A 115343-nucleotide genomic window follows, 5' to 3' on the forward strand; every position below is an offset into this window, starting at 1 on the left:
TGAAATAGTTGATGAAACTCCTGTTTTAGCTCCATTGGATGAAAAGCTTGTCGATGAAGCAATTGCTAGTCTGACTGGACCTATCACTCAAATTCCACCAATGTACTCAGCTGTCAAGGTCAATGGGCGCAAGCTCTATGAGTATGCGCGTGCTGGTCAGGAAGTCGAGCGCCCAGAACGTCAGGTGACCATTTATAGTTTTGAAAGAACCAGTCCTATTTCCTACGAGGATAAACTTGCACGTTTTACATTCCGAGTAAAATGTAGCAAGGGAACCTATATCCGTACCTTATCGGTTGACTTGGGAGAAAAACTAGGTTATGCAGCTCATATGTCACATTTGACACGGACAAGTGCTGCAGGTTTACAGTTAGAAGATTCCTTGACCTTGGAAGAAATTGCAGAAAAAGTAGAGGCTGGACAACTGGACTTTCTCCATCCGCTCGAGATTGGGACAGGGGATTTAGTTAAGGTTTATCTTACTCCGGAACAGGCAGAGGAAGTCCGTTTTGGCCGCTTTATTGAGTTAGAGCAAACTGTGAAAGAAGTAGCTGCTTTTGAAGGGGAGCGACTTCTTGCCATTCTCGAAAAACGAGACAATCTCTACAAACCTAGAAAGGTTTTGATTTAAGGATTAAATGTCATAGTAAATTGATGAGCTCGACTCATCTTTTCTTGTTTAAAAATAACTATTTATGATGTATTCTATATTTTGTAAATTAATGTCTGAAAGGCTTGAAAACAGGGTGATATTTGACAGTTTTGCTTGCTTATGATAATATTTAATTTAAAGAAATGCTAGAAAAATCAGAGGATATTATGAGTATTGAGATGACTGTCAGTGAGATTGCTGAGGTCTTGGGTTTATCTCGCCAAGCAATCAATAATCGTGTCAAAGAATTACCAGAAGAAGACACAACAAAAAATGACAAAGGGGTTACTGTTGTTACTCGCAGTGGCTTGATTAAGCTAGAAGAAATCTACAAGAAAACAATTTTTGAAGATGAGCCAGTTAGCGATGAAGTCAAACAACGAGAGTTGATGGAAATCCTGGTTGATGAGAAAAATTCTGAGATTATTCGCTTATATGAGCAGTTAAAAGCTAAAGATAAGCAACTCTCAGAAAAGGATGAGCAGATACGAGTGAAAGATCGTCAAATTGCTGAAAAAGATAAGCAGTTAGATCAACAACAACAGCTAACACTTCAAGCCATGAAAGATCAGGAGAATCTTCAGTTAGAGTTAGAACAAGCTAAGCAAGAAGTTCAAGCAACGAAGAAAGGCTTCTTTGCTCGCTTATTTGGAAAATAAGAAAAAACTGCTTGGTTTTATAGAGAAACCAGGTAGTTTCTTTTCTTTTAGTAGTATAGAGTAGGAATATGTTGTATGGAAAAATTAAGAGAGTATATCTCCTTTGATTTAGAGTTTAATCAGCATGAAGGTGTAACACATCTGATACAGGTATCGGCAGTACATTTTAAAGATGGTCAAGAAATAGCTGCATTTGATTCATACGTTTATACAGAGGCTCCTTTAAAAAGCTTCATAAATGGATTGACTGGGATTACTTCAGAGACATTGAAAGGCGCACCAAAGGTAGAAGAAGTACTCCAAAAATTTCAAATTTTTGTTGGTGATTTACCCCTTGTTGGTTATAATGCAGCAAAGAGTGACTTACCGATTTTACTAGAACATGGTTTGGACTATCGAGAACAATATTTAGTCGATCTCTATAATGAAGCACTGGAGCGACGTAGTTCTGATCTTCATGGAATTGCTAATCTAAAATTACAAACTGTGGCTAATTTTCTAGGTTTTAAAGGGCAATCTCATAATAGTCTAGAGGATGCTCGTATGACTGGTCGAGTGTATGAAGCTTTTCTGGAGTCAGATGAGAGTAGACTATTACTCAATTCTCAGACTAGTCTCAATTCGAATCCATTTGGTGCCTTAGATTTATCACAACTTTTTGATTAGGAGTTTTTATGAAACCTGAAAAACCGAAAAAATTGGGTTTTAAAAAGATTTACCTTAATCTAGATAAAATCCTCTTTCTATTCTTTCTAATTTTTATGTTGGTCGACTATATCTGGTTGCCACTAAACTCAGTGATAGCTGGATTTTTACTAAGTCAGACTGGATATTTGTTTATTTCCTACAACAATATTTTTGAGATAATAAAAAATGCTCCCATTGTCAGTCTTGGCTTTGTTATTTTAATAGCCATCAATCTACTGGTAGCCTATTTTCAACTTAGTATTCTCTTTATTGGAGCTCGCCACCTCCTATATCACGAAAAAAGGACTCTTATAGAATATAGTCGAAAAGTATTTCGTGAAAGCCTCGCTTTTATGAAGAAGATGACTATTTCAAAAGCTCTGTTTATCTTTTTATTTGTGGCAATGCTATTTCCTTTTATCAGGAAGATATTTAAGATTTATTATTTAAATAAAATCGTGATTCCAGATTTTATCCAAACCTATATGGAAGAGAACTACTGGTTATGGTGGGTAGCGATTATTAGCTTATCACTCCTATTCTTTTATGTTTCTGTTCGCTTGATGTTCACTCTACCTAAGGTCTTTTATGAAAAGATGACGGTCAAGGAAGCGATTATTTATAGTTTGGATAAAACTAAGAATTTCTTTTGGTTTTATGCCTGGCATTTATTCTTAATTATTGTAAAAACCAATCTATTCTTCTATCTTCCTCTCGTCCCTTTACTATCAACCCAGTATATAGTAGATAGCCTTACTCAGAGAGAGTCTCTGGTCCTTGCTATTTTGAATTTTGTTCTGATTAAGAATTTCCACTATATGGCACTGACCTATTTCCTTGTCAAATTCACATCTTTTTTAACGGGAGAAGAACTTGATATTATGCCAAGACGCGAGAAGGACCATATCATGAGATGGGGTGTCATGGTGTGTGCATGTATCCTCTTTGCGATTGAAGGATATAATTATCTTGAAGCTCCAGTAGTCAATCCACCGCTTGTGATTTCACACCGTGGTGTATCGAATGGAAATGGTGTCCAAAATACAGTAGAATCCTTAGAAAAGACAGCGCAGTTAAAACCAGATTTAATCGAGATGGATATCCAGGAAACTAAAGATGGTCAATTTGTTATGATGCATGATGCTAATCTTAAAGGCTTAGCTGGTATTAATAAAACACCACAGGATTTGACCTTAGAAGAGTTAAAGCAGATTGACATTCATGAGAATGGTTATGAGACAAAGATTTCAAGTTTCGATGATTATCTGACTCGTGCAAATGAATTACATCAGAAACTTCTCATTGAAATTAAGACCAGTCATAAAGATAGTCCGCAGATGATGGAACATTTTCTAGAAAAATACGGTGCAAAAATTAAGGTTTATGGTCATCAAATGCAATCCTTAGATTATAAGGTTGTTGAAAAAGTGAGAGAGTATGACATAGATATTCCTGTCTACTTTATTCTTCCCTATAATTCTGTTTTTCCTAGAACGGTTGCTACAGGCTACACAATGGAGTATTCTACTTTAGATGAATACTTTGTGACGAAACTATGGAATACTGAGCAAAAACTCTATGTATGGACAATCAATAGTTCGGAATCATTTAATAAGTCTTTTCACCTAGGTGTTGACGGAATGATTACGGATGACTTGGAAAGAATAAAAGAAGAACTAGTAACTGCTCAGGAAGACCCTGAATATAGTGACTTATTGCTAAATAAAGCAACTGAGTTCTTTGTTTATTAACATAAATTAAAAGAGGCTGTAAACTAGCCTCTTTTTGAGAATATAATTAAAATGGTAACTTACCAGCAAATGCTCCAAGTTTCTTTTTAGTAGTTTCATCAATTTGTTCAAGAACAGAATTGAGTGCTTGAACAGTCATATCTGAAAGTGTTTCAATATCTTCAGGATCCACAACTGCAGGATTAAAATCGATTTTTACGACTTTTTTATCACCTGTTAAGGTAGCAGTTACAAGGTTTTGAGCAGAAGTCCCAACAAATTCTGTGGCAGCCAATTCAGCTTGGCTTTGCTCCATTTGTTTTTGAAGTTTTTGAGCTTGACGCATCATGTTTTGCATATTCATCATGGCGGTATTTAGCTTCCTTTTCTTTTATTTTCCATTTTATTTTAACAATTTTAATTGGAAAAGTCTAATTAAAATTTCAGGATCTCTATACATATCAACCAATGATTTAAGATTTCTTTAAGTTTTATTTATTATTCTAAAGAACTCTATATTTCTTGAATGAAAAATCCTTAAATTATGATTTATAGCTTTTGATAGATTAAAATGCTGAAAAGGATATAGAGATGAAATATTAATGTGATTAAATAAAGCTAGCCTTTTCTTGCTAGGAACAATTGGTATTTCTTTTTAGATAGTGCTAGATTATGGTATAATAGTAAGGAATGAGTTTTTAAAACAAACCAAAGGAGTATCAAAATGATTTACGCTGGAATTTTAGCAGGTGGAACCGGCACGCGCATGGGTATTAGTAATCTACCCAAACAATTTCTTGAGCTGGGAGATCGCCCAATCTTAATTCATACAATTGAAAAATTTGTCTTAGAGCCAAGTATCGAAAAGATTGTAGTTGGAGTTCACGGAGACTGGGTGACACACGCAGAAGATTTAGTTGAAAAATTCCTTCCACTTCACAAGGATCGTATCATCATCACAAAAGGTGGGGCGGACCGTAATTCGAGTATTGAAAAGATAATCGAAGCTATCGATTCTTACCGTCCAATTACGGAAGATGATATCGTAGTCACTCATGACTCAGTTCGTCCTTTTATCACACTTCGAATGATTCAAGATAACATTGCTCTTGCACAAAATCATGATGCTGTTGATACAGTAGTTGAAGCAGTAGATACCATTGTTGAAAGCACAAACGGTCAGTTTATCACAGATATTCCAAATCGTGCTCATCTCTATCAAGGGCAAACTCCTCAAACCTTCCGTTGTAAAGACTTCATTGATTTGTATGGTTCTTTATCAGCAGAAGAAAAAGATATTTTAACAGATGCATGTAAAATCTTTGTTATTAAGGGTAAAGATGTAGCCTTGGCAAAAGGTGAATACTCAAACCTTAAAATTACAACAGTTACAGACTTGAAGATTGCTAAAAGCATGATTGAGAAAGAATAGACATGATTAATCAAATTTATCAACTGACAAAACCAAAGTTTATCAATATTAAATATCAGGAAGAAGAAATTGATCAAGAGAATCATATCCTTATCCGACCAAATTACATGGCGGTTTGTCACGCGGATCAACGTTATTACCAAGGTAAACGCGATCCAAAAATTTTAGCAAAAAAACTACCAATGGCTATGATTCATGAGTCTTGTGGTACTGTCATTTCTGATCCAACCGGTACCTACAAAGTTGGTCAGAAGGTTGTTATGATTCCAAATCAACCACCTATGCAAAGTGATGAGGAATTCTACGAAAATTACATGACTGGAACATATTTCTTATCAAGTGGTTACGATGGATTCATGCGAGAATTTGTTTCTCTGCCTAAGGATCGTGTGGTATCTTACGAAGAAATCGAAGATACAGTTGCTGCCATTACAGAGTTTGTCAGTGTTGCCATGCATGCCATGAATCGTTTCATGACGGTATCTCACAGCAGACGTCAACGTATCGCTGTGATTGGTGATGGAAGTTTAGCTTTTGTCATGGCCAATATTATCAACTACACTTTGCCTGAAGCAGAAATTATTGTCATTGGTCGCCACTGGGAGAAATTGGAACTCTTTTCGTTTGCGCACGAACGTTATATTACTGACAGTATTCCAGAAGATCTCAGCTTTGATCATGGATTTGAGTGTTGTGGTGGTGACGGTAGTGGACCTGCTATCAATGATTTGATTCGGTATATTAAACCCCAAGGTACTATTTTGATGATGGGTGTTAGTGAGTATAAAGTTAATATCAATACTCGTGATTCATTGGAAAAAGGCTTGTTATTAGTTGGATCTTCTCGTTCTGGAAGAGTTGACTTTGAAAATGCCATCCAAATGATGGAAATTAAAAAATTTGCCAATCGTTTGAAGAATATCATTTATCTAGAAGAACCAGTAAGAGGGATTAAAGATATTCATCGAGTTTTTGCAACAGACCTTAATACTGCCTTCAAGACAGTATTTAAGTGGGAAGTCTAATAGGGGAAGATTATGAAGGAAATCGTTAAAGAGAAGATTGCCTCTTTATTATCAGGTGATGAAGAAATTCAGAGCGTTGAACAGTTGGGTGGAATGACCAATCAAAACTACTTGGTTCAAACATCCTCAAATCGATATATCGTTAAGTTTTTCGGTAAAGGTACAGAAAAATTAATCGATCGTCAGAATGAAAAGTTCAATCTTGAATTGTTGAAAGATCTGAAATTAGATGTTGAGAATTATCTCTTTGATATTGAAGCTGGTATCAAAGTCAATCAATACATTGAAAACGCAGATACCTTAAATTCTACAACCATAAAAACAAAATTTGAAAAAATTGCTCCAATTCTACAAACGATCCATGCTTCTGGTAAAGAATTAAAAGGAGAGTTTGCTCCTTTTGAGGAAATCAAAAAGTATGAATCCTTGATTCAAGGGGAGATTTCCTATCCAAACTATGACGAAGTTAGAAAAAATGTCTTCGCTCTAGAAAATGAATTGGCTACAATTGGAGTAGACAGAAAATCTTGTCACATTGACTTGGTTCCTGAAAATTTTATTGAAGCACCAGATGGGCATCTTTATCTAATTGATTGGGAATATTCTTCCATGAACGACCCTATGTGGGATCTTGCGGCTCTCTTTTTAGAGTCTGAATTTACTCCAGACGAAGAAGATTCCTTCTTGTCTTATTATGAAAGCGAACAGACACCAGTTTCTCGTGAGAAGATCCGTATTTATAAAATATTGCAAGATATTATTTGGAGCCTATGGACCATTTACAAAGAAGAAAATGGTGCAGATTTTGGAGATTATGGAATCACTCGTTATAAAAGAGCTGTAAAAGAATTGCAGTCTCAGGGAGGTATTGATGAAAACTAAAAATGGAGTTTCCTTTGGACTTATATCAGGTATTTTTTGGGGATTAGGGCTAACCATTAGTGCCTATATCTTCTCTATATTTACTGACTTATCGCCTTTTGTAGTAGCAGCAGCGCACGACTTTCTTAGTATTTTTATCCTGCTAGGATATCTTCTCGTTAAAGAAGGCAAGGTACGTTTATCAATCTTCCTGAACATTCGAAATGTCAGTGTTATTATCGGAGCACTATTGGCTGGGCCGATTGGCATGCAAGCCAATCTCTATGCGGTCAAGTATATCGGTAGCTCTTTAGCATCATCTGTTTCAGCGATTTATCCTGCGGTATCTGTCATTCTGGCTTTCTTTTTCTTAAAGCATAAGGTTTCGAAAAATACAGTATTTGGAATTTTATTAATCATTGCAGGAATTATTGCTCAGACCTACAAGGTTGAACAGGTCAATTCATTCTATATCGGAATCCTTTGCGCATTAATTTGTGCGCTTGCTTGGGGAAGTGAAAGTGTTCTGAGCTCATTTGCTATGGAAAGTGAACTTAGTGAACTCGAAGCACTCTTGATCCGACAAGTCACATCTTTCTTGTCCTATCTTGTTATTGTTCTCTTCTCGCATCATTCATTTGCAGAAGTGGCAAATGGACAATTGTTTGGTCTATTAATTGTCTTTGCGGCATTTAATATGATCTCTTATCTTGCCTACTATATGGCTATCAATCGATTGCAGCCAGCAAAAGCTACTGGATTAAATGTGAGTTATGTAGTATGGACTGTTTTATTTGCAGCAATTTTCTTGGGTTCGCCCCTTAATTTGCTGACCATCGTTACTTCACTTATCGTAATGGCTGGTGTTTATATTATTATTAAAGAATAAAGGAGAGAACGCGTGAAAGCGATTATCTTAGCAGCGGGATTGGGAACTCGTTTGAGACCCATGACAGAAAATACTCCAAAAGCCTTGGTCAAGGTTAATGAAAAACCTTTAGTCGAATATCAAATTGAATTTTTAAAAGAACGTGGAATTGATGACATTATCATCGTTGTAGGTTATTTAAAAGAACAATTCGACTATCTTAAGGAAAAGTACGGTGTGCGTTTAGTCTTCAACGAAAAGTATGCTGATTACAATAACTTTTACTCTCTTTACTTGGTAAAAGAAGAATTGGCTAACAGCTATGTTATCGATGCGGATAACTATCTTTTCAAGAATATGTTCCGAAATGATATTGAACGTTCAACCTACTTCAGTGTTTATCGTGAAGATTGTGATAATGAGTGGTTCCTAGTTTACGGAGATGATTACAAAGTTCAAGATATTATTGTCGATAGCAAAAATGGACGAATCTTGAGTGGTGTGTCATTCTGGGATGATCCAACAGCTGAGAAAATTGTTGGGTTTATCGATGATGCTTATGCAAGTGGCGAGTTTGTGGACCTCTACTGGGATAACATGGTCAAAGATAACATCAAAGAATTGGATGTTTACGTAGAGGAATTGGAAGAAAATTCTATCTATGAAATTGACAGTGTTAAAGATTATCAAAAATTAGAAAAGATTCTTTCTTCACAAAAATAAGCAACTTTTATGAACTGATACCTTACCTATTTTTACTTGACTTTTTATGTTTGATACAGTATACTAGTGAAAATTTAACCTTTAAGGGAAGTCCAGAGAGACTCACAAGGTGTCAGAGAAAAGAAACTACGATTGGAGCAGTAAAGCAAGTGCTTATTTGCTACTTTTGTGTAAATATCTTACCTGAAACCTTGCAATTGCAAGGTTTTTCTTTATCTGATCCCCTTAAAATTTAAGGAGGAAAGGTTATGAATCCGAATTGTAAAAAACGAATGGGTGCAATTTGCTTGGAAGTGATGAGAGTAGTTTCCCAGGAGGAAATCGCGCCAGCAATCTTTGAGCTTGTACTTGAAGGAGAAATGGTCGAAGCTATGAAAGCGGGCCAATTTCTTCATTTGCGTGTACCTGATGATGCCCATCTCTTGCGTCGTCCGATTTCAATCTCATCTATAGATAAGGCTAATAATCAATGCCATCTCATTTATCGAGTTGAGGGTTCTGGTACAGCAATCTTTTCAAGATTAAAAGCTGACGATTTTTTAGATGTCATGGGCCCTCAAGGAAATGGTTTCGATTTATCTGAGCTAGATGACTATTGCAAGGTTCTTCTAGTTGGTGGTGGAATAGGAGTTCCTCCATTACTTGAAGTAGCTAAACAATTACATGAGAGAGGTGTTGAAATTACGACTGTTCTAGGATTTTCTACTAAAGATGCTGTCATTTTAGATGATGAATTAGCCAAATATGGTCAAGTATATGTGACAACAGATGATGGATCCCATGGTATTAAAGGGAATGTTTCTGTAGTGATTAACGAAATTTACACTGAATTTGATGCTATCTACTCTTGCGGTGCACCTGGTATGATGAAATATATCAATCAAACCTTCCATGACCATCCAAGAGCTTATCTATCTTTAGAATCTCGTATGGCTTGTGGCATGGGAGCTTGCTACGCTTGCGTATTGAAAGTACCAGATAGTGAAACAGTTAGTCAACGCGTCTGTGAAGATGGGCCTGTATTTAAAACAGGAACTGTTGTTTTATAAGGAGAGTATCATGACTATAAATCGATTACAAGTCTCTCTACCAGGCTTAGAACTAAAGAATCCTATCATTCCTGCTTCAGGCTGTTTTGGTTTCGGACAAGAGTATGCCAAATACTATGATTTGGATCTTTTAGGATCTATCATGATTAAGGCTACAACCCTTGAACCACGCTTTGGTAATCCTACTCCACGTGTGGCAGAAACACCTGCTGGTATGCTGAATGCTATTGGTCTACAAAATCCAGGACTAGATGCCGTTCTCTCTGAAAAATTACCTTGGTTGCAAAGAGAGTATCCCAATCTTCCAATAATCGCAAATGTTGCTGGATTTTCCAAATACGAGTATGCAACAGTTTCTCATGGTATTTCTAAAGCGAGCAATGTAAAGGCAATTGAACTCAATATTTCTTGTCCGAACGTCGACCACGGTAATCACGGACTTTTGATTGGGCAAGACCCAGATTTAGCTTATGATGTCGTAAAAGCAGCCGTAGAGGCTTCATCAGTTCCTGTTTACGTTAAACTAACACCAAGTGTGACCGATATTACTTCCGTTGCAAAAGCTGCAGAGGACGCAGGTGCTAGTGGTCTCACTATGATCAATACCCTTGTTGGTATGCGCTTTGATCTCAAAACTAGAAAACCAATCATTGCAAATGGGACAGGAGGAATGTCTGGACCTGCAGTGTTTCCTGTAGCTCTAAAACTCATTCGACAAGTAGCTCAAACAACTAATCTTCCGATTATTGGAATGGGAGGAGTTGACTCGGCTGAGGCGGCACTAGAAATGTATTTGGCAGGTGCTTCAGCTATTGGTGTTGGGACAGCTAACTTTACCAATCCATATGCCTGCCCTGATATTATTGATAATCTGCCTAGTGTTATGGATAAGTACGGTATAGTAACTCTAGAACAATTAAGAAGTGAAGTTAAAAGCCAATTTTAAATCTTTCTAACTGAAGTTTTACATCCTTATTATTTTGAAAGCGTGTGTCTTTTTGGTATAATATGACTATGATTGTAACAATACCGATTAAAACAGAAAAAGATATCGCAACACCAGGCCCAACAGTCCTAGTATTAGGATACTTTGATGGTGTTCACGTGGGTCACCAAAAGCTCTTTGATATTGCGGGTGAGATAGCCTCAAGAAAGCATTTGAGTGTTGCCGTAATCACCTTTAATGAGTCACCTAAACTAACATTACACCAATATAATCCAGAACAATTATTGCATATCCTTAATGCTGAAGAACGTGAACGTAAATTAAAACGTTCAGGTGTTGAAGCATTGTATTTAATGGATTTTACAAGTCGGGTAGCAAATATGACTGCTCAAGAGTTTGTCAATACTTTTGTGAAAGAAGTGAAAGCAGATACGATTGTAGTAGGATTTGACTATAGTTTAGGATCTGATCGCAAATCAGCTGAAGATCTTAAAGAAATTTTTGATGGCGAAGTAGTTATTGTTCCACCAGTAGAAGATGAAAAGGGAAAAATCAGTTCTACACGTGTTAGACAATGTATTGTTGATGGGAATGTGAAAGAGGCTGCTCAGCTTCTTGGAGCTCCATTACCATCTAGAGGTGTTGTAGTTCACGGAAATGCGCGTGGTCGAACTATTGGCTATCCTACAGCTAATTTAGTGCTTTTAGATCGAACATATATGCCAGCGGATGGAGTTTATACCGTAGATATTGAAATTCAAAGAAAAATCTACAGAGGTATGGCTAGTGTTGGTAGGAATGTAACTTTTGATGGTGTTGAAGAGCGTTTTGAAGTTCATATTTTTGATTTTTCTGATGACATCTATGGTGAAAGAGTTACTGTTTATTGGCTTGATCGTATTCGAGATATGGTGAAGTTTAACAGTGTTGACCAACTAGTTGACCAGCTTGAAAGTGATGAGAAAATAGCTAGAAAATAACGATTATAGAAGTTTGGGATTTATCTCAAACTTTTTTATTTAGAAAGCTAGAATTAAAATGTAGTCAGAGGGTTATAGTTATAATAATTTTAAGGTAAAACTTGAAAAAATATTTTGGTTTTGATATAATTTCAATATCAAACTAAAGGAGACAATTATGTTTAAGGAAAAACGAAATAAAGGTTTTGTTTCTGGACTAGTCCTTTCGGTCATTCTTCTTGCAGTTGGAGGTCTGATGGGATTTCTTTGGAATTTACACCAAAACCCAACAACTGCCTTTGCTAGTAACAGTGAATCTGGTAAACAAGTTAAAATGACTGTTTATGATATTTATCCAGAGATTATTGGTGATGTAGATGGTGGAAGCGTTGTCTATCTTGTACAATATAGTCAAGAGGGTGATGGTAAATACGCGGTTATTGAAGCAAAAGAAAATGATGCTGAAGTTAAGAAGTTAATCGAGCAGGCTACTGCTGAAACTTTAGCTGATAATCCAGGGACTTTGTTGGGAACACAATTACAACCACTAAGTACAAATGTGAATACCTCACGTAATAACAGAATAGTAGACTTATCAGGTTTCTTGAAATCAGTTTTAGAACCTACGTCTACAGTTTATCAAAACATGAATACGAATGTTTACCTGAGCTTGACTGAACATTCACGTGATGGTTGGTATTATATCATTGGAGCAGCAATTTTCGGTGGTATGGGAGTATTTACAGCTATTACAGCCTTTATTCTTCGTAAAAAATCAATTGCATCTTATAATGAATTATATCAAACTTATCCAGAGCTGCAAGGTAATCTAGAAGGTATTGCCGACCAAGCTGACTATTATGATCAAGATCTAAAAGTAATCTTATATAAAAACCACTTGATTACATACTTTAAAGGGACTCAAACTGTTGACTTAAGAGAAGTTGATCAGATTTACCTTATTGAAAATAGTTACCATCGCTATGGTTTTACAAATAAAGTCTATCAACTGTGCTACATTCGTAAGGACAGTCCTAAGAAGCATAACATGACTATTCGAACTACTAGAACAGTTCAAGAACAATTGGAAGAATTTTGGGAGTTACTAATGGAAAAATTCCCAGATATTCATCTAGGAGTTTAGTATTAAAGCACCGATAATCGGTGCTTTTTTATTTATAAAAAATCTTATAAAATCGAGCCTAACACTTGACATCCTAATTTTTTAAGAGTAGAATGTTTACTAGTTAATTAAATGGTTAAATACTAGTTAAGGAGTTCTAGTGAAGAAGAAAATACTAATATGTATGCTATCTTCGGTACTTGCTTTATTTTTAGGAGCTTGTAGTCAAGATAAGCAAAATGATGTCAAAGAATCTCATGGAATGAAAATTGTTACCAGTTTTTATCCTGTATATTCTATGGTAAAAGCAGTTTCTGGTGATCTTAATGATGTAAGAATGATTCAGTCTAGTTCAGGCATTCATTCTTATGAACCGTCAGCAAATGATATTGCAGCTATCTACGATGCGGATGTGTTTGTTTATCATTCTCATACCTTAGAGTCTTGGGCGGGTAGTCTAGACCCAAGTCTACAAAAGTCCAAGGTTAAGGTTCTAGAAGCATCTGAGGGTATGACCTTGGATAGAGTATCTGGCTTAGAAGATATAGAAGTAGGAAAAGGTGTGGATGAGAAAAGTCTTTATGATCCCCATACTTGGTTAGACCCTGAAAAGGTAGCTGAGGAAGCACAAATTATTGCTGATAAATTATCAGAATTAGATAGTGAGAATAAAGAAATATATCAGTCGAATGCGAAGAAGTTTATTGATAAAGCTCATGAGTTAACAAATAAATATAAACCTATCTTCGATAAAGTGGAGCAAAGAACCTTTGTGACACAACACACTGCTTTTTCTTATTTAGCAAAGAGATTTGACTTGAATCAACTTGGTATTGCTGGTATTTCTCCTGATCAAGAACCAAGCCCAAGACAACTGAGTGAAATCCAAGAATTTGTTAAAACCTATAAAGTTAAAACTATTTTTACAGAGAGCAACGCTTCGTCTAAAGTAGCTGAAACGCTTATCAAGTCAACAGGTGTGAATCTTAAAACTCTCAATCCTTTAGAGGCAGACCCACAAAATGATAAGTCTTATTTAGATAATTTAGAAGAGGATATTGCAATACTAGCAGAAGAATTGAAATGAGGAAATTATGAATAAAACAAAGAAATATTTAGCTGGATCAGCAGTAGTTATTGCGCTTAGTGTTTGTGCTTATGTTTTAAATCAGCACCAAGAATCAGAGAAGAAGGAAGATAATCGTATATCTTATGTTGATGGGAAAAACAATGAGTCTAAAAAGAACGAAAATTTGACTCCTGATCAAGTTAGCAAAAAGGAAGGCATTGAGGCCGAACAAATTGTTGTGAAAATTACTGATCAGGGATATGTGACTTCTCACGGAGACCATTTCCATTACTATAATGGTAAAGTTCCTTTCGATGCGATTTTTAGTGAAGAACTAGTCATGAAAGATCCAAGTTATCAATTGCGTGATGAACACATCGTTAACGAAATTAAAGGTGGTTACATCATCAAAGTTGATGGAAAATATTATGTCTACCTAAAAAATGCTAGTCAAGCTGAAAATATTCGAACCAAAGAACAAATTGAAAAACAAAAACAAGGGCATACATCTGACCAAAAAAATGATTCTAAGGAAGTTGTGGCAGCTAGAGCTCAAGGACGTTATACAACTGATGACGGTTATGTTTTTAACGCTTCTGATATCATTAAAGATACAGGAGATGCTTATATCGTTCCCCACGGAGGACACTTCCATTATATTCCTAAGAGTGATCTGTCAGCGGGTGAATTAGCTGCCGCAAAGGCTTATTTATCTGGCAATAGTTCAGCTCTCAGTCAACCCTTGTCACTGACACCGAATAATGGTGTTTCTGCAGCAGATGATGGTTATGTCTTTAACCCTAATGATATTGTCAGAGATACTGGCGATGCTTATATCGTACGACATGGGGACCACTATCACTATATCCCTAAATCATCTCTTAACAATCATCAAGCACAATCTAACACTCCAAGCTTAGAAAGTCCTTCTAATTCTACACCAAATAATCCGTTACCACATGTTCACCATGAAGAAGAGGAACACGATCATGGTTTTGATGCAAATAGAATTATAAGTGAAGATTCAGAAGGTTTTGTTATGAGCCATGGCGATCACAATCATTACTTCTTTAAAAAAGATTTATCACCTGATCAAATTAAGGCCGCACAAGATCACTTGTACCGCAATAAACATTCAGAAACTATCCCAGATAATCATAGCAGTCATAAACCAGAAGAACACCATCATGATAACCATGGAAACCATCATGAGGAAGAGCACGATCATGGCTTTGCAGCAGATCGAGTGATAAGTGAAGATGATAAAGGATTTGTCGTTTCTCATGGAGATCACAATCATTACTTCTTTAAAAAAGATTTATCCCCTGATCAAATTAAGGCCGCCCAAGATCACTTGTACGGCAATAAACATTCAGAAACTAGCCCAGATAACCACAGTAGTAAACCAGAAGAACACCATCATGATAACCATGGAAACCATCATGAGGAAGAGCACGATCATGGCTTTGCAGTTGATCGTGTAATAAGTGAAGATGATAAAGGATTTGTCGTTTCTCATGGAGATCACAACCACTATTTCTTTAAAAAAGATTTAACAAAAGATCAGATTAAAGCTGCTCAAGAACATTTAAACAGTCATAAAACTGAGTCTGTTAAACCTCTTGCAAAAGATGTAGAAGCATTTTCTAGAGAGGCCAGTGACAAAGAAAAAATGGAGTATATTGCTAAGACCTACGGTGTACCGCTAGAAGCCATTCGTATCTCAAATGGATTCTTTGTATTTGGAAATCCTGATCAAGACTATGACCCAACACACATTCATCCTTATGCAATCCGTAAGGAACACGTCCGTATTCCTTTAGTTACCGGGGACCCTGAACTTGATTTCCTAAACGAGCTTTATACAACTGCTATACGTGATGGTGTTTCACCATATAGTTTGCAAGTTGAAAATGGAAGTTTCGTCATTCCTCACGGAGATCATAACCATTATATTAAAGTTCAAACAAAAGGTTACGAGGTCGCTCTTAAGAATAAGATTCCAGCGCTACAATCGTCTTATCAACCAGGCACATTTGATGAAAATACTGTAGAGCATAAGGTTGAACAGCTTTTGGCAGAGAGTCGAGAACTCTATAAAGACAAGCCAAGCGTACAGAGACAGATTGAACTTGCTTTGGGGCAATTTTCTGAGAATATGAAGAAGCTATCGACCAACTCTACTGCAGGATATTTGGCAGCTCTTGATCAATTTGACAAACAGTATATTCATATTGATTCAACTGTGAAGCCTACTGAAGCTAGTCCATTAGATAAGAAATACCAAGCTCTGGTGGATAAGATTAATACCTTAAATACGGATGCTTATGGACTTCCTAAGAAGGATCTCTTGGTACAATTACAGGAAAGTAAACTAGCTCAAGATGAAGCAGGATTAGATGCTATAGATGCTAAATTACAAGCTTTACAAGACTTTAATGATCGTACAGGTGTCACAACAGTCGAGTACATTAAATATTTCTATCAACATCTATCTGATGGTAGATTAAACGATAAGCTTCGTAATAAAGTTGCTAACTTAACGTGGACTCTTTATCAGTCACAATCATTCCTAAAGGCAACAGATTTAAATAAACTCTTCCCAGAAATCTATCAAACAAAATTTGAAGTAGAAGAAGCTCTTAAAAATGAGCCCGCTGTAAGCAAGTCTTCAGAAACTATCCTAGATACCGAAAAAGTGGATGGTCAGAGTGCAAAAACTGCAGTTTATGAGTTCTTGAGAGGCTTGTTTGATGATATTCAACCTGAGAAACAAAGTAATCATGTCTTAAAGGGACAAGTAGAAGAGTTATTAACCAAAGCTGAAGAATTGATTAGTAAAGTTAAGGAAGATGGTGTAAAAGCTTCTCTTGCTGATGAACTTAAGAATCTTAAGGTTGCTAGTGATAAAGATAATGCTGACCTTGATGAATTAAACACGCAAGTTCAAGATCTTCTAAAACGTATTACACAGACTATTCAGAAAGAAAGTCAGGAAGAGGCTCAAGATCCACAACTTTTGGCTCTCTATCAACAGCTTTATAACGGCGTCATTGCCCTCCATAGCTATTTGGAGATGAATAATGGTTCAGATGCTGACTTTGAAAAAGTAGATGCTCTGTTTGATAAACTGGCAGCAGCAAGTAAGGATAAGCAGGCTCTTCTAGCAGTTGCTCAAGAAATTCTCTTATTGAACCAAGAGCTTAGATCTAAAGCAACGCCAAGTCAAGAAACACCTGTTGAAACAAAACAAGAAACACCAGGTCAAGTAAGCCCTGATGAGCAAGTAGAATCTAGCTCAGTGCAGACAACAACAGAGAATACTTCTGAAACAACAACTGAACTGAATCCTGAATCAACAGAAAAAGTCTCAGACTAAAAAAAAGACGAAGTAGCTTAGCTACCTCGTCTTTTTTTAGTCTTTATAAGCTACAATTCCAATAATAGTGTCAACTGCACGTTCCATTGTTTGAAGGCTAACGTATTCAAAACGGCCATGCATGTTTTCACCACCAGCGAAGATATTTGGCGTTGGAATTCCCATAAAGGAAATCTTAGAACCATCTGTACCACCACGAATCGGTTCGATAATAGGTGTAATATCAAGACTTTCCATTACTGATTTAGCAATGGTTACTGGTGTCATATCCTTTTCGATGACTTCCTTCATGTTGTAATACTGGTCTGTCAAAGTCAAGGTTACACGATTGCTAGCAAGTTCTTGGTTCATCTTATCAGCAATAGCTTGCATAGCAGCTTTACGCGCTTCAAAGTTTTCTTTTTCGAAGTCTCGAATGATATAGCTAGCACGTGCTTCCTCAACACTACCAGTTACATCCATGAGATGGTAGAAACCTTGATAGCCCTCAGTCAATTCTGGGCAGTCACCAGCTGGGAGTTGGTTGTGGAAGTCAATTGCCAACTGAAGAGCGTTAACCATTTGTCCCTTAGCAGTTCCAGGGTGTACATTACGACCTTGGAAGTGAAGTTCTGCACCTGCTGCGGAGAAGGTTTCGTATTGAAGTTCACCAAGAGGTCCACCGTCAACTGTATAAGCAAAGTCTACATCGAAATCTTCTGCATCAAATTTATTAGCACCAACACCGATTTCTTCATCAGGTCCAAATCCGACACGAATTTCGCAGTGCTTAATTTCAGGATGAGCAGTCAAGTATTCGATGGCTGTCATGATTTCGGCAATACCTGATTTATCATCGGCACCGAGAAGGGTAGTTCCATCAGTAGTAATCAATGTTTGTCCAGGATATTTCTCTAAGCTCTTGAAATCTGCAGGATCAAGTTTGAAACCAGAATTCCCAAGCTCGATAATTCCCCCGTCGTAGTTTTCAACTACTTGTGGATTGACACCCTCAGCATTAAAATCAGCCGTATCCATGTGGGAGATAAAACCAATCTTGCGAGTTAAACTTGGATCGTTAGCTGGAAGTGTACCGATAGCAAAACCGTTTGGCAAATAATAGACATTTTGCAAACCGACACGTTTCATTTCTGGAATGAGGACATTAGTCGCAAAGTCTACCTGACTCTGAGTGCTTGGTGTAGTAGTAGAATTTTCGTCTGAACGTGTGTTAATCTTAACATAAGTTAAAAAACGCTCTAGTAATGTTAGATATTTCATCATAACTCCTTTTTATAATTTTTTATTTACCCAGACAAAATTGGCTAAATAACTGGGTGATGAGTTCATCTGGCGCAGCATCACCAGTAATTTCTCCAAGGATTTCCCAGGTACGGGTCAAATCAACCTGAAGCAGGTCAACTGGCATACCCAGTTCAAGACCTTCGTTAACCGCTTGTAAGCTTTCGACTGCCTTTTCAATTAGAGAAATATGACGGGCGTTGGACAAGTAAGTAGCATCTTGTTCGACCAAGCCAGCATTTTCAAAGAATAGATTATTGATTCGATCTTCAATCTTATCAATGTTTTGATTTTTAAGGACTGAAATACGGATGACATCATCTGGAAGTTCAGAAGTTTCAATAGCCTCAGGTAAGTCAGTTTTGTTGAGAAGAATGATTCGATTAGTATCTTGACTAATTTCAAGAAGTTGTCGGTCTTGGGCAGTTAGAGGTTCGCTGGCGTTTAGGACTAGTAGAACTAAGTCAGCTTCCTTGAGGGCTTTTTTGGAACGTTCAACACCGATCTGTTCCACGATATCATCTGTTTCACGAATCCCAGCTGTATCAATCAATTTGAGAGGAACACCGTTGATATTGACGTATTCTTCAATGACATCTCGAGTAGTACCCGCAATATCCGTTACAATGGCTTTATCTTCACGTAGGAGGTTGTTGAGGAGACTTGACTTCCCAACGTTGGGACGACCAATGATGGCCGTTGAGATTCCTTCGCGGAGGATTTTCCCACGACGTGCAGTTTTTAGGAGATTGGCCAAGAGTTGTTCAAACTCCATAGTTTTTTCACGGACAACAGCAGTAGTGGCTTCTTCCACATCGTCATACTCAGGGTAATCGATATTAACCTCAACCTGAGCCAAGGTATTGAGAATTTCCTGACGAGTATTGTTAATGAGGTCAGACAGGGATCCATCAAGTTGTTTGACTGCTATATTCATAGCCTTGTCAGTCTTAGCACGAATGATATCCATAACAGCTTCAGCCTGAGTCAAGTCTACACGACCATTGAGGAAGGCACGCTTGGTAAATTCACCAGGTTCTGCCATGCGAGCCCCTTCACGGATAGCCAATTGCAGGATTTCATTGGTCACGGCAATCCCTCCGTGGGTGTTAATCTCGATAATATCCTCACGAGTAAAGGTCTTCGGAGACTTCATAGCCCCAACCATGACCTCGTCCATAACCTTACCAGTTATAGGGTCAACAATGTGCCCGTAGTTCAGTGTGTGGCTGGCGACCTGACTTAAGTCTTTGCCTTTAAAAATCTTTTGCGCAATGGCAAAACTGTCTGTTCCGCTCAAGCGGACAATACCAATGGCTCCTTCTCCGAGAGGTGTGGAGATTGCAGCAATGGTATCAAATTCACGTGTAATCATTTCATTTCCTTTTAACAATTTATATACAAATATCTCTTAAAATTGTAACAAAATAAAGTTATTTATTCAACGAATGCTACTTATAAAGAAAAGCCTAAGCATATGGCTTAAGCTTTACTTAGTGCGCATTTCCCCTTGCGGGAAGTAAGTTCCTTCAGGCATATCGTTGATGATGACATGAACAGCAGATTGTGGTGCACCAGTGTTACGAACTACGGCTTCCGTTACTTCCTTAGCTAAGGCTTTCTTTTGCTCTAGCGTGCGTCCTTCAAATAAATCGATGCGTACAAATGGCATAATAGTTTCCTCCACTCACTAAATGATTTCTTTTATTTTACCATATTTTGCCATTTAAAGCTTTGAGAAAATATGATATACTAGAATGTAACAAAAAATTAGAAATGGACGTGAAATAGAAGCATGGCACAGTTGTATTATCGTTATGGGACTATGAATTCAGGAAAGACCATTGAGATTCTTAAAGTAGCCTATAACTATGAGGAGCAAGGCAAAAGTGTTGTCATCATGACTTCAGCTCTTGATACGAGAGATGGTGTTGGCTATGTTTCAAGTCGGATTGGGATGAAAAGACCAGCAGTTGCTATCGATGATACTACGGATATTTTTGGATTTATTCGAGATTTACCTGAAAAGCCCTACTGTGTTCTTGTCGATGAAGCCCAGTTTTTAAAGCGTCACCATGTTTACGACCTAGCGCGTGTTGTAGATGAGTTAGATATACCTGTTATGGCATTTGGTTTAAAGAACGACTTTCGTAATGAACTTTTTGAAGGATCTAGACATCTATTGTTACTAGCAGACAAAATTGATGAGATCAAAACCATCTGCCAGTATTGTAAGAAAAAGGCGACCATGGTACTACGAACGTTAGATGGGAAACCCACTTATGAAGGTGAACAAATCCAGATAGGTGGTAATGAAACCTATATCTCGGTTTGCCGTAAACATTATTTTGCCCCTGAAATCAATAAGGAGAATCAATAAGAATGAACATCTATGATCAACTACAAGCTGTAGAAGACCGTTATGAAGAATTAGGAGAATTGCTCAGTGACCCAGATGTGGTTTCTGACACTAAGCGTTTCATGGAGCTTTCAAAAGAAGAAGCTTCAACTCGTGACACGGTAACAGCCTACCGTGAATACAAACAAGTCCTTCAAAATATTGTCGACGCTGAGGAAATGATTAAAGAATCAGGCGGAGATGCTGACTTGGAAGAAATGGCCAAGCAAGAACTCAAGGACGCTAAGGCTGAAAAAGAAGAGTACGAAGAAAAACTAAAAATATTGCTTCTTCCAAAGGATCCAAACGATGACAAGAACATCATCCTTGAAATCCGTGGGGCAGCTGGTGGAGACGAAGCAGCACTTTTTGCTGGAGACCTTCTAACCATGTATCAAAAGTATGCTGAAGCTCAAGGCTGGCGCTTTGAAGTTATGGAAGCTTCTATGAACGGTGTCGGTGGTTTCAAAGAAGTGGTTGCCATGGTTTCTGGTCAGTCAGTTTATTCTAAACTCAAGTATGAGTCTGGTGCTCACCGTGTGCAACGTGTCCCTGTGACAGAAAGTCAAGGGCGTGTTCATACCTCAACAGCAACAGTTCTTGTCATGCCTGAGGTAGAAGAAGTAGAATACGATATTGATCCAAAAGACCTACGTGTCGATATCTACCATGCATCAGGTGCTGGTGGACAGAACGTCAACAAGGTTGCGACTGCCGTTCGTATCGTTCATTTGCCAACCAATATCAAGGTTGAGATGCAGGAAGAACGTACCCAGCAGAAAAACCGTGAGAAGGCTATGAAGATTATTCGTGCGCGTGTTGCTGACCACTTTGCTCAGATTGCCCAAGATGAGCAAGACGCAGAGCGTAAGTCTACTATCGGTACTGGTGACCGTTCAGAACGTATCCGTACTTACAATTTCCCACAAAATCGTGTAACAGACCACCGTATTGGCTTAACCCTTCAAAAACTTGATACTATCTTGTCTGGTAAACTAGATGAAGTTGTTGATGCCTTGGTCCTTTACGACCAAACGCAAAAATTGGAAGATTTAAACAAATAATGAAACTAGCTCAAATTTTTAAAGATTTTGAGGAAAAGTTGATAGCTAAAGGAGAGGAAGCAGAAAGCCTCTCCTTTGTCTATCGTAGCCTAAAAAATCTATCTTTTACAGACTTCGTCTTTGCCCTCCAGCAAGAAGTAACAGAGGAAGAAAAGCAATTTGTGGAGGAAATCTACAAAAAATTAGCAGCACATATACCTGCTCAGTACGTCATCGGTCATGCTGAATTCTTTGGGACGGAGTTAAAGGTAGATGAGCGGGTCTTGATTCCCCGTCCAGAGACAGAAGAGCTAGTAGACCTCATCTTGACTGAAAATCCTGAGAAAAATCTCAAAGTACTAGATATTGGAACAGGAAGCGGAGCAATTGCCCTTGCTCTAGTTAAAAATAGACCTACCTGGACTATCACAGCTACTGATATATCTCAGGATGCATTAGATTTGGCAGAGGAAAATGCTAAAGAGAATTCTGCAGATTTAATTTTTATAAAATCCGATTGTTTCTCCGAAATTTCTGCAAAATATGATATAATTGTATCCAATCCACCATACATTTCACGTAGTGATGAGTCAGAGGTTGGTTTGAATGTACTACATTCTGAACCCCATCTAGCACTATTTGCTGATGAGGATGGTCTTGCTATCTACCGCAAAATTGCGGAGGAAGCCAAAGATTATTTAACTGGTGGTGGTAAGATTTATCTTGAAATTGGCTACAAACAAGGACAAAGTGTCCCTGAACTTTTTAGGAAACATCTTCCTGAAAAAAGAATTCGAACACTCAAAGACCAATTTGGCCAAGATAGGATGGTTGTCATTGATGATTGATAGAATAAAGCATGAGTTGAAAAATGGTGGTGCAGTAGTCTTACCGACAGAAACAGTTTATGGTCTTTTTGCAAAAGCATTAGATGAGAAGGCTGTTGATCATGTCTATCAGCTCAAAGGTCGTCCTAGAGATAAGGCACTCAATCTAAATGTTGCTAGTTTAGACGATATCTTGAAATTTTCTAAGAATCAGCCAACTTATATACAACAACTGGTTGAAAACTTTTTACCTGGTCCATTGACTATTATCTTAGAAGCTAATGACAAGGTCCCTTGCTGGGTCAATTCAGACTTAACGACTGTTGGGTTTCGAATACCCAGTCATCCTATTACCTTAGAATTGATTCGTGAGTGTGGCCCCTTAATCGGCCCATCTGCCAATATTTCCGGTTGTGAGAGCGGAGTTAACTTTAAGCAAATTCTAGAAGTTTTTGATCGAGAGGTCTTGGGAATAGAAGACGATAGTTTTTTAACAGGACAAGATTCTACTATTTTAGATTTAACTGGTAAGAAGGTAAGAATTTTACGGCAAGGTTCCATCACCCAAAAAGACATTCTTACCAAGATTCCCGAAATTCCTTTTGAGGAGGTTTGATATGCTACGTGCTTTGAAAGCAACAGATGTTGCATCGATTCATGAGATTAACAAAGATGCTTTAGGTTATACTTTTAGTCCAGAGGAAACAGCTAGTCAACTAGCCAAATTATCCCAAGACTCACATCATTTCCTACTTGGTTATGAGGATGATACTAGTCACGAACTAGTTGGTTATATTCACGCTGAGGTTTATGAGTCTCTCTATTCTAAAGCAGGATTCAATATCCTAGCCTTGGCAGTGTTGCCGCAAAGCCAGGGGAGAGGTTTTGGTAGAGATTTACTTGAAGGGTTGGAGAAAGAAACAAAAAGACGGGGTTATGAGTTTATTCGATTAAACTCTGCAGACCATCGTCTTGATGCTCATGCATTTTATGAAAGAGTGGGTTATACTTGTGATAAAGTGCAGAAACGATTTATTAAATTACTAAAAGGAGAAGACCTATGATTTTTGACAAAGATGATTTTAAAGCTTATGACGCGGATCTTTGGGATGCTATTGCTAAAGAAGAGGAACGTCAACAAAACAATATTGAGTTAATCGCTTCCGAAAACGTTGTAACTAAGGCTGTAATGGCTGCGCAAGGGTCTATTTTAACCAATAAATATGCTGAAGGATACCCAGGACGTCGTTATTATGGCGGTACTGATGTAGTAGATGTTATCGAAACTTTAGCTATTGAACGTGCAAAAGAAATTTTTGGTGCTAAGTTTGCTAATGTACAACCCCACTCAGGAAGCCAAGCAAACTGTGCTGCCTATATGGCTTTGATTGAGCCAGGTGACACTGTCTTGGGGATGGATTTGGCAGCAGGTGGGCACTTGACTCACGGAGCTCCTGTTAGCTTCTCAGGTCAAACCTACAACTTTGTCTCTTACAGTGTCGATCCTGAGACAGAAGTCTTGGACTTTGATGCTATCCTGAAACAAGCCCAGGAAGTTAAACCAAAACTAATTGTTGCTGGAGCTTCGGCTTATTCGCAAATTATCGATTTTTCAAAATTCCGTGAAATCTCAGATGCTGTTGGTGCAAAACTCATGGTTGATATGGCTCATATTGCTGGTTTGGTGGCAGCTGGTCTTCATCCAAGTCCAGTTCCATATGCACATATCACAACGACAACGACCCACAAAACACTTCGTGGGCCACGTGGTGGCTTGATATTGACTAACGATGAAGAACTTGCTAAGAAAATTAACTCTGCTATTTTCCCTGGTATTCAAGGTGGACCATTAGAGCATGTTATCGCAGCAAAAGCTGTTTCATTCAAAGAAGTATTGGATCCTGCTTTTAAAGATTATGCTGCTAATGTCATCAAGAACAGCAAGGCTATGGCAGATGTCTTCTTGCAAGATCCTGATTTCCGTATTATTTCTGGCGGAACTGAAAACCATCTTTTCCTTGTTGATGTAACCAAGGTTGTAGAGAACGGAAAGGTTGCTCAAAACCTACTTGATGAGGTTAACATTACCCTAAATAAAAACTCTATCCCTTACGAAACCTTGTCTCCATTCAAGACAAGTGGAATTCGTATCGGAGCAGCCGCAATAACTGCACGTGGTTTTGGTGAAGAGGAAAGCCGAAAAGTGGCAGAGCTCATCATTAAAGCTCTTAAGAATGCAGATAATGAAGCTGTATTAGAAGAAGTAAGAAGTGCAGTCAAAACTTTGACAGATGCCTTCCCATTATACGAGGACTAATACTTTTATGGACATTTATATTAAGAAAGCCATTATCCATCAGTTCAGCTCTGTTGACACGGAGTTGTTTCTAGCGGATAAGTTTCTCAATATTACTCCAAAAATCGAAGAATACCTACGCAAAAAGGTTGAGCGTGTGTATTCAGATGAAGCTAAGACTGGGATTTTCGAAGAAGAAAATCCCTTCTTCAATCACATCACAGACGATTTGTTGGAGACTTCAGTAACACTAGCCAATCTTTGGAAAGAAGAGTTCAGCATTTCTGAGAATCTCAAGACTAATGATTTAATTTTCGTTCAGTTCTCCAAAGATGGCGTAGAGCATTTTGCTTTTTTACGTATTGCTTTACGCGAGACTTTAACTCACCTTGGTGGAGAGGTCGATAATCCAATCAGGCTGACTCAGAATAACTTACCTGGTTTTGGAACAGGTGCTGATGAAGCTTTAGTCGTTAATCTACAGACTCGTAAATACCACCTCATTGAAAAGCGTATCAAGTACAACGGAGCCTTTCTCAATTATTTTTCAGAAAATCTCCTAGCTGTAAATCCTAAAATTTCTCCAAAGAAATCTATCAAGGAACTTGAAAAAACAGCTCAAAAGATTGCCGAAACCTTTAACACAGATGATTTTCAATTTCAATCCAAGGTAAAATCAGCAATTTTCAATCATCTAGAAGAAAATAATGAACTTTCTCCTGAAAAATTAGCTAACGATTTATTTGATAACAATCTGACGGCTCGTTTAAGCTTTGTTGATCAAGTGAAAGAAGCAGTACCGGAACCTGTGCAATTTGATGAAATAGATGCTAGTCGTCAACTGAAACGCTTTGAAAACCAAAAACTTTCTCTATCAAATGGGATTGAATTAATTGTGCCAAATAGTATTTATCAAGATACTGCGTCGGTTGAATTTATTCAAAACGACAATGGAACATACTCTATCTTAATCAAAAATATCGAGGATATACAAAGTAAATAATGTTTAAATTTATACGAAGAATGCTGGTACTAGCAGTCTTCCTTTTCGCTGGATATAAAGCTTATCTGATTCGTCAGGATGTCAAACAAGTCATGACCTATCAACCCTTGGTTCGCGAAATCTTGAATGAAAGAGATACCCCAGCAAACGAAGAGCTTGTGCTCGCCATGATTTATACAGAAACTAAGGGTAAAGAAGGAGACGTGATGCAGTCAAGTGAATCTGCTAGTGGCTCTACTGATACCATAAACGATAATGAAAGTAGTATTCGGCAAGGGGTTCAAACCTTGACAGAAAATCTCTATCTAGCTCAAGAAAAAGGAGTGGATGTCTGGACAGCCATTCAAGCTTATAACTTTGGACCTGCTTATATCGATTTTATCGCCCAGAATGGGAAAAAGAATACTCTTGTACTAGCTAAACAATACTCCAGAGATACAGTCGCACCTATATTAGGAAATACAACAGGGAAAACCTATCGCTACATCAATCCCATTTCTATTTTTCAGGGTGGAGAACTTTATGTGGATGGGGGAAACTATTATTACTCTAGACAGGTTCAGCTAAATCTCTATATTATGAAAATTTTTAATCTATTTTAAGCACCTAGAATTTCTAGGTGCTTTTATAAGTTTTCTTTAAGAATAGTTTAATATGCTAGAGAAGAAAAGGAGGAACGTCTCATGCGAAAGAAATTCTTTCTGACGAGCGCTGCTGTTCTTTTGGCGGTTGCAAAACTGCAAAGCGTTCAAGCAGCAACTAATGTTCAAAAAGTCATTGATGAAACCTATGTTCAACCTGAGTATGTCTTAGGTTCTTCATTAACGGAAGATCAAAAAAATCAAACACTTAAAAAACTTGGCTACGATGCCTCTAAAGATACAAAACAGTTGAAAACTATGACACCGGATGTCTACTCAAAGATTATGAATGTAGCAAATGATTCAAGTCTTCAACTTTATTCATCAGCAAAAATTCAAAAATTAGGAGAAAAATCACCACTTGAGGTCAAGATTGAGACACCTGAAAATATCACTAAAGTGACGCAAGATATGTACCGTAATGCGGCTGTTACCTTGGGTGTGGAGCACGCGCGTATCATCGTTGCGGCACCAATTCCAGTTACTGGTGAAAGTGCCTTAGCAGGTATTTACTATTCCCTTGAGTCTAATGGTGTTCAGTTACCTCAGGAGAATAAAAACTTGGCTCAGGAGGAGTTAAAAGCCTTGTCAGACATCAATGATGAAAACAAGGACAAATCTGGCTATGATGCCAATAAACTCAACGTAGCCCTTGCTGATATCAAGGCTGCTATTGCTAAAGCTAAAGAGTCTAAAGGTGAGCTCACAGAGGATGATGTTCGTAAGATTGTCGAAGACACATTAAAAAATTATAAACTAGATCAGGTTATAACAGGAAATCAGATCAATGTCATCATTAACTTTGCCTTCAATCTTTCAAAGAGTGATATTTTAAATAACGAAGACTTTACTAAGACGCTAAAAGATCTGAAACAAAGTATCGTTGCACAAGCAGGTGATAGTTTCAGCAATATCGATCTAAACTTTGATGCCAATAAAGCTATTCAAGACGGTGGAAACATCCTTAGCTCAATTTGGCAAGCTATCCTTGATTTCTTCAAGAGTTTTGGTGCTTAGGTCATTTCATGGTATAATAGATGGTAACAGGATTGTTGCCGTCTTTTTTTGTCGGTTTATAGAAAGTGAAAATTATGTTAAAGAAAAATGATATTGTAGAAGTTGAGATTGTCGATTTAACTCATGAAGGAGCAGGTGTTGCCAAGGTAGATGGCTTGGTCTTTTTTGTAGAGAATGCTCTTCCGACTGAAAAAATCCTTATGCGAGTCCTTAAAGTCAACAAAAAGATTGGCTTTGGTAAGGTCGAGGAATACCTTACGCAATCTCCACATCGTAATCAAGACTTAGATTTGGCTTACCTGCGTTCAGGCATTGCCGACTTGGGACATCTAGCTTATCCAGAGCAGCTCAAGTTTAAAACCAAGCAAGTAAAAGATAGCCTCTATAAGATTGCTGGAATCACGGATATAGAGGTTCCAGATACTCTTGGCATGAAAAATCCTGTCAAGTATCGTAACAAGGCTCAGGTTCCTGTTCGTCGTGTCAATGGTGTTCTTGAGACTGGTTTCTTCCGTAAGAATTCTCATGACCTTATGCCACTTGAAGATTTTTATATCCAAGATCCAGTGATTGACCAAGTTATTGTGGCTTTACGAGATTTACTTCGTCGTTATGACTTAAAACCCTATGATGAGGAGGAACAGTCTGGCTTGATTCGTAACCTTGTTGTTCGTCGTGGACATCATTCCGGACAAATCATGGTTATTTTGGTGACCACTCGTCCTAAAATTTTCCGAGTTGAACAGTTGATTGAACAAGTCATCAAGCAATTCCCAGAGATTGTGGCTGTTATGCAAAATATCAATGACCAGAATACCAATGCCATTTTTGGAAAAGAATGGCGAGTTCTCTATGGTCAAGATTACATTACGGACCAAATGTTGGAGAATAACTTCCAAATCTCTGGACCAGCCTTTTATCAGGTCAATACAGAAATGGCAGAGAAACTTTATCAGACAGCTATTGATTTTGCGGAGTTAAAAGAAGATGATGTGGTGATCGATGCCTATTCAGGAATCGGGACCATTGGCTTATCACTCGCTAAACATGTAAAGGAAGTCTACGGTGTGGAAGTTATCCCAGAAGCGGTAGAAAATAGCCAGAAAAACGCAGAATTGAACGGTATCGCCAATGCCCACTATGTCTGTGACACAGCTGAAAATGCCATGAAGAATTGGCTCAAGGAAGGTATCCAACCAACTGCCATCCTGGTCGACCCACCACGCAAGGGATTGACCGAAAGCTTTATCAAAGCAAGCGCTCAAACAGGAGCTGACCGCATTGCTTATATCTCCTGTAATGTCGCAACCATGGCGCGTGATATCAAACTCTATCAAGAGTTGGGCTACGAGTTGAAGAAAGTCCAGCCGGTTGACTTGTTTCCTCAAACGCACCATGTCGAGTGTGTAGCTTTGCTGGTAAAAGCCTAGAAACCTTGTAACGAAAGAGATAATCGAAAGCCTTGATTGTAAGGCTTTTTATAGTTAAGTCTTTATTACTAAATACTGAATACAAAATATTAAAAAGGTATAAAAGTATCCTAATTTAAATATTTATATTTTAAAAAGAAAATAATTGATACAAGTGTAACACCTGTGATAGAATTGACTTGAGGTGAAGAAAATGGCAACTGATAAAAATAGAATAATGATTAGCTTGGATGATAAAAATCTAGAGAAACTTGAAAATTTAGTAGAAGATGCTAGAGATAGAAGAGGAATGCGACTAACAAAGTCCCAAGTTATAGAATTGCTCCTAAATACTGTTGATTATTTCGATGATATTATGGGAGCTATTTACTCAAAAAAATAACAGCAAAAATGCTATTATTTTTTTACCAACAGGTGCAACACTAGTGATATAGGAGTGATAAAATGGTTGTTTATATTAGACAAAGCAAACTACCAAGTGAAGTTTCAATTAATAAGTACAATGCTCAAGTAGGTGCATACTTACAAGGAGAAGAAGTTATTTTATATCAATCTTTTTCTGAAATAGAACAGTTAACAAGTGAAGATATAGTTGTAGATTATATAATGGAGACTAGAGCATTACTAAAAATGATGGGGTTAAACGTTCCGGTTTATGACTATCCTATTGAGCTCAAAGAGTTTTATGGTCGAAAGATTTATGAAGGCGTTTTGGGAGAGATTGTAAATATACCTGATAATTGGGGAAAATTTATTAAGCCCAAAGCTGGTTCAAAAGTCTTTACTGGAAGAGTTGTTAACGGAACCCGTGATTTGATAGGTATTGGTTTACCTTTTGACTATCCTATATGGATTAGTGAGGTTGTAGAATTCATAGCAGAATGGCGTTGTTTTGTGTTAGATGGTCGCGTATTAGATGTTCGACCCTATACAGGTGACTATAATGCACAATTTGATCCTAGTGTAATTGATGAAGCCATATCATGTTGGAAAGATGCGCCAATAGCTTATGGACTAGATATCGGTGTTACTAGTGATGGCAGGACACTTGTTGTTGAAGTAAATGATGGTTATGCATTGGGAAATTATGGCCTTTCTCCTTTAAATTCGATCAATTTTCATAAAGCTAGATGGAAAGAAATGGTAAAACCTTATTTTGAAAAAAACGATGTTTTTAATATGCCTGAAAATGAAAATATAAGTCTCTAAAGGAACGGAAGAAAATCTGTGTTTAACTGCAACTAGTAAGTTGCAGTTTTTTATTTTGAATAATGATATAATAGGATAAGAAAATAATGAAAACGCTATATATTTGAAAGTTGAATAGGAAAGTAGAAAGTATGAAAACAATTGATATGATTATTAAATCATCAACTGATTTAGTTATGTATCTTACATAAAGAGAAAGGAATTAATTATCATGAAATTATCTTTGTATAGTGAAGTTGAACATTACCATTCTTTAAGTTCTTATTCTTTAAATGATATTACACATACTGATACCCCAAAAAATATTATTGAAAAGTCTAAAAAAGATAAGGATAGATACCCAATAGTAATACTTAATAAAGACCATAAAGTAATTGGTTTTTTTTGCCTACACCTAAACACTGGTCCTAAAGAGTACGGCTATTATCAAAATGATTATGCGCTTATTAGAGGATTTTCTATTGATGATAATTTCAGAAATCAAGGATATGGTTCTAATGCTCTGAATGGAATATTTGAATTCATAGATTCAACTTTGAAATTAGAAATTAACCATATTATATTGGCTGTAAATGAAAAAAATATATTGGCTCAAAAAGCATATAGAAATTCAGGTTTTTTTGTTGTGAAAAAAGATTTAGAAGGAAAAAGGGGGAAATTAATTATTATGGAGAAAAGCAAAAACTAGTATCATTACTAGTTTCTGCTTTTCACTAAGTCTTTAAAGTTAGTATTCTATCTTGTTTCCACATTTTGAGAGAAATAATCTATATACTGAGATTTCATATTTTGCTCTTCTAAAATATCAAAGACTTGGATAGCCTGTTTCATTTTTTCAACACCAGTATCTAAATTCTTTTTAAATTCAAAGTAGCCCTTAGCATAAAGGAAAACAGTTTGTTCATAGTAATTTAATTCGTTATCTAATAGTTTTGTAATCTCTGCAATAAGAAATGTGCAATTATGAAATTTTTCTTTATCAATACTTAATATCAAACAATTAATGGCAAGTTGAGTAACTAATCTTTTATTTGTTTTGTTTAGGTGTGAAAGATATGGAAAGGTCAATAAAGTTTTATAGAGATGGTTTAGGATATAAGACTGATTGCAGAGAAAATAATCCGTCAGTATGCTTTTTTGATACTCCGGGAACAAAGTTTGAACTATTTCCTTTGGAACAATTAGCAAAAGATATTGATGAAAATAATCCACCAAAAGGGAATGGATTTTCAGGAATTACATTAGCCTACAATGTTGAACATAAAGAAGATGTAGAGACTGTAATTGCATTAGTAAGAAAAGCAGGTGGAAAAATTGTAAAAGAGCCACAGGAAGTTTTTTGGGGTGGATATCACGCATATTTTTCGGATTTAGATGGATACTATTGGGAAGTTTCATGGGGACCGAATTTTCAATTTGATGAAAATGGATTGCTGAAATTTTGAGGATAAATAGGGAAAGAGTTTGCCATAAAGTAAGGAATATTTGATTTTGAAGGAGGTAATCATAGTGAATGAATTTAATGAATTTGTTCGTGAGATTTTTTCTGCAGCAGGTGATATTGTCATAAGATCGATGATGGGCGGCTACCTTATATATTTTAACGGTAAGCTGATAGGTGACATTTGCGATAATGAACTATTTTTAAAGAGAACGCCGACATCGGACAAACTTCTTGCAGACTCAGAATTGCGTTATCCGTATGAGGGTTCAAAGACATTGATGTATGCATTCGACAGATTTGAGGATATGGATTTGATTACTGAGCTACTGAAAGGTATGTATGCGGAACTGCCAGAAAAGAAACCCAAGAAAGCTAAATGAGACAAACAAGCTTCAGTTTGTTGAATTTAGCAAGGTACAAGTTTTTATGAGATGAAGCCTATAAAATTTGTACGGAAACTGTAGGGTAAGAAAAGAAAAAATATTTTCATTCTAAAGTTTAAGTTTAAACATTAACTCTATCCCTTTCGTTCTATAATATAGAAGTTTACTAGCACCACATGTTGAGGCAGTATCACTGCTTGTACGAGCTGATACTTTAGCGAAGTAGAAGTAGATCTTCGGCACATGCGATAGGACTCGTAGAAAGAGGAGGGGCACCGACGAAATGATACGGTAAGTCCGAACCGCCGAGTGTGTATCTTTGCCGTAAAAGCCTAGAAAGCTTGGTATGAATCAATAATGAAAAGCCTTGATTGTAAGGCTTTTTTGTGTTTTTGTGATAGAATATAGGTAGTTATAATCGACAGCAACTAAGAAGCAGTAAAAAATATTATTCATAAAATAATCAAGATAAGGGAAATAAAATGACAGAAATTGATAAAAGGAATTTAAAAAATTATCTTTATTGTACATTTGGTATTGCTTATATAGCTTGGGGGATTCTTGCCATCTTTACTCAATCTCATATTTTGGGATTAGAAACATTTATAGGGAGAATGTTACATATAGTAGGTGCTCTTGGTCCAGCTATTGCAAGTGGCTTTTATTTGAAAAGAAATAATATAAAATTTAAACATTTTGTATTTACTAAAAGAAAAAGTAGTAGTATTTATTTCATTATTCATTTTTTAGCAATTTTGATATTATTTTCTGTATCTTCCTTAGAACTAAACGGAGTATTAATTTATCTGATGTCACTATTCTTTATTCAATTAATATTTTTTGGTGGTGGACATGAAGAATTAGGATGGAGAGGAATATTACAACCATTACTTGATAAAAAATATACATATTGGCAATCTAATTTAATTGTAGGATCAATTTGGGGGATTTGGCATCTGCCTTTATGGTTTATAGTTGGAGAAAGTCATCAAGGATTTCCTTTTATCTTATTTTTTATATATACATTATTTTTAAGTTTTGTTTTAGGGCTTCTTTACCGTCAAACGAAATCTGTGGGATACTGCATATTATTTCATGCTTTCGCAAATTTGTTAAATCTCTATTTTGTGTTAAAAATTAATGTTATTTTTATTATCATTTTTATTGCTTATTTAATTTATACAATATTGGCGAGTAATAGAATTAGTAAGGAAACAACATTTTAAAATTTAGATCAGGATATCCATTATTGTAAGTAACGATCTGCTAATTAGATGATCAATGTTAAAGAGTTTTCTATTTGATGTGGTATCACTGCTTGTACGAGCTGATTGAACAAGTATTTATCTAGTGAAAGTTCTACAGTAAGGAGTTTAAATATGAAATTCCATGAATTTGGTGATAAGAATTTGCCTTCTATCTTGCTGATACATGGCGGTGGTAGTTCTTGGTGGAATTATCTTCGTCAAGCACGGATCTTGTCGGAGAAGTATCGTGTCATTCTACCCACCTTGAATGGCCACGGCGAAGAATATCAACTTGATTATGTTTCTACTGAAGATTCTGCTTTCGAGATTCTAGACTATATCAGAGCAAACTGTGATGGGAAATTGTTTGCAATCGGTGGTGTTTCACTTGGTGGTCAAATTGCTATGGAGCTTTTGTCAATAGAAAGAGATATAGCTGAGAAAGCCATCATTGATGGAAGCCTCTGTATTCCACAACCAAGATTAGCCAAAATTAGCATTTTTCTGATACGTCTATTTGGCAAACTGATGTTTAGTAAATTCTCTTGTAAACTTCAGTTAAGCATGATGAACAAACTCTATCCTAAACTCGCTTATCCAGAGGAAATAAAAGATTATTATTTGGAGGATCTGCCAAGGACGTCTATCAAAACATTGGTGACCATTTACAAAACCTATATGGGGCATTACAAGCTAAAGGATACGATTTCTGCTAATAAGGCGCAGGTTCTTTATATTTATGGTGAAAAAGAATTGAACTGTGTGAAAGCATCAGCGAAATTATTTCAACAACTGCATCCAAATACGATTTTGTATGAAGCTAAGGGCTATATCCACGGCTATTTATCAGCTTACCTGCCTCAAGAGTGGATTAATTTGGTAGTGCCATTTTTAAAGAGCGATTCATTGGAAATGTGTAATGAATCTGACATATCATAAGGAGGAATCTGATGCTAGGAGCAATAGTTGGAGATATTGTTGGTTCTGTTTATGAATGGGACAACATTAAAACGAAAGACTTTCCATTATTTCGTGATGATTGTTTTTTCACAGATGATACGGTTATGACCTGTGCCGTTGCAGAAGCAATTATGAATGGTGGTCAAAAGGATGACTTTATTGATGCCATGAAAAAATATGGTAGGATGTATCCCGATGCAGGTTACGGTGCAAGATTTGGGAATTGGGTTGATGGCGACGATCGAGAACCTTATAATAGCTTTGGCAATGGCTCAGCAATGCGTGTTTCTCCATGTGCCTGGGCCATGGATTGTAGTTTCTGTGCACGAACTGGAACCTGGCCGTCCAGAAGAGCTCTTGCACGACTTTCTGCAGAGGTGACTCATAACCATGCAGAAGGGGTCAAAGGAGCTATGGCGACGTCTGATGCTATCTTTATGTGTCGTTATTACTTTGGAGGTTACAGTGGCGACTATGGAAAACCGATCAACGACAATCCTACGGAGTGTAAGAGACTTATCAAGGAACACATAGAACAAGAGTATGGATATGACCTTTCTAAAACGTTAGATGAGATTCGTCCTACGTATCGATTCAATGAAACGTGTCAGGATACCGTTCCTCAGGCCATCGTTGCCTTTCTAGAAAGTACAGATTTTGAAGATGCGATTCGAAATGCGATTTCTCTTGGTGGGGACAGCGACACTCTTGCTGCAATCACGGGAAGTATCGCCGAGGCGGCTTATGGGATTCCTGAGTGGATCAAAGACAAGGCCTATAGCTATCTCGATGAGCCTTTGAAAGAGGTGCTCAGACGATGGGAAAAGGAAGTTGGCTGAATTTATAGAAAAAAGGCTATTGCTCGATAATAGTTAAATTTCTCAGATCAGATGGAGGTGAACCGAGTGATTCAACTTAACCGTTTTAAAAAAGTGAATGAAAATTGTTTAATTAACAATCATAAACAATCCTATAAGAGTTTTGAAAATATAGATACTAATGTAGGCACTTTAATCGGCAGCTATCAATCTCAGAAAAATAACTTAACTTGGTTTGCTTGTCGAAAAAGTAGCCATGAAATTCGGATTGAAGTGAGAGACGAACAGAATTTTCAAAGTTACTATTTAGATTTGGAAGATAACTTTCTTGATTCTGAAGTAACTTTTAAGGGCTTCTCTGATAATAGAATCATCGTTTCATTGACAGCGGGACAGGATGGTTCACAGGACTTTTGCCTTGAATTTTTGAATCATGAGCTAAATGTGAGACATAAATTTCCACGAAATTTGGCATATGTTTTTTCGACTGACGAGGAGAGTTCGTTGTTGGTAAATTTTTACTCGACTGAATTTTATATAATATCAAATCATGATTTCCAAATAAAATTTAGTCAAAGATTTCCTGTATTTGAACAGGACGAGGTATCAAACGTATGGAAGATTAACAATTCTTATGGTGTATTCTCTACAACGGAAGAAAGATGGTTTGTGTTTCATTTAAAGACATTGGAACTCGTTGATGAAATGAAACTAGAAAAATGCCATGGAGAATACTCTGGGGTAGACACACTGTTTCAGACAAGCAATCAATTGATATTTAGATGCTATCAATACAATGAAGGAACAAAAGAAGTTGAATACATGAGTGTGGAAAAGAAAGATTTAGAGAGTATGATTGAACAATCACGCTAAGGAAAGTTTAGGAGGGTTATCGATGTATTTATTGGAATTGTATCAAAATCCTTCTTATGAAGATCTAGTTGCATTTGGGTCCTTAAAAGAAGGAAAAGAGTTTGTATCCAAAATAACTGGATATACTCTAGAAAATGAAGATGATTTTGTTCAAGGGAATAAAGTAGAAATAACGAACATTTAGATGAAAGGTTTAGAGTAAACATGAGTCTCTTATTTGAAGAATTTAAAACTATTTGTTTCCATTTAAATCGAGTCGGAATTACACCGACACTGATGGGTTCTTTGGGATTGGAGTTTAGAACGAAAGAAAATTGGGGGCCGTCTGACATTGACATTCATGTACCTGGTGACCCTAGAGGTTGGGAAGCACCTGACCATCTCAGAATTTATGACTGGGAAAAGATAATGAAAGTGATGAAAGACTTAGGCTACGTCTTAATAGATATTCATGAGCATGAATTCCAAAAGGATAGAGAGAGTGTTGAATTTGGAAGTATCGATTCCTTATTCGATTTTGCAGGAGTTTCGGAATCGGATATAGAGCTTATTCACATTGAAGGCATCACTTTTCGTCTTCCAAGTCTGGAGCAGTATCTAAGTATTTACAAAGCTTCTTCTCAAGACTCCTATCGAAATGAACAAAATAACAATAAGGATTTTAAAAAGATCGAGTGGCTGGAAAAACATTTGTAAATTATCATATGAAAAGTAGTAAGTTGTAAGACTGGCTGCTATGTTATTTTTATTGGTTATTTGATTTATACGATATTGGCTAGTAATAGAATTAGTAAGGAAAAGGATTTTAAATTTTAGAAAAGGAAGTATTTTCATGGGAATATTCGATGATTTTGAATACAAAGAGAACTACCAAAAGGAAGAAAAAGTAATTGAAGTACTTAAAAAGATTTTAAGAGCAATTCGTCTAAATAATTATAGTGAGATTATAGATTGTGTTGATGGTTCAGAAGTTGATGATGTAAGAGAGTTGCTTGAATATATTGACGATTCATTACAATTAAATGATTTTGATAAAATTGATGAATATGGTGTAGAATGTAATTTCCATCCGAACTATGAGTATTCTCAACTACAAGTTTATGAATTTAATGATCAAACTGGCTTTGCTGTTGAATATCAGATGACGTCAGATTCTGAATTAGTAGATTTAACCCTACAATTAGAATTTTTATACCAAGAGGATGGTTACAAAATAACTTCTATAGATGTAGATCCTGGATAAACTTTAGTTAAATATCTTCGTTATGTAATATATGTGTATACTAAGGATAGATAATTAGGTTGTAAGTTGCTTAAATCTCGGTTAGTTTTTCAAATATTGGAAGGATTAATGATGTATCTATTAGAATTGTACCAAAACAATTATTCAAAGGATTTAGTCTTATTTGAGTCTTTAGAAGAAGGACGAGAATTTGTAGCTCAAATCCCTGGATATACTTTAGAAAAAGAAGATGGGTTTGTAGTTGAGTATTTTAATCCAAAAAATCTACCGGATTATATTGAGATTGTCTTCAATGGAAATATTGTCCCTTTATCTAGATTCTCGTTTGAACCTGAAAAAAATGTGGACATTATTTGGAAAGAAATTTCGAATTTATCCCTTAAAAACGATAAAGTAATCGAAGGTGCTACAAAAGTAGATGCTTATGTCGTGAATAACGATGAAGTGAAAGCCTATGTCGAAGCCAGAGAAGCAAACTTCCGTAAGGCAAAAGCATTCATAGAAAGCCGTGGCTATGAAGTCGACAGAAGCTTTTTTGGAAGTGAAGATGGCGAAGCAATTCTATACAGAAAACGCGAAACCGAAGAATGGCACTTCTTATGTCACCTAGATCCTTCTTTTATAGAGATTGAAGATGTAGAGGAATATGTGAAAGAGGCGCTTTAAGAGGCCTTTTAAGGAGAACGAGATGGTTGAATGTAAAGTAAGTATCATAGAAGTGTTTGATCTTGATCAGTTTCCAGGTTGGTGCAAGGTGATTCTGACAGATGCGAACGGAGTAGATCATGCTTTCGATGACAAACTTTCAGTGTTTGGATTGGAAGAGGTGGAAGTTAGAAAACTTCCTTTAGAAAAATGTATCACTGTTGAAGTAGTCCGTGATTTAGGGAATTCCGTTGAAATTGATACGTCAGTACCGCATGGGCTTGAAGCAGAGGACGGAAACAGTCGCTTTGTGGTCAGGAAAGACTTGATAAAATTCTTTTAGGACCTACCAATTTTATAGAAAATTATGGGGAATATATGAATTATTTAGAATTACGAAAAAAATATGTCCTTTATAGATATGTTGCGATTGTTTTGGCTGTCATTTGTATTCTTATTACAGCTTGGGCGGTAAGAGATATCACTATTCAAATTATTTGTATTTTACTTGTAAATGTTGTCTTGTTTCTTACCATGCTTTTTATTAAAAAAAGCTATATAAGAGCTGGCAATAAACTCTTGCATTCGGATCTAGATTTAATATCTTGGAGACAATATATTGAACATCATAAAAAGTCTAATAGACCAATCATGCAGATGGATGCTTCCTTAACGTCTGTATCATACTCATACATGACTGGGGATTTTGATGCTGCGATTAAAGAAGCGACGGAAGCATTGGCTATTATGAATCTGAAACCAAAATATAGAGATTTCTTAGTAAGCTACCTCATTCGATCTACCATTCTTGCTCGACCTGATTTGAATAGAGAAGAGCTTGATGATATGCTAAATGTTTTAACTATCTCTGATCCTATTCTAGCTGACAAAATTACAAATACTTGTTATGCTCTCCATGATTTGACAATTGCTCATAAAAGTAATGATTATTTTGAAGATTTGAAGAATGACTTTACGTATCAAAAGCTTGAAATTTGTTACTATCAAGCTTTAAATGCTAAAATAAAAGGACAAGTAAATAAATTCAAAGAATTATTTAGCAAGCTAGCCCAAGAGGAACAAGAGTTGTATATTGTCAAAAAGGCTAAAGAGTTTTTGTATAGTTAAACTTATGAATTCTTCACAAAAAACCAACCGAAAGGAAATGTCGGTTGGTTTTTTAATGCTCATCTTGTAAACTTGCTAAATAAACTAGAATCAAGTACAATGAGTTTAGATAGTTCTATATGTATAGTTTTTAACTCAATATAAAACTATCTATCTAATACGACATCAAATAAGTGAATGAGAAACAAAAAGGTTTTTTAATTGATCTATATTGTTCTTAAAATCCTTAAGGAGAACTATAAATGAAAAAAATTTTGTTAATTATTAATCCAACCTCTGGTGGCGAAAAAGCTTTGGATTATAAGGTAAAACTGGAGAATAAAGCTAGAGACTATTTTGAAGAAGTGGAAATTAAAATTACGGAGAAAGCGCAAGACGCCACAAACTTTGCAGAAGAAGCTTCTCAGGAGCGATATGATGCTGTTCTTGTTTTTGGTGGAGATGGGACTGTCAATGAAGTAATCTCTGGTATCGCGGAAAAAGACTACATTCCTAAACTTGCGATTATCCCAGGAGGAACTGGGAATCTCATTACGAAACTATTAGAAATCAATCAAGATATTGATGGTGCCATTGACGAGCTTGATTTTAATTCTACGAATAAGATTGATATCGGAAAATCAAATGGGCACTATTTCGGATACATTTTTAGTATTGGTTCACTGCCAGAAGCTATCCACAACGTTGGGATAGAAGATAAAACGAAGTTTGGCATGCTTGCCTATGCGATTAATACCATGAAGTCTGTCGTAACAGATCAAGCATTTAATATTACTGTTGAGACAGAAAATGTAAATTATATTGGCCCAGCTAGCCACGTCTTGGTTCTCCTTACCAATTATTTCGCTGACAAAAAAATCTTTGAAGAAGACAAGGATGGTTATGCCAATATTTTGATTTTAAAAGATGCATCTATTCTTACTAAATTGTCAGTTATCCCTGATTTATTAAAGGGGGATGTCGTCGTAAATGATAATATCGAGTATATAAAGGCTCGTCATATAAAAATATCTTCTGATTCTGAATTAGAAACGGATGTTGATGGTGACAAATCTGATGACCTACCAGTAGAAATCAAGGTGCTAGGTCAGCATATCGAAGTCTATTCTCAACCGAAAAAATAAGATTTTTAAACTTTGACAAGTCTTTTAGCAATATTTTTTAATAAAGGAATGCCTATGAAATTTAAAAGATTAGCGACTATTGGTCTTTGCTCAACACTTCTTTTGACCTTAGTAGCTTGTAGTCAAACTCAAAAGACTTCTGATAGTACTGCTGAAAATTCAGTGACTCAATCACAGTCGAATCAAGTTTCCTGGAAAGCAACTTATAGCAATTTGAACAATCAACCGAGTGCAGAAGAAGTTCGGAAAGCCTTGGCTGCACATTTAAATAAAGATAGTGTCGATGCATTTTTCAACCTTGTAAATGATTATAACGCAACTGTCGGTTCAGTTGGCTTAACTGGAGATTTTTCTACATTTACCAAAACAGACTATGATATTGAAAAGATAAGCAATCTTTGGACACCTAAAAAGGGTGATTTTGTTGGTACCAACTGTCGTATTAACAGTTATTGTTTATTGAAAAATTCTATTGAAATTCCTAAGTTAGAGAAAGATGATTCCCTCTTGTTTGTCGATAATGATGCCATTGATAAAGGAAAAGTCTTTGGTGCGGAAGACAAGGATGCTTTTGATATTTTATTTTCAAGAGTCAAGACCGAAGCAACGACAGATGTCAAAGTTCATGCTGCAAAGATGGAAAAATTCCTTTCTCAATTCAAGTTCAATGAAAATGCAAGAATGCTCTCTGTAGTAGTCCATGATGACTTGGATGGTCAATCGCTCTTTATTGGTCATGTCGGAATACTTGTGCCAAGCGAGGATGGTTATCTCTTTGTCGAAAAGTTAACCTTTGAAGAGCCTTATCAAGCCATCAAATTTGCGACCAAGGAAGATTGTTACAAATATCTAGATAAAAAATACGAAAACTATACAGGTGAAGGTCTAGCTAAACCATTTATTATGGATAATGATAAGTGGGTTCAATTCTAAAGGATGGCATTAAAATGGAAGTAGTACTAGCATTCATAATAATTGTTTTAATCGGAGTATGGGCTGTTTGGGTTGTCAAAGGAAACCAGCAGAGACCAATAAATAATGAAAGATTTATTGGTTATATCAATCGATACGATGAAGATGGAGAACCTTACCAAGCGGAGATTTGGGAGGTCAGTGAAGACGAGGAGTAGACATATGGAGTTACATGATTTTACAGAACAAGAACAAGAAATGATTAAAAAGGGACTGACTTTTTCTAAACTAAGTGATAAAGAAACTGCTGACAAGATTATCGCTCTAATCCCTCAAGAATACATTAAGCGTATCCCGTTTTTTGTTAGAAAACACGCCATTACACGTACTGTTAAGAGAATTTCTCTTGAGTATCCAGAATTGTACGCTGTTGCTGAACAAGAAGGTCAACTTCCTGAGAAGGAAGCTCAAGAATTACGCCAAATTCTTACAAATATTTTCAAAGAGAAAATGAATAAGCATAAGATTAAATAAGCTTTGAGATTTAATAAGATATAGGAGTTGAGTATGGCTATTGATGGCGTTAAAATCATTGACAGTGATCAAGGTTATGATATTTACAATGAAGTAGTCGGTCGCTATAGAGACGGTGAACAGGTGGCGAACATTATAAAGGATATCCTCGATGAGGAGAAAGATTACTGTCAAACAGACTTTTTTACAGAAATTTATTGGACTGCTCTTGCCTATTCATTGTGGAAGATTGGTTATCTGACAGGCGACATCAGAGATAAAACCTTAGAGCTTATCAAAAAAGGTCCCGATCCATTTTGGTTGAAAATAGACTCAAAGGCTTTGAAGCAAAGGCAAAAGGTTTTTGAAAAACTTGCAGTTCAGTTGCAAACTGAAAATCCTAGACCTCTAAAGGTCCCTAAAGCAAAAGCTAAACGCAAACCTTACTTTGAAGAAGGAGATATCCTTGCTGTTAAGTTTGAAGATGAGTATGGTCTTGTCTTTGTATCTATGGTTGAGCAGAGTCCTAGAAAGCTTGAGTACCATCTAGCTTGCACGCGCCTCTTACAAACAAAAAAGCCCACCATCGATGATTTTTTGACCAGTCAAATCTCCTGTAAGATGGACAATACGAAGTTTGCTTTGGATACAGATTGCTGGTTCAATCACAAAGATTTAGGGCAATTATTAGAAAATATTGAAAAAATTGGACAGGTGAAACTCAGCCCATTTAGTCTTTGGATGCTGGCACCTGCCCATAATTTAGAAGATATTTATGAAGAAATCACTAGAGATAAAGGCTCTTCTGGCCTACGGTTCATCGAAACCTATAAACTTGTCGATGATATTTTTTCAGTCTAATGTATATCTGATAAGAGGAAAATAAGGGTGAATCATTCCCACATGCTATGCTGGGCTCTGACTCCATAGCTATCAATCGAACCATTTGAATTAAACTTGGATTCAATACGGTACCTTTTCCAGAGGTCGTAATCTGCTGTTTGAATGATAAGGATAAAGTTGTTATCTTTATCAGAGACGTTATAATCAGCTGGATTGACTTCAAAGATATTGATTAGTTTTCGTGTTTGAAAATCTTGGAGCTTAAGATTTGCTAGCTTGACATGATTGATGGAAATTTTTTCTAGTTGTTTGCTATCCTTAGGTGTTCTGTAATAGGTGATGATGCAGTTTTTAAGTTGATCAGTATCTTTACCTGTGGGAGTAAGGCTCATAAAGCCAAAGGACTGATTATCCCGCTTGACTTCGAGAAGCTGGTCGTAGTAGAAGTGGTCGTTTTTGGGATTGGTGATGGAGCTCTCTGCGCCTTTATCTCCAAAGGTAAAGCCGTGGTCTAAAAGCTTGGAAGCCTTGGTCTCCCCGATAATGATAGTGGTATCTTGAATGGTTACTGGAACAGGTTGAGCCGGAATGCCACTCATCATCATGCAAAACATAAACACATAGCTCGTTAAAAAAGCTGTCCCGACAAAAGCGTTGGTTGATGCATAGGCATGACTGTTTTGAAAGTTTTTGCTTATAGCCAGTACAACAAATTTACCAATACTTTTTAAAACCATACTAACAAGTACGATAAAAAATTGTTTTTTCAAACATTCATAAATGGCTCGAGGAAAGCTATTACCATGATAGTAGAAGCCAGCCAATAGGAGTAGATTTACGATTAAATAGATTAGCAAGAACCAATGAATCTCTTTAAGGGCATTAGCATCAGTGATTTCTTCATAGTCAACGTGAATTCTTCCTTGAACAGCATGGCCAAGTTTATAAATCCATTTTGGGATATCTTTCCCTTGTCTGACCGCAATTACAAGTCTAATATAGAGATAGATAGTAAAGGACAAGGATAGATAGAAAAGAGCATAAAAACCCAAAACAATACTAGTGAACATTACTATTTCCCCCTATTTAACATTCAATAAAACAATTTCTTAGCTCCATTATAGCACTTTCTATAGAAATAGAGCTAGAAATATCCGTATAATACTAACTGATTCAAAGGAGAAAAATCATGGGAATGATTGCCAATTATCAATATTTAGCAGATAATGAATTAGAACAAATAAAAGGTCTTTCCAATCAAGAAGATGACTTGTTAGACTTTTCTGAGGATTCCGCTGATAGTCATGATATCTTAATTGATATCGATAAGATGTGGGATGCTCTTCTCTTTGTCATGACAGGATTTAGTAGTTCAGAATTTTTGGATGACAATCCCTTGAGAGAAGCGGTTTTAGGAGTGACTCCTTTAGAAGAAGTGTCTGAGTACATAGCCTATACTGAAAAAAACAAGATAGCCGAGATCGTAGAAGCTCTAGAAAGTTTTGACATGCACAGAGCCTTGGCGGACTTTAGCATGGAAGCATGCAAGAAAGCCGACTTGTATCCTGATATTTGGGATTATCTTGAGGATGAGGAAGAAATCAAGTCTTTCATTTTAACCTGCTTTGTCAAAATGAAAGACTTTTACAAGGAAATCTTAAACCACAAGGGGAATGTCTTAGTGACTATTTGTTAAGGTTTTTATAATCCATTAGAAAGGTAATCCTATGAATCCATATTTACAAAAATACATTACTTTAAAGAAGCAATATATAGCCCAAGAGGGCAATCCACCAAGTGTCTCAGCTCTTTATGACTTAGCTGATGAATTAGCCAAGTCTGATGATTTAGAAGCGAAGAAGGTCTTAGTAGACCTCTATGAGCAATTGGGTCTCTACACTAGTGCCTATAGCTTATTTACCGAAATCTTAGACAAACCAGATCGAAAACAGATAAAGAAACTGAGCCGTTTACAAGAAATGAGTCAGAGTCATGGTGATCGTTTTGCCCTTCCTCGTCCTCTAAGAAAAGAAGAGGAGAAGGAGAGACAGAGGCTATTACAGTCTTTGCCACATTTTATCTATCATCCAGATCCCTTGGCTACAGGTTCATTTGTTGAAGGAGAAGCCAAGCTTTGTCCATCTTGTGGGAAAGAAAGCAATATTTATTATGACTTGATCCCTTATTGTATCGAGGATATAGAATACCTTTGCCCAATGTGCATTGCAAATGGTCAAGCAGCTAAAAAATTCGATGCAGAATTTGTCCAAGATACCGAGTGGCAGGGAGAATTGGATCCAGAAAAAGATAAGCTTCTTTTTTGCCAGACTCCAGGCTACATAAGTTGGCAGGGAGAACATTGGTTATCTTGTTGCCAAGACTACTGTGCCTATTTAGGAACAGTAGGCACTAAAGAAGTAAAGGCAAAGGGAATCGCTGAGCAAGTCTTGGCAGATTATGAAGAGCGTGGAAAATATCAAGATATTGAAGAATACTTGGTTAAGGATGGCTCTCTTTGCGGCTACCTTTTCAGATGCCTCCACTGTCAAAAATACCAGATTTGGGTTGATGCGGATTAATTTTTAACGATACAAGAACATTAACATAAATTTCTTTGGAATTTTAACGACTAATCATTAATTTAATTTCAGAGTATTAAAATAAGAACATTTTATCTTAGTATCCTTTAACATCTATTAAATTATCATATGAAAAATAGGAGCTACCAAACTCAGTTCCTATTTTATTATTTAAAGGCAAATTTGAAATAGTTTTCAATTTTTAGGTATAGTAAAAATACGAACAAAAATGTAAATAATTTATAAAGTTTCCCCAAAATACTTTACAAATTTGTGTAAACATGATATAGTTATAAAGCTTAGAAAATGAGAAGATGTTTTCTAGTAAATATAAACCCGAGTAAAAAATGCCTACGGACAGGCAGGGTTGAATGCCGAAGCGTGGTTGAAAAACCATATTATTGATAGGGTTAAAAGCCTACTTTTATAAGTTGATGTTAGGACAAAGGTCCTAATTCGTATAATTTGTTAGTGTGGTGAAAGCACACGTCATCTTGTGAAACGATCAATAAAGTACGTAATATTTGCTACTAGAGAGTTAGGAAACATCAGGAACAGACATACTCAAAAGAAACAAACATAAACACGTCAGTAGATTGTAGAGCAGGTGCCAACCTGCTCTTTTTTCATAAGTATCCTTTAGAGCCTTACATAAGGTGAAAATAACTATGATAAAGGAGTATGTCTCTAAAATGTTAAATCAAAACCAAGCTCCTATTTATGAGGGACTGGTCAAGTTACGAAAAAAAAGAATTGTACCTTTCGATGTACCTGGTCATAAGCGTGGCCGTGGGAATCCAGAGTTAGTCGAACTTTTAGGGGAAAAATGCGTTGGTATTGATGTCAACTCTATGAAGCCCTTGGATAATCTAGGACATCCCATTTCGATTATCAGAGATGCAGAAGAACTAGCAGCAGAAGCATTTGGTGCTGCTCATGCCTTTTTGATGATTGGTGGGACAACTTCATCCGTGCAAACCATGATTCTTTCCACCTGTAAATCCGGTGATAAAATCATCCTTCCTCGAAATGTCCATAAATCAGCTATTAATGCTCTCGTTTTATGCGGAGCAATTCCTATCTATATCGAGATGAGTGTGGATCCCAAAATCGGTATTGCTTTGGGGCTTGAAAATGATCGTGTGGCACAAGCTATTAAGGAACATCCGGATGCTAAGGCTATCCTAATTAACAATCCAACCTATTATGGGATTTGTTCAGATCTTAAGGGTTTAACAGAGATGGCACACGCCGCAGGAATGAAAGTCTTAGTAGACGAGGCGCACGGTGCTCATCTGCACTTTACAGATAAACTTCCTCTGTCTGCTATGGACGCAGGAGCTGATATGTCAGCTGTATCCATGCATAAGTCCGGTGGTAGCTTGACTCAAAGCTCCCTTCTTTTAGTTGGCGATCGGATGAATCCTGAGTACGTACGTCAGATTATTAACCTGACACAGTCAACATCAGCATCCTACTTGCTAATGGCTAGTCTAGATGTTTCTCGTAGAAACTTAGCCCTTCGTGGCAAAGAGTCCTTTGAGAAAGTTATTGAGTTATCTGAGTATGCTCGTCGTGAAATCAATGCCATCGGTGGCTACTACGCCTACTCAAAAGAGTTAATAGACGGTGTCTCGGTTTGTGATTTTGATGTGACTAAGTTGTCAGTCTACACTCAGGGGATTGGTCTAACAGGGATTGAAGTTTATGATCTATTACGGGATGAATATGACATTCAGATCGAATTTGGTGATATCGGCAATATCTTAGCTTATATTTCGATTGGTGACCGTATCCAAGACATTGAACGCTTGGTAGGTGCTTTAGCTGATATCAAGAGACTATACTCACGAGATGGGAAGGACTTGATTGCTGGAGAATATATCCAACCAGAGTTGGTGCTATCTCCTCAGGAAGCCTTCTATGCAGAGAGAAGAAGCTTAACCTTGGACGAGTCTGTTGGACAAGTTTGTGGAGAATTTGTCATGTGCTACCCTCCTGGGATTCCTATCTTGGCTCCAGGTGAACGCATTACACAAGAAATTGTCGATTATATCCAATTTGCCAAAGAACGTGGTTGTTCTCTCCAAGGGACGGAAGATCCTGAGGTCAATCACATCAATGTTATTGAAAGAAAGGAGAACTAGATGGATTTATGGTTTTCTGAAGTTCATACTCCAGATGTTAAGTTAACGATGAGAACAGCCAAACAGCTGTATTCTGGTCAAAGTGAATGGCAGGATATCGAGGTTCTTGACACGCCAGCTTTTGGAAAAGTGTTAGTTTTAAACGGTCATGTTTTATTCTCAGATGCGGATGATTTCGTCTACAACGAAATGACCGTTCACGTTCCTATGGCTGTCCATCCCAATCCAAAGAAAGTCTTGGTTATTGGGGGTGGTGACGGTGGTGTTGCCCAAATATTAACTCTCTATCCAGAATTGGAACAAATCGATATTGTAGAACCAGATGAGATGCTGGTTGAGGTTTGCCGAGAATATTTTCCAGATTTTGCTGCAGGACTTGATGACCCTCGCGTCACCATTTACTACCAAAATGGACTGAGATTTTTGAGAAACTGTGAAGATGATTACGACATTATCATCAACGATGCGACAGATCCATTTGGCCATACGGAAGGGCTCTTTACCAAGGAATTTTACGGCAATAGCTATAGAGCCTTGAAAGAAGACGGTATTATGATTTACCAGCATGGTAGTCCTTTCTTTGACGAAGATGAGTCGGCTTGCCGTAGTATGCACCGCAAGGTCAATCAAGCCTTTCCAATCAGCCGGGTTTACCAGGCCCATATCCCAACAAGTCCTGCTGGCTATTGGTTGTTTGGATTTGCATCGAAAAAATATCACCCTGTCAAATATTTTGACAAGGAAGGCTGGAAAAAACGCCAGTTATTTACGGAATACTACACTGCAAACTTGCATATTGGTGCCTTTATGTTGCCCAAGTATGTAGAAGACATTTTAGAAGAAGAGGAAGGAAGAAAATGAGTCGTTTATTAGTTATCGGATGTGGGGGAGTTGCCCAAGTTGCTATTTCAAAGATTTGCCAAGATAGCGAAACGTTTAAAGAGATTATGATTGCTAGCCGTACCAAGTCAAAATGTGATGACTTGAAGGCTAAATTAGAAGGTAAAACAAGTACAAAGATTGAAACAGCTGCTCTTGATGCTGACAAGGTAGAAGAAGTGATTGCCTTGATAGAAAGCTACAAACCAGAAGCTGTTTTGAACGTAGCATTGCCTTATCAAGACTTGACTATTATGGATGCTTGTTTGGCAACAGGGGTCCACTATATCGATACTGCTAACTACGAGGCTGAGAATACAGAAGACCCTGAATGGCGTGCTATTTATGAGAAACGTTGCAAAGAACTTGGTTTTACAGCCTACTTTGACTACTCATGGCAGTGGGCTTATCAAGAAAAATTCAAGGAAGCAGGTCTGACTGCCTTGCTTGGTTCTGGTTTTGACCCAGGTGTAACCAGCGTCTTTTCAGCATACGCGCTTAAACACTATTTTGATGAAATCCACTATATCGATATTTTAGACTGTAATGGTGGTGACCACGGTTATCCATTTGCCACAAACTTTAACCCAGAAATCAATCTACGTGAGGTTTCTGCACCAGGTTCTTACTGGGAAGATGGAAAATGGGTAGAAGTCGAAGCTATGTCTATCAAACGTGAGTATGATTTCCCTCAAGTTGGTCAAAAAGACATGTATCTCCTCCACCATGAAGAAATCGAATCATTAGCAAAGAATATTCCAGGTGTTAAACGCATTCGTTTCTTTATGACTTTTGGTCAATCTTATCTAACACATATGAAATGCTTGGAAAACGTTGGGCTCCTTCGTACAGATGCTATTAATTTTAACGGCCAAGAAATCGTACCAATCCAATTCTTGAAGGCCTTGCTTCCAGATCCTGCAAGCCTTGGTCCACGTACAGTTGGTAAAACAAATATCGGTTGTATCTTTACAGGTGTCAAAGATGGCGTTGAAAAGACAATCTACATCTACAATGTTTGTGATCATCAGGAATGCTATGCAGAAGTTGGTTCACAGGCAATTTCTTACACAACAGGTGTTCCAGCCATGATTGGGACAAAATTAGTGATGGATGGTACATGGAAACAGCCTGGAGTGTATAACCTTGAAGAGTTGGATCCAGACCCATTCATGGAAGCTTTAAATAAATACGGTTTGCCATGGGTTGTGGTTGAAAATCCACAAATGGTGGACTGATGAAGTTAGAACAAGTACCAACACCAGCTTACGTCATTGATTTAGCAAAACTAGAAGAAAATTGTAGCATTCTGCAAGAGGTTCAGGAAAAGGCAGGTTGTAAGGTTTTGCTAGCTCAAAAGGCTTATTCTCTCTATAAAACCTATCCCCTAATTAGCCAGTATCTCTCTGGTACAACGGCTAGTGGCCTCTATGAAGCGAAGTTGGCTAGGGAAGAATTTCCAGGAGAAGTCCATGTATTTGCACCTGCTTTCAAGGAATCAGATATGGAAGAGCTACTGCAAATATCGGATCATATTGTTTTCAACTCAGAGAGACAACTACGAAAATATGGGCAACGTTGTCGTGAGACTGGTATCAGTGTAGGTTTGCGTATCAATCCTCAATGTTCAACGCAGGGTGACCACGCGCTTTATGACCCTTGTGCTCCTGGATCTCGTTTTGGAGTGACTTCAGACAAGATACCGAGTGATTTGTTGGATTTAGTGGACGGTCTTCATTTTCATACCCTCTGTGAGCAAGGGGCAGATGATTTACAAACGACTTTGAAAGCAGTAGAAGACCAGTTTGGAGCCTATTTGCACCAAGTCAAATGGCTCAATATGGGCGGCGGACACCACATCACAAGAGAAGATTACGATGTGGACTTACTGATTTCTGAGATTATACGTAGTCGAGAAACTTATAACGTAGACGTCTACATTGAACCTGGAGAAGCCATTGCACTTAATGCGGGCTATCTAGCGACAGAAGTTTTGGATATTGTTGAAAACGGGATTGAGACCTTGGTGTTAGATGCTTCAGCAAGTTGTCATATGCCAGATGTCCTTGAGATGCCTTATCGCCCACCATTAAGAGATGGATTTGAAGCCCAAGAGAAACCTTATACTTATAGACTCTCTTCAAATACTTGCCTGACAGGTGATATTATTGGTGACTATAGCTTTGAGAATCCAGTTGAGACTGGAGATAGACTATATTTTAAAGACATGGCAATCTACTCATTTGTCAAAAATAATACCTTTAACGGAATTGGACTTCCAAGTTTGTATCTCATGGATAAAGAGGGTGAGTGCAATCTAGTCAAAGCATTTGGCTACCAAGACTTTAAGGAGAGATTATCATGATGGACAGCCCAAAGAAATTAGTTTATCGTATGCCTGCAGAGTATGAACCCCATCATGGGACTCTAATGATATGGCCTACTCGACCAGGGTCTTGGCCATTTGAAGGCAAGGCCGCTAAAGCTGCTTTTAGCCAGATTATCAAAACCATTGCCCAAGGGGAAACAGTCTACCTTTTGGTTGAGGAGGCCTATCTGTCTGAAGCGCAATCTTATCTTGGAGACAAGGTCGTTTATCTAGATATTCCAACAAATGATGCCTGGGCTCGTGATACAGGCCCGACTATTCTTCTTAATGATAAAAAGGAAAAGTTAGCGGTAGACTGGTCTTTCAATGCCTGGGGTGGCTCATATGACGGTCTTTATCAAGACTATGAAGCAGATAATCAAGTAGCCAGTCGCTTTGCAGAAGTCTTAGATATACCTGTTTACGATGCTAAACCATTTGTACTGGAAGGTGGAGCTATTCACAGTGACGGTCAAGGAACGATTCTTGTGACTGAAAGTTGCCTTCTCAGTCCTGGTCGTAATCCTCACCTGACTAAAGAGGAGATTGAAAAGACCTTACTAGAGAGCCTTGGTGCCGAAAAAGTCATTTGGTTGCCTTACGGTATTTATCAAGACGAGACAAATGAACACGTCGATAATGTTGCTGCTTTTATTAGTCCTGCAGAGCTTGTTTTAGCTTGGACGGACGACCAAGATGATCCCCAGTATGCCATGTCTGCAGCTGATTTAGCTCTCTTAGAGAAGGAAACTGATGCAAAAGGCCGGAGTTTCACTATTCATAAACTTCCGATTCCAGCTATTCATCAAGTAGTGACGGAAGAAGATTTGCCAGGCTATTCATATGAAGAAGGCGAAGAGGAGCGCTATGCAGGTGAAAGACTAGCAGCTTCCTATGTAAATTTTTACATTGCTAATAAGTCTGTATTAGTGCCGCAATTTCAGGACGCTAACGACCAAGTGGCCTTGGATATTCTTAGCCAGTGTTTCCCAGACCGTGAAGTGGTAGGAATCCCTGCTAGAGATATTCTTTTAGGTGGTGGAAATATCCACTGTATTACCCAACAAATTCCAGAATAGGAGAAAAAGATGAGAAATGTAACGGTTGCAGCTATTCAGATGCAATGCGCTAAGGATGTGGAAACGAATATCCAAACAGCTGAACGTTTAGTTCGACAAGCTGCTGAGCAAGGAGCCCAAATTATTCTCTTGCCTGAATTATTTGAACGTCCCTATTTCTGTCAGGAGCGTCAGTATGACTACTACCAGTATGCCCAGTCGGTGACAGAAAATATGGCTATTCAGCATTTTAAAGGAATTGCCAAAGAGCTAAAGGTGGTTTTACCGATTAGTTTCTATGAAAAAGATGGTAATGTCTTATACAATTCCATTGCTGTAATTGATGCGGATGGAGAAGTAATAGGAGTTTATCGTAAAACTCATATACCAGATGACCATTATTATCAGGAGAAATTCTTCTTTACTCCTGGAAACACAGGCTTCAAGGTCTGGGATACTCGCTATGCCAAGATTGGTATTGGCATCTGTTGGGACCAATGGTTTCCTGAAACAGCCCGTTGCCTTGCTTTAAATGGTGCAGAATTGCTCTTTTATCCAACAGCTATTGGTTCAGAGCCTATTTTGGATACAGATAGTTGTGGTCATTGGCAACGTACTATGCAAGGGCATGCAGCAGCAAATATTGTGCCAGTTATTGCAGCCAATCGTTATGGTTTAGAAGAAGTCACTCCTTGTGAAGAAAATGGGGGACAAAGTTCCAGCCTTAACTTCTACGGTTCATCCTTTATGACCGATGAAACAGGAGCTATTTTAAGTCAAGCCGAACGACAAGATGAAGCAATCCTCTTAACCACTTATGACCTTGACAAGGGAGCGAATGAACGCCTGAACTGGGGTCTCTTTAGAGATAGAAGACCAGACATGTATAAAGATATTGTCAGATGAGAAAAAGCCTCTTGGAGGCTTTTTCTTTATATACTATATTAATTTTTGATAAAGTCCTAGGATTCTGATAAAATGGGGTATAAGAAGTTAATAGGAAAGAGAATCACCATGCAAACACAAGAAGAAATGAATGTTCTGGTACCTGAAAAACTTGCAGAAATTGAGCGTGATTATGATGTTACAGTTTTGTGGGCAATTGAGTCTGGTAGTCGCGCTTGGGGCTTTGAGTCTCCGGATAGTGATTTTGATGTGCGTTTTGTATACAAGCACAAGCAAGATTTTTATCTAAGCTTGAACGATCATCGAGATGTCATCGAACTACCAATTGACGATACATGGGATGTGAGTGGTTGGGATTTGCACAAGGCTTTAAAGTTGCTTTATAAGTCAAATCCAACCCTCTTTGAGTGGTTACAGTCGCCAATCGTTTACCAGCAAGACGAAAGCTTTATTAACCGTATCCGTCCGCTTGTCAGTCAGTATTTTTCAGAGAAAAAGATGCTCCACCATTACTTGAATACTGCTAGAACTCAAATGAATAAGTATCTTTCAGGAGATAAGGTCAAACCTAAAAAGTATTTCTATGTACTTCGTCCCATTTTAGCTTGTCGTTGGATTGAAAAACATCACTCTTTTCCACCGATTTTGTTTGATGATTTGGTCAAAGAACTCCTCCCTGATGAAATGAAAGAGCATGTGTCTAGATTGCTTGATATAAAGGTAAAGGAACCTGAAGGTATGGAAATTGAGCCGATAGAGCCAATTCAGGACTTTATCATCAAAAATATCCAAGAGCTGGATGACTACATCCAAAGTGTTACAGAGGAAAAGAAAGACTGGAAAGCTCTTAATCAATTTTTCATCGAAGAATTAAGTAGTGACTGAGGTTGGATATGGGAAAATGGACATGTAGATGTGGTCAAGCAATGAACGACCACAAAGCCCCTGATCCAAATGCTTATTCGGTTTATTCGGATGGGTTATTAGTAGAAATCATGAATAAAAAAGATGGTAATGATACAATTTCCTATGAAGACATTTCGGAGGCTTCCTTTTATATGTGGAAGTGCCCTAATTGTGGTAGTTTTATGGTCTTTGGTGAAGAGGATAATAAAGATTGTTTCACTTTTTATGAGCGCCAGACCAGTGCAAAAGCAGAATCACTTTTCGATCCTGATCAAGAGTTAAATATTGTAGTTGTTGAGTTTCAAGAAGGTGGAAATGGTTATACTTATATCTGTGACGAGCCAAATATCCATATTGGACATGCTGTGATTGTCCCAGTAGGAAAGGAAAATACTGAAAAAACTGCTTTAGTTGTCCAGAAGTATCATGCACTACCAAAGGATATCACTTTTCCCGTTGAAAAGTTAAAAAGGGTTATCCGTAGGTATTCTATTTTTGATTCTGAGACTTCAAAAATAGTTTGTAAAAATATACTTGAGCATGGAAGAATTCTAAATGCTTGTTCGAACAAAGTAAATATAGAGTCTAAACAAATTTACCATGCAATCAAAACTCCTCTAGGCTATTTTTGGTTGGAGTTAAATAGAATTCCAATTCCGATGAAAATCACACAAATTCAAGTTAAAGATAAAAGGTATCAGGTAGAGGGTGCCTTCTTCATTAAACCCACCAAGGTAAACTACAGAAAATTGTTAGAACTTGAATTATGTGCAGATTTTGATATTGATGCCTCTCGTTGGATTGATGTTCTATCAGACGAAAATGTTTGGGGAAACACCTGGGAAATGAATGGCCTTCAATTTGGAATTACTGCAGGAGAGTCCCCAGAATTTGAAGATGAAGTAGTTGCAAGAAAATTTAGCCGTATCCCACTTTATTATGACTGGCATCCAGAATTTGAAAACTATTATGGCTTCAGTATAGCCTGGAAAAAATACGAGTCTGATAGTGATTTGTCGATTGATTTCTATACAACATAAGCTAGAGGAGAATAAGCATGAATCAAGCCTGGGAATTATTGTTTGAGGGGAAGATTGAAGAGGCCAAGAAATTAGTCTCAGAAACTTTCTCGTTAGAAACTTGCAAGGATTACAGCCTTCTCAATTTAATGGGGTATATTAAGCTCTTTGAAAAAGATTACAAAGAAGCTTTGATAATTTATCAAAACTATCTTGAAATAGCAATATCAAGTCAAGATAAAGAAAATGAACATATAGGATATCACCAGTTAGCCATGGTTTATCGTGAAATGAATGACTATCAAACAGCTCTTAACTATATCGATAAAGAGCGAGAAATCATTGAAAAATCTTTTCCAGAGGATGCACTCAAATCTTCTGTCAATAATTATGAGCAAGGTTATTTACGATTAAAACTAGGGGAAATAGCAAAAGCAATCATGTATATGGAACAGTCCTTAAAGCAAGCATTACAAACAGATGATCTGATAGCTCAAGCCTGTTCCTATAGAGGTTTAGGTGAGATTTATTCTGCTAAAAATTCAGAAAAATCGCAAGAGAATTTTTTACAAGCTATTGAACTTTTTGAAAAAGCAGGAGATCAGATCGGAGCACAAGAAGTTAAAAACTTACTAAACAAGAAAAAGTAGCCCATTCAGGCTACTTTTTTAAAACTCTTTATAAACATAAGGATTCTCAGGTTTATCAACCTTGATGAAGGACTGGACCTCAAGTGTTGGGAGGACTTGGTTGAGTTCTTTGTGATAGTGAATGCTAATCTTGCCTTTGACTCTCACCCAAGTGTTATTTTCATAATGATTGGTGTTTCCTGTAGTCAAAAGTCCAAAAACTCCTGAATCAGCGATACAGTGCATAATACCAAAGCGAAAAACAAATTGACTCTTGGTATGATTTGGATCGTTGTAGACAAAGCCAGTAAACTCGATTTCCTTACCTTCAAATTCGTTTGGAAAATCGTAGATAGCTTCCATAATTTCCAAGTAATTCTCATCATTGATAACTATACTAGATTGAGCTAAGTATTTATCAGCAGTTTTCCTAACAATATTTTCATAAGAGGACTTTGAATAAAACCTGCTAGTATCTGGTTTGAGATACTGACTGCTCGTTCCTTCACTTGCTTGGATTGCCTTGTCAGTTCCTTCCGACAAAGGGAAATAATATCCTTTTGCCGATACTGTTTGTGAATCCAGAGTGACGGTTGGAAAGGTAAATCCAACTAACAAGGGAAAACTTAAGAGGACAAAACTAGCAAGCTTAGCTGAAAAACTATGTAAGTGACTATGTTCTTTCAAACGCTTGGAGCAAATATAGGCTTGAACGATGGCTAGTAACAATGACAAAACCATAGTGATATAAGCCAGATAAGAGTAGTGGAGGTTTATATACTGATTGAGCTTACCTGATAGGTGCAGATAAAAGGTTAAGATAAAATAGCCAAATAAGATAAAAAATCGAATCATAGCATCACCCCGACTAGATAAGAATAGACAAGAACAACAAGAGTTACAATTGTCATGAATTGCCAAATAAAGCGAGTTTTGAGATAATTCTTCATCATGAGGAGGTTCTTGACATCAAGCATGGGACCTATAACCAGAAAGGCAAGAACTGGAGCAAAGCCAAAACTTGATAGAAGAGAAGATCCGATAAAGGCATCAGCTTCACTACAGAGTGATAGAAGGAAGGACAAGACCATCAAAAGAACAATAGCGAGCAGTGGTGTTGCGCTGATAGATGTCAGGATATGAGTTGGAACATAGACTTGGACTATACTGGCAAAAAGACAGCCAAAGACCAAGTAACGCCCCATATCAAAGAATTCATCAATAGCTTGAATGAATACCTGAAGGATTTTTTGACTTTTACTCAAGTGAGAAAAATCATGCTCATGGCAAGCCAATCTGTTTTCTTTTTGGATAGGTTCCTCCCAGACAAAACCAAGAAAGATACCCAATATAGTAGCAACTAGAATCGCGCCCAAAGCTCTTAGGAAAACCATTTGAATTGAATTGCCAAAGGCTGAATAAGTCGCAAAAAGTACGATGGGATTGATGACAGGAGCGGTTACTAAAAAGGGAACGGCTGTATAGCTTGGAACCTTCTTTTCTAAAAAACGATTGATGATCGGAACGATTCCACACTCGCAAGAAGGGAAGAGGAAACCGATGAAGCTACCAAAAAAGATTCTCCCCAAGCGATTTTTAGGGAGAAATTTATAAACCTTCTCAGGTGTGACATAGACTTCAATGGCACCAGAGATGATGCTACCGATTAAGACAAAGGGTAAAGCTTCAATGATAATTGAAAGAAAAATGGCGCCAGCTTGTAACACACTAGAAGGTAAACTTTGAAAGAGTGTCATTTATTTTTTCTTTTCTGCCTTATCTTTCTTTTCTTTGTCGTCTGGGAAAGTTACTTGCTTCAAATCAGGTAGTTTAGCGAATTCTTCGAACATCTTATCTAAGTCATCAGTTTTTGTAAATTTAACAGCCATAAGGCATACCTCGATTCTTTTAGTTAACACTATTATACTATTATTTCTAAGAAATGTTTGGATTTTAAAATAAACATGGCTTTTATCTTTATAAAGTTGAATGAAAGCATCAAATTAATGAAAACAAGCTTTCTTCCTTATGGTATAATAGTTTCATGGATAAAAAATATGAAAAAATTTCCCAAGATTTGGGTGTAACTTTAAAGCAGATTGATACTGTCTTATCTTTGACAGCAGAAGGAGCAACTATCCCCTTTATCGCCCGTTATCGGAAAGATATGACCGGAAGTCTAGATGAGGTAGCCATTAAGGCTATTATCGACCTCGATAAGAGTTTAACTGCTCTAAATGATCGTAAGGAAGCGGTCTTAGCAAAAATTAAAGAGCAAGGCAAGATAACTAAGGAGTTAGAAGAAGCAATTCTATCAGCTGAAAAACTCGCAGATGTAGAAGAACTCTATCTTCCCTATAAGGAGAAACGTCGGACCAAGGCAACGATTGCGCGTGAGGCTGGACTTTTTCCACTTGCTCGTTTAATTTTACAAAATGTTTCTAACCTAGAAAAAGAAGCAGAAGCTTTTGTCTGTGAAGGTTTCGAAACTCCTCAAGAAACTTTGGCTGGGGCTGTAGACATCTTGGTTGAAGCACTATCTGAGGATGTTCATTTACGTTCAATGACCTATCAAGAGGTACTTAGACGCTCTAAGATTACTTCTCAAGTCAAAGATGAGACTCTTGATGAAAAACAAGTCTTTCAGATTTATTACGATTTCTCAGAAACAGTTGCAAACATGCAAGGCTACCGTACGCTTGCCCTTAATCGCGGTGAGAAGCTAGGTATTTTGAAAATTGGCTTTGAGCATGCGACTGATCGTATTCTATCTTTCTTTAGTGTTCGTTTTAAAGTTAAAAATGCTTATATTGATGAAGTTATTCAGCAATCTGTTAAGAAGAAGGTCTTGCCTGCTATTGAGCGTCGTATTCGTACAGAATTAACAGAAAAGGCAGAAGAAGGAGCTATCCAACTCTTCTCAGAAAACCTTCGCAATCTTCTCCTTGTTGCTCCTCTTAAAGGGCGCGTTGTTCTTGGATTTGACCCTGCCTTTCGTACAGGTGCCAAGCTTGCAGTCGTTGATGCGACCGGGAAGATGCTGACGACTCAAGTCATTTATCCCGTTAAACCAGCTTCAGCTCGTCAGATTGAAGAAGCAAAGAGAGATTTAACAGATTTGATTGGCCAATATGGTGTGGAAATCATTGCTATCGGTAATGGTACTGCTAGTCGTGAGAGTGAAGCCTTTGTCGCTGAAGTACTTAAAGATTTTCCTGAGGTCAGCTATGTTATTGTAAATGAGAGCGGGGCATCTGTCTACTCAGCTAGTGAACTTGCTCGTCAGGAGTTTCCAGAGTTAACCGTTGAAAAACGTTCTGCTATTTCTATTGCTCGTCGCTTGCAAGACCCACTTGCTGAATTGGTTAAAATTGATCCCAAATCTATAGGTGTTGGTCAATATCAGCACGATGTTAGTCAGAAAAAACTGTCTGAAAGTCTGGACTTTGTTGTTGATACAGTAGTTAACCAAGTTGGTGTCAATGTCAATACAGCTAGTCCAGCCTTACTTTCGCACGTAGCTGGGCTTAACAAAACAATCTCTGAAAATATCGTGAAGTATCGTGAAGAAGAAGGTAAAATCACTTCACGCGCCCAAATCAAGAAAGTTCCTCGTTTAGGTGCTAAAGCGTTTGAACAGGCTGCAGGTTTCCTCCGTATCCCTGAAAGTAGCAATATCCTTGACAATACAGGTGTTCACCCAGAAAACTATGCTGCTGTTAAGGAACTCTTCAAACGTTTGGACATCAAAGACCTAAATGAAGAAGCACAAGCCAAACTCAAATCTATTTCAATCAAGGAAATGGCCCAAGAATTAGACCTCGGTCAAGAAACCCTCAAAGATATTATTGCAGATCTTTTAAAACCAGGACGTGATTTTCGTGATTCTTTTGATGCTCCAGTACTTCGTCAGGATGTCTTGGATATCAAAGACTTGAAAGTTGGCCAGAAGCTTGAGGGCGTTGTTCGTAATGTCGTTGACTTCGGTGCCTTTGTTGACATTGGTATTCACGAGGATGGCCTGATTCATATCTCTCACATGAGCAAGAAATTCATCAAGCATCCGAGTCAAGTCGTTTCAGTTGGTGATTTGGTAACCGTTTGGGTGAAGAAGATTGATGTCCAACGAGAAAAAGTAAATCTGTCGCTCCTTGCACCAGATGAATCTAACTAATTACGTTCGACAAGTTTCTTTAGAAGACTTTGGGAAACCTTTCCAACACCAAGCTCAATGGAATTCTCGTCTACGGTCGACAGGTGGGCGATTCTTTCCAAAGGATGGGCATTTGGATTTTAATCCCAAAGTCTATCAAGAACTTGGTTTAGAGTTATTTCGGAAAATTGTCCGTCACGAACTCTGTCATTATCATCTATACTATGAGGGCAAGGGGTATAAACATAAAGATGCAGCCTTTAAGAAACTGTTAAAAGAAGTAGACGGGCTCCGCTTTGTTCCTCCCTTATCAAGTGTTAGTCAAACACCAGATCTAGTCTATACTTGTCAGACTTGTCGCCAAACCTACCAACGAAAGCGACGAATTGATACCAAACGTTATCGTTGTGGTCTCTGTCGTGGTAAACTCATTTTGCAAAATCCGCCTAAGGACTGATGCAGGGTATTTTAGTTCATGTTATACTTATTTCAAGAATACCGAAAGAGGTACAAACTATGAATAAAAATTTTTACAAAATGAGACGAAATCGTATGATATCAGGAGTGCTTGCTGGACTCTCTGATAAATGGGACCTTGATGTTACTCTTGTGCGCTTCATTTTTGCTATCTTTACAATCGCAAACTTCGGACTTGGAATCATCATCTACATCATCCTAGCCTCTATCTTGCCAACAAAGGAAGATATCGAAGCAGAAATGTACGGAACAGGACCACGTAAGATGAAAGAGGCTGAGCCAATCGATGATAATGAAGGTTGGTTTTGGTAGTTTTACTTAATCGTTTATGTTTGGATAATAAAAAAGATACCTCGAGGTATCTTTTTTAAATACTAAACAACTGACCAAATAGATAGGTCACTCCCATGGTCAAAAGACCGATACAAAGGTTACGAATCATAGCTGTTTTGGTTGGGGCTTTTCCGAGTTTGGCACTGGTATAACCTGTAATCAATAGAGAAATCGCAACGATAAAAACAGTAGCAGGGATGCGATAGTCACTTGGAAAGATGGTGATGGAAAGCAATGGTGGTAAACTACCAAGAACAAAAGCGATGAAGCTAGATGCTGCAGCATGCCAAGGATTGGTAAACTCTTCATACTCGATTCCGTATTTTTCCTCAACTAAGGTTTTAAGTGGATTTTTAAGAAAAGCTTTATTGACTAAAAGTTGAGCTGAAGTTTCACACTCACCATTTTGAAGATAAGCAGCATAGAGAGATTTTTTTGCAGCCTCGATATCCTTATCCAAAAGTAATTGCTCACGAGCAACAGCGGCTTCTTCAGTGTCTTTTTGAGTGGATACTGAAACATATTCACCTCCAGCCATAGAAAAGGCACCTGCTAAGATGGCAGCTAAACCTGATAGAAAGATAATCCAGATATTGCTGGTTGCACTGGCAACCCCAATAACAACCCCAGCGATGGAAATGATCCCGTCATTGGCTCCGAGCACACCAGCACGTAAAATGTTTAAACGACCAGCGAAGTTTGAATCAATTTCATGTGTAATTTCTGACATAGTCTTCTCCTTTTTATCCATTATAAAGTATAGGAGAAGTAAAAACAAACTTTTTAAACTTTCTGAAAAAAGTTCTACAATTTTAATAATAGCCATAGCTATTACTTATGCCAATATATAACAAAGTTGTATTTGTAACTGACTGCCATAGATGATACAATTAAACTAATGAAATCTTTGGAGGTCTGATTATGACTCGTGAATTTAAATTTGAAACTCTTCAATTGCATGCAGGACAAGTGGTAGATGCTACTACCAAGTCTCGTGCTGTACCAATTTATCAAACAACATCTTTTGTATTTGAAGATACACAAGAAGGCGCAGACCTTTTTGCCCTTCAAAAAGCTGGAAATATCTATACTCGTATTACCAATCCAACAACTTCATCCTTTGAAGAGCGTATTGCAGCACTAGAAGGCGGAGTAGGTGCACTTGCCACAGCTTCTGGGATGGCAGCTCTTACTTATACTATCCTTGGACTTGCTCATGCTGGTGATCATGTGGTTGCAGCTTCAACTATCTACGGTGGGACCTTTAACCTTTTGAAAGAAACCCTTCCTCGTTACGGAATCACCACAACTTTTGTTGATATTGATAATCTAGAAGAAGTAGAGGCAGCGATTAAAGATAATACAAAACTTGTTTTGATTGAAACTTTGGGTAATCCAGTTATCAACATTCCTGATATTGAAAAAATAGCTGAAATTGCTCATAAACATCAGATTCCTTTGGTTTCAGACAATACCTTTGCAACGCCTTATCTTATCAATGTCTTTTCACACGGTGTAGATATCTCGGTTCACTCGGCGACTAAATTTATCGGTGGACACGGTACAACTATTGGCGGTGTCATTGTTGATAGCGGTAAGTTTGACTGGGCTGCTTCAGGGAAATTCCCTCAATTAGTCGATGAAGATCCAAGCTACCACAATATCAGCTATACTCGTGATGTTGGTGCTGCAGCCTTTATCGTTGCTGCTCGCGTGCAATTGCTTCGCGATATGGGAGCTGCCCTTTCACCATTTAACTCATTCTTGCTCCTACAAGGTCTTGAGACACTATCTCTCCGTGTTGAACGTCATGTTCAAAATGCTGAGAAAATCGTTGATTTCCTTGTGAACCATCCAAAAGTTGAAAAAGTCAATTATCCAAAATTAGCTGATAACCCTTACCATGCCTTGGCGGAGAAATATTTACCAAAAGGTGTTGGTTCAATCTTTACCTTCCACGTTAAAGGCGGAGAAGCAGAAGCTCGTAAGGTGATTGATAGCTTAGAAATCTTTTCAAACCTTGCAAACGTAGCAGATGCCAAATCATTGGTCGTTCATCCAGCAACTACAACTCATTCTCAATTGTCTGACTCTGATCTAGAAGCAGCAGGAGTAACTAAAAATCAAATCCGACTTTCAATCGGTCTTGAAAATGTCGATGATTTGATTGAAGATTTACGACTAGCACTTGAAAAAATCTAAAAATAACTAGTTTTTATGAAATTAAGCATCCTTCTCACGAATAATAAAGTGAGGAGGATTTTTATGTATAGTATTTCATTTCAAGAAGATTCACTTTTACCAAGAGAGAGACTAGTCAGAGAAGGAGTAGAAGCACTCAGCAACCAAGAATTACTGGCAATATTACTAAGGACAGGCACAAAACAGGCCAATGTCTTTGAAATAGCACAGAAGGTTTTAAATCAGCTGTCATGCTTAACTGACCTCAAAAGAATGAGTCTACAGGAATTGCAGACTCTATCGGGGATTGGACGTGTAAAGGCTATCGAATTACAAGCCGTTATTGAACTAGGCTACCGTATCCATAAAAGGGAAACAGTGGAAATGGAGAGTATTCTTAGCAGTCGTAAATTAGCTAAAAAGATGCAGTCTGAGCTTGGAGATAAAAAACAAGAGCACCTAGTGGCGCTCTATCTGAATACTCAAAATCAAATCATTCACCAGCAGACTATTTTTATCGGGTCTGCCACGAGAAGCATTGCTGAACCCAGAGAAATTCTCCACTACGCTTTGAAGCATATGGCAACGTCTGTGATTCTGGTTCATAATCATCCATCAGGAGCAGTAGTTCCTAGCCCCAATGATGACCATGTTACGAAGCTTGTTAAAGAAGCCTGTGAATTAATGGGATTGGTCTTATTGGACCATTTAATTGTCTCTCATTCTGATTATTTTAGTTACCGGGAGAAGACGGATATGATATAAAAAATCTGTATATGATACAGGTTTTACATTTCATTGACGACATAGTCGAAAAGTGTTTTATCTTTGGGGCGATTTTCAAAGAGAAATTCAGGATGCCATTGAACCCCAAGATAAGGGAAGCCATCCGTAGTTGTAACAGCTTCGATAATACCATCTTTAGGATCATGTGCTACAACCTTAAGATTAGGAGCTAAATCTTTGATGCTCTGATGGTGGAAAGAATTGATATGAGAGATTTCTCCATAGATTTCTCTTAGAATAGTATCTGGTTCGGTGACAAGTCGCTGAGTGGTGTATTCAGCAGAAGTATCTTGCCAATGATCTTCGATATCTTGATAAAGTGTTCCACCCATGGCAACGTTAAAGAGCTGAGTACCACGACAAACAGAAAAAATTGGTTTATTTTGCTTGATTGCTTCTTTAATGAGCGCTAACTCAAAAATATCACGTTGAAGGTGGTAATCGTCGCTATCAATAGCTTTGGGCTCACCATAGTATTTAGGGTCAACGTTTTGTCCACCAGTTAAAATAAGTTTATCAATTAAACTAATGTAGTAACCGGCCATTACTTCATCACCAATTGGTAGGATAATGGGAATTCCACCAGCTTCCTTAACTCCTTCAACAAAGCCTTTGGCAGCATAACTCATCATAAGCTCATCGTCTGGATGGGCTTTTTCGTTTCCTGTAATCCCAATAACTGGTTTTTTCATAAATCAAGTCGCTTTCTAATCCTCTTTACGCATAAAATAGAGGAGAGTTTGCAATTCACTAGTCAAATCAACATATTGCACGACAACATCTTTAGGTAGATGAAGGTGTACGGGAGAAAAACTGAGTATCCCTTTAATACCTGCATCAACCAGGAGATTTGCAACTTCTTGTGATTTTACACTAGGGACAGTCAAGATAGCAGTTTTTACATCAGCATCTTTCATTTTATCTTTAATTTGGGAAATACCGTAAATAGGTATACCATCTTCTGTAACTGTTCCGACTTCTGGATGTTCGTCCAAATCAAAAGCCATAATAATTTTCATTTTATTGCGTTCATGGAAGCGGTAGTGGAGGAGGGCATGTCCCATATTTCCAATACCTACCAGCATAACATTGGTAATAGAATTATCATTTAAAAGATCAGCAAAAAAAGTCATTAGTTTGTTGACATCATATCCAAATCCACGACGCCCAAGCTCACCAAAGTATGAAAAATCACGTCTAACAGTAGCAGAGTCGATGCCAATAGCTTCAGCAATCTGTTTAGAATTAACTCTTTCCATTCTTTCCCCATTGAAACGTTTAAAAATTCTGTAGTATAGAGAAAGTCTTTTCGCTGTGGCCTTCGGAATATCAAATTGTTTTTCTTTCACAATATCACAACCTTTCTATATCCTATTTTATAGTAACTTTGTGAGAAAAGCAACATATATAAGAAAAAACTAAGAAATATCTTAGTTTATCTTTTTTACATCAAAAGTCGTTAAAAAACGATACAAGTCTCCAATATATCCGCGATAAATGATCTTATCCTGATAGCTTAGCGAAGTCACTTCATAGAAATCTGGTAATGTAACACATCCTGATAAGGATAGCATTAGTTCATCATAATCTTGATAAGATAAAGTCCGTTCAACTTGATAAGCATCTAAATAGGTTAGTCGAAACATTATTCTATCCTTCTATTTTTCGGTTTTGGTAAATACACCACGTTCTACCAAACTATCCATTAAGAAATAGAACTTTTCTTGATGGATTTTATGATCTTCAGATTTGAAGATGTCAACCAAGCGTAAGCCGAACTTATCAGTAATATTGATTTTAGCACCTGTTAGGTCTTTGTTAATAACAATCTTAAGTTGGAAGCCTTCGCCACTATTTGGAACTTTTTCGAGAAGGCGAGTTAATTCATAGTTACCAACCTTTGTTTCATAAAAAGTGTTATCTTTAAGTGTAAATTTTTTAATAGAAGGGCTGATAGTGTATTCGTAACGACAATTTTTAAGTTGAATAGTTTTTTCAAATGCCATTTATTAATCTCCAATTATTTCTTTTAATGTGTTTACAAGTTGAATGATCTCTTCATCAGTATTCTGAGGCGACAAACTAATTCGGACAGACTCATGAAGACGATGTGAACCATTTCCATAGAAAGCTTTTAGTACATGACTTGTTTGTACAATTCCTGCTGTACATGCTGAACCTGTAGAAATAGAAATGCCAGCTAAATCCATTCGAAGTAGAAGCAAATCATTTTTTTGCCCTGGAAAACCAAGGTTTAGGACATAAGGGAGTTGCTCTTTTCCATGATTGATGTAGTAGTTCAAGCTACTAATCTTAGTTAGAAATAGGTCCTGCAATCTTTGTACAGTTTGATAGTTTTCAGTTTGTTTAGATAATTCTTCTTTAATGGCAGCTACCATTCCTACGATTGCTGGAAGATTTTCTGTACCTGCTCTTTTTTTATGTTCCTGATCTCCGCCATGGATGTAGGAATCAAAGTCCATAGTAGAAGCATAAAGGAACCCTACGCCTTTTGGCCCATGGAATTTATGCCCAGACGCTGAAAGAAAGTCAATTCCTAACTCTTCTGGTTTGATGGTTAGTTTACCTACAGCCTGAACAGCATCTACGTGATAGACAGCTGAGTGATTTCTTACGACCTCTCCAATTTCAGTAATCGGCAAAATAGTTCCAGTTTCATTATTTACATACATGGTAGATACTAGAATAGTATCATCACGAAGTGCATCTTTTACTTGTTTTGCAGTAATCTCCTGGTCATAAGGTTGCAAAACAGTCACTTCAAAACCAAAATTTTCTACAAGATACTCGATTGGTTCAAGAACAGAGTGATGTTCGATAGCGGTAGTGATAATATGTTTCCCTTTGTGCTGGTGTCTGAGGCAGTAACCAATAATAGCTGTATTGTTACTCTCTGTACCTCCAGCAGTGAAAAAAATATGTTGAGGTTTCGTACCTAATAATTCAGCCAAGTCTTGGCGAGCTTGTCGTAATAATTTGCCAGCTTGACGACCATGACTGTGAATACTTGAAGCATTTCCATAAATATCTTGCATGACTTGTGTCATAGCAGAAATAGCTGCTGGTGACATTGGAGTCGTGGCAGCATTATCCAAATAAATCAAAAGATCACCTTTTCTATTTATTTAAATAGTGGACTAACCGGTTTTCTCTCATGAATACGTACCATAGCATCACCAATTAACTCACTTGCAGTGATGTATTTTACATTCTTAGGGGTTTTACCTTGAGTAGCCACTGAGTCAGTAACAAGGATTTCTTTAATATTGCTAGCATCCAATAAATTTGCAGCGTCATCAACAAATAGTCCATGGCTTGAAACTGCATAAATCTCAGTAGCACCTTCTCGCTCAACAATTTTAGCTGCTTCTGAGAATGTACGACCGGAATTTAAAATATCATCGATTAGGATAGCTTTTTTCCCTTCAACTTCACCGATAATATAGCCTTGGTTGCGTTCTGAATCATCCTGAACATAGTCGATAATTGCGATTGGAGCATCAAGGTATTCAGCAAGACTGCGAGCACGTTTAACACCAGAGTTTTTAGGACTAACGACAACCACATCTGGTCCAACGAGTCCTTTATCACAATAGTGTTTAGCAAATAGAGGAACTGTATATAAATTGTCAACAGGGATATCAAAGAAACCTTGTACCTGAACAGCATGTAAGTCCAAAGTAAGAACACGGCTTACGCCTGCTTTTACCAACATGTTAGCAACTAGTTTAGCTGTCAAAGGCTCACGAGAAGAAGCAATACGATCTTGACGTGCATAACCAAAATATGGAAGAACAACGTTAATGGTGTTTGCACTAGCACGGACACAGGCATCAACTGTGATTAAAAGTTCCATCAAATGATCGCTAACAGGATAAGAAGTAGATTGAATGATATAAACATCATATCCACGAACACTTTCTTCGATATTGACTTGAATTTCTCCATCAGAGAACTGACGAGAAGAAATTCTACCGAGAGGTACTCCAGCAGCATCTGCAATCTTTTGTGCAATTTCCTTATTGGAATTAAGAGCGAAAAGCTTCATGTTTTTTGTATCTGACATTGATAAACCGTCCTCTATAATTATCTGAATCTTATACCCAAAAACAGTTAATAATGTATTGTTTTAAAAACTAAACAATACAAAAATTAAAGTTTCTATGAAAAAGATTTCAATTATTTTTATCCATTCTATTCTACCAAAAAAAGTAGATATTTTCAGTCTTTTTTACTTTTTTCTATAAATCGAACTAATTTAGATGGTGCTTTCTGATATTCTATATGATTTTTTTCTAAAAAAGCTATAAAATCAATAGTTCCCTTAGCCTCGTCAGCGACTTCTAATTCGAGTTCATAATCAGTTACATCAAAATAGAGACTTTCATCAAGAGCCATTAGACCAATGTCTGTCTCTTTTTCATAACGAACGGTCGTTAAACACCCTAAAACAAGCCAGTCTGTAATTTGAATACCACGATTTCTTAATTCCTGGAGGACTAAACCATCGGGAATAAGAGCTTGATCTATAGCATTGCCAGCTTCCTCAAGGCTAAGTTCCTGATTGTATTCCATATTACCTACATCTTGAGGAATTTTAATAGTTAATTCAGCACTATCTTCAAAAGTCCGAATACGCATGGCTATCTTATTGCTACGTAGCTTATAGTCACAAGTATCTATGTAGTAGTTATTTTGCGTAATAGGAGTAATATCCGAAAAATACTCTTTTAATTTTATATAGTCTTCTTTTTTTAGAAGAGTTTTTAATTCTATTTCTAAATGTTTCATTTTGAGAACCTTTTATTTTGTTTGAAAGCGATTTATGGTATAATAATAACTGTATTTATTGTATATGATTTTTTCATGAAAATCAAAGAGTAAATGAATATTGTAGCTAAAGAGAGGTGAATCTATAACATATATGATTACTGAATGGGAAGAATTTTTAGATCCTTACATTCAAGCTGTTGGCGAGTTAAAAATTAAACTACGAGGGATTCGAAAACAGTACCGTAAGCAAAATAGACATTCACCAATTGAATTTGTAACGGGACGTGTTAAACCTATCGAAAGTATCAAAGAAAAAATGATTCGTCGTGGAATTAGCTATGATACCTTAGAACAAGATTTACAAGATATCGCTGGCTTACGAGTTATGGTTCAGTTTGTAGATGACGTTCAAGAAGTTGTCTCAATTCTGCATAAAAGACAGGACATGAGAATTATCCAAGAACGTGACTACATCAAACATCGTAAAGCTTCAGGATACCGTTCTTATCATCTAATCATCGAGTACACAGTTGATACAATTAATGGTTCAAAGACAATTTTAGCTGAAATTCAAATCCGTACCTTGGCCATGAATTTTTGGGCTACAATTGAACACTCTCTCAACTATAAGTATCAAGGAGATTTTCCAGAAGAAATAAAGGAACGCTTGGAAATTACAGCTAGAATTTCTCACCAGTTAGATGAGGAAATGAGCAAGATTCGAGATGATATTCAAGAAGCACAAGCACTCTTTGATCCTTTGCATCGGAAATTAAATGACGGGGTAGGAAATAGTGACGATACAGATGAAGAATACAGGTAAAAGGGTTGATCTGATCGCCAACCGTAAGCCTCAAAGTAGAAGAGTTTTATACGAGCTAAAAGATCTCTTAAAAAAGAATCATTTCATACTTAATGATAAAAATCCTGATATTGTTATTTCCATTGGAGGAGATGGAATGCTTTTATCTGCTTTTCACAAGTATGAGGATCAGTTAGATAAGGTTCGTTTTGTAGGGGTTCATACGGGACATCTTGGTTTCTATACTGATTATAGAGATTTTGAATTAGATCAACTAGTTACTAATTTACAGTTGGATACAGGAGCTAAGGTTTCGTATCCATTATTAAATGTCAAGATTTATCTAGAGAATGGTGAAGTAAAAGTCTACCGTGCTCTAAATGAAGCTAGCATTCGAAGAACTGATCGAACTATGGTTGCCGATGTCGTGATAAATCATGTTCCTTTCGAACGCTTTCGAGGAGATGGATTGACTGTATCAACTCCAACAGGAAGTACAGCCTATAATAAATCACTCGGTGGAGCAGTCTTACATCCGACGATTGAAGCCCTTCAATTAGCTGAAATAGCTAGCCTTAACAATCGGATCTATCGTACCTTAGGTTCGTCAATCATTGTTCCTAAAAAGGATAAAATAGAAGTTATTCCAACTCGAAATGACTATCATACGATTTCTATTGACAACAGTATTTATTCTTTCCGTAATATCGAAAGAATTGAATATCAGATTGATCACCACAAGATTAACTTCGTGGCAACTCCAAGTCACACAAGTTTCTGGAACCGTGTAAAGGATGCCTTTATCGGCGAGGTTGATGAACAATGAGGTTTGAGTTTATTGCTGATGAGCACGTTAAGGTAAAAACCTTTCTCAGAAAACATGAAGTCTCCAAAGGCTTGTTGGCTAAAATTAAATTTCGAGGTGGAGATATTCGAGTTAATGGCCAATCACAAAATGCAACCTATTTATTAGATATTGGGGATCAAGTAGTGATTGACATTCCTCCAGAGGAAGGGTTTGAAACACTGGAATCCATAGATTATCCCTTGGATATTTTGTTTGAAGATGACCACTTTCTAATTCTAAACAAACCATTTGGGGTGGCCTCTATTCCTAGTGTTAATCACTCAAATACTATTGCTAATTTTATTAAAGGTTACTACGTAAAACAAGCTTACGAGAATCAACAAGTGCACATTGTAACCAGATTAGATAGAGACACGTCTGGTTTGATGCTATTTGCCAAACATGGATATGCTCATGCAAGGCTAGATAAACAACTTCAGAAAAAAAGTATTGAAAAACGGTACTTTGCTCTTGTAAAAGGAGCAGGGGTTATAGAACCAGAAGGAAATATCATAGCTCCCATTGCAAGAGACGAAGATTCTATCATCACAAGGCGTGTAGCCAAAGGTGGTAAATATGCTCATACAGAATACAAGGTCATAGCATCCTATGGAGACATACATTTAGTCGATATTCGATTACATACTGGGAGAACACACCAAATTCGTGTTCATTTTTCACATATTGGTTTTCCCTTACTTGGAGATGACCTCTATGGTGGAAGTTTAGAGCATGGCATACAGCGTCAAGCGCTACATTGCCATTTCTTATCTTTTTATCATCCTTTTCTTGAAGAACAGTTGGAAATATCATCTCCACTGCCAGATGATTTTAAGAATTTAATAACTAAGTTATCAATTAATTAATATTAAAGGAGAAAACTCATGGAAGTTTTTGAAAGTCTAAAAACCAACCTAGTTGGTAAAAATGTGCGCATTGTTCTACCCGAAGGGAAAGAACCTCGTATCCTACAAGCTACAAAACGTTTGGTGAAAGAAACAGATGTTATCCCAGTATTACTTGGTAAACCTGAAAAAATCAAAATCTACCTTGAAATCGAAGGAATTCATGAGGGGTATGAAGTCATCGACCCAGATCATTACGCTAAATTTGACGATATGGTTGCTTCTCTTGTAGAACGTCGTAACGGTAAGATAACAGAAGAAGAAGCTGCTAGACTCTTGCGTGAAGACGTTAACTACTTTGGTGTTATGCTAGTTTATATGGGCTTGGTTGACGGTATGGTTTCAGGTGCACTTCACTCAACTGCTGCAACTGTTCGTCCAGCACTTCAAATCATTAAAACTCGTCCAAATGTAACTCGTACTTCAGGTGCTTTCTTAATGACTCGTGGTTCAGAACGTTATCTTTTCGGAGACTGTGCAATCAACATTAATCCTGATGCTGATGCCCTAGCTGAAATTGCTATTAACTCAGCAATCACAGCTAAAATGTTTGGTATCGAGCCGAAAATTGCAATGTTGAGTTACTCAAGTAAAGGTTCTGGTTTCGGTGAAAACGTTGATAAAGTGGTAGCAGCTACTAAACGTGCACACGAATTGCGTCCCGACCTTGAAATTGATGGAGAATTGCAATTTGACGCTGCCTTCCACCCTGAAACAGCAGCTTTGAAAGCTCCAGGAAGTAAAGTAGCTGGACAAGCAACTGTCTTCATCTTCCCAAGTATCGAAGCAGGAAATATCGGTTACAAGATTGCAGAACGTCTAGGTGGTTTCTCAGCTGTAGGACCTGTTTTACAAGGTTTGAATAAGCCAGTTAATGACCTTTCACGTGGATGTAGCTCAGATGACGTTTATAATCTTACTCTCATCACTGCAGCACAAGCTATTCACCAATAAAATTTCCAAAGCCCCACTTCTTTAAGAGGGGCTTTTCTAATCTTTTGATTGTCTAACACTCTGCAAATCTAGCTAAATTATGGTAAAATAGACAGTAATCATCTATGATTTATTGATTAAGTTTGTATGAAGAAAAGGAAATAGAATGGCTATTATACAATGGTTTCCTGGCCATATGTCAAAAGCGAGAAGACAGGTTCAGGAAAATTTAAAATTTGTTGATTTTGTGACAATTTTAGTAGATGCACGTTTGCCTTTGTCAAGTCAAAATCCAATGCTGACTAAAATTGTAGGAGATAAACCAAGGCTCCTGATTTTAAACAAGGCAGATCTTGCTGACCCAATCCTTACAAAAGAATGGCGTCAACACTTTGAAGCGCAAGGAATCCAAACGCTAGCTATAAATTCAAAAGAGCAAGTTACAGTTAAAGTAGTTACAGAAGCAGCTAAAAAGCTGATGGCAGATAAGATTGCTCGTCAGAAAGAGCGTGGTATCCAAATTGAAACCTTGCGTACCATGATCATCGGCATTCCAAATGCTGGAAAATCTACTCTTATGAACCGTTTAGCTGGTAAGAAAATTGCTGTTGTCGGGAATAAACCAGGTGTTACTAAGGGTCAACAATGGCTTAAAACCAATAAGGATCTTGAAATCTTAGATACTCCAGGGATTCTGTGGCCAAAATTTGAAGATGAAACTGTTGCACTCAAGCTTGCATTGACTGGAGCTATCAAAGACCAATTGCTTCCAATGGATGAAGTGACTATTTTTGGTATCAATTATTTTAAAAATCATTACCCAGAAAGACTGCAAGAACGCTTTAAACAAATGAATCTGGATGATGAAGCTCCAGAAATCATTATGGATATGACTCGTTTACTTGGTTTCCGTGATGACTACGATCGCTTTTATAATCTCTTTGTTAAGGAAGTTCGTGACGGAAAACTGGGTAGCTACACCTTAGATACATTGGATGATCTCAATGGCAACGATTAAAGAAATAAAAGAAGAATTAGCAAAGATAAGAGAACTTGAAAGTCCCTTTTTTAAGGAATTTGAAAAAGATTCTCGTTCAGGTGTACAAAAGGAAATTGAAAAGCGTAAAAAGGCTATCCAAGCAGAAATGGATGAAAATCTTCGCTTAGAAGCTATGCTTCGATATGAAAAAGAGCTTTACGTTCAAGGGATTAACCTAATTGCAGGTGTAGATGAGGTTGGACGTGGTCCGCTAGCTGGTCCAGTGGTTGCTGCTGCAGTGATTTTACCTCAAAATTGTAAAATTAAAGGTTTAAATGACAGTAAAAAAATTCCTAAGAAAAAACACGAGGAGATTTTTCAAGCCGTTAAGGATAATGCTTTAGCAATCGGTATCGGGATTATGGATAATCATGTCATAGACCAAGTTAATATCTATGAAGCAACTAAATTAGCTATGAAGGAAGCTATAGCACAATTACAGCTAAAACCTGAACACTTATTAATTGATGCCATGGAGTTGGACTTACCTATTTCACAGACATCTATTATAAAGGGAGATGCTAATTCTTTATCTATAGCTGCAGCATCCATTATTGCTAAGGTAACTAGAGATAATTTGATGAACCATTATGACCAGGAGTTCCCAGGTTATGATTTTAGTCAAAATGCGGGTTACGGAACTGCTAAACACTTGGAAGGTATCGCTAAACTAGGTATTACACCAATTCACAGAACTAGCTTTGAACCGATTAAGTCATTAGTAACAAAAGCTAAATAAAGTTTATATAGAGGAAGGTTTTATGGAGGAATCATCACGTAAACTGAGGTCAAAAAATGAATTTGAGTTTGCATCAAGCTCTATCTTGTCACAGGTTGCTCGAGGAATATTAGTTGGTCTTATAGTGGGAGTTATTGTAGGCTCATTCCGGTTCTTTATCGAAGAATCCTTCCATTTTGTCCAACACCTATATAAAGACCAGTCGAACTGGGTCATCAATATTTTCATAATTTTAATTATGTATATTTTCATAATCTTTCTAAGTGCAAGATTGACCCGTTCGGATAAAGATATTAAAGGTTCTGGAATTCCTCAAGTTGAAGCGGAGTTAAAAGGTCTCATGTCTCTCAATTGGTGGAGTGTCCTCTGGAAGAAATACATTCTAGGTATTTTGGCCATTGCAAGTGGACTTATGCTAGGTCGTGAAGGTCCTAGTATTCAGCTAGGTGCCGTAGGAGGAAAAGGAATTGCCAAATGGTTAAAAGCTAGCCCTGTCGAAGAGCGATCGCTGATAGCAAGTGGTGCCGCAGCTGGACTTGCAGCAGCTTTTAACGCACCTATAGCTGCTCTCCTTTTTGTTGTAGAAGAAGTTTATCATCATTTTTCAAGATTTTTCTGGGTTTCTACTCTGGCAGCTAGTCTTGTAGCAAACTTTGTTTCCCTTCTCATCTTTGGTTTAACACCTGTGCTTGATATGCCTGATAATATTCCTCTGATGAGTCTGGATCAATATTGGATTTATCTAGTTATGGGTATTATTCTGGGTGTTTCGGGTTATCTATACGAGAAGGCTGTTCTAAATGTTTCTCTAGTTTATGATTGGATCGGAAAACATCTTCATCTAGATCGAGCTTATTATCCTTTACTTGCTTTTATCCTAATCATTCCAATTGGACTCTATCTACCACAAATCCTTGGTGGTGGTAACCAATTAATTCTTTCATTAACTGAGCAAAGTTTCACTTTTCAAGCTTTGTTAGCATACTTTATTATTCGATTTGTCTGGAGTATGATAAGTTATGGAAGTGGTCTTCCTGGTGGAATTTTTCTACCAATTTTAGCGCTTGGATCACTTTTAGGTGCACTTATTGGTACAATATGTCTTCATTTTGGTTTGATTAGTCAAGAACAATTTCCAATCTTCATAATACTCGGTATGAGCGGTTACTTTGGAGCAATTTCTAAAGCTCCTTTAACAGCAATGATACTGGTAACAGAAATGGTCGGTGATATCCGTAATCTTATGCCCTTAGGGCTTGTAACATTAGTAGCATACATTATCATGGATTTACTAAAAGGTGCTCCAGTATATGAAGCCATGCTAGAAAAAATGTTTCCAGAAGAAGTAGATGATTATGGAGAAATTACCCTAATAGAAATCCCAGTATCTGAGAAAATAGCTGGTAAACAAGTGCATGAGCTTAACTTACCTGCAAATGTCCTCATTACAACCCAAATCCGTAATGGAAAAAGCCAAACGGTTAATGGTTCAACAAGGATGTATCTAGGTGATATGATTCATCTCGTGATTCCAAAAAGTGAAATTAGAAATGTTAAAGATTTATTGTTGTAGAATTAGTATTTTACATAACTAATGTTATGTTATATATATAGTTGGTCAAAAATTAGTAATTAAAACGATAGACCAAATCATATGAATCAAAACTCGATTCCTAAATAATGGTATCGAGTTTTTATATTGTATTCTAATAAACTATAGAAGCTTTAGAAATTTTTTTAGCCAATAAATTAATGATCAATTATTCACTTAGCGAATCTAGTCTTTTTTTAGAATTGTATAGCTTATTTGAACATTTCTAAATCTCCCCTATAACATCTTTCCGAAAAACTATAATTTTCTTGAAAAATATATCTAAATATGCTATACTACTCGTATAGAAAGATTTGGAGAAAAACATGAAACGTGAGATTTTGCTGGAACGAATCGATAAACTTAAACAAATCATGCCTTGGTACGTTTTGGAATACTATCAATCTAAACTAGCTATTCCATACAGTTTTACAACCTTATACGAATACTTAAAAGAATACGATCGTTTTTTTACCTGGGTCCTGGAGTCTGGTATCTCAGATGCTGATTCTATGGCCAATATTCCTTTATCGGTTTTGGAGAATTTAACCAAAAAAGATTTAGAGTCTTTTATCCTATATTTACGTGAACGTCCCTTACTTAATGCTAATACAACTAAACAAGGTGTATCTCAAACAACCATTAACCGTACCCTTTCTGCCCTTTCTAGTCTCTATAAGTACTTGACTGAAGAGGTTGAAAATGAACAAGGGGAACCTTATTTTTACCGAAATGTCATGAAAAAGGTTGCTACTAAGAAAAAGAAAGAAACCTTAGCAGCTAGAGCTGAGAATATTAAGCAAAAACTATTTCTTGGGGATGAAACTGAAGGTTTTTTAAATTATATAGACCTGGAATATCCTAAAAGTCTCTCAAATCGAGCATTATCTTCATTTAATAAAAATAAAGAGCGTGATTTAGCTATTATTGCCTTACTTTTGGCCTCAGGAGTTCGTTTATCTGAAGCAGTTAATCTTGATATAAGAGATTTGAACCTTAAAATGATGGTCATTGATGTAACAAGAAAAGGTGGAAAACGAGACTCAGTTAATATTGCTGCCTTTGCAAAACCATATCTTGAACAATATCTTGCTATTCGAGATAAAAGATATAAAACAGAAAAAAAAGATACAGCCCTCTTTCTAACCCTTTATCGTGGTGTTCCTAATCGAATTGATGCTTCTAGTGTAGAAAAAATGGTGGCCAAGTATTCTGAAGACTTCAAAGTCCGTGTTACTCCTCATAAACTTCGCCATACACTCGCAACTAGACTATATGATGCAACCAAATCACAGGTTTTGGTCAGCCATCAACTTGGACATGCAAGCACGCAAGTCACGGATTTATATACCCATATCGTAAATGATGAACAAAAAAATGCTTTAGACAGTTTATAAACTTTACATAATTTAAATTACGAAAACTCTAAACTTAGTTTAGGGTTTTTAGTTTATAATTGTCTATTTGATTGAAATCATTTTGTTGAGAAATAATCTTTAGAATGTATTTCAAACGCCATTGATACAGAATACCGCTTATAATTAAACTTACAATCAAACTAATCCAATAAGAATATGCTCCTAATGAGGTATAAAAATCTAAAGCTAAACCAAGGGGGATTGCTACTCCCCAGTATCCTAGAATACCAAGATAGAATGGAATTACAGTATCCTTGTACCCACGTAAAATACCTTGAAGAGGAGCTGCAAATGTATCGGCTAGTTGGAAGAATAAACTATAGGTTAAAAAATTAGCTGTTAGGGCGATAAAATCTGGATCTTGGCCATAAAGTCCTGCTACTGCTTCTCTATACAAATAAAGAAAAGAAAGAGTTAAGCCAGCAAAAACGAATGCTAGTAAACGACCTATGCGTATGTATTGTTTAGCATCATTAAATCGTTTTGCACCAACTTCGTAAGAGACTACGATTGCCATAGCTGTAGAAATACTCATAGGAAATGCGTACATTAAACTAGAAAAGTTCATGGCTGATTGGTGACTGGCAATAATGAAAGATGAAAATTTTGACATTATTAAGCCAACAGCTGAAAAGACAGACACTTCTGCAAAAACAGTACCACCGATTGGTAATCCTAAGACAATCCCTTCCTTTATCTTTTCTAGATTTAAAGGAGATAATTGATTCAGTTTAAACTCCTTGAGCCTCTCTTGTTTTTGTAAAACGTAAAGAGAAATGAATAGGACACACCAGTAAGCTAGTGAAGTTCCTAATCCTGCCCCTGCTCCACCTAACTCTGGAAATCCTAATTTACCATAAATTAATAAATAATTAAATCCGCTGTTTAGAGGAAGTAAGAGAAGCATCAAGTACATGGAAAGGTTTGTCAATCCTAAGGAATCTAGAAGTGAACGTACTACACTGAATAGTAAAAGTGGGATGATACCAATGGCTAACAAGCGTAAATAACGAATTGCTATATCTTTAACAGCAGACTCTAAGCTCATATTTTGAAGAACTACTGGAGCTGCTAAAAATACCAAGGCAAAAAGAATGAGAGACAAGCCAAGGGACAAATACATAAATTGATAGTAATCTGATGCAACTTCATTCTTTTTACCCTGACCAAGATGCTGTCCAATAATTGGCACCAAAGCAGAGACAATTCCAGTTAAAAATGTAAAAAAGGGATTCCAAAGACTCGTCGCCATAGAGACACCAGCTAAATTAAGCGTATCATATTGCCCAGTCATGGTTGTATCTATGAATGATGCAGAATAGTTAGCAAATTGATAAATCAAGATTGGAAAAAAGATTTTTAAAAATAAGAGAATTTTTTCTTTTTTATTTTGTGTTGAATACATACCTACTCTTTCTAGTTATCAATAGAATATTAATGGTAAATAGTAAGAATATCTATATAAAGTTTTAATCTGCTTGGTAAACGATTTGTCCCTTACAGATAGTATATTTGACTTGACCTTTTAACTCTTCACCGATAAATGGTGAATTAGCTGCTTTTGAAGCAAAATGTGTGTCTACAATTCGGTCAGCTTTATCATCAAAGATGGTAATATCAGCTGGACCATTTTCAGCCAAATAACCTGCTTCAAAATGATACAATTTTGCTGGGTTTACTGTCATTTTTTCTAACAACTGCATCAAGTTTAATTCTCCAGCTTCTACTAGGTAAGTTAAACCAAGTGACAAAGAAGTTTCAAGTCCGGTCATACCTGATGGTGCTTTAGTGATATCCTCGACATTCTTCTCATCTACATGGTGAGGCGCGTGATCGGTTGCAATCACGGAAATGACTCCAGATTTTAGTCCTTCGATAACAGCCAAGCGGTCTGATTCCAATCGTAAAGGTGGGTTCATTTTTGCATTGCTTCCTTGGGTCAAGAGAAGAGCTTCAGTTTTAGAGAAATGTTGGGGAGCTACTTCTGCTGTTACCTGGGCACCTAGACCTTGAGCAAACTCTACTACTTTAACACTTTCTTCTTTAGATAAATGCTGAATATGAACATGAGCTTTTGTTGCATAGGCAATCATAACGTCACGTGCAATCATAGCATACTCAGCAACTCCTGTTGCCCCACAGATATGGAAGTGTTCTTTAGCAATGTTTTCATTGAAACCGAGAATTCCATTCAAGCCAGGATCTTCCTCGTGTAAGCTGATAAAAGTGTTGAGTTTTTTAGCCTCTTCCATAGCTTCCTTGACAACTTTACTGCTTTCAAGCGGAATGCCGTCATCAGAAAAACCTACAGCTCCAGCTTCTAAAAGAGCTTTAAAATCAGTTAAGTCTTGGCCATTAAAGTTCTTGGTGATAGTTGCTACAGTTTTGACATTGATTTTTTCCTTAGATGCTGACTGAAGAACTTCTTGTAAGGTTTCTACGTCAGAGATGGTTGGATTAGTATTAGCCATCATCACAACAGTTGTGAATCCACCTGCAGCGGCAGCGAGTGCCCCCGTATGGATGTCTTCCTTGTGTGTTTGACCAGGTTCACGGAAATGAACATGAATATCAACCAAACCGGGTGCAACTACATGATCAGTTGCATCAATGACCTCTGCATCTTCTTCACTAATTTGTGGTGCAATTTTGTGAATCTTTCCATCCTTAACCAATACATCACACACTTGATCCAAACCAGACTTAGGATCCATTACTCGACCATTTTTAATTAGTAGCATCTTCTTTCTCCTTTATTCGTAAAAATCCACTTGAGTGTCCAATAATTTATCACCATCATAAACAAATTTGGCTGAAAAGAAAGGCTTATCCTCTAAGAGCCACTCGACAAAAGTATGGTCCCCTTCCCAAGTCGGTTTGCTTAAAACCTCATCATAAGGAACCCATTCTAAGGTTCCTTCATTACAGTCAATCAACTCTCCTTCAAACTCAGTTACCTTAAATACATAGGTATACCAGTCTAAGCCTGGCGTGAACTCTGGAAAAGTAATTACACCTTTAAGAACTGGCTTAGCCTTCAATCCTGTTTCTTCTAAAATTTCGCGGGCAGCACATTCTTGAGGAGTTTCTCCACGCTCTAACTTTCCACCTACACCGATCCATTTTCCTTCATGGACATCATTAGGCTTTTTATTGCGATGAAGCATGAGCAGTTCTTTTCCATTATCAATGTAGCAAATCGTCGCTAACTGGGGCATATTCTCTCCTTATCTAAGCCAATCAATTGGCTCTTGTCCTGTCTCTGTTAAGAATGTATTAACCTTGGAAAAAGGCTTGGAACCCCAAAATCCTCTGTAAACGGATAAGGGACTTGGATGGGCTGATTCGATAATCAAATGCTTAGGATTGGTTACCAATGATTTTTTCTTGCGTGCATAAGCACCCCAGAGAACAAATACTACTGGTCTATCTAAATTATTGACAACCTTAATCACTGCATCAGTGAAAGGCTCCCAAATCTGACCGGCATGACCATTGGATTGTCCAGCTGGAACTGTAAGACAGGCATTTAACAAAAGAACCCCTTGCTCCGCCCAAGAAGTCAAATCATGTGAAGTTTTGAGACCAATATCATCAGCAAGTTCCTTTAGAATATTTTGCAAGGAAGGAGGTGCTGGAATATTATCTGGAACAGAAAAACTCAAACCTTGAGCCTGACCAGGACCATGATAAGGATCCTGACCAAGAATCACTACTTTAACCTCTTCAAGAGGAGTTGTCAAAAGAGCTTGAAAAACTTTATCTTTTGGTGGATATACAGTTCCATTTTTATATACTTGCTCCATAAAATGATTAATCTGAGTAAAATAACCTTCAGGAAGTTCTTGCTTAATCAATTTATGCCAAGATGAGTGTTGCATTGCTATCTCCTTCATCTATACTGCCTCTATTATAGCAAAAAGTGGCTATCTAAACCGCTTTTTACAGTTTATCTAAGAGTTCTAGCAAAGCTTGATAAGAGTCAACTTCATAAGTTGGATGGGCTTGTGTATTATTTTCTAAATGGTAGGGATTATACCAAACCGTATCAATACCAGCATTATTTCCCCCTTGAATATCAGCTGATAAAGAATCACCAATCATAAGGGCGTCGTTTTTATAAAAGTTAGGGATTAGAGCCCCGATTTTCTCATAAAACTCAGTATCTGGTTTTTGAGTATGAAGTTGTTCTGAAATAAAGATCTCCTTGAAAAATGGTGCAATACCAGAATGATCTATACGACCTGTCTGGATATAGGTTATTCCATTTGTCGCAACATAGAGTTCATAGCCGTCATTAATCAAAGTTTTTAATAGATTTTCAACCCCAGGAAAAATTTGACCTTGTTTTGATAAGAACAACTGATAACGTTCAGCTAAGTATTGGCCATCCTTTTCAATTCCAAAATGAGCGAATAATTTTGAAAATCGTGTATTAACTAATTCCTGTTTTGTGATCTTCTTCTGTTCTAAATCCTTCCAGAGAGTCTTATTCATAGGTACATAATAATCTTTATATGCTCTGATATCCACTACTCCTTCTTCTTTTAAAAGTTGAGTTAAGGCTATATCCTCTGCACTATCAAAATCAAGTAATGTGTGGTCTAAATCGAAGAGTAAAAATTTGTAAGTCATAAGAATAGTATCCTAAAGTTTCTAAATAATGATTATTAAAATGCATTAACAATCCTTAGCTCTAAGTATATCATATTGAATACCTTATTTCTAAAACTTAGTTCATATCCTAACTAAATTTTTAACTCAATGTAGGTAAAAATTTTTTAAAAGTTTGTAAAAAATGAACAATCTTTTTATTATTTTTTAGAATTTATCGGAAATATCTTACTATTTTATGTTATTATTTGCCCTACGCTTTTTATTGTGATATAATTCACGCTGTAGGGGAGTTTTAGTGTTAGACTAGGAGGAGGCTTGTTAAGGTTTGTCTATAAAATCAACCTATATGACTAACTCGTCTTTCAGTTTCTGATTGACGCTATTGTATATTATATTTAAAAACTATCTTAAATTTATTAGAAGGGTGTACATAATGAACAAAAAGAAAAAGTTTAGTATTTTCTCATTTTTGATCTTTGTATTGACAACTATTTTCGTATTTAGTTTGAGTAAAACTTTTGCAGAAACTACCGAAGTTTCAGTATCTGGAAAGTTTGTTGACACAATCCAAAATGTTAAGGTATCAAATAATGAAGGCGGAGTTCTAGACTGGGAATTAAAACAATGGGCTACATTCCGTATCAATGCAAATTTTGATTTAACTGGAAAAGATGTCAAAACAGGGGATACAACTGTTATGACTGTACCAGACGCTTTGGTGATTAATACACAATCATTCGAAATTCGTGATATCAATACAAATGAGATTATCGCTTACGCTAAAGTAAGTGCGGATAACAAGTCAATTTCTTTAACTTATACGGATTATGTTGAAAAACATAACGATACAAAAGGCTCTTTCTTCTTCTATGCTCGTGTCGATTTCAAAAAACATCCTCAACAAGGAGAAATCCCAGTAGAAATCACTATTAACAAAGAAACAAAAATTGCGGGTAAAGTTTCATTTACTGGTATAGGTGATGGTAATCCTTATCTTTTATCAAAGACTAGCTGGGTTAACGAGAATGACAAAAGAGAAGTCCAATACACGATTTCAGTCAATCGTACAAAACAAAACATCAAAGGTGTGACGATTGAGGACCACTTACAATTTACCAATGCTTCATACGAAAAAGATAGCATTAAAATTATTAAGGGTAAATTCTCTTATGAAACCGGTGAATGGGTATTCTCAAATCGCGTTGACGTAACTGACCAACATAAGATTACAATTAGCGAAGATGGTCAGTCCTTCATTGTTGAATTGGGTGATATTACAGAAGAAGACCAATATCGTATTTCTTATAACGTTCGTCTAAATTATGACCCTGTAGATGGAGAAGTTTTGAAAAATGAAGCAACGCTTAAAGGTCTAGGTATTGAAAACAAGAATGCAATTAACGCTGCTGCAGTTCAAATTGCTGGTGGTGCTGGTCTTGGTTATGTTTACTCAATCAATATCCATAAAGTAGATGAGGCGAATCAACCACTTAAGGGTGCTAAATTTAAAGTAGTTCGTCAAGCTAACAATCAAGTTATTGGTGAGTTTGTATCAGATGATAATGGTAATATTGCTGTTGGCAAACTGTTAAGAGATAAATACATCATTACTGAAGTTGAAGCACCATCAGGTTATATCATCAAAGAAGCAGATACTGAAGTTAACGTTGAAGATTTTGGAGCTGATCATTCAGTAACAAAAACGATTGTGAATCCAAAAGAAGAAACTACAACTACAACTACAACAACTACAACTACGACTGAAGAACCTACAACAACAGAAGCTCCTACAACAACAGAAGCTCCTACAACAACTGAAGCTCCTACAACAACTGAAGCCCCAACAACAACTGAAGCTCCTACAACAACTGAAGCCCCAACAACAACTGAAGCTCCAACAACAACTGAAGCTCCAACAACAACTGAAGCGCCTACTACAACATCAGTAACGACTACTGTTACGACTACTGAAGCACCTACGACTACTACAGTAACTACTACTGAGGCACCTACGACTACTGTTACGACTACTGAAGCGCCTACGACTACTACAGTAACTACTACTGAGGCACCTACGACTACTGTTACGACTACTGAAGCGCCTACGACTACTACAGTAACTACTACTGAGGCACCTACGACTGCTGTTATGACTACAGAGGAACGAAAGACAACGACAACAACTGCAGACGTTGCTACAACAACAGTAACTACAACTGAAGAAAAACCTGGACTCCCATTTACTGGTGAGAGAAAAGGAAGTCTTATGGCAGTTCTTGGTTCACTTGTTCTAGTTTCGTCTATTGTCGTTCTTGCAAAAACTCGTAAAACTGAAAATAATTAGGCATATAGAAGATAAGATTTAGTTTTTTAGTCTTTAATCATTACAAAATTAAAAGGATTTACTTTAAAAGTAAATCCTTTTGCATTTCTTTTATACATTTTAAATAAAAATCATAACTAGAATAAGTATAAAAAACGATAACTAAACTGATTTAGTTATCGTTTTTGTATTTTAGTCTTTATCGCCGAGTTTGCTATTGATAGTCATCATGATACTAGCAATCTTTTCGCCCCAGTATGGATCAGAAGCGTATAAAACGTTCATACCAGATGATTTATTCCCAAGGTGAGTTCTACCTTCATCTAGGTAATTTTCTCGAATCCATTTTGCAGCACCCAAAATTCCTTTATCAACATTATCAAAGCTTTTAGCAGAATGGTATGGTGTTGAATCATAGGCTGCAATACCAAAGAAATTATTCTTATCCTTTGCAATTTGACTACGTCCCCATGAACTTTCTAAAGCACTATGAGCCATTAAATATAGGGCGTTAATTTGATAACGTCTTTCAGCTTCCTTAAAAATAGCCCCTTTCCCAGCTAAACGACTTCCTTTGATATTCATTAGAGAATATACTTTATCTAACTCTTCAGCAGTATAATTAGTCGGTTTACTTAAATCTCTAAATTGGAAAGGATTATTAATTGAGAAGTTGTCAAAGCTAATTCCGTCTGCTGAATAATATTTTTTACCAACTGACATTGAAGAATGATGAGGCGCAACTCGAATACTAGTATATGGTGATAATTCATGATATACATAGCGACCATCACTAGTATAGTGCGGTATGAATTCGTTGCTAGCGCTCACTGCTGTTAGGTCACTTTTATTCATATACCCTGATAATCCTGAAACTTGAACTGGTATTCTACCACTTTGAGTTTCAGAACCAGTGACAGTAACAATACTACCTTGGTTAATATAGCTCAGACGAGTACCTGATGCACTATAAATATAAGCCGTAATTGGTTTCACTTTATAATGTAACGATTGGTCAGAAATCCATTTTCCATTACTTTGGAAAGTGTAATCTTTACCTTTTATATTATAAGTACCAGTTACATACGCACCATTTTCTTTCAAATAATACCAAGCACTGTAGTTTTTATCATAAATCCATTCATTTATGGCCATGTAACCACCAGACTTAAGATAGTAGGCTCCTTGCCAGTCATTTTCAGCGTATGTTCCATCAGGTTTTATATAAAACCAGCTATTGTATTTCTGATCAAAGACCCATTCAGCTGAGGCCATGGCCCCACTATTTTTTAGGTAATATTTATTTTTCCAGATACTACTTTCCATGATGCCATCAGTATCAAAATGATACCAGACACCTTTAATTTTTTCCCATTTATTTTTAGTTACTTTACCAGAAGCATCTCCATAGTACCATTTATCAGAAAGTTTTACCCAACCATTTTCTACTAAAGCACCACTAGCATTAAATAAATAGTTATTGTAAATGGTGTTATTCAGCATGATCCCATCTTGATTGAAATAATACCAAACACCAGAAATCTTCTTCCATTTATTTTTAACTATTTTACCTTCTTCAGAAGCATAAAACCAATTGTCACCTAATTTTATCCAAGAATTCTCAACTAGTGCACCACTTTTGCTAAAAAGATAATCATCAAAGATGGTATTACTAAGCATGACACCATTTTGATTGAAATAGTACCAGACTCCACCAATCTTTTTCCAATTGATCACAGGCTGATTGTTTTCGTAGAAAAGCCATTGGCTATTTTCCTGTTGCCATCCTTCTTTTTTTACTTCAGTTACTTTTTCTTTTGGTTGAGCTTTCTCAGTTTCTTTTTTTGAATCTTTTTTTTCTTCTTTTACCTGCTCAGGTTTTACAGTAGTTTGTGAAGCTTCCTTCTCACTTTTATTTTCTTCTTTGTGCTCTGTAGGTTCACTACTAATAACTGATGTTGTAACTTGTTCATCTTTATTTGCTGCTTTAGACTCATCAGCAAAAATAGTGGATTGCGAAAAACTTGCTACCGACAGGGAAAGCGCACATATCAGCATTACTTTTTTCATTCTAAACTCCTAATAAATACAGTCTTTCTGTATATATTTTTCCTAGATATTATTTTAATAGGGTATTATCCATTATATTATACATTATTATTTTAAATATAAAAGCGTTTTTTGGGGAAGATAGAAACTTGTAATCTATTTTAAATATTTTAGAAACAAACGTAAAAAAACAGTCGTACATAAACTGTACGACTAGTTTTTTTAATACTATTTATGCCTTACCATAGACTTCTTTGTGATTAGTTTAAGTAAATATTTTTGTATTTTTCAAAGGATTATTTTGTATAAAAATGGAGAGAATAGCTAGTACTGCAAAAGCAATACCTACATACCAGTAAGGGGCATCAAGAGTAGTTGAACGACCAGATAAATTGACAATTCCTCGGAAAAGCGTACCTGCTGTAATAATCGCTACTGCCGAATTCCATAGATTTAGACTGATACGAGAGAAATGTGGAAGAACTTTGAGAAAGATTGCTAGTAGAATTCCTCCAATAAGAGGTACCGCAAATAAATAGTGCATATGGACAGATGTTTCTCCAAAACTAAATGTTTCATAAATTCTAGAAAAAGCAAAGAAGAAAATCGTAATTAGTGTATAAGAGATGGCAGTTTTTTTAAAACGTTTTTTGTTAGGATTAATAACCGATGTAGACAATATCACTCACCGCCCTTTCTGAAATTTTGTTTCCTCCAGTCGTTGGTTTATTGATAACCTGACCGTTGAAGTAAAGTGTAGAGGATCCCCCACCATCAAGATTGTAGGCAGTTTTTGCACCATAGGATTTCATAACCTCAGCTAGCTGGTACAAAGAGAGACCTTCACTTTCAGATGTACGTCCGTCAGAAACTACAATAATGTAGTGGTTTTCGTCGATAATACCTATAGCTGTACGTGGATTCGAAGCCATAGCTTGTCCAACTTCTTGGTTTTTTCCTACTACTACTTCACCATTTTCGACCAAGGCAGGACCAAAAGCTAAGAGATTAATAACTCCGTCTTTGACTAGTTGCTCAGCTGAAATCTGATCCTCGTAAATAATCTTGAAAGAACCATCTTTATAAATGGCTAAATCACCATTATTAGAATTTTCACGGACAGTATCACGATAGACAACTCCATTACGGATAACATAACCCGAAGAATTGGCACCGTAATAGTCGCCATTGACTGCTAAAATTGCATCATTATCTGCAGCAGTGACAGATGTTTTAGCTGTTACGTTTGTTCCAAATGAGTTTTGAGCAAATGCTGTTTTTAGATATTCTGATGAACTTACTGTAACATCTGCAACATATACTTGAGTATGATTAACCGTCGTTTCAGTCAAATTGATAGAGATATTCTCGTCCTTATAACTTGAGTTAGTTACTGTTGCTGTTTTAGCTGCTTGACTAGCTTGAGCTGTATTGGAACTTGTATTAGTTGTTGCTACTGTCGAAATAGTTTCAGCGAGTACAAAAGTTTTCAACATTGAGTAACTAAACGATCCTGTCAAGAGTAAACCGAGAATCGAGGCATAAGCATATGGTTTCTTTAAAAATTTCATAATACAGTTGATGTCCTTTCCTTAAAGATGATCTTCTTCTGAACAGTCCATGAGACTGCAAAGAGAAGAATACCAACAATAATCTTAGAAATTAGAAGATTAATTCCAAATACAGTAAAGAATAGACGAATCAGTAGCGTGTCTAAGACAAAGAGTCCGACCGCTAGACCAAAGTACCCCATCCCTGTTTTTACAAGGCTAGCGTCGTTTTTAAAGACTAGTTTTTTATTTGTAGAGTAGTTAAAAATGGAGCTTGTCACACGAGCTAGTCCATTAGCTAGGAAAATTCGGAAACTTGTTGGCGCTGTTGGTAAAAACAAGATTGCAATAGCGTAAACAAGATAGTCTACAACAAAGCTACTGAGAGATGATAAGGCAAATTTAAAGATATTTTTATAAATCATGAGCCCATCTTTTATTGGTCGGAAGTGTGAACCCTCATTATCATTAATATAGACAGTTTCAATGGGAACTTCTAAAATCTCATATTCTTTTGTAGCTTCGAGCAACATATTCATTTCATATTCGTAACGTTGGCCTTCAATCTTAAGCATAAACGGTATCAAGTTTGTAGTAAAAGCACGAAGACCTGTCTGTGTATCTGTTACTCCTACTCCAGTTTGAAGTTTAAAGATAGCTTTAGTTAAGCTGTTACCAAAACGGCTACGAAGGGGTACTTTACCTGTGAAGGCCCGCACACCCAAGATTAGCTTATTAGGATTTTCAGAAGCTTTGTTAGCCGTACGGAAAATATCCCAAATCTTATGCTGCCCATCTGCATCTGCCGTTACGACTGTTCCATAGCTATTTTGTTGTTGGATATAAGTAAAGGCCGTTTTAAGTGCTTGGCCTTTACCTTGATTCACTCGGTTACGGAGTACCGTAGCATATTGTTCTGCTTTATCAAAGATATTTTGGCACTTTGATGAACTACCGTCGTCGATAACTAGAATACGAAAATCACTCTTTTCGTGTATTTTTTCGATGAGTTTGATAAGTTTATTATCAGGTTGATAAGCTGGAATTACTATATAGTTCATACCGGCACTCCTTTCTTAGCGATGGTATAACTATACAGAACATCGCTTAAAGATACCTTATATCAGTTTTCTTTAAGAAAAAGTTTAAGAAACTTTAAGACTGGAACTCATTTCTTTTAGAAATCAAAAACAATCAATATTAATAAATATACAAAAAATCCTCAAATAGCAAATGAATTTGAGGATGGTATTTATTATAAAATAAACTATTTACTCTATTTTTTCTCTTAATTTCTCGACAAAAAGATAGGCCGCTGGACAGGTTAAAGTGTTTTTGATAGTCAGATTATTGATTTGATAAATCTTTTTACGGTCGGTATGCGGAAATTCTCTACAAGCCTTGGGACGGACATCATAGATGGAACAGAGATTGTCACTGCCAAGAAATGGACATGGCATTGACTTAAAGATCTTATCACCATCTTCATCTACCTGTAGAAATTCATCTTCGAAGGCTGGTAATTTCATTTTAAAGTACTTGGCAATGCGTGTGATATCTGCTTCCTTAAAATCCGGTCCAAGGCTCTTGCAACAGTTAGCACAGGCTGTACAATCAATTTCTTCAAACACTTCTTTGTGAATCTCCAGCGCAATCTTATCTAGGTTTTTTGGAGCTTTCTTTTTCAGATTTCCAAGGAATTTACGATGCTCTTTTTGCTTTTGTAAAGCTAATTGGTGATAGTATTCGATATCGATTTCTTTTGACATATATTCTTTAACATCCTTTTCTGAAACTAGTATACCATAACTGAAAATAAATAAAAACTACTGCCATTAAGGCAATAGTTTTTACAATATTAGTTGACTTCGATCACCTCAACCATATCTTTGCCAAGTAAGATTAAATATTTTTCAACTTGATCTATTTGGTAAGAACGAGACAAGGCTTCTGCATATAGAGATAATTGACCTCTATAACGTTCAATCAGTTGACTTGGATATTCATAATGATCTGTCTTGTAGTCAAATAGAACAATCTTATCATCGTAAAGGAGATAACCATCTAAAATTCCACGGACAACAAAGTCTTCCTGACTCTTATCATCCCGTTTTAACATAGAGAAGGGTTGTTCTCGATAAAGTTTATCTTGATTTGCAAGAATCTCTTTACCAAGAGCTGTATCAAAGAAGGACAAGATTTTTTCTAAATTAACTTTATCTTTAACAGCTGAAGTTGCCTGAACTTGCTCCAAGGCTTCTGTCAAGGTTCCCAAAGTAGGTTTCTTAGCGAGATTGATTCGTTGCATGAGTTCATGGGTAGCACTACCAATTTCAGCTCCAGTGACTTTTTCTGTCTTGGAGAAGTCTGGAAGTTCAAACAGAATAGTATTTTCTTTTGGTTTAGATTGACCAGCTACTACTACACCTTCCATATCCATGACTGGTTCATAAAACTTCTTAATCTGACTTGGAGTCTGAACACTCGGAAGATTAATCGCTGCACGGTGGATTTCATTATACACTTCCACTTCTTTCAGCATTTCTAAAGCTTCCTTAATGGTATCAGACTGACGGTTGCTTGCCTGAGAAAGATCTTGGAGCTGGCTTTTATTTTCCAATTCTCCGATAGCTTCCTTGGTTAGGTCTTCTTCACCTTCAAAGCGCACACTAAAGTGTAAGTCCTCTTTAGAAAACTCTTGATAGATGGCCCAAATCCAGTCCTGGAAATTTTGAGCGTCAAGTCTTGTTTCACGAGTCAAAAGACCTTGCCCATTTGTCGGATATTCTTTAGACTCCAACTTTTCTCGTGATCCCTTTCCGACTAGATAGATTTTTTTCTCAGCACGAGTCATGGCTACATACAGTAAACGCATCAACTCAGAATAGCTTGCTAATTGGAGCTCCTCCTCATTTTGACTATAAGTCAAGCTTGGAATGGATAACTTAATCGTAGAGGGAAGATATTCCTCTTTTGCATTTGTAGCTACTCTAGCTACGTACTTAAGACCAAGGCCATTTTTACGACTTAGGATAACTTCAGACATGGAATCTTGCTTGTTAAATTGCTGATCAATATTGAGAATAAAGACATAAGGGAACTCAAGCCCCTTACTCTTATGAATACTCATAAGCTCCACAGCATCCTTAGGTGGAGCTACAGTCACACTGGCAAGGTCGTGCTTGGCTTCCAAGACTTGATCAATCATAGTTATGAAACGTGATAAGCCTTTAAAATTACTCTTTTCAAACTGGTCAGCTCGTAGTGCTAGGGCATAGAGGTTGGCCTGTCTAGCCTGACCATTTGGTAAAGCACCAACATAATCATAGTAGAAACGTTCGCTATAGATTTTCCAAATAAGGTCATAAAGCGAATGAGTTTTTGAGAACAAACGCCAAGAATTAACAGTTTCCAAGAAAAGGTTAAGCTTTTTATGGAGTTCAGATTTTATTAAATCCTTTTGTCTACTAGTTTTTGTTTGAGCATTGACTAGTTTTTCATAAAAGTTCTCTTGAACCTTATCCTCAGAATTTTGAAGAGCTAGACGAGCCAATTCATCTTCATCAAAGCTAAACATAGGAGACTTCATGAGAGCTACTAAAGCAAAGTCTTGGAGAGGATTATGGATAACACGAAGAGTATCCAACATAACCTGCACTTCTAAAGATTGCAAATAATTGTTTAGAGCGCCATCAGTTTTAACTGGTATCCCATATTCCGACAAAGCAAGTAAAACCTGGTCATTCCGACTTCTGCTGGCAGTCAAGAGAGCAATGTCATTGAAAGGAACCCCTTTATCATTATGAAGATGCAATATCTCCTTAATGACCATTCGCATTTCACCAGTTAGTTTGTTGGTCGAAAACTCTTCCTCTTCCTTAGAATCACCATCAACATCCTTATCATACAAGAGGACTTCTGCCTTGTTTTCTGGATCAGGGTGTAAATCAGTATTTCCGAAAACAAGTTGATGCATGCCGTCATAATAAATCTCTCCAACTTCCTCATCCATGAGATGCTTAAAGACGTCATTGGTAGCATTTAGTACTTCAGAACTACTACGGAAGTTTTCCTTAAGCAGTATTAATTGACCTTCTTTGCTATCCTGAGCAAAACTATGGAATTTTTCATTGAAGATTTGGGGATCTGCCTGTCTAAAACGATAAATAGACTGCTTGATATCTCCCACCATAAAACGATTATAGCCGTTAGAAAGGAGCTCCAACATTCTTTCCTGGATATGGTTAGTATCTTGGTACTCATCGACCATAACTTCGTGGAAACGTTCCTGATACTCTTTTCGTACTTGAGGAAAGTTTTCCAATATCTCAATGGTATAGTGGCTAATATCCGCAAATTCGAAGGCATTTTCTTCGCGTTTTCGCTTTCGATAGGCATCAACAAAATCACTCATGAAAACTTGAAAAGTCTTTGCCAAATCCCAAGACTCTTGATGATAATCTTCCTGGAATTTCAATAACGTAATTTGGTCATTTAGTGCAGTTAGCTTTTCAAACTTGTCTTTTCTCTCTTGGTTGTACGCTTCTTTAAGTTCTAGGAGTTCAGCCTTGCGACTAGCATTTGTAAGAGCGCGGCCACCCTTATCCTTAGAAATACTCACAACTCGCTCTAGAACTTCTTGATATTGATTAAAAGTTGATTCGTTGGTTAAAGCTCCAATTTCATCAAGAACTTGTTGGACAGCTTCTAAGTAGGCTGCTTTTCCAAATTCCTTGGCATCATTCTCAAGATGGTAACGGAAGAAACTTTCCAAATCCCAGAGTCTTTGCTGAATGTCTTGAGCCAGCTTTTCTTTAGAACTTGTAAAATCGGCCTTTTCGAATCCCTTTAAGAAAGATTCCTGTAGCCAGGCCTGAGGATTACTAGTGGATTGTAAGAAATCATAAATCATATAGACCTGTTTACGCAATCCACGTGCATCCTTGCTTTTACCCGCAAAGTTCTTGACCAGCTTACTAAACTGTTCTTGTTCCTTACTTTGGTAATGTTTTTCAAAAACCTGCCGAAAGACTTCGTTTTTTAAGATGAGTTGCTCACTTTCATTCTCAAGAATCCGAAAGTTTGGGGCGAGGTCAATCAGATAACCATGTTTAGCCAAGAACTTCTGAGTAAAAGAGTCCATAGTTCCAATAGCAGCGTTTGGTAAATCAGCTAATTGTCTGCCGAGGTGTTTTTTTAGTTCCACATCTTTCGTTTCTTGGATTTGTTGGCTGATTTTCTTTTCCAAGCGTTCTTTTAACTCGGTTGCTGCCTTGACCGTAAAGGTTGAGATAAAGAGTTGGCGAATTTCTACACCACGCGCTAGTTGATCAAGAATTCGTTCAGCCATGACAAAGGTTTTCCCTGAACCAGCTGATGCTGAGACCAGAATATTTTGACCAGAACTGTAGATAGCTTGAATTTGCTCAGCAGTTTTCTTTGGTTTCTTGTCAGAATTAGCTTCTGCTACTTGCAAAGCTTTAATCTCTTCTTGGGATAAAAACTTCATCGCTCCAACTCCTCTCTAATTTTATTAAACCATGTTTCTTTATCATTGCTCTTAGCAACCTTATCTAACAATCTTGCCTGACCTAAATGGTAATTAGCTTCAAAACCAGTTATCGACTGATATTGTTGGACATAAGGGGCAATACTTCTGCCGTCTTCTGTGTAAGGATTGATAGCAAATCTACCAGATAAAATTTTCTCTGCAGCTTTCTTATAGATAAGGGCATTATAGTCCAGCAATAACTGGAATTCCTCATCAGACAACTGATAGGTCTTGTTTTTATTATATAGTTTCCCAAGGTTCTTTATTTCTTTTTCGAGAAATAGCCCTTGATATTTCATAGTCTTAGTCGTTTCTGTTAAAGCCTTTGAAAGTGTTTTGACAGTTTGTAAGGACTGAACTGGCTCGGCCATCTCTAAATACATAGCACCAAAGAAGTCTGTATTTCCTTCTTTCTTAAGAGCAGCCAGATAGGTCGGTAACTGTGAATTAAGGCCGTTATAAAAGAGAGGGAAGTTAAACTGAGTTAGAGAAGATTTGTAATCGACAACACCAATCGCATCACTTGTCTTTAAGCGATCTATACGGTCAACTTTACCACGGACATAGACATTTCTACCGTTTTCTAACTGAACAAAAGCTTGTTCCTTGCCACCAAAGACTGCTTCTTCCTGAATTGTTTCAATTTCAGAATTATGACGTAGAATGTGCCCAGTTGCACGCGCAACGTCTAAAAGAACTTCCTTGGTTAATTGGGCTTCCAAACTTTCTTGATAAATGGCTTGAAACTCACGTTCTTTACTGGTTTCAGAGATTGCTTGTTCTAAACGACAATCAAAAGATGTATCAACAGGAAGTTTCATAGCTCGTTCAAAAATACGATGCAAGAAATTCCCATGGCTTCGAGCATCAGGTCGCAAACGTAATTCTTCCTGCAAGCCTAAGACATAACGAAGGTAATAGCTGTATTCATTACGATAAAACTCTGTTAATCCAGAAGTTGATAGATAGAAATCCTGATCTTGAGGATACAAGGCTTCCAAGGTTTCAGTATCTAAAGTCTTACTTTTTGGACTTGTCGGTAGGACAGGATTATCAAGACCTTGATCTTCTAATTTTTTCCCCATGACACGAGCTAGAACCTTAATAAAGGTTAAGTCCTGCTCACTTGTCTCGGACTCACCTTGCTGGTGATAAGCAACAAGACTAGACAAAAGACTGTGATAAGAACCAATATGATCCTTTGATAGGTTTTTTCGATCGATTCTCTTTTCAATCTTGCTAAAACCAAAATCCTGCAATTCTTGCAGATAAACTGACTCTTTACTCTCATTTTCATTGAGTAAACTTGGTGCCGATAAGACCAATTGCTTCTTGGCAGAATTTACCAAAGAAAGCATGGTATAGCGGTTCTTCTTAAGATTTTCATGGCTAGCAATTAGTAATTGAGAGCCATCTTCAGTACCTTGGTTTAAAACTTCTCTTTCTTCATCACTTAAAAGACTAGTATTTTGGGTGATTTTAGGTAGATGATCCTGGGTTAAGCCAAGTGCATAGATGTAATCAGAAGTTAAAGGCGAAATCAAATCATAACTTTGCACCAGAACCGTATCTACCGTTGCAGGGATTGTACGATAATTTGATAAGGACATCCCTGAATGAAGAAGAGCCAAGAAATCATCTAAAGCAACCTGAGTCCCCTCAAATACGGTCACAAATTGCTCCATTACGTGGCAAAATGCTTTCCAGACCTCTTCTTGTCTTTCTTGCTCTGTCGCATCCATCGTTTCAGATAAGGATTGTAATTGCTTGGTAACAGATGCGTCTTTCAAAAAGTTATTCCATTTTGTAAGGATATTTTCAGTCTTTTGCTTACGACTGGATAATAAAGTTTCTAGTGGATTTAGGACACATACACGTAGCTCATTTAATTTCTCTAAATCAAATTTTCCATGATGATTTTTTGTAAATTCTTGTTTAAAGTTAGAAAGTCCATCAATACCTAAATAGCGGATATATTGTTCAAAGCTATCGATTTCTTCTTGAGAAAGGTCGGTATATAAGCCGGTTCGAAAGAGGTTAATCAAATCTTCTTGACGGAAATAGTACCGTTTGAGACGTCCCACAGATTCTACAAATTGAGTCAAAGGATGATGAGCCATAGACTCACTTTTACCCAGATAGAAGGGAATCTGATATTGATTAAAAATTGTCTGCAAGGACAGTTTATAAGACTCTACGTCTCCTAGTAAGATACGAAAATTTTTATAGCTTAGCTCAGGTTCTTGGTGCAATTTCTGGCGAATACTACGTGCAACTAGCTCCAGCTCTTCTTTCTGTGTCAGACAAGACCAAATTTGCAAGTCTTCTCTATCCTTAGCATCCACTTCTATACTGATTTCAGAATAATCATAAGCACTTTCCAGTAATTTTGAGGCCTTGGCAAAAGCATCAAGGTTTTTATGTTCTTGACATGCATCTTCTGCCTTGGTCTGATATTTAAAAGCTAAATGACGTAGAAACTCAACACTGGCTTGATAGAGATTACCTTCACTAAAGGGGCTAGTGTAGGCTTTCTTAGTTGCATATACGCCTATAATAATTTCAACACCCTTACGGTGAAGTAAATCCACTAGGTGTTCCTCTTCTGCAGAAAAACGGGTAAAACCATCAATGACTAGGGCAATCTTGCTAAAATCGCTACTTACCTTGTTTTCTTCGATAGCATCAATCAGATAGGATATTGGACTCCCCTGTGAAACTTGACCTTGATTTAAATACGCTGTTACCTTTTCAAAAATTAAGAGTAAATCAGAGCGTTTATCAGCATCTGTCAAACTATCCAAGTCCAAAAAACTCATTTTTGCAGTTGAAATTTCATGATAAATCTCAATCAATTGCTGGATGAATTGCGGATCTTGCTTAATAGCTCCGTAAACGCGTAAATCCTTAGCGTCTATCTCGGACAGACATTTATAGAAAGCCATACCAAGACCAATATCATCGAGACTTGACCTCTCAGGAATATCATTTAAAACCAGATAACGAGCCATTTGAGCGAAGCGCGTGACTGTGATAGCAAAAGAAGCCTGCTGACTCAAGCACTCCAGCACGGCACGTTCCTTTTCAAAAGAAAGAGAGTTAGGGGCGATATAAAAGACTCGTTTTCCTTGGTCAACTAGTCCTTGAGCCTCCTTAGTTAAGATTTCTGTCAAAGAAGTCCGAATATCGGTATAAAGTAGTTTCATCTCTGCCTCGTTTGTTTTTGTCATTACCTTTTATTATATCATTTTTTAAGTCAAAACAGATTGATATAAAGTCCTAATTTTAACCTGTCCCATATCAAAAAAGTCGGAATAAAATCCGACCTTTTATAGTTATTAACTACCAGAAAACAAGAGTACCCATAATTCCCAAAATGCAGTAATGTTGATCATGATATGAAGTAAAATAGGGTAATAGAGAGAATGAGTTTTTCGGTAGAGGAATGCACAAATTGCTCCTCCACTTGCATAGGTGAAAAAGGCGAGTGGTGTTAAACCTGAACTGACATGCACATAGCCAAAGACACAGGCTGATAGCAAAACATCTCCATACCATGGTGAATCTTTCAGAAATGTATTCATTAGAACTCCTCGATATACCAATTCTTCTGTAATTGGTCCTAGAAGACAAACAATAAGTAAAAGATAAGGTAACTCTTGTCGCCCCGTCATCTCAGTCAATTCATTTAAAGCGATTTGATTGGACGTTGCTGGGGTTAAAAAGGACAATGCAATATCTAAAAGATAATTGGCACCATAAGCAAGAAGCAAATAAACTGGATATCTCCATTTCCACTTCAACTCAAAAAATCTTCTACCTTCGAATACTAGTAAATAAAGAATAGCTAGAAAAGTAACGCTAAACTCTAAAAAAGAAAGAATTTGGAAAAATTCTCTACTAGCAGGCACAAGCCTACCTGCAAAATGATTAAAAATCCACCAAAACCATGTCTTCCTATAAATAATTACTAACAAGGCTAGTAAAATCTGTACTGTTCTTCTTTTCATGATAAATCCTTTGATTATTTATCCATTATCAGTATAATATTAAATATATTACTAATTTAGTATATCATATTTTTGTTATCTATCTACTAAAAACCTAAATAGAAATGGCATTTCACTTAGCTTTAGACTTATTTGCCTCAAAATATGCTATAATATAGGCAAAACACGAGAAAAGGAAAGACTATGATTAAATTACTTGCTCTTGATATGGACGGTACTCTTCTCAACGAAGCCAAGGAAATTCCTCAGGCTCATATTGATGCTATTCATAAAGCTATCGAAAAAGGTGTCAAACTGGTTCTCTGTACTGGACGTCCTCTCTTTGGAGTTCTTCCCTACTACAAGAAACTCGGTCTTGATTTGCAAAATGAATACGTTATTGTCAATAATGGTTGTTCTACCCACCAAACCAGTGACTGGTGCCTTGTTGACTGGCGGGAACTTAGCAAATCTGACATCGAATACCTCAATGACCTTGCTGAAAAGAGTGAAGTCCAGTTGACTCTCTTTGATGAGGAGCACTATTTCGTTCTCGGAGGCAAACCAAATCCTATCGTTCAATATGATGCCACACTTGTCTTTGCTGACCTGACTGAAATCACACTAGAGGAAGCTACCAGCGGTAAATATCGTATGTTCCAGGGAATGTTTTTAGGGACAAAAGAACAGACAGATGACTTTGAACAACGATTTGCTGATGAACTTTGTCAGAGATTCAGCGGTGTTCGTTCACAACCAGTGATCTATGAAGCGATGCCACTCGGTACAACTAAAGCTTCTGCTCTTTCTCGTTTAGCTGAGATTTTGGATATCCAACCTTCTGAAATCATGGCTATGGGTGATGCCAATAACGACATTGAGATGTTAGAGTTTGCTGGGCTGGGGATTGCCATGGGAAATGCAAGCGACCACGTCAAATCTCTCGCTGATGCCGTAACTGCCAGCAATGAAGAAAATGGTGTTGCACGCGCTATTGAGAAATATATTTTGTAGAAAATAAGCCCAGTCAACTAGTATTTCTAGCCAACTGGGCTTTTATTTTTTTTAAAATTTAAAAACTTTAGAAACTCTTTAGAAATGCTTGACGATTCTTTGATATCTATGCTTTATACTAGAGTTATAAAAATAAAACATCTTAAAGATTAAAGGAGAAAACTATGAAAACAGTCCTCGAAATCCATGGCTTGTCCAAACAATTTGGCAAACAACCTATTCTACAAGATCTTAGTCTCTCAGTTAAAGAAGGAGATATCTATGGACTTATCGGAAAAAATGGTGCTGGTAAGACAACTCTAATTAAAATCATTACCCAATTATTATCTGCTGACCAAGGAACTATTTCCCTCTTTTCTAGTCAAGGGTATAAGGAGTGCACGAAAGCCCTATCTCGAGTAGGTTCAGTCATTGAATCCCCAGTAGCTCACAATCATTTAACAGCCTATCAAAATCTAAGATACTATTGTACTATTCGACATATCCCAAATGCTGATCAAGTCATTCAAGAAACATTAAAGTATGTGGGGTTAACAGATACAGGTAGAAAAGTTTTTCGAGATTTCTCTCTTGGAATGAAACAACGCCTAGGCATTGCGATTGCCCTACTATCAAAACCAGACTTTCTCATCCTTGATGAACCTATAAATGGACTTGACCCAATCGGTATCAAAGAGTTTCGTCAAATGATTCAACGTCTGAATCAAGAACTAGGAATAACAATTCTCATCTCTAGTCATATCTTGTCAGAACTCTATCTGGTTGCCAATCGCTTTGGAATTCTTGACCAAGGGAAAATCATTCGAGAAATCAGTAAGGCCGAATTTGAGACACTGAATGAAGACTATATTGTTCTAAAAACAAATGACAAAGAAAAAGCTAGTCAAATCTTAAAAGACAAAGTGCATCTTGAATTTAAAGTTGTTAATTCAGATAATGAGATTCATATTTTTAGTCATGAACAAGATGTCAAACGCATTCTCAAAGAACTTACTCTAGCAGATGTTGATGTGGATGAGATTTACTATGCTCGTCAAAATCTTGAAGAATACTTCACACAATTAGTAAAATAGGAGGAACACCATGATACACACAATTCAAGCAGACTTTTACCGTCTTTTCCGTTCCAAAGGTTTTTGGATTACAGAGATTGTTCTCTTTGCACTCATGTTAATGGGAGCTACTATTGGGGCTACAGGACATCTAATGTCAGTTGATACAACACCTCCAGAAACTGAACTTCCAAGTAAGGGCTGGGATGGTATTCAAGCCCTGATTAACGCATCTAGTCAAGGTTCAAACCTAGTTTTCCTCTGCATTATCCTTGCTTGCTTAGTTCTAGGAGTTGATCTTATCGGAAAACTCTATAAAAATAGTTTGACAGTGGGTGTTTCTCGTACAGAATTCTTCTTTGCCAAATCTGTTGTATTAGCAAGTATCGCTCTAATGCAAATTCTTATTAGCCTAGTCATTGCTTTCGTACCAGCAACTATCCTAAACGGGATTGGTACGATGCCAGAAGGATTTATTGGCAATCTCCTTCTAACAATTACTATTCAATTCCTCTGCCTTCTAGCTTGGCTATCTATTGTGTCCTTCATTCTCTATGTGACTCATTCTTATTTGGCTGTTTTCATTGGCTATTTAATTAGTTCTATCTTACTTTCAATGCCAATGCTTATCTTTCCAGATATCGAGATTTTGCGCTATTTATCCTTGAATTTTGCCTATGCTATGACTGCCTATAGTCAAGCTGTTCTATACACCATTATCGTTACAGTGACTGTTATTCTATTCTTTACCATAAGTGGACTTGCTGTTTTCAAGAAGAAAAGCTTATAAAAATGACCTCCTCTATTCAAAAAGAGGAGGTTCTTTGTTTTAAAAGAGAATTCTAACTGTAAACCAAGCACCATCAGTACTTAGTTGTAGTTCTGCACCAAGTAGATGGGATAATTCTTCTGTAATATAAAGACCTAAACCAGAGGATTCTTCTGTATCTGAGAGGTTTTCAGAGTAAAATCGTTGACTGAGATTTTCAATTTTACGAATCGGTTGTTTAACCAGATTAGCAATTTCCAAACAGATGTGGTTATTCACTTCCTTAAGAGAAAATCTCGCTTCATCCTTACCATGTTTTAGAACATTGCCAATAAGATTTTGTAACATACGATCTAATAAATCTGGATCTGTTAATAAATAGAGACCAGGTTCTACTTGCAAATCAAGGTTAATCTTTGCCGTCTGAAAAGAATCATAATAGGTCAGCAATTTTTGCGTCATAAATGTTGAAACTTCTAACTCAGATAAGTCAGGTTTAACTGCTCCTTCCATTAACCGACGATAGTCCAAAAGAGCCTCTAGCCGTTTTGAAACTTGATTGAGATGATGAGCAATTTTTTTCAAACTCTCAGACTCAGGATTTTCTGTTTTAAGCAATTGCTGAGTATAACCTGATGCAATCGTTAAAGGTGTCCGAATATCGTGTGCAATATTGCTAATAGCCATGTCTAAAGTCTGCTTCTCTCGCTTCATAATCAAGCGTGACTGCTCAACATCTTGAAAGAGATGATTGATTTGCTGGTAAAGATGTAAAAAATCCTTGGAGAAAGTGGATACTCCGATTCTCTTCATACTTCCAGTATGAATCTTGTCTTCAATTTGTTGGCTCAAGTTTACGAGTGCTAGATGATAGCGAATCAACCCTATCGTCAATAGGATAATAACCAACAGTAGCAAAGAAAGTAAAATATAGATCATTGCTCATCTCCTTTTAACCGAACACCAACTCCCCAGATAGTTTCAATATACTCTTGCTCTGGATCCAGTTGGCTTAATTTTTTACGGAGATTACTTAAATGAGTGTTGAGAGTATTGTCGCCTGGTAAATAAGTATCCTCCCAGACCAACTCATAGAGTTCTTCTTTCGTAAAAATTTTCTTAGGATGTCTCAACAAGGTTTGTAAAATCAAGCATTCTTTCTTAGCTAGGCGAATAGTTTCCTGGCTATTTTTGATTTCAAAACTATCTGCATCAAATTGAATATTTTTTAACTGTTGAATCAACTTGTCAGGATGTTCGATTTCAGCTGCTTGCTTGTCACTTTTTTGACGTAATTGTACCGTAACCCTGGCAAAAACTTCATCCAAATCAAAAGGCTTTACAATATAATCATTAGCACCATCTAAGAGATATTGGCTGATGAGCTTTTTATCGCTTAGAGCAGTTAGCATGATGACAGGAACTGAACTATCGTGTCTAATGGCTTTTAAAACCTGATCACCATTTTTTCCCGGAAGCATAATATCTAACATGATTAGATCAATGTCACCTTGTTCAAATCGAATCATTCCTTCAGTACCAGAAAAAGCCTGAATCACCTCATGCTCCTCAGAAAGAAGAGTTCTCAAAATTTCTTGAATCTCATTATTATCTTCAACGATAAGTATTCTAGCCATAAACACCAACCTTTCTAATAGTATTATATCATGTTTTTTTAGGAATTTCGGATAAAGAAAAACTCTCCTTCATGCTTAAATACGAAGAAGAGTTCATTAGCTATATTAAATTAAAGCTGTCAATGCGGTAATAAGTCCAAAAACAATCCCTGGTGCATTAGCTGCTGCCAAAGGAATATCACGTTCTTTTTTAAAGAGACCGTAGTAAACCCAAAGACTGCAGTTAAGTGCAGCTACTGCTGGTTGGATAAAATTCCCTTTTTGACCAGCAAGGTTATTCATAATTTGAGGAATATAAGAGACGTACATCATTACAGACATAAAGGTTGCAATCCAACCCAAAGTTTTCATTTGTTTTTCAGTCATTTTTTCTCCTTTCAAAAACAATCTAAATTATACACTATTTTTTAAGATAGTGAAGTTTAAAAAGCTATTTGTTAAAAACTTGTAAACTATCACAATCTTGTGATAAGAGAATCAAAAAAAAATACCCTCTTGCTACTTCAAGAGGGTATTTTATTCGTTTAGAAACTTACTTTTTCTCAATCGGTGCTACACTAGCCAAAAGTTTTTTCAAACCGACTTCTGGGAAGTTGATTTTTAGTTCCTGTGTAGCTCCACTACCCGATACTTCAAGGACAGTTCCTTCACCCCATTTTTTATGAAGGGCAATATCACCAATTGACCAATTTGTCTCACTAGAAGAAGATTTACTAGTAGATGCAAATCGTCCAAATGGTAAACCACTTGATTGGATCGATGTAGGCGCAGTATTCCGTTTTCGTTCTTGAAGAGCCTGTGCCAGACTCACTCCTTGCCCAAATGTAGTACCACCACTACTGTATGATGCTTTAAAACTTGTATTAGCTGGACGAGCCAAACCTTGATAGGTCAACAAATCTGAACTAATCTCGTTGATAAAACGGGTCGGACGATTGTAACTTGTACGTCCGAAAAGCAAGCGAGAGTTTGCGTTGGTCAGATAGAGAATCTTCTCAGCGCGCGTGATACCTACATAGGCCAAACGACGTTCTTCTTCTAATTCATCTGGATCTTCAGAGGCACGACTAAGAGGAAAGACATTCTCCTCCATCCCGATGATAAAGACAACCGGAAACTCTAGTCCTTTCGCTGCATGGAGGGTCATCAAGGTAACCTCTGATGTCTCCTGACTGCCAGAGTCAGTGTCGGCAATCAAGGCAAGATCATTTAAGAAACGACTCAGTTTGTCCAAACCTGTTTCTTCTTCTTGACTATCAGGATTGTCGTCAAAGTTCTTGGTAACAGATAGGAACTCTTCGATATTTTCAACCCGCGCCTTGCTTTCCAAGGTTGCCTGAGCATTAAGAATATCGACATAACCTGTTTTTTCAAGGACAGCCTCAACCAACTCTGTAATGGTTAATTGGTCCAGTTTCTCCCTCAAATCCAGGATCATATTGGCAAAGTCCCAGATTGATTGGGCTGCCTTACCCTTAATTCCTGATAACATGATATTTGCTGAAGCATCCAGCATGGACATTTCTTGCAAATTAGCAAAATCACGAATCTTCTCAACAGTACCTGGGCCAATACCACGCTTTGGTTCATTGATGATACGCTCAAAACTGATATTATCACTTAGGTTGGCAATGAGATTGAGGTAAGCAATGATATCACGGATTTCTTTTCGGCTGTAGAATTTTGTCCCACCAACCATGGTATAAGGAATATTAGACTTGAGCAGAGCTTCCTCAATAGTACGTGACTGGGCATTGGTACGGTAAAGCACTGCAAAGTCTTTGTGAAGGAAGTTTTGACTACGACCAAGTTCATCGATGGTTTTGGCTACAAAAACAGCCTCATCTTGTTCATCGTTAGCTCGGTAGTAAATAATTTGTTCGCCATCTGCATTTTGAGTCCATAGGTTCTTAGGACGGCGATTTTTATTGTTCTTAATAACGTCATTTGCTGCTTGGAGAATGGTTTTGGTTGAACGGTAATTCTCCTCTAACAAGACAACCTTTGCTTGAGGATAATCCTTTTCAAAATCCAAGATATTCTGCATATCAGCACCACGCCATCCGTAGATAGACTGGTCCGCATCCCCAACAACACAGATATTTTTAAAGCGAGAAGCCAACAGTTTGACCAGTTGATACTGGGCATGGTTGGTATCTTGGTACTCATCGACATGGATATATTGGAATTTTTGCTGATAGTAAGTCAAGACATCGGGATTTTGATCAAAGAGACGCAAGGTCAACATAATCAAATCATCAAAGTCAACTGACTCAGATTGACGGAGTTCCTTTTGATAGGCCTCATAACACTTAGCGACAATGTTTGTATATAAATCTCCTGCTTGAGCAGCATAAGCAACATCGTCAATCAGATCATTCTTAGCATTAGAAATGGTCCCTAAAATAGAGCGTTCATTCCACTTTTTAGGATCCAAGTTTAACTGTTTGAGAATGCGTTTCATCAGTGTTCGCTGCTCACCTGGATCGATAATGGTAAAGTTACGATTGTAACCAATATGATCCGCATCACGACGTAAGATACGAACGCACATAGAGTGAAAGGTCGCTATCAAACAGTCCTGTGTAGCTGGATTGAGCCCGTAGGCACGTTCTTTCATTTCACGAGCAGCCTTATTGGTAAAGGTAATGGCTAAAATATTCCAGGGATTAACCATCTTTTCATCAATTAAGTAGGCAATACGATGGGTCAAAACTCGTGTTTTACCAGAACCAGCCCCCGCCATGATCAGCAATGGACCTTCTGTTGTTTGGACCGCTTCTGTCTGTCGGTTATTCATACCGTTTAATAAAGGGTTCATTTTCTCTTCCTATTCTTCAAATCAATGTTTCTATTATATCAAAAAAGACTGAAAATAACTCTATTAGAGACAAGCTTCCTTTTTTCCTAAAAAAAGAACACTAACAAGTGTTCTTTTTATATTAATCATGAATAGATTGTAAAAGTGTCAACAAGGCTTGAGCCGATCTGCGTCCTGCTTCTACGATAAATTCATCAAATGAAATAGAAGCTTCATGGTTAGCATTGTCACTCATGGCACGGACAACTAAGAAAGGTAGATTAAGCGCGTGAGCTGCTTGAGCGATAGCCGCTCCTTCCATCTCAACCGCAAGCACCTGAGGAAAATGTTCTTTTATAGCTCTAATCTTATCTTCACCCGCAATAAAACTATCACCGGTCGCAATCAAACCTAGATGCCATTTTTGGTTAAGTTTAGACAAACTCTCTTGAATCAAACTGACAAACTTCTTGTCAGATTCGAAATAGAGTGGTTGTTGGGCCATCTGACCGTATTCATAACCAAAAGCAGTAACATCTACATCATGATAAGCTAGCTTATCAGCAATAACTACATCTCCAACTTCGATTCCTTCTGCTAAAGCGCCAGCTGAACCGGTGTTGATAACAGCATCTACTTTAAAGTGGTCAGCTAGAATAGCTACACTCATGGCAGACATGACTTTACCAATTCCACTCTCGACCAAGACAAGCTCAACTGACCCAATACTTCCTGTATGATAGCTATTTCCTAATACCGTCTCTTCTTGAGCGTTTTCTAAATGTTGAATCAGATAAACTAGCTCTTCTGGCATAGCTGCTATAATTCCAATTTTCATGACATTCCCCTTAAATAAATCTCATTGCTAAAACTAGCAAAATCAGGAGTAAAATAACAGCAAAAAGAATCTTATTCAACTTAGAGTTAAAGACGTTTCTCTTAGTATTTTCAATTCGACGGCTCTTATGAATTGAAGGCTCGACTTCAATTGTTAAAGTTTCCTGACTAAAACCATGATCTTTAGATTGATTGTAGGAAACACCTCGAGAAGAAGTCGGTAGAATTTTTGTCTCCTCGATATCCAGCAAGGGAGCATCCGAGATGTCCTCTCCTCGATTAGCTCTTTCAATCATTTCATCGGTCAATAAAGGTTTTCCCATGGGTTCCTCCTCTATTTTTCTTGTAATTCCCAGTACTGGATTGCCATGATAGTCTTAGCATCACAGATATGACCAGACTGGATAAGTGCTTTTGCTTCTTCTAAACTAACTTCTAGTAGCTCTATGGTCTCATCTTCGTCTTGAGGACGTGGATTTTCAACCTTGGCTAAGTCACTGGCTAGATATAATCTTAGTCTTTCGTTACAAAAACCAATTGCCGAATAAAAGTCATACAAAAGACTTAATTTACCAGTGTATGCTGCTTCTTCTTCTAATTCACGAAGGGCTGCAGCTTCAGGATCAGTATTTTCACCAATTTCTAGTTTACCTGCAGGAATTTCATAAGAAATTTTTTCAATCGCCTTACGATATTGCTTGACCAAGACGATTTTATTTTCTGCAGTAACAGCTAAGACACAGACTGCACCATTATGAAAAATCAAGTCTCGCTGAGCAGTTCCCTTTCCAGCAGGTAATTCAACTTGATCCTGAACCAGCTGGAAAATTGGGCCTTTATAAATTTCTTTACGACTAAGTGTCTTTTCTTCGAATTCCATTAGAAACTCCTATTTATTCTTAGGATGATGAGGTAAACGAGTTGCAAGTTTTTCTTTGTTAGCTTGACGTCCTCGTCCAATGGCTACAGCATCTGTTGGAACATTCTTGGTAATAGTTGAACCAGCACCCACAAGTGAATTGTCTCCAAGTTCTACAGGTGCAATAATAGTTGAATTAGAACCTACAAATACATTGTCTCCAATAATAGTCTTATATTTCTTTTGACCATCATAATTGACAGTGATGGTACCAGCACCAATATTTACATCTTTACCTATTTCGCTGTTTCCAATGTAAGTTAGATGACCTGATTTAGTGTTTTCACCGATGCTAGAACCTTTGACTTCAACAAAGTTCCCGATGTGCACATTCTTATCAAGGTTTGACCCTGGACGAATATGAGCGTACGGACCTACAGTTACACCATCAGCTAAGGTACTTTCTTCAATAGTAGAGTTGGTAATTACAGCTCCTGAACCAATAGTACTATCCACGATGTAGGTACCATTAGTAAGAATGGTTTCAGCGCCAACCTTACTAGTTCCTTTAAGAGTTACATTAGCTTCAATTTGAACTTCTGGAGCAATTTCAACGTCAATATCAATATAGGTGGCTTCAGGATTTACAAAACTAACACCATTGACCATATGGGCTTGGTTAATTCGACGGCGCATTACAGTTTCAGCAGTTGCAAGAGCTACACGATCATTGACGCCGAGACTTTCATCAAAGTCTTTTAATGTATAAGCACCGACTTTTTCTCCCGCTTCACGGAAAATACCAATTACGTCCGTAATATAATACTCTCCCTGTGCATTATTTGTATTAATATTTTTTAGAGCTTCAAAGAGACGAGCATTGTCAAAAATGTAAGTTCCCGTATTGATTTCTTTGATTTGTTTTTCAAAATCAGTAGCATCCTTTTGCTCAACAATTCTAAGTACCTCAGCATTTTCATTACGTACGATACGTCCATAGCCAAATGGATTATCCGCTTCAGCAGTTAAAATCGTAGCAACATTTTTATGATTCACATGAAAATTAATCAAGTTCTTCAAACTTTCACCAGTAATTAAAGGAGTATCACCAGCAATGACTAAAGTTTGTCCAGTCAAACCTTCAAGGATTGGCTCAGCCATCATAACTGCGTGACCAGTTCCTAGTTGTTCTGTCTGTCTTACAAAATCTGTTTGACCTGCTAAGACTTGTTCAACTAGGTCTGCCTTATGTCCAACTACTGTAACTGTTTTTTCAGGATTAATTGCTCCCACGCTACGGAAAACATGCTCAAGCATAGAAATCCCAGCAACCTTGTGCATGACTTTTGGAAGATCTGATTTCATGCGAGTACCTTTACCCGCTGCTAAAATAATTGCATAATTTGCCATATTTTTCTCTTTTCTATAGAATTTCCATTACATTATACCATATTTTACCTCTTCAAACATAAAATTGTCTAAAACACATGAAGACTTATTGCTTCAAACTGCTAGTTTTGAGTGTTTTTTTTGATTTTTTAACATATTTACGATAAACTAGAGTGGTATGAGAAAAAAAATTCATCCAGCTTTTGTTTTTACTATTCTAGCTGTGTTCATCGGGATTTTAATTATCAACCGGCCAAGGTTTGAAGAACATCCTGTTAAAACTAAACCGAATCCAGTTCAAGTAGAAAATCAAGCATTACACAATTTAGATAAACCTATTATCGATTTATCTGGTTGGCAAAGACCATCTGAAATAAATTATGATATTTTATCAAAGAATATTTCGGGTGCAATCGTTCGGGTTCATAGTGGAAATCAAATAACAACCGAGAACGATGCATCATTTACCAATGGTACAGATAAATCTTATAGAAGCCATATAACAGAATTACAAAAAAGGAATATTCCTGTAGCAGTTTATGCTTATGTATCTGCGAAAAGTGTTGAGGATATGGAAAAGGCTGCTGAGGCTTTCTACAATGCCGCATCTCCATATAATCCAAGTTACTATTGGCTCGATGTTGAAGAAAAGACCATGACAGATATGAATAAAGGTGTCGAAGCCTTTCGTGCTAAACTAGCTGCTCTAGGCGCCAAAAATATTGGTATCTATATTGGAGTCTACTTCATGAAAGAGCATAGTGTCAGCACTGATAACTTTACTGCTGTATGGATTCCAACTTATGGCACTGATTCAGGTTATTTTGAAAGTACTCCGGTGACAGACCTTGATTATGATCTCCACCAATATACGTCTAAGGGAAGACTCGTTGGATTTGATCACCATTTAGATCTAAACATGATTTCTTTGAATAAAAATAAAGAAGAAACATTTAGAAAATTATTTTTAAAACCTTAAATATATACTTCATAAAGCAAGTCAGATATTCCTTCTGCTTGCTTTTCTTAATTTGCTCTACATTGTGGTATAATATAATTTGAGATTATTTAAAAGAAAAACGGAGGAATTCCATGTTATCTTGGATTTCAAAAATGATTAAAGGAATAGTAATTGCTCTAGGATTTATCTTACCTGGTATATCCGGAGGTGTCCTAGCTGCAATTTTAGGAATCTATGAACGTATGATTCGTTTCTTAGCTCATCCCTTCAAGCAACTCAAAGAAGACGTTCTTTATTTCTTGCCAGTTGCTATAGGTATGTTACTTGGTATTGGACTTTTTTCTTATCCTATTGAGTACCTTCTTGAACATTATCAGGTTTATGTCTTATGGAGTTTTGCTGGTGCAATCATCGGTACCGTACCTAGTTTAGTAAAAGAAGCCAATCGTGATTCTGAAAGGGATAAAATAGACCTCATTTGGTTTTGGACAACCTTTATTATTTCAGGAATTGCACTTTACGGACTTAATTTCGTAGTAGGAAGTTTATCTGCGTCATTCTTAAACTTTATCCTTGCAGGTTCTTTACTTGCTCTTGGAATTCTTGTTCCGGGCCTTAGCCCATCAAACTTACTCTTGATTTTAGGACTATACGCCCCTATGCTAATTGGATTCAAGTCATTTGACTTATTTGGAACATTCTTACCAATTGGAATCGGTGCTGTTCTAACTCTCATAGCATTTTCAAAATTTATGGATTATGCTCTCCGTGTCTACCACTCTCGTGTTTATCACTTCATTATTGGTATCGTGCTTTCGAGTACTTTACTAATTTTATTACCAAATACTGGCAATCCTGAAAGCATTAGCTATGCAGGCCTATCCATTGTATCTTATGTGATCATCGCCTTCTTCTTCGCTCTTGGTATCTGGTTGGGTATTTGGATGAGTCAGTTAGAGGAAAAATACAAATAATGGCTAAAAAAACAAAAGTAAAGAAAACACTAGTTGAACAAATTTTAACTAAATCAGGAGTAAGCCATAAGGGGATTCAGATTAATGCTTTAGAAGGAGATCTTCCTTCTGGTTATGCTAGAAATCATATCTTTAAGACCTTAGCATTATTGGGTGATAAGACTGGTCCGGTAATAGGAATTGTTCCTATCACCGAACACCTTTCTGAAAAGAAATTAGCAAAGATTTCTGGAAATAAAAAAGTGGCTATGATTCCTCAAAAGGATTTAGAAAAAACGACTGGATATATCCATGGAGCTAATAACCCTGTAGGTATCCGTCAAAAACACAACTACCCTATTTTTATTGATGAAACAGCTTTAGAATTGGAAAAATTGATTGTCTCTGCTGGCGAGGTCGGATACAGTATCATCATCGCACCTAAAGATCTGGCAAACTTTGTAAAAGCCAGCTTTGTTGATATCTTGGAGGAAAGTAACTCATGAAACTTTACTTTGTCCGCCACGGCCGAACAGTCTGGAATCTAGAAGGTCGCTTTCAAGGTGCTGGCGGAGATTCACCACTTCTTCCTGAATCTATTGAAACTTTAAAAGACCTGGGCCGGTATCTTAAAGATATCCCTTTTGACAAGATCTATTCGAGTGATTTACCAAGAGCGGTAAAATCAGCTGAGATTATCCAAAATCAACTGACAAACCCATGTCCCTTGGAAATTGTTCCTGAACTCAGAGAATGGCACCTGGGTAAGCTTGAAGGTCTTAAAATTGCGACTTTAAATGCTATCTACCCTCAGCAAATTCAAGCCTTTAAAACCAACTTAGCTAAGTTTGATACTAGCATGTTTGAAGCTGAATCACTCTACACTACAACTCAGCGCACCATCCAATTTATCAAGTCCTTAAAAAACTCTAAGGCAGAACACCTATTACTTGTTGGTCATGGAGCGAACCTTACTGCTAGCCTTCGAACGCTTATAGGCTATCAGGAAGCTATGCTTCGTAAAGACGGAGGTTTGGCTAATGCAAGTCTAACAATTATAGAAACTGATGACTTTGAAACATTTACTCTAAAGACTTGGAACTACACCTCTTATCAAAAAATATAGAACTTGATATTAACAATCAAGTTCTTTTTAGTTTTTATAGAATATCCGTGAATTTCTTGACTATTTATGATAAAATGGAGTATCGTGAAAAATTAATTTATTATTTCAAATTTCGATTAAAATTAGGAGGAACTCATGTCAACAGAACACATAGAAGAATTGAATGACCAACAGATCGTTCGCCGCGAAAAAATGGCTGCGCTCCGTGAACAAGGAATTGATCCTTTCGGTAAACGTTTTGAACGTACTGCCAACTCTCAAGAACTAAAAGATAAATTTGCTGATCTTGATAAAGAACAGCTACACGAACTAAATGAAACTGCTACTATCGCTGGACGCTTGGTGACTAAACGAGGTAAAGGGAAAGTTGGTTTTGCTCACCTTCAAGACCGCGAAGGTCAAATCCAAATCTACGTTCGTAAAGATGAAGTTGGTGAAGAAAACTACGAAATCTTCAAAAAGGCTGACCTAGGAGACTTCCTTGGGGTCAAAGGTGAAGTTATGCGTACTGATATGGGAGAGCTCTCTATCAAGGCAACTCACATTACTCACTTGTCTAAGGCTCTTCGTCCGCTTCCAGAAAAATTCCACGGTTTAACTGACGTTGAAACCATTTACCGTAAACGTTACTTAGATTTAATTTCTAACCGTGAGAGCTTTGAACGTTTTGTCACTCGTTCAAAAATCATCTCTGAAATTCGTCGTTACTTAGACCAAAAAGGATTCCTTGAAGTTGAAACACCTGTTCTTCACAACGAAGCTGGAGGTGCTGCTGCTCGTCCATTTATTACTCACCACAATGCTCAAAACATTGACATGGTGCTTCGTATCGCGACTGAGCTTCACTTAAAACGCCTTATCGTTGGTGGTATGGAACGCGTTTACGAAATCGGTCGTATCTTCCGTAACGAAGGAATGGACGCTACACACAACCCTGAGTTTACTTCTATCGAAGTTTACCAAGCTTATGCAGACTTCCAGGACATCATGGACTTGACTGAAGGTATCATCCAACACGTTGCTAGAGCCGTTAAAGGCGACAATCCAGTTATCTATCAAGGAACTGAAATCAAGATTAACGAACCATTTAAACGTGTACACATGGTTGATGCTATCAAAGAAATTACAGGTGTTGATTTCTGGCAAGATATGACCTTCGAAGAAGCTAAAGCTATTGCTGCTGACAAGAAAGTTCCAGTTGAGAAACACTATACTGAAGTAGGTCACATTATCAATGCTTTCTTTGAAGAATTTGTTGAAGAAACATTGATTCAACCAACCTTTGTCTATGGACATCCAGTAGCAGTATCTCCACTTGCTAAGAAGAACCCTGAAGACGAACGCTTTACTGACCGTTTCGAACTCTTTATCATGACCAAAGAATACGGAAATGCTTTCACTGAGCTCAACGATCCAATCGATCAGCTTAGTCGATTTGAAGCCCAAGCTAAAGCAAAAGAACTTGGTGACGATGAAGCGACTGGTATTGATTATGACTACATTGAAGCCCTTGAATATGGTATGCCACCAACAGGTGGTTTGGGAATCGGTATCGACCGTCTCTGCATGCTACTCACTGATACTACTACTATCCGTGATGTACTTCTTTTCCCAACTATGAAATAAAAACTAAACTCCTAGATGATTTCTAGGAGTTTTTTGTAGTTAAAAAGACAACCTTATCAAAGAGGTTGTCTTTTTGTTATTGAACTAGAATAATCCAAGAACAGTTCCATCACTTTCAACATCCATGTTGAGAGCGGCAGGTCGTTTTGGAAGTCCAGGCATAGTCATAACGTCACCAGTAAGAGCAACGATAAATCCTGCACCCAGTTTTGGTACCAATTCACGAATAGTAATTTCAAAGTTTTCAGGTGCTCCAAGAGCGTTAGGGTTATCTGAGAAACTGTACTGAGTTTTGGCCATACAGATTGGCAGTTTATCCCAACCATTTTGTACGATTTGTGCAATTTGGGTTTGAGCTTTCTTTTCGAAGTTTACTTTGCTACCACGGTAGATTTCAGTCACAATCTTTTCAATCTTTTCTTGAACAGAGAGTTCATTGTCATATAAACGAGTATAGTTTGCAGGAGTTTCAGCAATCGTTTTGACCACAGTTTCAGCAAGTGCTACTCCACCTTCTGCACCATTAGCCCAAACACTTGCTAACTCGACTGGGACGTCGATAGAAGCACAGAGTTCTTTCAAGGCAGCAATTTCAGCTTCTGTATCAGATTCAAATTCGTTAATAGCAACTACTGCAGGGATACCAAATTTGCGGATGTTCTCAACGTGACGTTTTAAGTTAGCAAAGCCTTTGTGAACTGCTTCTACATTTTCTTCTGTCAGAGCATCTTTAGCAACTCCACCATTCATCTTAAGAGCACGAAGAGTTGCTACGATGACCACCGCAGATGGAGCAGTTGGCAAGTTAGGCGTCTTGATATCCAGGAATTTTTCAGCACCAAGATCCGCACCAAAACCAGCTTCAGTTACTGTGTAATCAGCTAAGCGAAGAGCTGTTTTTGTCGCCAACACAGAGTTACAGCCGTGGGCAATATTGGCAAATGGACCACCGTGTACAAATGCTGGTGTTCCATAGATTGTTTGCACCAAGTTTGGTTTGATAGCATCTTTCAAAATCAATGCCAAGGCACCCTCAACCTGTAAATCACCAACTGAAACAGGTGTACGGTCATAACGATAGCCGATTACGATATTAGCTAAACGGCGTTTTAAGTCATCAATGTCTGTTGATAAACAAAGAATAGCCATAATCTCTGAAGCAACAGTGATATCAAAACCATCTTCACGTGGAATACCATTTAGAGGACCACCAAGTCCAACAGTTACATGACGAAGAGCACGATCGTTTAAATCAACAACACGTTTCCAAAGAATACGACGTTGGTCAATTCCTAGCTCATTTCCTTGGTGCAAGTGATTGTCAATCAAGGCAGAAAGAGCATTATTGGCAGTTGTGATAGCATGCATATCACCAGTAAAATGAAGGTTGATATCTTCCATTGGTAACACTTGAGCATAACCACCACCAGCTGCACCACCTTTGATTCCCATTACAGGACCAAGAGATGGCTCTCGGATAGCAATCATGGTTTTCTTACCAATCTTATTCAAAGCATCAGCAAGACCGATTGTAATAGTTGACTTCCCTTCACCTGCTGGAGTTGGGTTGATGGCAGTTACCAAAATCAACTTACCTACTGGGTTGCTCTCAACCTCACGGATTTTATCAAAGCTAAGTTTAGCCTTGTATTTTCCGTACAACTCCAAATTATCGTAAGAAATACCAAGTTTCTCAACAACATCAACGATTGGTTTTAGCTCTATACTCTGTGCAATTTCAATATCTGTTTTCATATTAAACTCCTATGCCCTATTATCTTTTAACTCATTATAACACAAAACAAGATTTTTTTATATAAAAATGAACTTAATGTTCGTATTTTTCTCTTTAATTCTTTAATATAACAAGAATTATCTATTTTTTATATGTCTTTATAGATAATAACTATAATAACTTAAAGCTAAACTGAACCGCTTTCTTTGACTTAAAAATCTTTTTTGTGTAAAATGATTCTATGAAAATTTTAGTAACTTCTGGTGGTACTAGTGAGGCTATAGACCGTGTTCGCTCTATCACTAATCACTCTACAGGTCGTCTTGGCCTGGTTATAACAGAAGCTTTAATAAAAGCAGGTCATGAAGTTTGCTTGATTACAACTTCTCAAGCAATTAAACCCGTTAGTCATCCAAATCTTAAAATTATAGAAATTAAGAATACTTTGGATTTACTTGAGGAGATGCGAAATCTTGTTAAAGATTACCAAGTTTTAATTCATTCTATGGCTGTATCTGACTATACCCCGGTCTACATGACAAGTATAGATGAGGTTCAAGCTAGTCAAGATATATCGGAATTTCTAACTAAGCATAATACCGAGACCAAAATTTCTTCAAAGGAAGATGCTCAGATTCTTTTTCTTAAGAAAAATCCTAAGATTATTTCTCTGGTCAAAGAATGGAATCCTAAAATTCATCTAATAGGTTTTAAACTCCTGGTTGATGTTACAGAGGATCATTTGATAGATGTTGCTAGAGAAAGTCTTAAAAAGAATCAAGCAGACATTATTGTTGCTAACGATTTGACTCAAATAAACTCTGAACAACACCTGGCTTACTTAGTTGAAAAAAATGATTATCAAACAGCATACAGCAAACAAGAAATCGCTGAGCTAATAATTAAAAAAATTCAAGGATTTACTTTTTAGAAAGGAAAGTTATGGCTCACATCACTCTTGCAATTACTGGTTCAATTGCTTCCTACAAGGCTGCCGATTTAGTCAGTTCTTTGAAAAAGCAAGGACATAGTGTATCGGTCTTGATGACAAAAGCTGCTACAGATTTTATACAACCGTTAACACTGCAAGTTTTGTCCCAAAATCTGGTTCATCTCGATGTCATGCAAGAACCTTATCCAGACCAAGTCAATCACATCGAAAGAGGAAAAGAAACTGACTTGTTTATCGTTGCTCCAGCAACTGCTAACACTATTGCCAAACTTGCACATGGCTTTGCGGATAATATGGTGACTAGTACTGCTCTAGCATTACCAAAAAATATCCCTAAATTATTAGCACCTGCCATGAATACAAAAATGTTTACCCACCCTGCCACACAGACAAATCTTAAAACTCTTAAAAGCTATGGATACGAGATCATCTCTCCTAAAGAATCTCTCTTAGCTTGTGGCGACTTCGGAAGCGGCGCTTTAGCCGATTTGGAAATTATTATAGAAAGAATAAAGGAAACTCTCAATGAACAAACGCTCTAACATCGCACCTGTTGCTATATTTTTTGCTAGTATGATTGTCATCCATCTGCTCAGCTCAATCTTATTTAATGTATTACCATTCCCAATTAAACCTACTATTGTACATATTCCTGTTATTATTGGAAGTATCATTTACGGCCCACGAATTGGTGCAATCCTTGGATTCTTAATGGGTATGATTAGTTTAACAGTTAATACAATTACAATCTTACCAACTAGCTATCTTTTCTCACCATTTGTACCAAACGGCAATATCTATTCATTAATCATCGCTATTGTTCCTCGTATCCTCATCGGTTTGACTCCTTACTTTGTTTATAAACTTCTTAAAAACAAAGCTGGTCTTATCTTTGCTGGTGCTCTTGGTTCTCTAACAAATACTGTATTTGTCTTAGGTGGAATCTTCTTCCTTTTCGGAAGTGTTTTTGATGGAAATATTCAAAAACTATTGGCTACTGTTATCTCAACAAACTCAATTGCAGAATTAGTTATCTCGGCTGTTTTAACTGCTCTCATTGTTCCAAGATTAGAAAAAATTAAACAATAAAAGAAAACCTGTATCCTACTGATACAGGTTTTTTTATTGTCATTCTGTTAATCGTGCTTCTTCTAAGATTTTTTCAATCTTAGTTGTCAACAAATCAATTGCAACCGTATTTGTCACACCTTCAGGGATTACAATGTCAGCATAACGTTTAGTTGGCTCTATAAATTGGTGATACATGGGTTTAACCACGCCAAGATATTGCTCGATAACACTATCGAGGCTACGTCCACGCTCTTCCATATCACGTTTAATACGACGAATAATACGTACATCATCATCAGTATCCACAAAAATCTTGATATCCATTAGATCACGTAGACGTTGATCTTCTAAGACCAAAATACCCTCAACTATAAAAACATCTTGGGGTTCTTGACGATATGTTTTTGAACTACGAGTATGTTCAGTATAGTCATAAGTTGGGATGTCAACTGGTCTTCCTGCTAACAATTCTTTGATTTGTTCAATCATCAAGTCTGTATCAAAAGCAAATGGATGATCATAGTTTGTTTTGATTCGTTCTTCGAAGGTTAAAT

General features: G+C 37.1%; 120 protein-coding genes and 2 pseudogenes (2 of these 122 running past the window's edge). 82 read left to right on the forward strand and 40 right to left on the reverse strand.

Going from position 1 to position 115343, the window contains the following annotated elements; genetic code table 11:
- From truB to BQ2679_RS06950, 4 genes are all read left to right on the forward strand, one after another.
- On the forward strand, nt 1-631 hold the 3' portion of the coding sequence (truB, locus tag BQ2679_RS06935) for a tRNA pseudouridine(55) synthase TruB (protein WP_075567498.1). 248 nt of this gene lie to the left of the window's left edge; 631 of the gene's 879 nt are visible here — the last part of the coding sequence; its start codon lies off the left edge, out of view; it ends in the stop codon at nt 629-631.
- Between the two features lie 188 nt (nt 632-819).
- Entirely contained in the window at nt 820-1311 is a 492-nt protein-coding gene (locus BQ2679_RS06940) for a MarR family transcriptional regulator (protein ID WP_075568071.1), read from the forward strand.
- Nucleotides 1312-1386: 75 nt separating this feature from the next.
- On the forward strand, nt 1387-1977 hold the full coding sequence (locus BQ2679_RS06945; RefSeq protein ID WP_075567499.1) for a 3'-5' exonuclease: 591 nt from the start codon (nt 1387-1389) through the stop codon (nt 1975-1977).
- A gap of 8 nt (nt 1978-1985) precedes the next feature.
- A complete protein-coding gene (locus tag BQ2679_RS06950) occupies nt 1986-3749 on the forward strand; it encodes a glycerophosphoryl diester phosphodiesterase membrane domain-containing protein (RefSeq protein ID WP_075567500.1) in 1764 nt (587 codons plus the stop codon).
- Nucleotides 3750-3795: 46 nt separating this feature from the next.
- Here BQ2679_RS06950 and BQ2679_RS06955 read toward each other — a convergent pair whose 3' ends face one another.
- Nucleotides 3796-4095, reverse strand: coding sequence for a YbaB/EbfC family nucleoid-associated protein (locus BQ2679_RS06955; protein WP_075567501.1), 300 nt, complete (start codon nt 4093-4095; stop codon nt 3796-3798).
- Nucleotides 4096-4452: 357 nt separating this feature from the next.
- Between BQ2679_RS06955 and BQ2679_RS06960 the strand changes: the two genes are divergently transcribed.
- From BQ2679_RS06960 to BQ2679_RS07010, 11 genes are all read left to right on the forward strand, one after another.
- The gene (locus BQ2679_RS06960; protein ID WP_075567502.1) at nt 4453-5160 is read left to right on the forward strand and encodes an IspD/TarI family cytidylyltransferase; all 708 of its coding nucleotides are present in this window, start codon (nt 4453-4455) and stop codon (nt 5158-5160) included.
- A gap of 2 nt (nt 5161-5162) precedes the next feature.
- Nucleotides 5163-6185, forward strand: a complete 1023-nt coding sequence (locus BQ2679_RS06965) for a ribitol-5-phosphate dehydrogenase (RefSeq protein ID WP_075567503.1) — start codon at nt 5163-5165, stop codon at nt 6183-6185.
- 12 nt (nt 6186-6197) lie between these two features.
- Nucleotides 6198-7067 carry a phosphotransferase family protein gene (locus BQ2679_RS06970; RefSeq protein WP_075567504.1) on the forward strand — a complete coding sequence of 290 codons (870 nt, stop codon included), beginning with the start codon at nt 6198-6200 and terminating at the stop codon, nt 7065-7067.
- Entirely contained in the window at nt 7057-7935 is an 879-nt protein-coding gene (locus BQ2679_RS06975) for a DMT family transporter (RefSeq protein WP_075567505.1), read from the forward strand. Before BQ2679_RS06970 ends, BQ2679_RS06975 begins: the two co-directional genes overlap by 11 nt.
- A 12-nt stretch (nt 7936-7947) precedes the next feature.
- On the forward strand, nt 7948-8637 hold the full coding sequence (locus tag BQ2679_RS06980; RefSeq protein ID WP_075567506.1) for a sugar phosphate nucleotidyltransferase: 690 nt from the start codon (nt 7948-7950) through the stop codon (nt 8635-8637).
- Nucleotides 8638-8885: 248 nt separating this feature from the next.
- On the forward strand, nt 8886-9686 hold the full coding sequence (locus BQ2679_RS06985; RefSeq protein ID WP_075567507.1) for a dihydroorotate dehydrogenase electron transfer subunit: 801 nt from the start codon (nt 8886-8888) through the stop codon (nt 9684-9686).
- Entirely contained in the window at nt 9649-10632 is a 984-nt protein-coding gene (locus BQ2679_RS06990) for a dihydroorotate dehydrogenase (RefSeq protein ID WP_075567508.1), read from the forward strand. The genes BQ2679_RS06985 and BQ2679_RS06990 overlap by 38 nt, the downstream gene beginning before the upstream one ends.
- A 68-nt stretch (nt 10633-10700) precedes the next feature.
- Entirely contained in the window at nt 10701-11612 is a 912-nt protein-coding gene (locus tag BQ2679_RS06995; protein ID WP_075568072.1) for a bifunctional riboflavin kinase/FAD synthetase, read from the forward strand.
- Nucleotides 11613-11769: 157 nt separating this feature from the next.
- Entirely contained in the window at nt 11770-12735 is a 966-nt protein-coding gene (locus BQ2679_RS07000) for a hypothetical protein (RefSeq protein WP_075567509.1), read from the forward strand.
- 163 nt (nt 12736-12898) lie between these two features.
- Complete coding sequence (locus BQ2679_RS07005; RefSeq protein WP_392392543.1) at nt 12899-13801, forward strand: metal ABC transporter solute-binding protein, Zn/Mn family; 903 nt, start codon at nt 12899-12901, stop codon at nt 13799-13801.
- A 7-nt stretch (nt 13802-13808) separates the two neighbouring features.
- A complete protein-coding gene (locus BQ2679_RS07010) occupies nt 13809-17162 on the forward strand; it encodes a pneumococcal-type histidine triad protein (protein ID WP_075567511.1) in 3354 nt (1117 codons plus the stop codon).
- A gap of 36 nt (nt 17163-17198) precedes the next feature.
- Here BQ2679_RS07010 and pepT read toward each other — a convergent pair whose 3' ends face one another.
- From pepT to BQ2679_RS07025, 3 genes are all read right to left on the reverse strand, one after another.
- On the reverse strand, nt 17199-18422 hold the full coding sequence (gene pepT / locus BQ2679_RS07015; RefSeq protein WP_075567512.1) for a peptidase T: 1224 nt from the start codon (nt 18420-18422) through the stop codon (nt 17199-17201).
- Between the two features lie 22 nt (nt 18423-18444).
- The gene (gene mnmE, locus BQ2679_RS07020) at nt 18445-19818 is read right to left on the reverse strand and encodes a tRNA uridine-5-carboxymethylaminomethyl(34) synthesis GTPase MnmE (RefSeq protein WP_075567513.1); all 1374 of its coding nucleotides are present in this window, start codon (nt 19816-19818) and stop codon (nt 18445-18447) included.
- 114 nt (nt 19819-19932) lie between these two features.
- The gene (locus BQ2679_RS07025; protein WP_001117401.1) at nt 19933-20115 is read right to left on the reverse strand and encodes a 4-oxalocrotonate tautomerase; all 183 of its coding nucleotides are present in this window, start codon (nt 20113-20115) and stop codon (nt 19933-19935) included.
- 123 nt (nt 20116-20238) lie between these two features.
- On the opposite strand from BQ2679_RS07025, the gene BQ2679_RS07030 reads away from it, so the two are divergent.
- The 13 genes from BQ2679_RS07030 (at nt 20239) to BQ2679_RS07090 (ending at nt 30995) form a co-directional block, all read left to right on the forward strand.
- The gene (locus BQ2679_RS07030) at nt 20239-20823 is read left to right on the forward strand and encodes a thymidine kinase (protein ID WP_075567514.1); all 585 of its coding nucleotides are present in this window, start codon (nt 20239-20241) and stop codon (nt 20821-20823) included.
- A 2-nt stretch (nt 20824-20825) separates the two neighbouring features.
- Complete coding sequence (gene prfA, locus BQ2679_RS07035; protein ID WP_075567515.1) at nt 20826-21905, forward strand: peptide chain release factor 1; 1080 nt, start codon at nt 20826-20828, stop codon at nt 21903-21905.
- Nucleotides 21905-22732, forward strand: a complete 828-nt coding sequence (gene prmC / locus BQ2679_RS07040; protein ID WP_075567516.1) for a peptide chain release factor N(5)-glutamine methyltransferase — start codon at nt 21905-21907, stop codon at nt 22730-22732. Before prfA ends, prmC begins: the two co-directional genes overlap by 1 nt.
- Nucleotides 22725-23327 carry an L-threonylcarbamoyladenylate synthase gene (locus BQ2679_RS07045; RefSeq protein ID WP_075567517.1) on the forward strand — a complete coding sequence of 201 codons (603 nt, stop codon included), beginning with the start codon at nt 22725-22727 and terminating at the stop codon, nt 23325-23327. Before prmC ends, BQ2679_RS07045 begins: the two co-directional genes overlap by 8 nt.
- A 1-nt stretch (nt 23328) precedes the next feature.
- Entirely contained in the window at nt 23329-23775 is a 447-nt protein-coding gene (locus BQ2679_RS07050) for a GNAT family N-acetyltransferase (RefSeq protein WP_075567518.1), read from the forward strand.
- A complete protein-coding gene (gene glyA, locus BQ2679_RS07055; protein ID WP_075567519.1) occupies nt 23772-25028 on the forward strand; it encodes a serine hydroxymethyltransferase in 1257 nt (418 codons plus the stop codon). Before BQ2679_RS07050 ends, glyA begins: the two co-directional genes overlap by 4 nt.
- 7 nt (nt 25029-25035) lie before the next feature.
- Nucleotides 25036-26010, forward strand: coding sequence for a nucleoid-associated protein (locus BQ2679_RS07060; RefSeq protein WP_075567520.1), 975 nt, complete (start codon nt 25036-25038; stop codon nt 26008-26010).
- Complete coding sequence (locus tag BQ2679_RS07065) at nt 26010-26612, forward strand: lysozyme family protein (protein WP_075567521.1); 603 nt, start codon at nt 26010-26012, stop codon at nt 26610-26612. Before BQ2679_RS07060 ends, BQ2679_RS07065 begins: the two co-directional genes overlap by 1 nt.
- A gap of 81 nt (nt 26613-26693) precedes the next feature.
- Complete coding sequence (locus BQ2679_RS07070; protein ID WP_075567522.1) at nt 26694-27668, forward strand: DUF1002 domain-containing protein; 975 nt, start codon at nt 26694-26696, stop codon at nt 27666-27668.
- Nucleotides 27669-27742: 74 nt separating this feature from the next.
- Nucleotides 27743-29098: a 23S rRNA (uracil(1939)-C(5))-methyltransferase RlmD gene (gene rlmD / locus BQ2679_RS07075; RefSeq protein ID WP_075567523.1), complete on the forward strand. Its 1356-nt coding sequence runs from the start codon at nt 27743-27745 to the stop codon at nt 29096-29098.
- A gap of 193 nt (nt 29099-29291) precedes the next feature.
- Complete coding sequence (locus tag BQ2679_RS07080; RefSeq protein WP_000179769.1) at nt 29292-29480, forward strand: hypothetical protein; 189 nt, start codon at nt 29292-29294, stop codon at nt 29478-29480.
- A 62-nt stretch (nt 29481-29542) separates the two neighbouring features.
- Nucleotides 29543-30307, forward strand: a complete 765-nt coding sequence (locus tag BQ2679_RS07085; RefSeq protein WP_075567524.1) for an ATP-grasp domain-containing protein — start codon at nt 29543-29545, stop codon at nt 30305-30307.
- Between the two features lie 211 nt (nt 30308-30518).
- Nucleotides 30519-30995, forward strand: a complete 477-nt coding sequence (locus BQ2679_RS07090) for a GNAT family N-acetyltransferase (protein WP_075567525.1) — start codon at nt 30519-30521, stop codon at nt 30993-30995.
- A gap of 47 nt (nt 30996-31042) precedes the next feature.
- Here the strand turns inward: BQ2679_RS07090 and BQ2679_RS07095 are convergent.
- A pseudogene (locus tag BQ2679_RS07095) lies at nt 31043-31426 on the reverse strand (Rgg family transcriptional regulator); the annotation flags it as partial.
- Here BQ2679_RS07095 and BQ2679_RS07100 point away from each other — a divergent pair.
- The 18 genes and pseudogenes from BQ2679_RS07100 (at nt 31363) to BQ2679_RS07180 (ending at nt 42458) form a co-directional block, all read left to right on the forward strand.
- Nucleotides 31363-31752, forward strand: a complete 390-nt coding sequence (locus BQ2679_RS07100; protein WP_049494983.1) for a VOC family protein — start codon at nt 31363-31365, stop codon at nt 31750-31752. The pseudogene BQ2679_RS07095 and the gene BQ2679_RS07100 sit on opposite strands and share 64 nt — an antisense overlap.
- 64 nt (nt 31753-31816) lie before the next feature.
- Complete coding sequence (locus BQ2679_RS07105) at nt 31817-32131, forward strand: TfoX/Sxy family protein (protein ID WP_006153684.1); 315 nt, start codon at nt 31817-31819, stop codon at nt 32129-32131.
- A 485-nt stretch (nt 32132-32616) separates the two neighbouring features.
- Nucleotides 32617-33360 carry a CPBP family intramembrane glutamic endopeptidase gene (locus BQ2679_RS07115; RefSeq protein WP_075567526.1) on the forward strand — a complete coding sequence of 248 codons (744 nt, stop codon included), beginning with the start codon at nt 32617-32619 and terminating at the stop codon, nt 33358-33360.
- Between the two features lie 153 nt (nt 33361-33513).
- Nucleotides 33514-34320 carry an alpha/beta hydrolase gene (locus tag BQ2679_RS07120; protein WP_075567527.1) on the forward strand — a complete coding sequence of 269 codons (807 nt, stop codon included), beginning with the start codon at nt 33514-33516 and terminating at the stop codon, nt 34318-34320.
- An 11-nt stretch (nt 34321-34331) separates the two neighbouring features.
- Entirely contained in the window at nt 34332-35180 is an 849-nt protein-coding gene (locus tag BQ2679_RS07125; RefSeq protein ID WP_075567528.1) for an ADP-ribosylglycohydrolase family protein, read from the forward strand.
- A 66-nt stretch (nt 35181-35246) separates the two neighbouring features.
- A complete protein-coding gene (locus tag BQ2679_RS07130) occupies nt 35247-36032 on the forward strand; it encodes a hypothetical protein (RefSeq protein WP_075567529.1) in 786 nt (261 codons plus the stop codon).
- Nucleotides 36033-36054: 22 nt separating this feature from the next.
- Entirely contained in the window at nt 36055-36216 is a 162-nt protein-coding gene (locus tag BQ2679_RS10885) for a hypothetical protein (protein ID WP_167350219.1), read from the forward strand.
- Between the two features lie 20 nt (nt 36217-36236).
- On the forward strand, nt 36237-36728 hold the full coding sequence (locus BQ2679_RS07135) for a phosphoribosylanthranilate isomerase (RefSeq protein WP_075567530.1): 492 nt from the start codon (nt 36237-36239) through the stop codon (nt 36726-36728).
- 42 nt (nt 36729-36770) lie between these two features.
- A pseudogene (locus BQ2679_RS11260) lies at nt 36771-36848 on the forward strand (CPBP family intramembrane glutamic endopeptidase); the annotation flags it as partial.
- Between the two features lie 16 nt (nt 36849-36864).
- Nucleotides 36865-37275, forward strand: a complete 411-nt coding sequence (locus BQ2679_RS07140) for a DUF7668 domain-containing protein (protein ID WP_075567531.1) — start codon at nt 36865-36867, stop codon at nt 37273-37275.
- Between the two features lie 111 nt (nt 37276-37386).
- Nucleotides 37387-37941 (forward strand): hypothetical protein, encoded by a 555-nt coding sequence (locus BQ2679_RS07145; protein ID WP_075567532.1) that lies wholly within the window; start codon nt 37387-37389, stop codon nt 37939-37941.
- Nucleotides 37942-37963: 22 nt separating this feature from the next.
- Nucleotides 37964-38263, forward strand: a complete 300-nt coding sequence (locus BQ2679_RS07150; RefSeq protein ID WP_075567533.1) for a hypothetical protein — start codon at nt 37964-37966, stop codon at nt 38261-38263.
- A gap of 35 nt (nt 38264-38298) precedes the next feature.
- Complete coding sequence (locus BQ2679_RS07155; RefSeq protein WP_075567534.1) at nt 38299-39048, forward strand: hypothetical protein; 750 nt, start codon at nt 38299-38301, stop codon at nt 39046-39048.
- A gap of 242 nt (nt 39049-39290) precedes the next feature.
- Nucleotides 39291-40172 carry a diacylglycerol/lipid kinase family protein gene (locus BQ2679_RS07160; RefSeq protein ID WP_075567535.1) on the forward strand — a complete coding sequence of 294 codons (882 nt, stop codon included), beginning with the start codon at nt 39291-39293 and terminating at the stop codon, nt 40170-40172.
- Between the two features lie 54 nt (nt 40173-40226).
- Nucleotides 40227-41105 (forward strand): DUF4300 family protein, encoded by an 879-nt coding sequence (locus tag BQ2679_RS07165; RefSeq protein WP_075567536.1) that lies wholly within the window; start codon nt 40227-40229, stop codon nt 41103-41105.
- Nucleotides 41106-41119: 14 nt separating this feature from the next.
- Nucleotides 41120-41302, forward strand: a complete 183-nt coding sequence (locus BQ2679_RS07170; RefSeq protein ID WP_075567537.1) for a hypothetical protein — start codon at nt 41120-41122, stop codon at nt 41300-41302.
- Nucleotides 41303-41306: 4 nt separating this feature from the next.
- Entirely contained in the window at nt 41307-41618 is a 312-nt protein-coding gene (locus BQ2679_RS07175) for a hypothetical protein (RefSeq protein WP_075567538.1), read from the forward strand.
- Nucleotides 41619-41651: 33 nt separating this feature from the next.
- Nucleotides 41652-42458: a hypothetical protein gene (locus tag BQ2679_RS07180; RefSeq protein ID WP_075567539.1), complete on the forward strand. Its 807-nt coding sequence runs from the start codon at nt 41652-41654 to the stop codon at nt 42456-42458.
- A 32-nt stretch (nt 42459-42490) separates the two neighbouring features.
- Here the strand turns inward: BQ2679_RS07180 and BQ2679_RS07185 are convergent, their stop codons facing one another.
- Nucleotides 42491-43510, reverse strand: coding sequence for a hypothetical protein (locus BQ2679_RS07185; protein WP_075567540.1), 1020 nt, complete (start codon nt 43508-43510; stop codon nt 42491-42493).
- A gap of 119 nt (nt 43511-43629) precedes the next feature.
- Here BQ2679_RS07185 and BQ2679_RS07190 point away from each other — a divergent pair, with 119 nt between their 5' ends.
- The 11 genes from BQ2679_RS07190 (at nt 43630) to BQ2679_RS07240 (ending at nt 54952) form a co-directional block, all read left to right on the forward strand.
- A complete protein-coding gene (locus BQ2679_RS07190) occupies nt 43630-44136 on the forward strand; it encodes a YfbM family protein (protein WP_075567541.1) in 507 nt (168 codons plus the stop codon).
- Between the two features lie 31 nt (nt 44137-44167).
- Nucleotides 44168-45019 (forward strand): CbrC family protein, encoded by an 852-nt coding sequence (locus tag BQ2679_RS07195; protein WP_075567542.1) that lies wholly within the window; start codon nt 44168-44170, stop codon nt 45017-45019.
- A 692-nt stretch (nt 45020-45711) separates the two neighbouring features.
- Nucleotides 45712-47166, forward strand: a complete 1455-nt coding sequence (locus tag BQ2679_RS07200; protein ID WP_075567543.1) for an aminotransferase class I/II-fold pyridoxal phosphate-dependent enzyme — start codon at nt 45712-45714, stop codon at nt 47164-47166.
- On the forward strand, nt 47167-48027 hold the full coding sequence (gene speE / locus BQ2679_RS07205) for a polyamine aminopropyltransferase (protein WP_075567544.1): 861 nt from the start codon (nt 47167-47169) through the stop codon (nt 48025-48027).
- Nucleotides 48024-49283: a saccharopine dehydrogenase family protein gene (locus BQ2679_RS07210; protein ID WP_075567545.1), complete on the forward strand. Its 1260-nt coding sequence runs from the start codon at nt 48024-48026 to the stop codon at nt 49281-49283. The genes speE and BQ2679_RS07210 overlap by 4 nt, the downstream gene beginning before the upstream one ends.
- On the forward strand, nt 49283-50410 hold the full coding sequence (nspC, locus tag BQ2679_RS07215) for a carboxynorspermidine decarboxylase (RefSeq protein ID WP_075567546.1): 1128 nt from the start codon (nt 49283-49285) through the stop codon (nt 50408-50410). Before BQ2679_RS07210 ends, nspC begins: the two co-directional genes overlap by 1 nt.
- The gene (gene aguA / locus BQ2679_RS07220) at nt 50407-51492 is read left to right on the forward strand and encodes an agmatine deiminase (protein ID WP_075567547.1); all 1086 of its coding nucleotides are present in this window, start codon (nt 50407-50409) and stop codon (nt 51490-51492) included. Before nspC ends, aguA begins: the two co-directional genes overlap by 4 nt.
- Before the next feature lie 9 nt (nt 51493-51501).
- Entirely contained in the window at nt 51502-52377 is an 876-nt protein-coding gene (aguB, locus tag BQ2679_RS07225; RefSeq protein ID WP_075567548.1) for an N-carbamoylputrescine amidase, read from the forward strand.
- 108 nt (nt 52378-52485) lie between these two features.
- Nucleotides 52486-53262: a nucleotidyltransferase domain-containing protein gene (locus BQ2679_RS07230; RefSeq protein WP_075567549.1), complete on the forward strand. Its 777-nt coding sequence runs from the start codon at nt 52486-52488 to the stop codon at nt 53260-53262.
- Between the two features lie 8 nt (nt 53263-53270).
- Nucleotides 53271-54323 carry a hypothetical protein gene (locus BQ2679_RS07235; protein WP_075567550.1) on the forward strand — a complete coding sequence of 351 codons (1053 nt, stop codon included), beginning with the start codon at nt 53271-53273 and terminating at the stop codon, nt 54321-54323.
- Nucleotides 54324-54340: 17 nt separating this feature from the next.
- A complete protein-coding gene (locus BQ2679_RS07240; RefSeq protein WP_075567551.1) occupies nt 54341-54952 on the forward strand; it encodes a tetratricopeptide repeat protein in 612 nt (203 codons plus the stop codon).
- Nucleotides 54953-54970: 18 nt separating this feature from the next.
- On the opposite strand, the gene BQ2679_RS07245 is transcribed toward BQ2679_RS07240, so the two are convergent.
- The 3 genes from BQ2679_RS07245 to BQ2679_RS11160 are packed head-to-tail and all read right to left on the reverse strand — an operon-like array spanning nt 54971 to nt 56820.
- A complete protein-coding gene (locus BQ2679_RS07245; RefSeq protein WP_075567552.1) occupies nt 54971-55786 on the reverse strand; it encodes a TIGR03943 family putative permease subunit in 816 nt (271 codons plus the stop codon).
- Nucleotides 55783-56688: a permease gene (locus BQ2679_RS07250; protein WP_075567553.1), complete on the reverse strand. Its 906-nt coding sequence runs from the start codon at nt 56686-56688 to the stop codon at nt 55783-55785. Before BQ2679_RS07250 ends, BQ2679_RS07245 begins: the two co-directional genes overlap by 4 nt.
- Nucleotides 56689-56820: an SPJ_0845 family protein gene (locus BQ2679_RS11160; protein WP_000268695.1), complete on the reverse strand. Its 132-nt coding sequence runs from the start codon at nt 56818-56820 to the stop codon at nt 56689-56691. It abuts the gene before it with no gap.
- Between the two features lie 155 nt (nt 56821-56975).
- Between BQ2679_RS11160 and BQ2679_RS07255 the strand changes: the two genes are divergently transcribed.
- The 3 genes from BQ2679_RS07255 to BQ2679_RS07265 are packed head-to-tail and all read left to right on the forward strand — an operon-like array spanning nt 56976 to nt 59873.
- The gene (locus BQ2679_RS07255; protein ID WP_075567554.1) at nt 56976-59105 is read left to right on the forward strand and encodes a Tex family protein; all 2130 of its coding nucleotides are present in this window, start codon (nt 56976-56978) and stop codon (nt 59103-59105) included.
- Entirely contained in the window at nt 59092-59541 is a 450-nt protein-coding gene (locus tag BQ2679_RS07260) for a SprT family protein (protein WP_075567555.1), read from the forward strand. Before BQ2679_RS07255 ends, BQ2679_RS07260 begins: the two co-directional genes overlap by 14 nt.
- Before the next feature lie 59 nt (nt 59542-59600).
- The gene (locus tag BQ2679_RS07265; RefSeq protein WP_142324059.1) at nt 59601-59873 is read left to right on the forward strand and encodes a PspC domain-containing protein; all 273 of its coding nucleotides are present in this window, start codon (nt 59601-59603) and stop codon (nt 59871-59873) included.
- Between the two features lie 55 nt (nt 59874-59928).
- On the opposite strand, the gene BQ2679_RS07270 is transcribed toward BQ2679_RS07265, so the two are convergent.
- Entirely contained in the window at nt 59929-60624 is a 696-nt protein-coding gene (locus tag BQ2679_RS07270; RefSeq protein ID WP_075567557.1) for a VIT1/CCC1 transporter family protein, read from the reverse strand.
- Between the two features lie 191 nt (nt 60625-60815).
- On the opposite strand from BQ2679_RS07270, the gene BQ2679_RS07275 reads away from it, so the two are divergent.
- On the forward strand, nt 60816-62096 hold the full coding sequence (locus tag BQ2679_RS07275) for an O-acetylhomoserine aminocarboxypropyltransferase/cysteine synthase family protein (RefSeq protein WP_075567558.1): 1281 nt from the start codon (nt 60816-60818) through the stop codon (nt 62094-62096).
- 63 nt (nt 62097-62159) lie between these two features.
- Nucleotides 62160-62840, forward strand: coding sequence for a RadC family protein (gene radC, locus BQ2679_RS07280; RefSeq protein ID WP_075567559.1), 681 nt, complete (start codon nt 62160-62162; stop codon nt 62838-62840).
- Between the two features lie 23 nt (nt 62841-62863).
- Here radC and BQ2679_RS07285 read toward each other — a convergent pair whose 3' ends face one another.
- The 7 genes from BQ2679_RS07285 to BQ2679_RS07315 form a co-directional block, all read right to left on the reverse strand.
- Nucleotides 62864-63553 (reverse strand): gamma-glutamyl-gamma-aminobutyrate hydrolase family protein, encoded by a 690-nt coding sequence (locus BQ2679_RS07285; protein ID WP_075567560.1) that lies wholly within the window; start codon nt 63551-63553, stop codon nt 62864-62866.
- Nucleotides 63554-63568: 15 nt separating this feature from the next.
- Nucleotides 63569-64210 (reverse strand): redox-sensing transcriptional repressor Rex, encoded by a 642-nt coding sequence (locus BQ2679_RS07290; protein ID WP_075567561.1) that lies wholly within the window; start codon nt 64208-64210, stop codon nt 63569-63571.
- Nucleotides 64211-64291: 81 nt separating this feature from the next.
- Nucleotides 64292-64507, reverse strand: a complete 216-nt coding sequence (locus BQ2679_RS07295; protein WP_075567562.1) for a DUF4649 family protein — start codon at nt 64505-64507, stop codon at nt 64292-64294.
- Nucleotides 64508-64519: 12 nt separating this feature from the next.
- Nucleotides 64520-64867, reverse strand: a complete 348-nt coding sequence (locus tag BQ2679_RS07300; protein WP_075567563.1) for a DUF1831 domain-containing protein — start codon at nt 64865-64867, stop codon at nt 64520-64522.
- A gap of 3 nt (nt 64868-64870) precedes the next feature.
- A complete protein-coding gene (locus BQ2679_RS07305) occupies nt 64871-65986 on the reverse strand; it encodes a cysteine desulfurase family protein (protein WP_075567564.1) in 1116 nt (371 codons plus the stop codon).
- Between the two features lie 17 nt (nt 65987-66003).
- Nucleotides 66004-66948 (reverse strand): ribose-phosphate diphosphokinase, encoded by a 945-nt coding sequence (locus tag BQ2679_RS07310; RefSeq protein ID WP_075567565.1) that lies wholly within the window; start codon nt 66946-66948, stop codon nt 66004-66006.
- 155 nt (nt 66949-67103) lie between these two features.
- Nucleotides 67104-67673: a CYTH domain-containing protein gene (locus BQ2679_RS07315; protein ID WP_075567566.1), complete on the reverse strand. Its 570-nt coding sequence runs from the start codon at nt 67671-67673 to the stop codon at nt 67104-67106.
- Between the two features lie 133 nt (nt 67674-67806).
- Here BQ2679_RS07315 and yjbM point away from each other — a divergent pair, with 133 nt between their 5' ends.
- From yjbM to xerS, 8 genes are all read left to right on the forward strand, one after another.
- Nucleotides 67807-68478, forward strand: coding sequence for a GTP diphosphokinase (yjbM, locus tag BQ2679_RS07320; protein WP_075567567.1), 672 nt, complete (start codon nt 67807-67809; stop codon nt 68476-68478).
- Complete coding sequence (locus BQ2679_RS07325; protein ID WP_075567568.1) at nt 68462-69283, forward strand: NAD kinase; 822 nt, start codon at nt 68462-68464, stop codon at nt 69281-69283. Before yjbM ends, BQ2679_RS07325 begins: the two co-directional genes overlap by 17 nt.
- On the forward strand, nt 69280-70170 hold the full coding sequence (locus BQ2679_RS07330; RefSeq protein WP_075567569.1) for an RluA family pseudouridine synthase: 891 nt from the start codon (nt 69280-69282) through the stop codon (nt 70168-70170). Before BQ2679_RS07325 ends, BQ2679_RS07330 begins: the two co-directional genes overlap by 4 nt.
- A gap of 18 nt (nt 70171-70188) precedes the next feature.
- The gene (gene pta, locus BQ2679_RS07335; protein ID WP_075567570.1) at nt 70189-71163 is read left to right on the forward strand and encodes a phosphate acetyltransferase; all 975 of its coding nucleotides are present in this window, start codon (nt 70189-70191) and stop codon (nt 71161-71163) included.
- A 145-nt stretch (nt 71164-71308) separates the two neighbouring features.
- Nucleotides 71309-72160, forward strand: coding sequence for a ribosome biogenesis GTPase YlqF (gene ylqF, locus BQ2679_RS07340; RefSeq protein ID WP_075567571.1), 852 nt, complete (start codon nt 71309-71311; stop codon nt 72158-72160).
- The gene (locus BQ2679_RS07345; RefSeq protein ID WP_075567572.1) at nt 72147-72920 is read left to right on the forward strand and encodes a ribonuclease HII; all 774 of its coding nucleotides are present in this window, start codon (nt 72147-72149) and stop codon (nt 72918-72920) included. Before ylqF ends, BQ2679_RS07345 begins: the two co-directional genes overlap by 14 nt.
- Nucleotides 72921-72942: 22 nt before the next feature.
- Nucleotides 72943-74493, forward strand: coding sequence for a ClC family H(+)/Cl(-) exchange transporter (locus BQ2679_RS07350; protein ID WP_075567573.1), 1551 nt, complete (start codon nt 72943-72945; stop codon nt 74491-74493).
- Between the two features lie 344 nt (nt 74494-74837).
- Nucleotides 74838-75908, forward strand: a complete 1071-nt coding sequence (xerS, locus tag BQ2679_RS07355) for a tyrosine recombinase XerS (protein WP_075567574.1) — start codon at nt 74838-74840, stop codon at nt 75906-75908.
- 34 nt (nt 75909-75942) lie between these two features.
- On the opposite strand, the gene BQ2679_RS07360 is transcribed toward xerS, so the two are convergent.
- The 5 genes from BQ2679_RS07360 to pynA form a co-directional block, all read right to left on the reverse strand.
- On the reverse strand, nt 75943-77334 hold the full coding sequence (locus BQ2679_RS07360) for an MATE family efflux transporter (RefSeq protein WP_075567575.1): 1392 nt from the start codon (nt 77332-77334) through the stop codon (nt 75943-75945).
- A 64-nt stretch (nt 77335-77398) separates the two neighbouring features.
- Nucleotides 77399-78670 (reverse strand): dihydroorotase, encoded by a 1272-nt coding sequence (locus tag BQ2679_RS07365; RefSeq protein WP_075567576.1) that lies wholly within the window; start codon nt 78668-78670, stop codon nt 77399-77401.
- Nucleotides 78671-78682: 12 nt separating this feature from the next.
- Nucleotides 78683-79147 (reverse strand): NUDIX hydrolase, encoded by a 465-nt coding sequence (locus BQ2679_RS07370; protein WP_075567577.1) that lies wholly within the window; start codon nt 79145-79147, stop codon nt 78683-78685.
- Nucleotides 79148-79156: 9 nt separating this feature from the next.
- Nucleotides 79157-79810, reverse strand: a complete 654-nt coding sequence (locus BQ2679_RS07375; RefSeq protein WP_075567578.1) for a uracil-DNA glycosylase — start codon at nt 79808-79810, stop codon at nt 79157-79159.
- A gap of 61 nt (nt 79811-79871) precedes the next feature.
- Entirely contained in the window at nt 79872-80564 is a 693-nt protein-coding gene (gene pynA / locus BQ2679_RS07380) for a pyrimidine 5'-nucleotidase PynA (RefSeq protein ID WP_075567579.1), read from the reverse strand.
- A 415-nt stretch (nt 80565-80979) separates the two neighbouring features.
- On the opposite strand from pynA, the gene BQ2679_RS07385 reads away from it, so the two are divergent.
- Nucleotides 80980-82890, forward strand: coding sequence for an LPXTG cell wall anchor domain-containing protein (locus tag BQ2679_RS07385; RefSeq protein ID WP_075567580.1), 1911 nt, complete (start codon nt 80980-80982; stop codon nt 82888-82890).
- Nucleotides 82891-83061: 171 nt separating this feature from the next.
- On the opposite strand, the gene BQ2679_RS07390 is transcribed toward BQ2679_RS07385, so the two are convergent.
- From BQ2679_RS07390 to BQ2679_RS07425, 8 genes are all read right to left on the reverse strand, one after another.
- Complete coding sequence (locus BQ2679_RS07390) at nt 83062-84939, reverse strand: glucosaminidase domain-containing protein (RefSeq protein ID WP_075567581.1); 1878 nt, start codon at nt 84937-84939, stop codon at nt 83062-83064.
- Nucleotides 84940-85183: 244 nt separating this feature from the next.
- Nucleotides 85184-85603, reverse strand: a complete 420-nt coding sequence (locus BQ2679_RS07395) for a hypothetical protein (protein ID WP_075567582.1) — start codon at nt 85601-85603, stop codon at nt 85184-85186.
- Nucleotides 85578-86489 (reverse strand): phosphodiester glycosidase family protein, encoded by a 912-nt coding sequence (locus BQ2679_RS07400; RefSeq protein ID WP_075567583.1) that lies wholly within the window; start codon nt 86487-86489, stop codon nt 85578-85580. Before BQ2679_RS07400 ends, BQ2679_RS07395 begins: the two co-directional genes overlap by 26 nt.
- A complete protein-coding gene (locus BQ2679_RS07405) occupies nt 86486-87529 on the reverse strand; it encodes a bifunctional glycosyltransferase family 2/GtrA family protein (RefSeq protein WP_075567584.1) in 1044 nt (347 codons plus the stop codon). Before BQ2679_RS07405 ends, BQ2679_RS07400 begins: the two co-directional genes overlap by 4 nt.
- A gap of 210 nt (nt 87530-87739) precedes the next feature.
- Nucleotides 87740-88237, reverse strand: a complete 498-nt coding sequence (locus BQ2679_RS07410; protein WP_075567585.1) for a YkgJ family cysteine cluster protein — start codon at nt 88235-88237, stop codon at nt 87740-87742.
- Between the two features lie 89 nt (nt 88238-88326).
- Nucleotides 88327-91977: a helicase-exonuclease AddAB subunit AddA gene (addA, locus tag BQ2679_RS07415; RefSeq protein ID WP_075567586.1), complete on the reverse strand. Its 3651-nt coding sequence runs from the start codon at nt 91975-91977 to the stop codon at nt 88327-88329.
- Nucleotides 91974-95225: an ATP-dependent nuclease subunit B gene (gene rexB, locus BQ2679_RS07420; protein ID WP_075568073.1), complete on the reverse strand. Its 3252-nt coding sequence runs from the start codon at nt 95223-95225 to the stop codon at nt 91974-91976. Before rexB ends, addA begins: the two co-directional genes overlap by 4 nt.
- Nucleotides 95226-95357: 132 nt before the next feature.
- Nucleotides 95358-96029, reverse strand: coding sequence for a CPBP family intramembrane glutamic endopeptidase (locus BQ2679_RS07425; protein ID WP_075567587.1), 672 nt, complete (start codon nt 96027-96029; stop codon nt 95358-95360).
- A gap of 183 nt (nt 96030-96212) precedes the next feature.
- On the opposite strand from BQ2679_RS07425, the gene BQ2679_RS07430 reads away from it, so the two are divergent.
- The 3 genes from BQ2679_RS07430 to BQ2679_RS07440 all read left to right on the forward strand — a co-directional run bounded on the left by BQ2679_RS07430 (nt 96213) and on the right by BQ2679_RS07440 (nt 98864).
- Nucleotides 96213-97022 (forward strand): Cof-type HAD-IIB family hydrolase, encoded by an 810-nt coding sequence (locus BQ2679_RS07430; RefSeq protein WP_075567588.1) that lies wholly within the window; start codon nt 96213-96215, stop codon nt 97020-97022.
- A gap of 164 nt (nt 97023-97186) precedes the next feature.
- Entirely contained in the window at nt 97187-98095 is a 909-nt protein-coding gene (locus tag BQ2679_RS07435; RefSeq protein WP_075567589.1) for an ATP-binding cassette domain-containing protein, read from the forward strand.
- Nucleotides 98096-98105: 10 nt separating this feature from the next.
- A complete protein-coding gene (locus tag BQ2679_RS07440) occupies nt 98106-98864 on the forward strand; it encodes an ABC transporter permease (RefSeq protein ID WP_075567590.1) in 759 nt (252 codons plus the stop codon).
- 39 nt (nt 98865-98903) lie between these two features.
- Here the strand turns inward: BQ2679_RS07440 and BQ2679_RS07445 are convergent, their stop codons facing one another.
- From BQ2679_RS07445 to glmU, 8 genes are all read right to left on the reverse strand, one after another.
- Complete coding sequence (locus tag BQ2679_RS07445) at nt 98904-99782, reverse strand: sensor histidine kinase (protein WP_075567591.1); 879 nt, start codon at nt 99780-99782, stop codon at nt 98904-98906.
- On the reverse strand, nt 99779-100480 hold the full coding sequence (locus BQ2679_RS07450) for a response regulator transcription factor (RefSeq protein ID WP_075567592.1): 702 nt from the start codon (nt 100478-100480) through the stop codon (nt 99779-99781). Before BQ2679_RS07450 ends, BQ2679_RS07445 begins: the two co-directional genes overlap by 4 nt.
- Nucleotides 100481-100585: 105 nt before the next feature.
- The gene (locus BQ2679_RS07455) at nt 100586-100846 is read right to left on the reverse strand and encodes a SemiSWEET family transporter (RefSeq protein WP_045763891.1); all 261 of its coding nucleotides are present in this window, start codon (nt 100844-100846) and stop codon (nt 100586-100588) included.
- Nucleotides 100847-101012: 166 nt separating this feature from the next.
- A complete protein-coding gene (gene pcrA, locus BQ2679_RS07460) occupies nt 101013-103301 on the reverse strand; it encodes a DNA helicase PcrA (RefSeq protein ID WP_075567593.1) in 2289 nt (762 codons plus the stop codon).
- 121 nt (nt 103302-103422) lie between these two features.
- Nucleotides 103423-104118, reverse strand: a complete 696-nt coding sequence (locus BQ2679_RS07465; protein ID WP_075567594.1) for a 5'-methylthioadenosine/adenosylhomocysteine nucleosidase — start codon at nt 104116-104118, stop codon at nt 103423-103425.
- Nucleotides 104119-104128: 10 nt separating this feature from the next.
- Nucleotides 104129-104440, reverse strand: a complete 312-nt coding sequence (macP, locus tag BQ2679_RS07470) for a cell wall synthase accessory phosphoprotein MacP (protein WP_075567595.1) — start codon at nt 104438-104440, stop codon at nt 104129-104131.
- Nucleotides 104441-104451: 11 nt separating this feature from the next.
- Nucleotides 104452-104997: an NUDIX hydrolase gene (locus BQ2679_RS07475; RefSeq protein WP_075567596.1), complete on the reverse strand. Its 546-nt coding sequence runs from the start codon at nt 104995-104997 to the stop codon at nt 104452-104454.
- Nucleotides 104998-105006: 9 nt separating this feature from the next.
- A complete protein-coding gene (gene glmU / locus BQ2679_RS07480) occupies nt 105007-106386 on the reverse strand; it encodes a bifunctional UDP-N-acetylglucosamine diphosphorylase/glucosamine-1-phosphate N-acetyltransferase GlmU (RefSeq protein WP_075567597.1) in 1380 nt (459 codons plus the stop codon).
- 157 nt (nt 106387-106543) lie between these two features.
- Between glmU and BQ2679_RS07485 the strand changes: the two genes are divergently transcribed.
- From BQ2679_RS07485 to lysS, 5 genes are all read left to right on the forward strand, one after another.
- Nucleotides 106544-107344: a GH25 family lysozyme gene (locus BQ2679_RS07485; RefSeq protein ID WP_075567598.1), complete on the forward strand. Its 801-nt coding sequence runs from the start codon at nt 106544-106546 to the stop codon at nt 107342-107344.
- Between the two features lie 113 nt (nt 107345-107457).
- Entirely contained in the window at nt 107458-108300 is an 843-nt protein-coding gene (locus BQ2679_RS07490; protein WP_075567599.1) for a DUF368 domain-containing protein, read from the forward strand.
- Complete coding sequence (locus BQ2679_RS07495; RefSeq protein WP_075567600.1) at nt 108300-108785, forward strand: aminoacyl-tRNA deacylase; 486 nt, start codon at nt 108300-108302, stop codon at nt 108783-108785. Before BQ2679_RS07490 ends, BQ2679_RS07495 begins: the two co-directional genes overlap by 1 nt.
- On the forward strand, nt 108782-109405 hold the full coding sequence (locus BQ2679_RS07500; RefSeq protein WP_075567601.1) for a histidine phosphatase family protein: 624 nt from the start codon (nt 108782-108784) through the stop codon (nt 109403-109405). Before BQ2679_RS07495 ends, BQ2679_RS07500 begins: the two co-directional genes overlap by 4 nt.
- A 135-nt stretch (nt 109406-109540) precedes the next feature.
- Nucleotides 109541-111031: a lysine--tRNA ligase gene (lysS, locus tag BQ2679_RS07510; protein WP_075567603.1), complete on the forward strand. Its 1491-nt coding sequence runs from the start codon at nt 109541-109543 to the stop codon at nt 111029-111031.
- Between the two features lie 84 nt (nt 111032-111115).
- On the opposite strand, the gene BQ2679_RS07515 is transcribed toward lysS, so the two are convergent.
- Nucleotides 111116-112786, reverse strand: a complete 1671-nt coding sequence (locus tag BQ2679_RS07515; protein WP_075567604.1) for a formate--tetrahydrofolate ligase — start codon at nt 112784-112786, stop codon at nt 111116-111118.
- A gap of 221 nt (nt 112787-113007) precedes the next feature.
- Between BQ2679_RS07515 and BQ2679_RS07520 the strand changes: the two genes are divergently transcribed.
- Genes BQ2679_RS07520 through BQ2679_RS07530 form a run of 3 tightly spaced genes read left to right on the forward strand, consistent with a single transcriptional unit; the run spans nt 113008 to nt 114807 of the window.
- Complete coding sequence (locus BQ2679_RS07520; RefSeq protein ID WP_075567605.1) at nt 113008-113697, forward strand: phosphopantothenate--cysteine ligase; 690 nt, start codon at nt 113008-113010, stop codon at nt 113695-113697.
- An 11-nt stretch (nt 113698-113708) separates the two neighbouring features.
- Nucleotides 113709-114260, forward strand: coding sequence for a phosphopantothenoylcysteine decarboxylase (gene coaC / locus BQ2679_RS07525; RefSeq protein WP_075567606.1), 552 nt, complete (start codon nt 113709-113711; stop codon nt 114258-114260).
- The gene (locus tag BQ2679_RS07530) at nt 114244-114807 is read left to right on the forward strand and encodes an ECF transporter S component (RefSeq protein ID WP_075567607.1); all 564 of its coding nucleotides are present in this window, start codon (nt 114244-114246) and stop codon (nt 114805-114807) included. Before coaC ends, BQ2679_RS07530 begins: the two co-directional genes overlap by 17 nt.
- Nucleotides 114808-114846: 39 nt before the next feature.
- Here the strand turns inward: BQ2679_RS07530 and udk are convergent, their stop codons facing one another.
- Nucleotides 114847-115343, reverse strand: partial view of a uridine kinase gene (gene udk / locus BQ2679_RS07535; protein WP_075567608.1) — the 3' portion only. Its footprint extends 142 nt past the window's final position; 497 of the gene's 639 nt are visible here — the last part of the coding sequence; its start codon lies beyond the right edge, outside the window — the gene reads right to left on this strand; the stop codon is at nt 114847-114849.

This window comes from Streptococcus timonensis, assembly GCF_900095845.1.
Classification (GTDB): domain Bacteria; phylum Bacillota; class Bacilli; order Lactobacillales; family Streptococcaceae; genus Streptococcus; species Streptococcus timonensis.

Coding starts and splice junctions, on each gene's coding strand:
- BQ2679_RS07050 (WP_075567518.1), top strand. CDS start 23,329: ATGCTACGTGCTTTGAAAGCAACAGATGTTGCATCGATTCATGAGATT.
- BQ2679_RS07195 (WP_075567542.1), top strand. CDS start 44,168: ATGAATCCATATTTACAAAAATACATTACTTTAAAGAAGCAATATATA.
- BQ2679_RS06960 (WP_075567502.1), top strand. CDS start 4,453: ATGATTTACGCTGGAATTTTAGCAGGTGGAACCGGCACGCGCATGGGT.
- BQ2679_RS07030 (WP_075567514.1), top strand. CDS start 20,239: ATGGCACAGTTGTATTATCGTTATGGGACTATGAATTCAGGAAAGACC.
- BQ2679_RS07300 (WP_075567563.1), bottom strand. CDS start 64,867: ATGGCATTTGAAAAAACTATTCAACTTAAAAATTGTCGTTACGAATAC.
- prmC (WP_075567516.1), top strand. CDS start 21,905: ATGAAACTAGCTCAAATTTTTAAAGATTTTGAGGAAAAGTTGATAGCT.
- BQ2679_RS06990 (WP_075567508.1), top strand. CDS start 9,649: ATGGGCCTGTATTTAAAACAGGAACTGTTGTTTTATAAGGAGAGTATC.
- ylqF (WP_075567571.1), top strand. CDS start 71,309: ATGGCTATTATACAATGGTTTCCTGGCCATATGTCAAAAGCGAGAAGA.
- BQ2679_RS07500 (WP_075567601.1), top strand. CDS start 108,782: ATGAAACTTTACTTTGTCCGCCACGGCCGAACAGTCTGGAATCTAGAA.
- BQ2679_RS06970 (WP_075567504.1), top strand. CDS start 6,198: ATGAAGGAAATCGTTAAAGAGAAGATTGCCTCTTTATTATCAGGTGAT.
- BQ2679_RS07165 (WP_075567536.1), top strand. CDS start 40,227: ATGAAATTTAAAAGATTAGCGACTATTGGTCTTTGCTCAACACTTCTT.
- BQ2679_RS07350 (WP_075567573.1), top strand. CDS start 72,943: ATGGAGGAATCATCACGTAAACTGAGGTCAAAAAATGAATTTGAGTTT.
- BQ2679_RS07260 (WP_075567555.1), top strand. CDS start 59,092: ATGAATCTAACTAATTACGTTCGACAAGTTTCTTTAGAAGACTTTGGG.
- BQ2679_RS07060 (WP_075567520.1), top strand. CDS start 25,036: ATGGACATTTATATTAAGAAAGCCATTATCCATCAGTTCAGCTCTGTT.
- BQ2679_RS07185 (WP_075567540.1), bottom strand. CDS start 43,510: ATGTTCACTAGTATTGTTTTGGGTTTTTATGCTCTTTTCTATCTATCC.
- BQ2679_RS07405 (WP_075567584.1), bottom strand. CDS start 87,529: ATGAACTATATAGTAATTCCAGCTTATCAACCTGATAATAAACTTATC.
- coaC (WP_075567606.1), top strand. CDS start 113,709: ATGGCTCACATCACTCTTGCAATTACTGGTTCAATTGCTTCCTACAAG.
- addA (WP_075567586.1), bottom strand. CDS start 91,977: ATGAAGTTTTTATCCCAAGAAGAGATTAAAGCTTTGCAAGTAGCAGAA.
- macP (WP_075567595.1), bottom strand. CDS start 104,440: ATGGGAAAACCTTTATTGACCGATGAAATGATTGAAAGAGCTAATCGA.
- BQ2679_RS10885 (WP_167350219.1), top strand. CDS start 36,055: ATGTATTTATTGGAATTGTATCAAAATCCTTCTTATGAAGATCTAGTT.
- aguA (WP_075567547.1), top strand. CDS start 50,407: ATGATGGACAGCCCAAAGAAATTAGTTTATCGTATGCCTGCAGAGTAT.
- BQ2679_RS07120 (WP_075567527.1), top strand. CDS start 33,514: ATGAAATTCCATGAATTTGGTGATAAGAATTTGCCTTCTATCTTGCTG.
- BQ2679_RS07435 (WP_075567589.1), top strand. CDS start 97,187: ATGAAAACAGTCCTCGAAATCCATGGCTTGTCCAAACAATTTGGCAAA.
- BQ2679_RS07485 (WP_075567598.1), top strand. CDS start 106,544: ATGAGAAAAAAAATTCATCCAGCTTTTGTTTTTACTATTCTAGCTGTG.
- BQ2679_RS07425 (WP_075567587.1), bottom strand. CDS start 96,029: ATGAAAAGAAGAACAGTACAGATTTTACTAGCCTTGTTAGTAATTATT.
- BQ2679_RS07360 (WP_075567575.1), bottom strand. CDS start 77,334: ATGTATTCAACACAAAATAAAAAAGAAAAAATTCTCTTATTTTTAAAA.
- glmU (WP_075567597.1), bottom strand. CDS start 106,386: ATGGCAAATTATGCAATTATTTTAGCAGCGGGTAAAGGTACTCGCATG.
- BQ2679_RS07390 (WP_075567581.1), bottom strand. CDS start 84,939: ATGAAAAAAGTAATGCTGATATGTGCGCTTTCCCTGTCGGTAGCAAGT.
- BQ2679_RS07410 (WP_075567585.1), bottom strand. CDS start 88,237: ATGTCAAAAGAAATCGATATCGAATACTATCACCAATTAGCTTTACAA.
- lysS (WP_075567603.1), top strand. CDS start 109,541: ATGTCAACAGAACACATAGAAGAATTGAATGACCAACAGATCGTTCGC.
- BQ2679_RS07370 (WP_075567577.1), bottom strand. CDS start 79,147: ATGCCCCAGTTAGCGACGATTTGCTACATTGATAATGGAAAAGAACTG.
- pynA (WP_075567579.1), bottom strand. CDS start 80,564: ATGACTTACAAATTTTTACTCTTCGATTTAGACCACACATTACTTGAT.
- BQ2679_RS07180 (WP_075567539.1), top strand. CDS start 41,652: ATGGCTATTGATGGCGTTAAAATCATTGACAGTGATCAAGGTTATGAT.
- BQ2679_RS07100 (WP_049494983.1), top strand. CDS start 31,363: ATGGAAAGGTCAATAAAGTTTTATAGAGATGGTTTAGGATATAAGACT.
- BQ2679_RS07230 (WP_075567549.1), top strand. CDS start 52,486: ATGCAAACACAAGAAGAAATGAATGTTCTGGTACCTGAAAAACTTGCA.
- BQ2679_RS07315 (WP_075567566.1), bottom strand. CDS start 67,673: ATGAAACATTTAGAAATAGAATTAAAAACTCTTCTAAAAAAAGAAGAC.
- BQ2679_RS07115 (WP_075567526.1), top strand. CDS start 32,617: ATGACAGAAATTGATAAAAGGAATTTAAAAAATTATCTTTATTGTACA.
- BQ2679_RS07190 (WP_075567541.1), top strand. CDS start 43,630: ATGGGAATGATTGCCAATTATCAATATTTAGCAGATAATGAATTAGAA.
- BQ2679_RS06955 (WP_075567501.1), bottom strand. CDS start 4,095: ATGATGAATATGCAAAACATGATGCGTCAAGCTCAAAAACTTCAAAAA.
- BQ2679_RS07245 (WP_075567552.1), bottom strand. CDS start 55,786: ATGATTCGATTTTTTATCTTATTTGGCTATTTTATCTTAACCTTTTAT.
- nspC (WP_075567546.1), top strand. CDS start 49,283: ATGAAGTTAGAACAAGTACCAACACCAGCTTACGTCATTGATTTAGCA.
- BQ2679_RS07175 (WP_075567538.1), top strand. CDS start 41,307: ATGGAGTTACATGATTTTACAGAACAAGAACAAGAAATGATTAAAAAG.
- BQ2679_RS07445 (WP_075567591.1), bottom strand. CDS start 99,782: ATGATCTATATTTTACTTTCTTTGCTACTGTTGGTTATTATCCTATTG.
- BQ2679_RS07330 (WP_075567569.1), top strand. CDS start 69,280: ATGAGGTTTGAGTTTATTGCTGATGAGCACGTTAAGGTAAAAACCTTT.
- BQ2679_RS07285 (WP_075567560.1), bottom strand. CDS start 63,553: ATGAAAAAACCAGTTATTGGGATTACAGGAAACGAAAAAGCCCATCCA.
- BQ2679_RS07065 (WP_075567521.1), top strand. CDS start 26,010: ATGTTTAAATTTATACGAAGAATGCTGGTACTAGCAGTCTTCCTTTTC.
- xerS (WP_075567574.1), top strand. CDS start 74,838: ATGAAACGTGAGATTTTGCTGGAACGAATCGATAAACTTAAACAAATC.
- BQ2679_RS07150 (WP_075567533.1), top strand. CDS start 37,964: ATGGTTGAATGTAAAGTAAGTATCATAGAAGTGTTTGATCTTGATCAG.
- mnmE (WP_075567513.1), bottom strand. CDS start 19,818: ATGATTACACGTGAATTTGATACCATTGCTGCAATCTCCACACCTCTC.
- BQ2679_RS06950 (WP_075567500.1), top strand. CDS start 1,986: ATGAAACCTGAAAAACCGAAAAAATTGGGTTTTAAAAAGATTTACCTT.
- yjbM (WP_075567567.1), top strand. CDS start 67,807: ATGATTACTGAATGGGAAGAATTTTTAGATCCTTACATTCAAGCTGTT.
- BQ2679_RS07465 (WP_075567594.1), bottom strand. CDS start 104,118: ATGAAAATTGGAATTATAGCAGCTATGCCAGAAGAGCTAGTTTATCTG.
- BQ2679_RS07270 (WP_075567557.1), bottom strand. CDS start 60,624: ATGTCAGAAATTACACATGAAATTGATTCAAACTTCGCTGGTCGTTTA.
- BQ2679_RS07080 (WP_000179769.1), top strand. CDS start 29,292: ATGGCAACTGATAAAAATAGAATAATGATTAGCTTGGATGATAAAAAT.
- BQ2679_RS07495 (WP_075567600.1), top strand. CDS start 108,300: ATGGCTAAAAAAACAAAAGTAAAGAAAACACTAGTTGAACAAATTTTA.
- prfA (WP_075567515.1), top strand. CDS start 20,826: ATGAACATCTATGATCAACTACAAGCTGTAGAAGACCGTTATGAAGAA.
- BQ2679_RS07135 (WP_075567530.1), top strand. CDS start 36,237: ATGAGTCTCTTATTTGAAGAATTTAAAACTATTTGTTTCCATTTAAAT.
- pepT (WP_075567512.1), bottom strand. CDS start 18,422: ATGAAATATCTAACATTACTAGAGCGTTTTTTAACTTATGTTAAGATT.
- BQ2679_RS07515 (WP_075567604.1), bottom strand. CDS start 112,786: ATGAAAACAGATATTGAAATTGCACAGAGTATAGAGCTAAAACCAATC.
- rlmD (WP_075567523.1), top strand. CDS start 27,743: ATGTTAAAGAAAAATGATATTGTAGAAGTTGAGATTGTCGATTTAACT.
- BQ2679_RS07265 (WP_142324059.1), top strand. CDS start 59,601: ATGAATAAAAATTTTTACAAAATGAGACGAAATCGTATGATATCAGGA.
- BQ2679_RS07455 (WP_045763891.1), bottom strand. CDS start 100,846: ATGACTGAAAAACAAATGAAAACTTTGGGTTGGATTGCAACCTTTATG.
- BQ2679_RS06945 (WP_075567499.1), top strand. CDS start 1,387: ATGGAAAAATTAAGAGAGTATATCTCCTTTGATTTAGAGTTTAATCAG.
- BQ2679_RS06965 (WP_075567503.1), top strand. CDS start 5,163: ATGATTAATCAAATTTATCAACTGACAAAACCAAAGTTTATCAATATT.
- BQ2679_RS07210 (WP_075567545.1), top strand. CDS start 48,024: ATGAGTCGTTTATTAGTTATCGGATGTGGGGGAGTTGCCCAAGTTGCT.
- BQ2679_RS07140 (WP_075567531.1), top strand. CDS start 36,865: ATGGGAATATTCGATGATTTTGAATACAAAGAGAACTACCAAAAGGAA.
- BQ2679_RS07025 (WP_001117401.1), bottom strand. CDS start 20,115: ATGCCATTTGTACGCATCGATTTATTTGAAGGACGCACGCTAGAGCAA.
- BQ2679_RS07430 (WP_075567588.1), top strand. CDS start 96,213: ATGATTAAATTACTTGCTCTTGATATGGACGGTACTCTTCTCAACGAA.
- BQ2679_RS07010 (WP_075567511.1), top strand. CDS start 13,809: ATGAATAAAACAAAGAAATATTTAGCTGGATCAGCAGTAGTTATTGCG.
- BQ2679_RS07090 (WP_075567525.1), top strand. CDS start 30,519: ATGAAATTATCTTTGTATAGTGAAGTTGAACATTACCATTCTTTAAGT.
- BQ2679_RS07295 (WP_075567562.1), bottom strand. CDS start 64,507: ATGTTTCGACTAACCTATTTAGATGCTTATCAAGTTGAACGGACTTTA.
- BQ2679_RS07045 (WP_075567517.1), top strand. CDS start 22,725: ATGATTGATAGAATAAAGCATGAGTTGAAAAATGGTGGTGCAGTAGTC.
- BQ2679_RS07275 (WP_075567558.1), top strand. CDS start 60,816: ATGACTCGTGAATTTAAATTTGAAACTCTTCAATTGCATGCAGGACAA.
- BQ2679_RS07490 (WP_075567599.1), top strand. CDS start 107,458: ATGTTATCTTGGATTTCAAAAATGATTAAAGGAATAGTAATTGCTCTA.
- BQ2679_RS07365 (WP_075567576.1), bottom strand. CDS start 78,670: ATGCTACTAATTAAAAATGGTCGAGTAATGGATCCTAAGTCTGGTTTG.
- BQ2679_RS07125 (WP_075567528.1), top strand. CDS start 34,332: ATGCTAGGAGCAATAGTTGGAGATATTGTTGGTTCTGTTTATGAATGG.
- radC (WP_075567559.1), top strand. CDS start 62,160: ATGTATAGTATTTCATTTCAAGAAGATTCACTTTTACCAAGAGAGAGA.
- BQ2679_RS07085 (WP_075567524.1), top strand. CDS start 29,543: ATGGTTGTTTATATTAGACAAAGCAAACTACCAAGTGAAGTTTCAATT.
- BQ2679_RS11160 (WP_000268695.1), bottom strand. CDS start 56,820: ATGGCTGTTAAATTTACAAAAACTGATGACTTAGATAAGATGTTCGAA.
- BQ2679_RS07375 (WP_075567578.1), bottom strand. CDS start 79,810: ATGCAACACTCATCTTGGCATAAATTGATTAAGCAAGAACTTCCTGAA.
- BQ2679_RS07160 (WP_075567535.1), top strand. CDS start 39,291: ATGAAAAAAATTTTGTTAATTATTAATCCAACCTCTGGTGGCGAAAAA.
- BQ2679_RS07145 (WP_075567532.1), top strand. CDS start 37,387: ATGTATCTATTAGAATTGTACCAAAACAATTATTCAAAGGATTTAGTC.
- BQ2679_RS07450 (WP_075567592.1), bottom strand. CDS start 100,480: ATGGCTAGAATACTTATCGTTGAAGATAATAATGAGATTCAAGAAATT.
- BQ2679_RS07155 (WP_075567534.1), top strand. CDS start 38,299: ATGAATTATTTAGAATTACGAAAAAAATATGTCCTTTATAGATATGTT.
- BQ2679_RS07325 (WP_075567568.1), top strand. CDS start 68,462: ATGAAGAATACAGGTAAAAGGGTTGATCTGATCGCCAACCGTAAGCCT.
- BQ2679_RS06940 (WP_075568071.1), top strand. CDS start 820: ATGAGTATTGAGATGACTGTCAGTGAGATTGCTGAGGTCTTGGGTTTA.
- BQ2679_RS06985 (WP_075567507.1), top strand. CDS start 8,886: ATGAATCCGAATTGTAAAAAACGAATGGGTGCAATTTGCTTGGAAGTG.
- BQ2679_RS07345 (WP_075567572.1), top strand. CDS start 72,147: ATGGCAACGATTAAAGAAATAAAAGAAGAATTAGCAAAGATAAGAGAA.
- BQ2679_RS07170 (WP_075567537.1), top strand. CDS start 41,120: ATGGAAGTAGTACTAGCATTCATAATAATTGTTTTAATCGGAGTATGG.
- speE (WP_075567544.1), top strand. CDS start 47,167: ATGGATTTATGGTTTTCTGAAGTTCATACTCCAGATGTTAAGTTAACG.
- rexB (WP_075568073.1), bottom strand. CDS start 95,225: ATGAAACTACTTTATACCGATATTCGGACTTCTTTGACAGAAATCTTA.
- BQ2679_RS07400 (WP_075567583.1), bottom strand. CDS start 86,489: ATGAAATTTTTAAAGAAACCATATGCTTATGCCTCGATTCTCGGTTTA.
- BQ2679_RS07240 (WP_075567551.1), top strand. CDS start 54,341: ATGAATCAAGCCTGGGAATTATTGTTTGAGGGGAAGATTGAAGAGGCC.
- BQ2679_RS07250 (WP_075567553.1), bottom strand. CDS start 56,688: ATGACACTCTTTCAAAGTTTACCTTCTAGTGTGTTACAAGCTGGCGCC.
- BQ2679_RS07440 (WP_075567590.1), top strand. CDS start 98,106: ATGATACACACAATTCAAGCAGACTTTTACCGTCTTTTCCGTTCCAAA.
- pta (WP_075567570.1), top strand. CDS start 70,189: ATGGAAGTTTTTGAAAGTCTAAAAACCAACCTAGTTGGTAAAAATGTG.
- BQ2679_RS07200 (WP_075567543.1), top strand. CDS start 45,712: ATGTTAAATCAAAACCAAGCTCCTATTTATGAGGGACTGGTCAAGTTA.
- BQ2679_RS06995 (WP_075568072.1), top strand. CDS start 10,701: ATGATTGTAACAATACCGATTAAAACAGAAAAAGATATCGCAACACCA.
- BQ2679_RS07235 (WP_075567550.1), top strand. CDS start 53,271: ATGGGAAAATGGACATGTAGATGTGGTCAAGCAATGAACGACCACAAA.
- BQ2679_RS07070 (WP_075567522.1), top strand. CDS start 26,694: ATGCGAAAGAAATTCTTTCTGACGAGCGCTGCTGTTCTTTTGGCGGTT.
- BQ2679_RS07005 (WP_392392543.1), top strand. CDS start 12,899: ATGCTATCTTCGGTACTTGCTTTATTTTTAGGAGCTTGTAGTCAAGAT.
- BQ2679_RS07475 (WP_075567596.1), bottom strand. CDS start 104,997: ATGGAATTCGAAGAAAAGACACTTAGTCGTAAAGAAATTTATAAAGGC.
- glyA (WP_075567519.1), top strand. CDS start 23,772: ATGATTTTTGACAAAGATGATTTTAAAGCTTATGACGCGGATCTTTGG.
- BQ2679_RS07530 (WP_075567607.1), top strand. CDS start 114,244: ATGAACAAACGCTCTAACATCGCACCTGTTGCTATATTTTTTGCTAGT.
- BQ2679_RS07385 (WP_075567580.1), top strand. CDS start 80,980: ATGAACAAAAAGAAAAAGTTTAGTATTTTCTCATTTTTGATCTTTGTA.
- BQ2679_RS07520 (WP_075567605.1), top strand. CDS start 113,008: ATGAAAATTTTAGTAACTTCTGGTGGTACTAGTGAGGCTATAGACCGT.
- pcrA (WP_075567593.1), bottom strand. CDS start 103,301: ATGAACCCTTTATTAAACGGTATGAATAACCGACAGACAGAAGCGGTC.
- BQ2679_RS07000 (WP_075567509.1), top strand. CDS start 11,770: ATGTTTAAGGAAAAACGAAATAAAGGTTTTGTTTCTGGACTAGTCCTT.
- BQ2679_RS06975 (WP_075567505.1), top strand. CDS start 7,057: ATGAAAACTAAAAATGGAGTTTCCTTTGGACTTATATCAGGTATTTTT.
- BQ2679_RS07255 (WP_075567554.1), top strand. CDS start 56,976: ATGGATAAAAAATATGAAAAAATTTCCCAAGATTTGGGTGTAACTTTA.
- aguB (WP_075567548.1), top strand. CDS start 51,502: ATGAGAAATGTAACGGTTGCAGCTATTCAGATGCAATGCGCTAAGGAT.
- BQ2679_RS07310 (WP_075567565.1), bottom strand. CDS start 66,948: ATGTCAGATACAAAAAACATGAAGCTTTTCGCTCTTAATTCCAATAAG.